The 107,891-nt window shown below is 63.2% G+C and carries 125 protein-coding genes, 2 tRNA genes and 1 pseudogene (2 of these 128 running past the window's edge); 53 read left to right on the top strand and 75 right to left on the bottom strand.

Going from position 1 to position 107,891, the window contains the following annotated elements; genetic code table 11:
* From pabB to ACMGFL_RS13685, 4 genes are all read left to right on the top strand, one after another.
* Positions 1–1,004 carry the 3' portion of an aminodeoxychorismate synthase, component I gene (gene pabB / locus ACMGFL_RS13700; protein WP_436936094.1) on the top strand. Its footprint begins 493 nt before the window's first position, so 1,004 of the gene's 1,497 nt are visible here — the last part of the coding sequence; the start codon falls outside the window, past its left edge; it ends in the stop codon at positions 1,002–1,004.
* 13 nt (positions 1,005–1,017) lie between these two features.
* Positions 1,018–1,626: an anthranilate synthase component II gene (locus ACMGFL_RS13695; protein ID WP_436936093.1), complete on the top strand. Its 609-nt coding sequence runs from the start codon at positions 1,018–1,020 to the stop codon at positions 1,624–1,626.
* Positions 1,623–2,498, top strand: coding sequence for an aminotransferase class IV (locus tag ACMGFL_RS13690; RefSeq protein ID WP_436936092.1), 876 nt, complete (start codon positions 1,623–1,625; stop codon positions 2,496–2,498). The genes ACMGFL_RS13695 and ACMGFL_RS13690 overlap by 4 nt, the downstream gene beginning before the upstream one ends.
* A gap of 79 nt (positions 2,499–2,577) precedes the next feature.
* A complete protein-coding gene (locus ACMGFL_RS13685) occupies positions 2,578–2,994 on the top strand; it encodes a Rieske (2Fe-2S) protein (RefSeq protein WP_436936091.1) in 417 nt (138 codons plus the stop codon).
* A 35-nt stretch (positions 2,995–3,029) separates the two neighbouring features.
* Here the strand turns inward: ACMGFL_RS13685 and ACMGFL_RS13680 are convergent, their stop codons facing one another.
* The 3 genes from ACMGFL_RS13680 to ACMGFL_RS13670 all read right to left on the bottom strand — a co-directional run bounded on the left by ACMGFL_RS13680 (position 3,030) and on the right by ACMGFL_RS13670 (position 3,983).
* Positions 3,030–3,320, bottom strand: a complete 291-nt coding sequence (locus tag ACMGFL_RS13680) for a transcriptional regulator (RefSeq protein WP_436936090.1) — start codon at positions 3,318–3,320, stop codon at positions 3,030–3,032.
* Positions 3,321–3,438: 118 nt separating this feature from the next.
* Positions 3,439–3,852, bottom strand: coding sequence for a DoxX family protein (locus ACMGFL_RS13675; protein ID WP_436936089.1), 414 nt, complete (start codon positions 3,850–3,852; stop codon positions 3,439–3,441).
* Positions 3,852–3,983 (bottom strand): hypothetical protein, encoded by a 132-nt coding sequence (locus ACMGFL_RS13670; protein WP_436936088.1) that lies wholly within the window; start codon positions 3,981–3,983, stop codon positions 3,852–3,854. The genes ACMGFL_RS13675 and ACMGFL_RS13670 overlap by 1 nt, the downstream gene beginning before the upstream one ends.
* A gap of 250 nt (positions 3,984–4,233) precedes the next feature.
* Between ACMGFL_RS13670 and ACMGFL_RS13665 the strand changes: the two genes are divergently transcribed.
* Entirely contained in the window at positions 4,234–5,193 is a 960-nt protein-coding gene (locus ACMGFL_RS13665; protein ID WP_436936087.1) for a nucleotidyltransferase family protein, read from the top strand.
* Positions 5,194–5,213: 20 nt separating this feature from the next.
* On the opposite strand, the gene gnd is transcribed toward ACMGFL_RS13665, so the two are convergent.
* Together gnd and ACMGFL_RS13655 are read right to left on the bottom strand one after the other, a co-directional pair.
* Positions 5,214–6,104 carry a phosphogluconate dehydrogenase (NAD(+)-dependent, decarboxylating) gene (gnd, locus tag ACMGFL_RS13660; protein ID WP_436936086.1) on the bottom strand — a complete coding sequence of 297 codons (891 nt, stop codon included), beginning with the start codon at positions 6,102–6,104 and terminating at the stop codon, positions 5,214–5,216.
* Positions 6,105–6,248: 144 nt separating this feature from the next.
* Positions 6,249–7,499 (bottom strand): MFS transporter, encoded by a 1,251-nt coding sequence (locus ACMGFL_RS13655; protein WP_436936458.1) that lies wholly within the window; start codon positions 7,497–7,499, stop codon positions 6,249–6,251.
* 312 nt (positions 7,500–7,811) lie between these two features.
* On the opposite strand from ACMGFL_RS13655, the gene psmA reads away from it, so the two are divergent.
* The 3 genes from psmA (at position 7,812) to ACMGFL_RS13640 (ending at position 12,104) form a co-directional block, all read left to right on the top strand.
* The gene (gene psmA / locus ACMGFL_RS13650; RefSeq protein WP_436936085.1) at positions 7,812–8,549 is read left to right on the top strand and encodes an archaeal proteasome endopeptidase complex subunit alpha; all 738 of its coding nucleotides are present in this window, start codon (positions 7,812–7,814) and stop codon (positions 8,547–8,549) included.
* On the top strand, positions 8,542–9,258 hold the full coding sequence (gene psmB, locus ACMGFL_RS13645; protein WP_436936084.1) for an archaeal proteasome endopeptidase complex subunit beta: 717 nt from the start codon (positions 8,542–8,544) through the stop codon (positions 9,256–9,258). The genes psmA and psmB overlap by 8 nt, the downstream gene beginning before the upstream one ends.
* A 209-nt stretch (positions 9,259–9,467) precedes the next feature.
* Positions 9,468–12,104, top strand: coding sequence for a valine--tRNA ligase (locus ACMGFL_RS13640; RefSeq protein ID WP_436936083.1), 2,637 nt, complete (start codon positions 9,468–9,470; stop codon positions 12,102–12,104).
* 135 nt (positions 12,105–12,239) lie between these two features.
* On the opposite strand, the gene ACMGFL_RS13635 is transcribed toward ACMGFL_RS13640, so the two are convergent.
* On the bottom strand, positions 12,240–12,770 hold the full coding sequence (locus ACMGFL_RS13635; protein ID WP_436936082.1) for a 2'-5' RNA ligase family protein: 531 nt from the start codon (positions 12,768–12,770) through the stop codon (positions 12,240–12,242).
* A 299-nt stretch (positions 12,771–13,069) separates the two neighbouring features.
* Here ACMGFL_RS13635 and rimI point away from each other — a divergent pair, with 299 nt between their 5' ends.
* The 3 genes from rimI to ACMGFL_RS13620 all read left to right on the top strand — a co-directional run bounded on the left by rimI (position 13,070) and on the right by ACMGFL_RS13620 (position 16,016).
* The gene (gene rimI, locus ACMGFL_RS13630) at positions 13,070–13,534 is read left to right on the top strand and encodes a ribosomal protein S18-alanine N-acetyltransferase (protein ID WP_436936081.1); all 465 of its coding nucleotides are present in this window, start codon (positions 13,070–13,072) and stop codon (positions 13,532–13,534) included.
* A gap of 43 nt (positions 13,535–13,577) precedes the next feature.
* On the top strand, positions 13,578–14,810 hold the full coding sequence (locus tag ACMGFL_RS13625) for an MFS transporter (protein ID WP_436936080.1): 1,233 nt from the start codon (positions 13,578–13,580) through the stop codon (positions 14,808–14,810).
* 102 nt (positions 14,811–14,912) lie between these two features.
* Positions 14,913–16,016 carry a pyridoxal-phosphate-dependent aminotransferase family protein gene (locus ACMGFL_RS13620; protein WP_436936079.1) on the top strand — a complete coding sequence of 368 codons (1,104 nt, stop codon included), beginning with the start codon at positions 14,913–14,915 and terminating at the stop codon, positions 16,014–16,016.
* A gap of 50 nt (positions 16,017–16,066) precedes the next feature.
* Here ACMGFL_RS13620 and ACMGFL_RS13615 read toward each other — a convergent pair whose 3' ends face one another.
* Positions 16,067–16,798, bottom strand: coding sequence for a DUF5518 domain-containing protein (locus ACMGFL_RS13615; protein ID WP_436936078.1), 732 nt, complete (start codon positions 16,796–16,798; stop codon positions 16,067–16,069).
* 240 nt (positions 16,799–17,038) lie between these two features.
* Here ACMGFL_RS13615 and ligA point away from each other — a divergent pair, with 240 nt between their 5' ends.
* The gene (ligA, locus tag ACMGFL_RS13610; RefSeq protein WP_436936077.1) at positions 17,039–19,123 is read left to right on the top strand and encodes an NAD-dependent DNA ligase LigA; all 2,085 of its coding nucleotides are present in this window, start codon (positions 17,039–17,041) and stop codon (positions 19,121–19,123) included.
* Between the two features lie 25 nt (positions 19,124–19,148).
* Here the strand turns inward: ligA and ACMGFL_RS13605 are convergent, their stop codons facing one another.
* From ACMGFL_RS13605 to ACMGFL_RS13595, 3 genes are all read right to left on the bottom strand, one after another.
* Positions 19,149–20,000, bottom strand: a complete 852-nt coding sequence (locus ACMGFL_RS13605) for an ABC transporter permease (RefSeq protein WP_436936076.1) — start codon at positions 19,998–20,000, stop codon at positions 19,149–19,151.
* Positions 19,997–20,905, bottom strand: coding sequence for an ABC transporter ATP-binding protein (locus ACMGFL_RS13600; protein ID WP_436936075.1), 909 nt, complete (start codon positions 20,903–20,905; stop codon positions 19,997–19,999). Before ACMGFL_RS13600 ends, ACMGFL_RS13605 begins: the two co-directional genes overlap by 4 nt.
* A gap of 100 nt (positions 20,906–21,005) precedes the next feature.
* Positions 21,006–21,272 carry a DUF7967 family protein gene (locus ACMGFL_RS13595; protein WP_436936074.1) on the bottom strand — a complete coding sequence of 89 codons (267 nt, stop codon included), beginning with the start codon at positions 21,270–21,272 and terminating at the stop codon, positions 21,006–21,008.
* 167 nt (positions 21,273–21,439) lie between these two features.
* Between ACMGFL_RS13595 and ACMGFL_RS13590 the strand changes: the two genes are divergently transcribed.
* From ACMGFL_RS13590 to dpsA, 3 genes are all read left to right on the top strand, one after another.
* Complete coding sequence (locus tag ACMGFL_RS13590; protein ID WP_436936073.1) at positions 21,440–22,066, top strand: hypothetical protein; 627 nt, start codon at positions 21,440–21,442, stop codon at positions 22,064–22,066.
* 33 nt (positions 22,067–22,099) lie between these two features.
* Positions 22,100–23,836, top strand: a complete 1,737-nt coding sequence (locus ACMGFL_RS13585; RefSeq protein WP_436936072.1) for an excinuclease ABC subunit C — start codon at positions 22,100–22,102, stop codon at positions 23,834–23,836.
* A gap of 95 nt (positions 23,837–23,931) precedes the next feature.
* Entirely contained in the window at positions 23,932–24,477 is a 546-nt protein-coding gene (dpsA, locus tag ACMGFL_RS13580) for a DNA starvation/stationary phase protection protein DpsA (RefSeq protein WP_436936071.1), read from the top strand.
* Positions 24,478–24,527: 50 nt separating this feature from the next.
* Here dpsA and ACMGFL_RS13575 read toward each other — a convergent pair whose 3' ends face one another.
* The 14 genes from ACMGFL_RS13575 to ACMGFL_RS13510 all read right to left on the bottom strand — a co-directional run bounded on the left by ACMGFL_RS13575 (position 24,528) and on the right by ACMGFL_RS13510 (position 37,600).
* Positions 24,528–24,890 (bottom strand): amphi-Trp domain-containing protein, encoded by a 363-nt coding sequence (locus ACMGFL_RS13575; RefSeq protein WP_436936457.1) that lies wholly within the window; start codon positions 24,888–24,890, stop codon positions 24,528–24,530.
* Between the two features lie 37 nt (positions 24,891–24,927).
* Positions 24,928–25,095, bottom strand: a complete 168-nt coding sequence (locus ACMGFL_RS13570) for a hypothetical protein (protein WP_436936070.1) — start codon at positions 25,093–25,095, stop codon at positions 24,928–24,930.
* A gap of 53 nt (positions 25,096–25,148) precedes the next feature.
* Entirely contained in the window at positions 25,149–25,541 is a 393-nt protein-coding gene (locus tag ACMGFL_RS13565; RefSeq protein ID WP_436936069.1) for a metal-dependent transcriptional regulator, read from the bottom strand.
* Positions 25,542–25,673: 132 nt separating this feature from the next.
* Entirely contained in the window at positions 25,674–26,471 is a 798-nt protein-coding gene (locus ACMGFL_RS13560) for a DUF7260 family protein (protein ID WP_436936068.1), read from the bottom strand.
* A complete protein-coding gene (locus ACMGFL_RS13555; protein WP_436936067.1) occupies positions 26,472–27,386 on the bottom strand; it encodes a DUF7551 domain-containing protein in 915 nt (304 codons plus the stop codon).
* Positions 27,387–27,410: 24 nt separating this feature from the next.
* On the bottom strand, positions 27,411–28,634 hold the full coding sequence (locus ACMGFL_RS13550) for an ABC transporter substrate-binding protein (RefSeq protein ID WP_436936066.1): 1,224 nt from the start codon (positions 28,632–28,634) through the stop codon (positions 27,411–27,413).
* A gap of 70 nt (positions 28,635–28,704) precedes the next feature.
* Positions 28,705–29,571: an ABC transporter ATP-binding protein gene (locus ACMGFL_RS13545; RefSeq protein WP_436936456.1), complete on the bottom strand. Its 867-nt coding sequence runs from the start codon at positions 29,569–29,571 to the stop codon at positions 28,705–28,707.
* Between the two features lie 48 nt (positions 29,572–29,619).
* Complete coding sequence (locus ACMGFL_RS13540; RefSeq protein WP_436936065.1) at positions 29,620–30,981, bottom strand: FecCD family ABC transporter permease; 1,362 nt, start codon at positions 30,979–30,981, stop codon at positions 29,620–29,622.
* The gene (locus ACMGFL_RS13535; RefSeq protein WP_436936064.1) at positions 30,978–31,928 is read right to left on the bottom strand and encodes an NAD(P)/FAD-dependent oxidoreductase; all 951 of its coding nucleotides are present in this window, start codon (positions 31,926–31,928) and stop codon (positions 30,978–30,980) included. The genes ACMGFL_RS13540 and ACMGFL_RS13535 overlap by 4 nt, the downstream gene beginning before the upstream one ends.
* Positions 31,929–33,197, bottom strand: coding sequence for an ABC transporter substrate-binding protein (locus tag ACMGFL_RS13530; protein ID WP_436936063.1), 1,269 nt, complete (start codon positions 33,195–33,197; stop codon positions 31,929–31,931).
* A gap of 78 nt (positions 33,198–33,275) precedes the next feature.
* The gene (locus ACMGFL_RS13525) at positions 33,276–34,181 is read right to left on the bottom strand and encodes an ABC transporter permease (protein WP_436936062.1); all 906 of its coding nucleotides are present in this window, start codon (positions 34,179–34,181) and stop codon (positions 33,276–33,278) included.
* A complete protein-coding gene (locus ACMGFL_RS13520; protein ID WP_436936061.1) occupies positions 34,178–35,221 on the bottom strand; it encodes an ABC transporter ATP-binding protein in 1,044 nt (347 codons plus the stop codon). Before ACMGFL_RS13520 ends, ACMGFL_RS13525 begins: the two co-directional genes overlap by 4 nt.
* A gap of 102 nt (positions 35,222–35,323) precedes the next feature.
* On the bottom strand, positions 35,324–36,010 hold the full coding sequence (locus tag ACMGFL_RS13515) for a helix-turn-helix domain-containing protein (RefSeq protein WP_436936060.1): 687 nt from the start codon (positions 36,008–36,010) through the stop codon (positions 35,324–35,326).
* Positions 36,011–36,787: 777 nt separating this feature from the next.
* On the bottom strand, positions 36,788–37,600 hold the full coding sequence (locus ACMGFL_RS13510; RefSeq protein WP_436936059.1) for a carbon-nitrogen hydrolase family protein: 813 nt from the start codon (positions 37,598–37,600) through the stop codon (positions 36,788–36,790).
* 96 nt (positions 37,601–37,696) lie between these two features.
* Here ACMGFL_RS13510 and ACMGFL_RS13505 point away from each other — a divergent pair, with 96 nt between their 5' ends.
* Both ACMGFL_RS13505 and ACMGFL_RS13500 read left to right on the top strand, forming a co-directional pair.
* Complete coding sequence (locus tag ACMGFL_RS13505; protein WP_436936058.1) at positions 37,697–38,341, top strand: helix-turn-helix domain-containing protein; 645 nt, start codon at positions 37,697–37,699, stop codon at positions 38,339–38,341.
* A 183-nt stretch (positions 38,342–38,524) separates the two neighbouring features.
* Entirely contained in the window at positions 38,525–41,137 is a 2,613-nt protein-coding gene (locus ACMGFL_RS13500) for an efflux RND transporter permease subunit (RefSeq protein ID WP_436936057.1), read from the top strand.
* A 9-nt stretch (positions 41,138–41,146) separates the two neighbouring features.
* Here the strand turns inward: ACMGFL_RS13500 and uvrB are convergent, their stop codons facing one another.
* Complete coding sequence (uvrB, locus tag ACMGFL_RS13495) at positions 41,147–43,195, bottom strand: excinuclease ABC subunit UvrB (protein ID WP_436936056.1); 2,049 nt, start codon at positions 43,193–43,195, stop codon at positions 41,147–41,149.
* A 100-nt stretch (positions 43,196–43,295) separates the two neighbouring features.
* Between uvrB and ACMGFL_RS13490 the strand changes: the two genes are divergently transcribed.
* The 6 genes from ACMGFL_RS13490 (at position 43,296) to ACMGFL_RS13465 (ending at position 48,053) form a co-directional block, all read left to right on the top strand.
* Positions 43,296–43,916, top strand: a complete 621-nt coding sequence (locus tag ACMGFL_RS13490) for a hypothetical protein (protein ID WP_436936055.1) — start codon at positions 43,296–43,298, stop codon at positions 43,914–43,916.
* A gap of 56 nt (positions 43,917–43,972) precedes the next feature.
* A complete protein-coding gene (locus ACMGFL_RS13485) occupies positions 43,973–44,818 on the top strand; it encodes a lipoate--protein ligase family protein (RefSeq protein WP_436936054.1) in 846 nt (281 codons plus the stop codon).
* Positions 44,815–45,534 carry a nucleotidyltransferase family protein gene (locus ACMGFL_RS13480; RefSeq protein ID WP_436936053.1) on the top strand — a complete coding sequence of 240 codons (720 nt, stop codon included), beginning with the start codon at positions 44,815–44,817 and terminating at the stop codon, positions 45,532–45,534. Before ACMGFL_RS13485 ends, ACMGFL_RS13480 begins: the two co-directional genes overlap by 4 nt.
* Before the next feature lie 63 nt (positions 45,535–45,597).
* Entirely contained in the window at positions 45,598–46,431 is an 834-nt protein-coding gene (locus ACMGFL_RS13475; protein ID WP_436936052.1) for a deoxyribonuclease IV, read from the top strand.
* Between the two features lie 40 nt (positions 46,432–46,471).
* On the top strand, positions 46,472–47,263 hold the full coding sequence (locus tag ACMGFL_RS13470) for a class I SAM-dependent methyltransferase (RefSeq protein ID WP_436936051.1): 792 nt from the start codon (positions 46,472–46,474) through the stop codon (positions 47,261–47,263).
* A 79-nt stretch (positions 47,264–47,342) separates the two neighbouring features.
* Positions 47,343–48,053: a TIGR00266 family protein gene (locus ACMGFL_RS13465; protein WP_436936050.1), complete on the top strand. Its 711-nt coding sequence runs from the start codon at positions 47,343–47,345 to the stop codon at positions 48,051–48,053.
* A 28-nt stretch (positions 48,054–48,081) separates the two neighbouring features.
* Here the strand turns inward: ACMGFL_RS13465 and ACMGFL_RS13460 are convergent, their stop codons facing one another.
* Positions 48,082–48,726, bottom strand: a complete 645-nt coding sequence (locus tag ACMGFL_RS13460; RefSeq protein ID WP_436936049.1) for a DUF7095 family protein — start codon at positions 48,724–48,726, stop codon at positions 48,082–48,084.
* Between the two features lie 113 nt (positions 48,727–48,839).
* On the opposite strand from ACMGFL_RS13460, the gene ncsA reads away from it, so the two are divergent.
* Positions 48,840–49,817 carry a tRNA 2-thiolation protein NcsA gene (gene ncsA, locus ACMGFL_RS13455; protein ID WP_436936048.1) on the top strand — a complete coding sequence of 326 codons (978 nt, stop codon included), beginning with the start codon at positions 48,840–48,842 and terminating at the stop codon, positions 49,815–49,817.
* 75 nt (positions 49,818–49,892) lie between these two features.
* Here the strand turns inward: ncsA and ftsZ are convergent, their stop codons facing one another.
* The 3 genes from ftsZ to ACMGFL_RS13440 form a co-directional block, all read right to left on the bottom strand.
* Positions 49,893–51,068 (bottom strand): cell division protein FtsZ, encoded by a 1,176-nt coding sequence (ftsZ, locus tag ACMGFL_RS13450; RefSeq protein ID WP_436936047.1) that lies wholly within the window; start codon positions 51,066–51,068, stop codon positions 49,893–49,895.
* 3 nt (positions 51,069–51,071) lie between these two features.
* Positions 51,072–51,269, bottom strand: a complete 198-nt coding sequence (cdrS, locus tag ACMGFL_RS13445) for a transcriptional regulator CdrS (RefSeq protein WP_436936046.1) — start codon at positions 51,267–51,269, stop codon at positions 51,072–51,074.
* Positions 51,270–51,500: 231 nt separating this feature from the next.
* A complete protein-coding gene (locus tag ACMGFL_RS13440) occupies positions 51,501–52,100 on the bottom strand; it encodes a double zinc ribbon domain-containing protein (RefSeq protein ID WP_436936045.1) in 600 nt (199 codons plus the stop codon).
* Positions 52,101–52,227: 127 nt separating this feature from the next.
* Between ACMGFL_RS13440 and ACMGFL_RS13435 the strand changes: the two genes are divergently transcribed.
* Positions 52,228–52,301, top strand: a tRNA-Tyr gene (locus tag ACMGFL_RS13435).
* Positions 52,302–52,596: 295 nt separating this feature from the next.
* Positions 52,597–53,235 (top strand): DUF998 domain-containing protein, encoded by a 639-nt coding sequence (locus ACMGFL_RS13430; protein WP_436936044.1) that lies wholly within the window; start codon positions 52,597–52,599, stop codon positions 53,233–53,235.
* An 86-nt stretch (positions 53,236–53,321) separates the two neighbouring features.
* Here the strand turns inward: ACMGFL_RS13430 and ACMGFL_RS13425 are convergent, their stop codons facing one another.
* Complete coding sequence (locus tag ACMGFL_RS13425) at positions 53,322–53,831, bottom strand: hypothetical protein (RefSeq protein ID WP_436936043.1); 510 nt, start codon at positions 53,829–53,831, stop codon at positions 53,322–53,324.
* Between the two features lie 165 nt (positions 53,832–53,996).
* Here ACMGFL_RS13425 and ACMGFL_RS13420 point away from each other — a divergent pair, with 165 nt between their 5' ends.
* From ACMGFL_RS13420 to ACMGFL_RS13405, 4 genes are all read left to right on the top strand, one after another.
* Positions 53,997–55,328: a PQQ-dependent sugar dehydrogenase gene (locus ACMGFL_RS13420; protein ID WP_436936042.1), complete on the top strand. Its 1,332-nt coding sequence runs from the start codon at positions 53,997–53,999 to the stop codon at positions 55,326–55,328.
* A gap of 355 nt (positions 55,329–55,683) precedes the next feature.
* Complete coding sequence (locus tag ACMGFL_RS13415) at positions 55,684–55,851, top strand: hypothetical protein (RefSeq protein WP_436936041.1); 168 nt, start codon at positions 55,684–55,686, stop codon at positions 55,849–55,851.
* A gap of 123 nt (positions 55,852–55,974) precedes the next feature.
* A complete protein-coding gene (locus ACMGFL_RS13410; protein ID WP_436936040.1) occupies positions 55,975–56,742 on the top strand; it encodes a nucleotide-binding protein in 768 nt (255 codons plus the stop codon).
* Complete coding sequence (locus ACMGFL_RS13405; protein ID WP_436936039.1) at positions 56,739–57,281, top strand: DUF8054 family protein; 543 nt, start codon at positions 56,739–56,741, stop codon at positions 57,279–57,281. The genes ACMGFL_RS13410 and ACMGFL_RS13405 overlap by 4 nt, the downstream gene beginning before the upstream one ends.
* 57 nt (positions 57,282–57,338) lie before the next feature.
* On the opposite strand, the gene ACMGFL_RS13400 is transcribed toward ACMGFL_RS13405, so the two are convergent.
* From ACMGFL_RS13400 to ACMGFL_RS13365, 8 genes are read right to left on the bottom strand one after another with little or no spacing between them, the layout of a single operon-like run.
* Positions 57,339–57,569, bottom strand: a complete 231-nt coding sequence (locus tag ACMGFL_RS13400; protein WP_436936038.1) for an HTH domain-containing protein — start codon at positions 57,567–57,569, stop codon at positions 57,339–57,341.
* A gap of 53 nt (positions 57,570–57,622) precedes the next feature.
* Positions 57,623–58,159, bottom strand: a complete 537-nt coding sequence (locus tag ACMGFL_RS13395) for a DUF7261 family protein (protein WP_436936037.1) — start codon at positions 58,157–58,159, stop codon at positions 57,623–57,625.
* Complete coding sequence (locus tag ACMGFL_RS13390; RefSeq protein WP_436936036.1) at positions 58,156–58,566, bottom strand: DUF7262 family protein; 411 nt, start codon at positions 58,564–58,566, stop codon at positions 58,156–58,158. The genes ACMGFL_RS13395 and ACMGFL_RS13390 overlap by 4 nt, the downstream gene beginning before the upstream one ends.
* Positions 58,559–59,230, bottom strand: coding sequence for a DUF7263 family protein (locus ACMGFL_RS13385; protein ID WP_436936035.1), 672 nt, complete (start codon positions 59,228–59,230; stop codon positions 58,559–58,561). The genes ACMGFL_RS13390 and ACMGFL_RS13385 overlap by 8 nt, the downstream gene beginning before the upstream one ends.
* Complete coding sequence (locus ACMGFL_RS13380) at positions 59,227–59,721, bottom strand: DUF7266 family protein (RefSeq protein WP_436936034.1); 495 nt, start codon at positions 59,719–59,721, stop codon at positions 59,227–59,229. The genes ACMGFL_RS13385 and ACMGFL_RS13380 overlap by 4 nt, the downstream gene beginning before the upstream one ends.
* Positions 59,718–60,428, bottom strand: a complete 711-nt coding sequence (locus tag ACMGFL_RS13375) for a DUF7289 family protein (RefSeq protein ID WP_436936033.1) — start codon at positions 60,426–60,428, stop codon at positions 59,718–59,720. Before ACMGFL_RS13375 ends, ACMGFL_RS13380 begins: the two co-directional genes overlap by 4 nt.
* The gene (locus ACMGFL_RS13370) at positions 60,428–62,320 is read right to left on the bottom strand and encodes a type II secretion system F family protein (RefSeq protein ID WP_436936032.1); all 1,893 of its coding nucleotides are present in this window, start codon (positions 62,318–62,320) and stop codon (positions 60,428–60,430) included. Before ACMGFL_RS13370 ends, ACMGFL_RS13375 begins: the two co-directional genes overlap by 1 nt.
* Positions 62,301–64,559, bottom strand: coding sequence for a type II/IV secretion system ATPase subunit (locus ACMGFL_RS13365; protein WP_436936031.1), 2,259 nt, complete (start codon positions 64,557–64,559; stop codon positions 62,301–62,303). The genes ACMGFL_RS13370 and ACMGFL_RS13365 overlap by 20 nt, the downstream gene beginning before the upstream one ends.
* A 174-nt stretch (positions 64,560–64,733) precedes the next feature.
* Between ACMGFL_RS13365 and ACMGFL_RS13360 the strand changes: the two genes are divergently transcribed.
* Positions 64,734–64,868 (top strand): DUF7128 family protein, encoded by a 135-nt coding sequence (locus tag ACMGFL_RS13360; RefSeq protein ID WP_436936030.1) that lies wholly within the window; start codon positions 64,734–64,736, stop codon positions 64,866–64,868.
* Position 64,869: 1 nt separating this feature from the next.
* Here the strand turns inward: ACMGFL_RS13360 and ACMGFL_RS13355 are convergent, their stop codons facing one another.
* From ACMGFL_RS13355 to truD, 10 genes are all read right to left on the bottom strand, one after another.
* A complete protein-coding gene (locus ACMGFL_RS13355) occupies positions 64,870–65,295 on the bottom strand; it encodes a DUF5796 family protein (RefSeq protein WP_436936029.1) in 426 nt (141 codons plus the stop codon).
* A gap of 84 nt (positions 65,296–65,379) precedes the next feature.
* A complete protein-coding gene (locus tag ACMGFL_RS13350) occupies positions 65,380–66,069 on the bottom strand; it encodes an HAD family hydrolase (protein ID WP_436936028.1) in 690 nt (229 codons plus the stop codon).
* On the bottom strand, positions 66,069–66,557 hold the full coding sequence (locus tag ACMGFL_RS13345) for a bifunctional nuclease family protein (protein WP_436936027.1): 489 nt from the start codon (positions 66,555–66,557) through the stop codon (positions 66,069–66,071). The genes ACMGFL_RS13350 and ACMGFL_RS13345 overlap by 1 nt, the downstream gene beginning before the upstream one ends.
* 44 nt (positions 66,558–66,601) lie before the next feature.
* Positions 66,602–66,910, bottom strand: a complete 309-nt coding sequence (locus tag ACMGFL_RS13340; protein WP_436936026.1) for a DUF3194 domain-containing protein — start codon at positions 66,908–66,910, stop codon at positions 66,602–66,604.
* A complete protein-coding gene (locus tag ACMGFL_RS13335) occupies positions 66,907–67,296 on the bottom strand; it encodes a prefoldin subunit beta (RefSeq protein WP_436936025.1) in 390 nt (129 codons plus the stop codon). The genes ACMGFL_RS13340 and ACMGFL_RS13335 overlap by 4 nt, the downstream gene beginning before the upstream one ends.
* Positions 67,297–67,402: 106 nt before the next feature.
* Positions 67,403–67,663: a KEOPS complex subunit Pcc1 gene (locus ACMGFL_RS13330; RefSeq protein WP_436936024.1), complete on the bottom strand. Its 261-nt coding sequence runs from the start codon at positions 67,661–67,663 to the stop codon at positions 67,403–67,405.
* 9 nt (positions 67,664–67,672) lie between these two features.
* Entirely contained in the window at positions 67,673–67,807 is a 135-nt protein-coding gene (locus tag ACMGFL_RS13325) for a DNA-directed RNA polymerase subunit P (RefSeq protein ID WP_436936023.1), read from the bottom strand.
* On the bottom strand, positions 67,804–68,070 hold the full coding sequence (locus tag ACMGFL_RS13320; RefSeq protein WP_436936022.1) for a 50S ribosomal protein L37ae: 267 nt from the start codon (positions 68,068–68,070) through the stop codon (positions 67,804–67,806). The genes ACMGFL_RS13325 and ACMGFL_RS13320 overlap by 4 nt, the downstream gene beginning before the upstream one ends.
* 219 nt (positions 68,071–68,289) lie before the next feature.
* Entirely contained in the window at positions 68,290–69,021 is a 732-nt protein-coding gene (locus ACMGFL_RS13315) for a DUF2103 domain-containing protein (RefSeq protein WP_436936021.1), read from the bottom strand.
* 38 nt (positions 69,022–69,059) lie between these two features.
* Positions 69,060–70,385: a tRNA pseudouridine(13) synthase TruD gene (truD, locus tag ACMGFL_RS13310; protein WP_436936020.1), complete on the bottom strand. Its 1,326-nt coding sequence runs from the start codon at positions 70,383–70,385 to the stop codon at positions 69,060–69,062.
* A gap of 83 nt (positions 70,386–70,468) precedes the next feature.
* Between truD and ACMGFL_RS13305 the strand changes: the two genes are divergently transcribed.
* Entirely contained in the window at positions 70,469–70,819 is a 351-nt protein-coding gene (locus tag ACMGFL_RS13305; protein ID WP_436936019.1) for a helix-turn-helix transcriptional regulator, read from the top strand.
* A gap of 64 nt (positions 70,820–70,883) precedes the next feature.
* Here the strand turns inward: ACMGFL_RS13305 and ACMGFL_RS13300 are convergent, their stop codons facing one another.
* Entirely contained in the window at positions 70,884–71,294 is a 411-nt protein-coding gene (locus ACMGFL_RS13300; protein WP_436936018.1) for a hypothetical protein, read from the bottom strand.
* Positions 71,295–71,420: 126 nt separating this feature from the next.
* Between ACMGFL_RS13300 and ACMGFL_RS13295 the strand changes: the two genes are divergently transcribed.
* The 4 genes from ACMGFL_RS13295 to ACMGFL_RS13280 all read left to right on the top strand — a co-directional run bounded on the left by ACMGFL_RS13295 (position 71,421) and on the right by ACMGFL_RS13280 (position 75,210).
* The gene (locus ACMGFL_RS13295) at positions 71,421–72,158 is read left to right on the top strand and encodes a prephenate dehydrogenase (RefSeq protein WP_436936017.1); all 738 of its coding nucleotides are present in this window, start codon (positions 71,421–71,423) and stop codon (positions 72,156–72,158) included.
* Positions 72,155–73,585 carry a DUF8157 domain-containing protein gene (locus ACMGFL_RS13290; RefSeq protein ID WP_436936016.1) on the top strand — a complete coding sequence of 477 codons (1,431 nt, stop codon included), beginning with the start codon at positions 72,155–72,157 and terminating at the stop codon, positions 73,583–73,585. The genes ACMGFL_RS13295 and ACMGFL_RS13290 overlap by 4 nt, the downstream gene beginning before the upstream one ends.
* A gap of 84 nt (positions 73,586–73,669) precedes the next feature.
* Positions 73,670–74,458 (top strand): 5'/3'-nucleotidase SurE, encoded by a 789-nt coding sequence (surE, locus tag ACMGFL_RS13285; RefSeq protein ID WP_436936015.1) that lies wholly within the window; start codon positions 73,670–73,672, stop codon positions 74,456–74,458.
* 56 nt (positions 74,459–74,514) lie between these two features.
* The gene (locus tag ACMGFL_RS13280; RefSeq protein WP_436936014.1) at positions 74,515–75,210 is read left to right on the top strand and encodes a LiaF transmembrane domain-containing protein; all 696 of its coding nucleotides are present in this window, start codon (positions 74,515–74,517) and stop codon (positions 75,208–75,210) included.
* 19 nt (positions 75,211–75,229) lie between these two features.
* Here the strand turns inward: ACMGFL_RS13280 and ACMGFL_RS13275 are convergent, their stop codons facing one another.
* The 7 genes from ACMGFL_RS13275 to ACMGFL_RS13245 form a co-directional block, all read right to left on the bottom strand.
* Positions 75,230–75,421: a hypothetical protein gene (locus tag ACMGFL_RS13275; RefSeq protein ID WP_436936013.1), complete on the bottom strand. Its 192-nt coding sequence runs from the start codon at positions 75,419–75,421 to the stop codon at positions 75,230–75,232.
* Positions 75,422–75,472: 51 nt separating this feature from the next.
* On the bottom strand, positions 75,473–75,958 hold the full coding sequence (locus tag ACMGFL_RS13270; RefSeq protein WP_436936012.1) for a DUF6795 domain-containing protein: 486 nt from the start codon (positions 75,956–75,958) through the stop codon (positions 75,473–75,475).
* The gene (locus ACMGFL_RS13265) at positions 75,955–76,848 is read right to left on the bottom strand and encodes a carbohydrate ABC transporter permease (RefSeq protein ID WP_436936011.1); all 894 of its coding nucleotides are present in this window, start codon (positions 76,846–76,848) and stop codon (positions 75,955–75,957) included. Before ACMGFL_RS13265 ends, ACMGFL_RS13270 begins: the two co-directional genes overlap by 4 nt.
* A 28-nt stretch (positions 76,849–76,876) precedes the next feature.
* The gene (locus ACMGFL_RS13260; RefSeq protein ID WP_436936010.1) at positions 76,877–77,782 is read right to left on the bottom strand and encodes a carbohydrate ABC transporter permease; all 906 of its coding nucleotides are present in this window, start codon (positions 77,780–77,782) and stop codon (positions 76,877–76,879) included.
* Between the two features lie 82 nt (positions 77,783–77,864).
* On the bottom strand, positions 77,865–79,229 hold the full coding sequence (locus ACMGFL_RS13255) for an extracellular solute-binding protein (RefSeq protein WP_436936009.1): 1,365 nt from the start codon (positions 79,227–79,229) through the stop codon (positions 77,865–77,867).
* 126 nt (positions 79,230–79,355) lie between these two features.
* Positions 79,356–80,510 carry an ABC transporter ATP-binding protein gene (locus ACMGFL_RS13250; protein WP_436936008.1) on the bottom strand — a complete coding sequence of 385 codons (1,155 nt, stop codon included), beginning with the start codon at positions 80,508–80,510 and terminating at the stop codon, positions 79,356–79,358.
* 116 nt (positions 80,511–80,626) lie between these two features.
* Positions 80,627–80,818, bottom strand: coding sequence for a hypothetical protein (locus tag ACMGFL_RS13245; protein ID WP_436936007.1), 192 nt, complete (start codon positions 80,816–80,818; stop codon positions 80,627–80,629).
* A gap of 192 nt (positions 80,819–81,010) precedes the next feature.
* Between ACMGFL_RS13245 and ACMGFL_RS13240 the strand changes: the two genes are divergently transcribed.
* The 6 genes from ACMGFL_RS13240 (at position 81,011) to ACMGFL_RS13215 (ending at position 84,573) form a co-directional block, all read left to right on the top strand.
* Positions 81,011–81,289 carry a 50S ribosomal protein L44e gene (locus tag ACMGFL_RS13240; RefSeq protein ID WP_436936006.1) on the top strand — a complete coding sequence of 93 codons (279 nt, stop codon included), beginning with the start codon at positions 81,011–81,013 and terminating at the stop codon, positions 81,287–81,289.
* A gap of 2 nt (positions 81,290–81,291) precedes the next feature.
* Positions 81,292–81,465, top strand: a complete 174-nt coding sequence (locus ACMGFL_RS13235; RefSeq protein ID WP_436936005.1) for a 30S ribosomal protein S27e — start codon at positions 81,292–81,294, stop codon at positions 81,463–81,465.
* Positions 81,462–82,262, top strand: a complete 801-nt coding sequence (locus ACMGFL_RS13230; RefSeq protein WP_436936004.1) for a translation initiation factor IF-2 subunit alpha — start codon at positions 81,462–81,464, stop codon at positions 82,260–82,262. Before ACMGFL_RS13235 ends, ACMGFL_RS13230 begins: the two co-directional genes overlap by 4 nt.
* 16 nt (positions 82,263–82,278) lie before the next feature.
* Positions 82,279–82,461: an RNA-protein complex protein Nop10 gene (locus tag ACMGFL_RS13225; protein ID WP_436936003.1), complete on the top strand. Its 183-nt coding sequence runs from the start codon at positions 82,279–82,281 to the stop codon at positions 82,459–82,461.
* 5 nt (positions 82,462–82,466) lie between these two features.
* On the top strand, positions 82,467–83,219 hold the full coding sequence (locus ACMGFL_RS13220; protein ID WP_436936002.1) for a proteasome assembly chaperone family protein: 753 nt from the start codon (positions 82,467–82,469) through the stop codon (positions 83,217–83,219).
* Between the two features lie 79 nt (positions 83,220–83,298).
* Positions 83,299–84,573, top strand: a complete 1,275-nt coding sequence (locus tag ACMGFL_RS13215; RefSeq protein WP_436936001.1) for an LEA/WHy family protein — start codon at positions 83,299–83,301, stop codon at positions 84,571–84,573.
* Between the two features lie 194 nt (positions 84,574–84,767).
* On the opposite strand, the gene ACMGFL_RS13210 is transcribed toward ACMGFL_RS13215, so the two are convergent.
* Positions 84,768–85,412 carry a TMEM165/GDT1 family protein gene (locus ACMGFL_RS13210; protein WP_436936000.1) on the bottom strand — a complete coding sequence of 215 codons (645 nt, stop codon included), beginning with the start codon at positions 85,410–85,412 and terminating at the stop codon, positions 84,768–84,770.
* A 251-nt stretch (positions 85,413–85,663) separates the two neighbouring features.
* Between ACMGFL_RS13210 and ACMGFL_RS13205 the strand changes: the two genes are divergently transcribed.
* Positions 85,664–86,560: a ZIP family metal transporter gene (locus ACMGFL_RS13205; protein ID WP_436935999.1), complete on the top strand. Its 897-nt coding sequence runs from the start codon at positions 85,664–85,666 to the stop codon at positions 86,558–86,560.
* A gap of 22 nt (positions 86,561–86,582) precedes the next feature.
* Here ACMGFL_RS13205 and ACMGFL_RS13200 read toward each other — a convergent pair whose 3' ends face one another.
* Positions 86,583–87,308: a GNAT family N-acetyltransferase gene (locus ACMGFL_RS13200; RefSeq protein WP_436935998.1), complete on the bottom strand. Its 726-nt coding sequence runs from the start codon at positions 87,306–87,308 to the stop codon at positions 86,583–86,585.
* A gap of 243 nt (positions 87,309–87,551) precedes the next feature.
* Between ACMGFL_RS13200 and ACMGFL_RS13195 the strand changes: the two genes are divergently transcribed.
* A complete protein-coding gene (locus ACMGFL_RS13195; protein ID WP_436935997.1) occupies positions 87,552–88,235 on the top strand; it encodes an HD domain-containing protein in 684 nt (227 codons plus the stop codon).
* 4 nt (positions 88,236–88,239) lie between these two features.
* Here ACMGFL_RS13195 and ACMGFL_RS13190 read toward each other — a convergent pair whose 3' ends face one another.
* The 5 genes from ACMGFL_RS13190 to ACMGFL_RS13170 all read right to left on the bottom strand — a co-directional run bounded on the left by ACMGFL_RS13190 (position 88,240) and on the right by ACMGFL_RS13170 (position 90,263).
* A complete protein-coding gene (locus ACMGFL_RS13190) occupies positions 88,240–88,917 on the bottom strand; it encodes a LysE family transporter (RefSeq protein WP_436935996.1) in 678 nt (225 codons plus the stop codon).
* A gap of 91 nt (positions 88,918–89,008) precedes the next feature.
* Entirely contained in the window at positions 89,009–89,308 is a 300-nt protein-coding gene (locus ACMGFL_RS13185; protein ID WP_436935995.1) for a DUF7116 family protein, read from the bottom strand.
* A 69-nt stretch (positions 89,309–89,377) separates the two neighbouring features.
* The gene (locus ACMGFL_RS13180; RefSeq protein WP_436935994.1) at positions 89,378–89,617 is read right to left on the bottom strand and encodes a DUF5816 domain-containing protein; all 240 of its coding nucleotides are present in this window, start codon (positions 89,615–89,617) and stop codon (positions 89,378–89,380) included.
* A 40-nt stretch (positions 89,618–89,657) separates the two neighbouring features.
* A complete protein-coding gene (locus ACMGFL_RS13175; RefSeq protein WP_436935993.1) occupies positions 89,658–90,032 on the bottom strand; it encodes a PIN domain-containing protein in 375 nt (124 codons plus the stop codon).
* Complete coding sequence (locus ACMGFL_RS13170) at positions 90,033–90,263, bottom strand: AbrB/MazE/SpoVT family DNA-binding domain-containing protein (RefSeq protein WP_436935992.1); 231 nt, start codon at positions 90,261–90,263, stop codon at positions 90,033–90,035. It lies immediately after the preceding gene.
* 147 nt (positions 90,264–90,410) lie between these two features.
* Here ACMGFL_RS13170 and ACMGFL_RS13165 point away from each other — a divergent pair, with 147 nt between their 5' ends.
* Positions 90,411–90,815 carry a universal stress protein gene (locus tag ACMGFL_RS13165; RefSeq protein WP_436935991.1) on the top strand — a complete coding sequence of 135 codons (405 nt, stop codon included), beginning with the start codon at positions 90,411–90,413 and terminating at the stop codon, positions 90,813–90,815.
* Between the two features lie 22 nt (positions 90,816–90,837).
* Here ACMGFL_RS13165 and ACMGFL_RS13160 read toward each other — a convergent pair whose 3' ends face one another.
* The 5 genes from ACMGFL_RS13160 to ACMGFL_RS13140 form a co-directional block, all read right to left on the bottom strand.
* Positions 90,838–91,890 carry a mechanosensitive ion channel family protein gene (locus ACMGFL_RS13160; protein WP_436935990.1) on the bottom strand — a complete coding sequence of 351 codons (1,053 nt, stop codon included), beginning with the start codon at positions 91,888–91,890 and terminating at the stop codon, positions 90,838–90,840.
* A gap of 63 nt (positions 91,891–91,953) precedes the next feature.
* Positions 91,954–93,495 (bottom strand): methyl-accepting chemotaxis protein, encoded by a 1,542-nt coding sequence (locus ACMGFL_RS13155; protein WP_436935989.1) that lies wholly within the window; start codon positions 93,493–93,495, stop codon positions 91,954–91,956.
* Positions 93,496–93,561: 66 nt separating this feature from the next.
* Positions 93,562–94,116 carry an NfeD family protein gene (locus tag ACMGFL_RS13150; protein ID WP_436935988.1) on the bottom strand — a complete coding sequence of 185 codons (555 nt, stop codon included), beginning with the start codon at positions 94,114–94,116 and terminating at the stop codon, positions 93,562–93,564.
* A gap of 105 nt (positions 94,117–94,221) precedes the next feature.
* Positions 94,222–94,974: a hypothetical protein gene (locus tag ACMGFL_RS13145; RefSeq protein ID WP_436935987.1), complete on the bottom strand. Its 753-nt coding sequence runs from the start codon at positions 94,972–94,974 to the stop codon at positions 94,222–94,224.
* Positions 94,971–95,624, bottom strand: a complete 654-nt coding sequence (locus ACMGFL_RS13140) for a DUF7504 family protein (protein ID WP_436935986.1) — start codon at positions 95,622–95,624, stop codon at positions 94,971–94,973. Before ACMGFL_RS13140 ends, ACMGFL_RS13145 begins: the two co-directional genes overlap by 4 nt.
* A gap of 148 nt (positions 95,625–95,772) precedes the next feature.
* Here ACMGFL_RS13140 and ACMGFL_RS13135 point away from each other — a divergent pair, with 148 nt between their 5' ends.
* Positions 95,773–96,504: a hypothetical protein gene (locus tag ACMGFL_RS13135; RefSeq protein ID WP_436935985.1), complete on the top strand. Its 732-nt coding sequence runs from the start codon at positions 95,773–95,775 to the stop codon at positions 96,502–96,504.
* Between the two features lie 7 nt (positions 96,505–96,511).
* Here the strand turns inward: ACMGFL_RS13135 and ACMGFL_RS13130 are convergent, their stop codons facing one another.
* The 3 genes from ACMGFL_RS13130 to ACMGFL_RS13120 form a co-directional block, all read right to left on the bottom strand.
* Positions 96,512–96,715 (bottom strand): DUF7333 family protein, encoded by a 204-nt coding sequence (locus ACMGFL_RS13130; RefSeq protein WP_436935984.1) that lies wholly within the window; start codon positions 96,713–96,715, stop codon positions 96,512–96,514.
* A gap of 81 nt (positions 96,716–96,796) precedes the next feature.
* Positions 96,797–97,165, bottom strand: coding sequence for a 2Fe-2S iron-sulfur cluster-binding protein (locus tag ACMGFL_RS13125; protein ID WP_436935983.1), 369 nt, complete (start codon positions 97,163–97,165; stop codon positions 96,797–96,799).
* Positions 97,158–97,502, bottom strand: coding sequence for a 2Fe-2S iron-sulfur cluster-binding protein (locus ACMGFL_RS13120; protein ID WP_436935982.1), 345 nt, complete (start codon positions 97,500–97,502; stop codon positions 97,158–97,160). Before ACMGFL_RS13120 ends, ACMGFL_RS13125 begins: the two co-directional genes overlap by 8 nt.
* Positions 97,503–97,680: 178 nt before the next feature.
* On the opposite strand from ACMGFL_RS13120, the gene ACMGFL_RS13115 reads away from it, so the two are divergent.
* Both ACMGFL_RS13115 and ACMGFL_RS13110 read left to right on the top strand, forming a co-directional pair.
* Positions 97,681–98,409, top strand: coding sequence for a DICT sensory domain-containing protein (locus ACMGFL_RS13115; protein ID WP_436935981.1), 729 nt, complete (start codon positions 97,681–97,683; stop codon positions 98,407–98,409).
* A 235-nt stretch (positions 98,410–98,644) separates the two neighbouring features.
* A tRNA-Ser gene (locus ACMGFL_RS13110) sits at positions 98,645–98,728 on the top strand.
* Positions 98,729–98,970: 242 nt separating this feature from the next.
* Here the strand turns inward: ACMGFL_RS13110 and ACMGFL_RS13105 are convergent.
* On the bottom strand, positions 98,971–99,930 hold the full coding sequence (locus tag ACMGFL_RS13105) for an aldo/keto reductase (protein ID WP_436936455.1): 960 nt from the start codon (positions 99,928–99,930) through the stop codon (positions 98,971–98,973).
* A 374-nt stretch (positions 99,931–100,304) separates the two neighbouring features.
* On the opposite strand from ACMGFL_RS13105, the gene ACMGFL_RS13100 reads away from it, so the two are divergent.
* A complete protein-coding gene (locus ACMGFL_RS13100; RefSeq protein ID WP_436935980.1) occupies positions 100,305–101,045 on the top strand; it encodes a sugar phosphate isomerase/epimerase family protein in 741 nt (246 codons plus the stop codon).
* A 50-nt stretch (positions 101,046–101,095) separates the two neighbouring features.
* On the opposite strand, the gene ACMGFL_RS13095 is transcribed toward ACMGFL_RS13100, so the two are convergent.
* Entirely contained in the window at positions 101,096–102,154 is a 1,059-nt protein-coding gene (locus tag ACMGFL_RS13095) for a Gfo/Idh/MocA family protein (protein WP_436935979.1), read from the bottom strand.
* A gap of 160 nt (positions 102,155–102,314) precedes the next feature.
* Between ACMGFL_RS13095 and ACMGFL_RS13090 the strand changes: the two genes are divergently transcribed.
* The 4 genes and pseudogenes from ACMGFL_RS13090 (at position 102,315) to ACMGFL_RS13075 (ending at position 106,636) form a co-directional block, all read left to right on the top strand.
* Complete coding sequence (locus ACMGFL_RS13090; protein ID WP_436935978.1) at positions 102,315–103,124, top strand: alpha/beta fold hydrolase; 810 nt, start codon at positions 102,315–102,317, stop codon at positions 103,122–103,124.
* Positions 103,125–103,249: 125 nt separating this feature from the next.
* Positions 103,250–104,050 carry a creatininase family protein gene (locus ACMGFL_RS13085; RefSeq protein ID WP_436935977.1) on the top strand — a complete coding sequence of 267 codons (801 nt, stop codon included), beginning with the start codon at positions 103,250–103,252 and terminating at the stop codon, positions 104,048–104,050.
* Between the two features lie 92 nt (positions 104,051–104,142).
* A complete protein-coding gene (locus tag ACMGFL_RS13080; RefSeq protein ID WP_436935976.1) occupies positions 104,143–105,312 on the top strand; it encodes a mandelate racemase/muconate lactonizing enzyme family protein in 1,170 nt (389 codons plus the stop codon).
* Positions 105,313–105,503: 191 nt separating this feature from the next.
* Positions 105,504–106,636, top strand: a pseudogene (locus ACMGFL_RS13075) (TIGR04053 family radical SAM/SPASM domain-containing protein).
* Between the two features lie 30 nt (positions 106,637–106,666).
* On the opposite strand, the gene ACMGFL_RS13070 reads toward ACMGFL_RS13075, so the two are convergent.
* Together ACMGFL_RS13070 and ACMGFL_RS13065 are read right to left on the bottom strand one after the other, a co-directional pair.
* Positions 106,667–107,047 carry a DUF5684 domain-containing protein gene (locus ACMGFL_RS13070; RefSeq protein WP_436935975.1) on the bottom strand — a complete coding sequence of 127 codons (381 nt, stop codon included), beginning with the start codon at positions 107,045–107,047 and terminating at the stop codon, positions 106,667–106,669.
* 70 nt (positions 107,048–107,117) lie between these two features.
* Positions 107,118–107,891 carry the 3' portion of a hypothetical protein gene (locus ACMGFL_RS13065; RefSeq protein WP_436935974.1) on the bottom strand. The gene runs 414 nt beyond the window's last position, so the window shows 774 of its 1,188 coding nt (coding positions 415–1,188); its start codon lies off the right edge, out of view; it ends in the stop codon at positions 107,118–107,120.

Below are 107,891 nucleotides of genomic sequence, written 5' to 3'. Positions count from 1 at the left end.
CCGCCTGTCCGGTCGTCGCTGACCCCGACGACGAGTCGGCCGTTCGGGCGGCCTACGACCGCGGCAGAGAGCGGGCACTGGACCTCGCAAACCGAGCACTGTCCGGCGACCCGGAAACGACGGATCCGCCCGTCAGGACCGACACCGCCAACTTCGAGAGCGACTGCGGACGGGCGGCGTTTACCGACCGTGTCCGGACGATCAAGGCCGCGATCAGGGAGGGGGATACCTTTCAGGCGAACATCTCACACCGACTCCGCGCGCCCGCCGCGGTCCATCCCGTCGAGGCCTTTGGCGCGCTCCGGACGGTCAATCCCGCGCCGTACTCGGCGCTGCTCGAATTTCCAGGCGTGGATCTCGTCAGCGCGAGTCCGGAACTGCTGCTCGAACGCGACGGCGACCGTCTGGTCACCGAACCCATCGCCGGGACGCGCCCGCGCGGGGCCACGGACGCTGACGACGCCGACCTCGAAGCGGACCTGCGAACCGACGAGAAAGAGCGGGCCGAACACGCGATGCTCGTCGACCTGGAGCGCAACGACCTGGGGAAAGTCTCCCGGTTCGGGACTGTCGACGTCACCGAGTACCGCCGGGTCGACCGCTACGCGGAGGTGATGCATCTCGTTTCGGAAGTCGAAGGCCGACTCCGCGAGGGTGCGAATCTCGCTGACGCCATCGCCGCCGTCTTCCCCGGCGGGACGATAACCGGCGCGCCAAAGCCCAAGACGATGGAACTCATCGACGAAGCCGAGGCCACGCGGCGCGGTCCCTACACCGGCTCTGTCGGTCTCTTCGGCTTCGACGAGCGCGCGACGCTGTCGATCATCATCCGGACGCTCGTTCGCTACGACGACGAGTACCACCTGCGCGTCGGTGCTGGCATCGTTCACGACTCCGACCCGGACCGAGAGTACGCCGAAACGCTCGACAAGGCGCGAGCGCTGATTACTGCCGTCGACGAGGCGCTCGGCAATCGTGCTGACCTACAGGTGCAAGAGCCATGACCGGGGACGAATCATGAGAGTGCTCGTCGTCGACAACTACGACTCCTTTGCGTACAATCTCGTCCAGTACGTGGGCGAACTCGTCACTACAGACGAGTGGATTGTGGGAGATGGCGAGGTGATCGTCAGGCGCAACGACGCAATCTCCCTCGACGGCGTCGACGAACTCGACCCCGACGCAATCGTGGTCTCGCCGGGGCCGGGAACGCCCGCCGGGGCTGGCATCTCTCAGCCACTCTTCGCCGAGCGCACCTATCCGACCCTCGGGGTCTGTCTCGGCCATCAGGCGCTGTGTGCCGCCCACGGCGCTCGGGTCGGCCACGCCGATGCAGTCGTTCACGGCAAAGCCTCGCCGGTTACCCACGACGGGCGTGGCGTGTTCGTTGGCCTTCCCGACCAGTTCGCCGTCGGTCGCTATCACTCGCTGGCCGTTCGACACGAGGACGTTCCCGACGCTCTCGAAACGACTGCGAGAACCGACGACGAGCGCTCGGTCGTGATGGGTGTTCGGCACCGACAGCGACCCCACGTCGGCGTCCAGTTTCACCCCGAGAGCATCCTCACCGACCGGGGCAAGCAACTCGTGGCGAACTTTCTCGAACTCGCCCGGGGGGACCGATGACGAAGTACTTCGTCGACGGCGAGATACTCCCCGCCGACGAGGCGACCGTTGACGTTCGTGACCGCGGATTCCGCTACGGCGACGCGGCCTTCGAGACGCTCCGGGTCTACGGCGGCCACCCCTTCGAGTGGACGGCACACGCTGACCGACTCTGCCGGACCTGCGAGACGCTCGGCTTTGCGGACGCACTGCCCGCTCTGGAGACGCTCCGGAGCAATCTCGACCGAACGCTCGCCGCGAACGATGTCTCGGATGCGTACGCCCGTCTCTCAGTCACACGGGGGGTTCAGTCCGGCAAACTCACACCCGATGAATCGGTCGATCCGACAGTTGTCATCATCGTCAAACCCCTGTCTAGGGGTGGTATCGACGGCGAGCGCGTCTGGGACCGCCCCGCTCGCCTCATGACTGTCGAGACCCGGCGGATCCCCGACAGCGCGGTTCCGGCGGAAGCGAAGACCCACAACTACCTCAACGGGATCCTCGCGCGCCTCGAACTCCGGGAGTCTGCCGAGGCGTACGACGAAGCGATCCTCCCCTCGACCGGGGGATATCTCACCGAGGGCGCGACGAGCAACCTGTTTTTCGTGGCCGACGACCGTCTGCAGACGCCGACGACGGACCTGCCGCTGCTGCCCGGCGTGACCCGCTCGGTCGTGCTCGATATCGCCGACGAACTCGGCGTTTCGGTCGAGACGGGCCGATACGAGCCAGATGCCCTGCGGGACGCAGACGAGGTGTTCTGCACCAACTCGACGTGGGAGGTCAGACCGGTCTCGCGGGTGGACGGGGTGGACTATTCGACGGGGCCGGTGACCGCTCGCCTGCAGGAGCGATTCGACGAACGCGTCGAACGGCTGTACACTGACTAGCGCGTCGAACGGCTGTACTCCCGATAAACCCGATTCCGAGTCGGTGCCGTTAGGTAGCTGGCTCGCAGATCCGCAGATGATGGACGAGTCGGAACGCATCGCCGCGCTCGACGAGATTCCCGAGGACAGCTCCTTGCTCATCACCGTCAGAGACGGCTTCGACCGCGAGGAGGCGATTCTCGTCCGGCACGACGAGGGGGTGCTCGCGGTCAAGAACTCCTGTCCGCACTGGACTGACGTGCGACTCGACTCCGGGAGTGGAGCGACCGTCCGCGATGACGAACTCGTCTGTGCAAAACACGGCGCGACCTTCGAAGTCGACTCGGGCGTCTGTACCTACGGCCCCTGTGAGGGCGCACAGATCGAACCGCTCTCGGTCACCGTCAGCGACGACGACGTGTATCTCACCGACGACACCTACACCTTCGAGGAGCGTGGCCCGTCGGGCGAACACGACCTGTCCTCGCGCGGTCGGATCGGCTTTTCGGGGAACTAGTTGTATCCGGGCAACTCGTCGCGTCTCACGACTGTTCAGTCGATCCGGAACGCCGGTTCTTCGACGCTTTCGCTTTTGCACTCCGGACAGCGACTGGGTCGGTTCGCCACGTCGTCGAACTCGTCGAAGCCACACTCCCGACACTCCGGCGGCACCGCGAGCAGTTGCTCTCCTGTGCCATCCAGCGAACGAGCGATGTGCTCGACGTGGTCGAGTGCAATTCCCGTTTTCACCTCGAACTCGCTTGCCAGCGCGCTCGCAGCGAGTGTTTCCTCCCGAAGTCGGTCGGCCATTCGTTCCCGCGTCGTCCGACTCGCTTCGCGCATACTGGATCTTGGGGTGGATCACACATAGCTTTTTGCGGGCGTCGCACCGTCTCTCTCTGTCGGTGATTCAACTGATCTGAGACACGCGTGCCGTCGACTGCTGTCTGTTTGCGTCTCGCTAGAGGCCGATGCCGAAACCCAGCGTCCAACTCTGCGTCGCGAGCGCTGCGACAGCGAGCGTGCCGCCAGCCATGACGACGTTCTTCAGGAAGTGGGTGAGTTCGTCCTGCTGTTGTTCCTCGTCGACGGCCCAGAAGTCGTGCATCGCCAGTCCGGAGACGACGAGGAACCCGGCGATTGCGACGGCACTCACCAGCGGGAACACGTCCACGACGATTCCGACCCCGCCCAGAACGAGCATCGCCCCCGACGCCAGCACCGACAGCCTCGGTGCCGGGATGCCCTTGTGCTGTGCGTAGCCCGTCATCTCCTCGGTCTGAAGGAAGTGATTCAGTCCCATGAAGGCGATCACCGCACCGACGAGCACTCGCGCGGTCAGCAGGAGTGCACTCTCGACTCCGCTTCCGACCATTATGCGCTCACCTCCGAAGCGTTCGTGAATGCGTCCACAGCGTTCGGGACTGCACTCACCTCCGAAGCGTTCGTGCATCGTTCGCTGCCTGCGACGGTTCTACCTGCGTTCGATCGGATCTGCACTTTCATTACGTTACTTACTTCGAACTCGAACCTATATGTATGATTTGTAACACAATAGATAGTAGATAACACCGATGTCACTGCTGTCACAGACTGGGGAACCGCACTACTGGACCGACGGGTGCGTGTTCGTTCATGACGTGCAGAGATCACTCGTCGTTTTACCGTCTCGAGACGGTCCCGTCGCTTCTCGCTGTGAGGGTGCCCGCTGTTTCGTTTCCAAAGGAATATAGTACGGCGCAGGCAGAGGGCACATATGAAGGCAGTCGTCCTGGCTGGCGGCTACGCGACACGGCTCTGGCCGGTGACCCGTAACCGTCCGAAGATGCTGCTTCCGGTCGACGGACAGCCTGTCATCGACCGTATCCTCGCGGAACTCGAAGCAGACGACCGCGTGAGTGAGGTCTTTCTCAGCACGAACGAGCGATTCGCCGACGACTTCGAGGCACACCTCGGCGACTCGTCGTTCGAGAAGCCGACGCTGAGCATCGAGGAGACTATCGAGGAAGACGAGAAGTTCGGCGTCATCGGCGCGCTCGCACAACTCGTCGAGCGTGAAGGGATCGCCGACGAGGACCTGCTCGTCATCGCCGGAGACAACGTCATCAGTTTCGACATCGCCTCGTTTCTCGACTTCTTCGAGTCACAGGAAACCGCAACACTCGCGGCCTACGACGTCGGCTCACGGGAACTTGCTAAATCCTACGGCCTCGTCGAACTCGACGGCGACCGCGTCGTCGACTTCGAGGAGAAACCCGACGACCCGTCGAGTACGCTCGTCTCCATCGCCTGCTACGCTTTCCCCGCCGAGGACGTCCGCTTCGAGGAGTATCTCGCGGGCGACAACAACCCCGACGAACCCGGCTGGTTCATCCAGTGGCTCCAGGAGCGCTGTCCCGTCTCCGCCTTTACCTTCGAGGAGGCGTGGTTCGACATCGGGACCCCCGAGAGCTATCTCGACGCCGTCGAGTGGGCGCTCGACGGCGAGTCGGTCGTCGCTGACAGCGCCACCATCGAGAACGCTACGATCGGTGACAACGTCTACGTGATGGGCGACGCGACCATCCGGAACACGATCCTCGACCGCGCTGTGGTCTTTCCCGGCGCGACTATCGAGGACTGCGAACTGCACGACTCCATCGTCGACTGCGAGGCACACCTCCGCGATCTAGAGCACACCGGTGCGCTTGTCGGTGCACACAGCCGTCTTCCCTGATTTCTCAAAACCGTTTGATGCTACTCCCGTTTCACGTCGTGTCGCCCGAAGCCGTAGCGCAGTCGATTCGCGAGTCGGCGCGAGAACCGGTCTGACCGACTGCCAAAGCGCTCTGCGAGCGCGCCGTAGATGAGCGGCAGCGGCACCTCCTGTTCCAGTGCCTCCTGTACCGTCCACGTCCCGGTCGACCCGCCAGCGACGTGGTCGGCCACGTCTCCCAGATCACCGCCCTCCTCGCTGAACGCCTCCTCGCAGAGTTCGAGCAGCCACGAGCGGATGACCGCGCCGTTGTTCCACGTGCGCGCGACCGCCTCCAGGTCCAGATCGTACCGCCCCTCGTGGAGCAACTCGAAGCCCTCGCCGTAGGCCTGCATCAGCGCGTACTCGACGCCGTTATGTACCATCTTCACGTAGTGACCCGACCCGCTCTCTCCCATCCGGTCGTGGCCCGCAGGCCCCGTCGCGACGGCGTCGAAGACCGGCACCATCCGCTCGTAGGCCCACTCGGGGCCGCCGATCATCAGCGAGAAGCCGAGTTCTGCGCCCGCCGGGCCGCCGCTCGTTCCGCAGTCGAGATACGCGGCCGCCGTCCGCTCTGCGCGGCGCACGGACTCCTCGAAGTGTGAGTTCCCGCCGTCGACGACGATGTCGTCGCCGTCGACGTGGCCGTCGAGTTCGTCGAGCGCGGCGTCGACGGCCTCGCCTGCGGGCACCATCAGCCAGATCTGCTGTTTTTCGCCAAGCTGGTCACAGACCGCCTCGATGGAGTCTGCCGGTCGCGCCCCGTCAGCTGCCGCCTGCTCGACCGCCTCGTCGTCGATGTCGAAGGCCACCACGTCGTGGCCCGCATCCAGACACCGGTCGACGACGATCTGTCCCATCCTGCCGAGACCGATAACGCCGAGTTCCATATCCGTCACTCTCGTGGCTCGCACCTATCGGTTGTGGTTCGGACTGTCTCATCGACCCGCTGGGTCTCTCTGATCGCTCGGCCCGGTTGCCGAAGTCCGCTCGAGGTGGGACAGCCAGAATACGGTGAAACGACCGGCGCAGTATCACCACGCCCGCAGCGCGCCCCGGCCGTGTGCAGAGCCGAGGATGACGAGAAAGGAGAGCACGCCGGTCAACGCGAAGGCACCGCCGACCAGAAACACAGCGGCCATGCTGACTTCGACCATGAGCCAGCCACCGACGAGCGGGCCGACCACCGACCCGGGCCGCCAGACGAGTTCGCGGATGCCGAAGCTGGAGGCGACGCCGCCCTCGTCCGTCCCCTCGTCGGCAAACAGCGCCATGCTCGCCGGTTCGCGAAACGAGTCCGCGACGCCGAGCAGTCCGGAGAAGACCACGAGCGGGAGATACGCGGGCGGGATATCGCCCAGGAGAGGAAGCGACATCTCCGTTCCGAGCGCGGTCCCGAGCGCCGGAGATAGCGGGATGGCGATGGCGACAACTCCGTAGGCGGCCCCGCCCGCACAGACGAACATCGCCCGCCCGTGAACGTCCGAGAGCCGTCCGGTGAACATCTGTCCCACCATATTCGTCGCCTTCTCCGCGCTGACGGTCACTGCGACGGCAGTCGCGGCGACGCCGAGGCCGCCCGCCGCCATCTCCGTCCCCGCGTAGATGGGCACCCACGTCCGAACCATCGTCACCGCGAGCGCGTACTGCGCCCGAAAGCTCGTCATCGTGAGAATGCGGCGATTGACGGCCAGATCCGTGAACGGAAAGCCGCGGATGCGCGTCTCGTCGGGGTCGAGCAGGGCGAACAGGCCGACCCACGTGACGACCATCAGCGCGACGATGATCGTGAAAATTACGCCGAAGCCGAGTACGTCGTAGAGCCAGCCAGCGGACAGCGACCCGAGAATCGACGCCGCGAACGCGGCGGCGTTTGCCTTGCCGATGCGGTCGGCACGGGTCCCCGCCGTCGCGAGCTCGCCCACCAGCGAGAGCGTCATCAGCCCCGACCCGGTGACTGCGACGCCCTGTAGCGCTCGAACGAGGATGAACGATGCCGACGAATCCACCAGCGGGAACAGGGCGTACACGCCCGCTCCGAGTCCAATAGCCACCAACAGCACCGTCCGCTTGTCGAACCGGTCGCCCGCCCACGCCAGCGGCACGACTGCGAGCGTCTGTGCGAGCGTGAACCCGGTCGTGTACATCCCGATGATGAACCCGGCGCTGATGGTGATCCCCAGTATCGTCGTCGACTGGGGATCGAGCGTGTTGATGTACGTCGGCAAAAGGGTAACCAGTGTGATAAAACCGAAGCCCTGCGCAAAGCGTGTCAGATACAGCACCCAGAACTGGAGATCATTTGCCTCCTCGTCAGGCCCGCGCCCGTTTGTGGCTCCAGACCTGTCGCTGTCTCTCGAATTGCATCCATCCTTCTCGTCGTCAGCAACGTCCACACTGATGCTACCCGAAGATTCTCAAAAGAATTTCGATGCCTGCTAAACTATCGATAACTGATCTATAGTTTAACAAATACTCGCACTGCTCGTCCGTCTCGTGACTCGAATCGTTCGCTCTCGTCCGACTACTGTGTGTTACTGCTATAGAATGGTTTATATATGAGAAGCACTTACGTGATGTAAATAGAGACGACACTAATGCAGCAAAATCAACAGCAAGCGTACGACAGGGGTATCACGATCTTCTCGCCGGACGGACGGCTCTACCAGGTGGAGTACGCCCGCGAGGCGGTCAAGCGCGGAAGCGCGAGCGTCGGCGTGCGAACGGCAGACGGCGTCGTGCTGGCCGCGGACCGACAGGTCCGCTCGCCGCTCATCGAGACCGAAAGTATCGAGAAGATCCACGCGGTCGACGACCACGTCGGCATCGCGAGCGCCGGTCACGTCGCCGATGCCAGACAACTGATCGACTTCGCGCGCCAGCGGGCGCAGATCGACCAACTCCGCTACGACGAACCGGTCGGAACCGAGACACTCTCCAAGGAGGTGACTGACCACATTCAGCAGTACACTCAGACTGGTGGCGCGCGACCGTTCGGTGTCGCGCTCCTGATCGGGGGTATTGAGGACGGGCAGCCACGTCTGTTCGAGACGGATCCATCGGGAACGCCCTACGAGTGGCAGGCCGCCGCAATCGGCGGGAGCCGAGACGAGATTCAGGCCTATCTCGAAGACGAGTACACGGCCGAGATGGATCTCGCCGGTGGCGTCACGCTCGCGCTCGAAGCGCTGGCCGTCCAGAACGACGAACTCGAAGCGGAAAGCGTCGACATCGCGACCATCGACACCGAAGACGAACGGTTCCGTTCGCTGTCGACCGACGAAACCGAACAGTATCTCGCCGAGGCTGACATCGGTGAGGAATACGATGACTGACGATATTGAGATGACTGACACACACCACACACACACCGGCACGCAGAGTCCGTACGAACCCGAACTGGCCTCGTTCGAGTACGAACGGGGCGCAGAGGACAGCGCGGTCGCAAAGACCGGAACGACGACGGTCGGGATCAGCACCGACGACGGCGTCGTCATCGGGACCGACCGGCGGGCCAGCCTCGGCGGCCGCTTCGTCTCGAACAAGAACGTCGTCAAGGTCGAACAGGTGCACCCGACGGCGGCACTGACGCTCGTCGGATCCGTCGGCGGCGCACAGTCCTTTATTCGGACGCTCCGCTCGGAGGCGAGCCTCTACGAGACGCGCCGCGACCAGCCGATGTCGATCCACGCGCTGGCGACGCTCGCAGGAAACTTCGCCCGCGGTGGCCCCTTCATCGCCATCAACCCAATCCTCGGCGGTGTCGACGAGGAGGGCAGTCACGTCTACAGTATCGACCCCGCTGGCGGCGTGATGGAGGACGACTACACCGTCACGGGAAGTGGGATGCAACTCGCACACGGTGCGCTCGAAGGCGAGTACGACCCCACGCTCTCACTGGAGGCTGCCGCCTCGCTCGCCGCACGCGCCGTGCAGGCGGCCAGCGAACGCGACACCGGGTCGGGCAACGGGCTGGTCGTCGCCACCGTCACCGAGGATGGCGTCGACGTCGACGAGTACGACGACGCGGCCGAGTTGCTGTAGGACTCTGCGAACCGCACATTCCTCTGGCGTTGCTGACCCGCGAAAACGAAAATTTATACGAGCAAGACTCAATTCCCCGTGTATGGACGTGCGTTCGTCGGTAGTACGATAGCCGGGCTGTCGCCACGAGGCGGACAGCCCCGCGTCTTTTCGAAGCGTTATTCGACCAGCCGACGCGCACGGAATCCGCGACTGCAGGACCCATACGCATGACTGAGATACCAGACACCTACGACCCCGACAGCGTCGAGCCGAAGTGGCGCGACCAGTGGGCCGACACCGACCTGTACAGCTACGACGGCGACACCGATGGTGCGACCGACTACGTCATCGACACGCCGCCGCCGTACCCGACCGGCAACCTCCACATCGGGAACGCGCTCGGCTGGTGTTACATGGATTACGCCGCCCGCTTTCATCGGCTACTCGGTGAGAACGTCCTCTTCCCACAGGGGTGGGACTGTCACGGTCTCCCGACGGAGGTGAAAGTCGAGGAAAACGAGGGCATCCACCGGACCGACGTCCCCCGCGGGGAGTTCCGCGAGATGTGCATCGAGCACACCGAATCGCAGATCGACGCCATGCGCGAGACGATGGGAACGCTCGGCTTCTCGCAGGACTGGGACCACGAGTACCGCACCATGGACGACGAGTACTGGGGCCAGACTCAGCGTTCGTTCGTCCGCATGGCCGACGACGAGTACGTCTACCGTGACGAACACCCCGTCAACTGGTGTCCGCGCTGTGAGACGGCTATTGCTGACGCCGAAGTCGAGACCGAGGAGGGCGTCGAGGGGACGCTCTACTACATCACGTTCCCCGGCGTGGGAAACGACGACATCGAAATCGCGACCACGCGCCCGGAACTGCTCGCCGCGTGTGTCTCGATGGCGGTCGACCCCGAGGACGAGCGCTACGCCGACCGGGTCGGAGACTCCTTCGAGGTGCCACTCTTCGGTCAGGAGGTCGAACTCATCGCAGACGACGACGTCGACGGCGACTTCGGGACCGGTGCGGTGATGATCTGTACGTTCGGGGACAAACAGGACGTCGACTGGTGGGCCGAGTACGACCTCGACCTGCGGATGGTCTTTTCGGGTGACGGTAAACTCACCGGCCCGGTCGGCGAGTACGAGGGGCTGGAAATCGACGAGGCGAAGGAGACAATCGTCGAGGACTTGCACCGTGAAGGCTACTTGAACAGCTCCGAACCCACCGAGCAGAACGTCGGGCAGTGCTGGCGGTGTGACACGCCCATCGAGATTCTCTCGAAAGAGCAGTGGTTCATCGAGGTGCGACAGCAGGAAATCCTCGACGCCGCTGAAGACGTCGAGTGGATCCCCGACCACATGCACGAGCGACTCATCGAGTGGACGGAGGGGATGGACTGGGACTGGGTCATCTCCCGCCAGCGCGTGTTCGCCACCCCCATTCCGGCGTGGTTCTGTGCGAACGAGGACTGCGACCACATCCACATCGCAGATGAATCTGAACTGCCCGTCCATCCGACTGAGGACGACCCCGCACTCGACGCCTGCCCCGAGTGTGGACACGCTGCCTGGGAGGGCGAGACGGACGTGATGGACACGTGGATGGACTCGTCTATCACGCCGCTGTTCGTCCAGGGCTGGCCCGACGCGGAGTTCGAGCCGACCACGCTTCGCCCGCAAGGCCACGACATCATCCGGACGTGGGCGTTCTACACGATTCTCCGGACGGTCGGCCTCGAAGACGAACTCCCGTGGGAGGAGATTCTCATCAACGGGATGGTCTTCGGCGACGACGGCAACAAGATGTCCAAATCCCGCGGGAACTTCGTCCAGCCAGAGGAGGTCGTCGAGGAGTACTCCGCCGACGCCTTCCGGCAGGCGATGGCACTCGGCGGCCAACCCGGCAGCGACATCCAGTTCCAGTGGAAGGAGGTCACCTCGGCGTCGCGGTTCCAGACGAAGGTGTGGAACATCACCCGATTCGCGGCCCAGCACCTCGACGACGACCGGGAACCGCTCGACGACCCGGCCTATCGGGACGTGGACCGCTGGATTCTCTCGCGGTGCTCCCGGGTCGCCGACGAGGTGCGCGAAGACATGGAGGCCTATCGGTTCGATTCCGCCCTGCAGACGCTGCGGGAGTTCGTCTGGCACGACCTGGCTGACGACTATCTCGAACTCATCAAGGGTCGCCTCTACGAGGGTCGCCCCGGCGAGCGCGACGCGGCCCGGCAGGCTCTGTTCAAGACCCTCTCGGCCTCCATCCGGATGCTCTCGCCCTTTGCGCCGTTCCTGACTGCCGAGGCGTGGGACGTGCTCCCGGGCACGGAGGGCAGCGTCCACGAGAGTACCTGGCCCGAGATGGCGATGGTCGACGAGGAAAGCGAGGCCGCCGGAAATCTTATCACCGACGCTGCGTCGACGGTTCGCGGCTTCAAGTCCGACGCCGGGATGGCGCTGAACGCCGATCTGGACAAGGTCGAAGTCTATCCCAACGAGACGCCGGAGCGCGCGCTCGACACCTACGACCTGAGCGAGGCCGTCAACGCGCCCGTCCACGTCCGCGAGGGCGAACCGAACGTCGAACTCGTCCCCGTCGAGGTCGACCCCGACCACTCGGTTATCGGGCCGGAGTTCCGCGACCAGGCGGGCGAGGTCGTCGCCGCACTCGAATCGATGGATCCGAGCGAAGTGAAAGCGCAGCAAGCGACCGATGCGATCGAGATCGACCTCGGCAGCGAGGTGGTCGTACTCGACGGTGACGCCGTCGACATCGTCGAGGAACACCGCGCCGAATCCGGCGCAGAGGTGGCCGTCCTCGACGGCGAGCTGTCGACTGTGCTCGTCTATCTCTAGACCGATGTGAGTTGGCCGGATTCTACGAATCGGATTGGAAATCGGTCTGTATCCGCGAACGAACCGGATTTTACGAACGGACTGAAATCTCCTCGGATCCGACTTTGCCGCTCTGTCTGCTACTGGCTTTGACTGTCAAAGATCGACGGTTGCGACGATTTCGTGTTCTGCACCCGCAGTCGGCGGTCGAGTGATCGCGATAGTGTCGACGGTAACGTCCCATTCGAGGTCGCACTCAAGCAGGAACGAGACAATTTCTCCGGCTAACTTGTCGTCGACGTTGAGGGCGAGCCCGACGTGTGGAAACCAGCGACTGGGTTCGTAGAACGGCACTGGCGCCGATCCCAGATCCGCCACCGCTTGGACGACATCCTCGTGGAGCGCCGTGAGTTGCGGAGACTTCGCGACCGGAAGCCAGACGTGGTTTCCGGGGAAGATTCCGAGTCCATCCGTGTGTACAGTGCAGGGCGCGTGATCTCTCACACCCTCCTCGACGGCGGCTTTGACCGCTGGGATATCGACAGCATCGTCCAGCGCGTACAGCGTGAAGTGTGGGAACGGGTTGACGTAGCGTTCGATGCCGAACTCGGCGACTAACTCGTCCCAGATCGATTCAACTCTGCCGAAATACGGCTCAGGGAGTGTCGGTCCGATGATCGTTGTCACACCGCTATCCCCGCAGGCGCTCACAAAAACAGTTTCTGTGTCGTCTTGGCACCGCTCGACAGCCTCGTTGATCTAGCGGCGACTACGGACGACTATTGTCATTTTGTACTGCAAAAAGTGTGTTTCGCACGTGCGAAACACGGACGGTGGGGGTGGGGGGGGGGGGGGTGGCACCCAAAATGGGTGCATCACCAAGTATGACCGGGGGCATTAAAACCCTTCTGCTACAGGGGTACTCGAATGCGAGTTTCCATCTGGTCCTGACACCATTTTTGTGCTCCCGGACCGTACGTTCGAGCGTGACGACGGCCTCGCAGTCGCATCGGTCGCGGCGCATCCGACAGGCAGAGCGGGCGGACCTGCTCGCGGTGCATCGCATCGAGCGTGCGGTGTTCCCACAGCCGTGGCCATTCGGCGCATTCGAGCGCTATCTCGGTGAACCGGGATTTCTCGTCGCAGAGGGGTCCTCGCTGCTTGGCTACGTGGTCGCGGATACGGTGACCGCACACGGCCGCGCGCTCGGCCACGTCAAGGATCTGGCCGTCCATCCCGACTGCCGCCGCGAGGGGATCGCTTCACACCTGCTCACGCGGGCGTTCTCCGTCCTCGACGGGCAGGGCGCTCGCTCGGTGAAACTCGAAGTCAGGGAGACCAACGACCAGGCACAGCACCTGTATCGTGAGCACGGCTTCTCCTATCGCCGGACAGTCCCCGAGTACTACGACGACGACGAGGACGCGCTGATTTTCGTCCGCTCGCTTTGACGAACCGACACGCGCTTTTGGATTCGGGCCGAACACCCCGACAGTGAACGCGACCGACCGCGACAGGCTCGTGCTCGCGAGTGTGGTCTTTGCCGTCCTGTTCGGACAGGTGCTTCTCTATCCGGGGATCCCGGCGCTCGTCGATGCGCTCGGCGCGACGCCTGCGGGCTGGGGCGGCGATGTCGATACGATCCTCTCTGCGGGCAAGTGGTTTCTGACCGCCGAGTTCCTCGGCTTCGTCCTCTTTGCGGGACTGTGGGGCGCACTCAGCGACGCCGTCGGTCGGCGGGTCCCGCTCATCGTCGCCGGGGCTGCCGTCGGCGGGGCTGGCTATCTCGTGCTTGCACTCCTCCCCGCGCTCGAAGCGTACCCCTACGAGGTCGTCCTCATCGTTCGCTTTCTGCAGGGCGCGGCCACGATCGGTGCGTTCTCGCTCGCGATCACGACCCTGATGGATCTGAGTGGTGGACACGGCCGCAACATGGGCGCGGCTGGACTCGCGATCGGTTTCGGCACAGCGCTCGGTGCACCAATCGGTGGTCAGCTGTACGGACTCGGCGCGCTCGCCCCGCTGTACGGTGCGAGTATCGTCCTGTTCGCCGCGGGGGTGCTCGCGGCTCTCGCGACCGACCGAACCCCCGACCACGGCCGGAGCCTCCGGGCCGCGCTGTCCGGACTCTCCGCTCGCCCCTCGCTCGCGGTCCCCTTTGCCTTCGGCTTCGTCGACCGCCTCACCGCTGGCTTTTTTGCCCTCGTGGGTACCGTCTACTTCCAGACGGCGTTCGGCCTCGGTGAGGCTCAGACGGGGCTGTTGCTCGGGGCATTTTTCGTCCCCTTCGCGCTGCTACAGTACCCGCTGGGTCGGCTCTCGGACCGCATCGGGCGCGTGCTGCCCGTCGCCGCTGGCTCTGCCGCCTACGGCGTCGTCATCGTCGCAGTCGTGTATGCACCCACCGTTTCGACCGTCGCAGCGACGATGGCCCTCGTCGGCGTGACCGGTGCCCTGGTCGCACCCGCGACGATGGCGCTGGTGACCGATCTGGCCGAGGAGAGCGAGCGCGGCGCGGCCATGGGCGGGTTCAACGTCGCCGGAAGCCTCGGCTTTCTCTCGGGCATCGTCGGCGGTGCGACGCTCGCGGCGACCGCCGGATTCGAGACGGCCTTTCTCGCCGTCGGCCTCGCCGAGGTGTTGATCGCCATCGTCGCCGTCCCCGTGCTCTTTCGACTCGACGTACCCGTCACGCCGTGGCGCGACGGGTCGGACTCCGCTCGTTGAACCGCCTTCGTCGTTCGGCCGACCGTCCACGCGGCCGGAAGACGTGTATCAAAACTCCCATACTCCCTCCCGTCTCAGTACGGCGTACGAAGGTGACCCCGTGTGACCAAAAAACAGGAGTACACCGACGACTACCCCGACAAGACGCTGTATCTGCCCGGCCCGACCGAGGTTCGTGAGGACGTCATCGACGCGATGGCCCAACCGATGTTCGGCCACCGCATGGACCGGATGACCGACCTCTATACGACCATCGTCGAGGACACCAAGGAGTTTCTCGACACCGAGCAGGACGTGATCGTTCTGACGGCCTCCGGCACCGAGTTCTGGGAAGCGACGACGCTCAACCTCGTCGACGAGAAGATGCTCGTGCCCACCTCGGGCGCGTTCAGCGAACGCCAGGCCAACGTCGCTGACCGACTCGGTAAAACGGTCGACCGGATCGAGTACGACTGGGGCGAGGCCGTCAAGCCCGACGACATCCGCGATGCGCTCGAAGCCGACGACTACGACGCGGTCGGCGTCGTGATGAACGAAACCTCGACCGGCGTCCGCAACCCGGTCGAGGAGATCGGCGACCTGCTCGGCGAGTACCCGGACACCTACTTCGTCGTCGACGCTATCTCCTGTCTGGGTGGCGACTACATCGACATCGAGGCGCACAACATCGACGCCATCTTCACCTCCACCCAGAAGGCCTTCGCGATGCCGCCCGGACTCGCCGTCTGTACGGTCAGCGAGGCGGCCTACGAGCGCGAACTCGCCTCCGAGTCGTCGTCGTGGTACGGCGGCTTCCAGCGCTGTCTCGATTACTACGACCGCAAGGGGCAGACCCACTCAACGCCAGCCATCCCAGTGATGCTCGCCTACCGCACGCAGATGAAACACATGCTCGACGAAGGCCACCACGAGCGCGACCAGCGCCACCAGGAGATGGCCGAGTACACCCGTGACTGGGCGCGCGAGCACTTCGGTCTCTTCCCCGAGGAAGGCTACGAGTCCCAGACGGTCACCTGCGTCGAGAACACCCGCGGTATCGACGTTGCCGACACCGTCGAACAGGTCAACGAACAGTACGACATGGTCTTTTCCAGCGGCTACGGTGACCTCTCCGAGGAGTCGTTCCGCATCGGTCACATGGGCGAACACGACGTCGAGAGCATCGAGGCGCTCACCGACGCCATCGAGGACGTCGCCGGGTTGTAACTCGGACACGCCCAGTTCACCGCGCCGCTACTGATTCACACGAGCTTGAGTCACAGCCCATCTCGGAGGATCCGCGTCCCGATGAATCCGCCGAGTGCGCTGACACCGGCACCGTAGGCAGCGACGAACAACGTCACGAACAGCATGACTGCGGCGGTCAACAGCCCGTATCCCGCGTCTCCGACGCCAGCCAGTCCCGTGTAGAGACCGATGCCGAGACAGACGAGCAGAATCAGGACGGGGGCCATCGCTAGCACTCCGGCGAGTCCGGCGGCGCTTATCGCCCGGTTCGACCGCTGGCCTTCGAGATAGCCGGTCACGCCGCCGCCGATGATCGGCGAGAACGGGACGAAAAACAGCACCGTCGTCGTGACGGCTCCGAGGACCGCGTTCGAAAGGAACGTCCCGGCCGATTCCCCTTCTGGGGCCTGACTGTGTGCGCGACGGCGGGCGATCACGTACCAGACCGCGAACGCGACGAGTCCGACGCCGCTTATCAGCAGGCCGATCCCGGTCCAGTTGACGACATCCAGCGTGAACGAGAGCATCTCCGGTTCGGACAGTTCCCGCTCGAAGACGACCACCGTGATCCGCCCGGCTTCGATCTCCTCCTCGATCAGGTCCCGATCCACGACGAAGGTCAGCACACTCCCGCCGACGAGCAGTGCCAGTCCGCCAAGCGCGATGACGGCCGCGGCGAGCCAGTCGACGAACTCGGGGAGCGGACGGCCGAACTCGCGTGTCGATTCGCTCTCGTTTTCGACGTCGTCTGACGTGGACATGTTCTCGATTGTTCATCTCTCGGGGCGACCTTAATGGTACGTCCGTAGCGACCGATACTTGCGCTGAACGGCTCTCACACGCCATCATTTTGTATCTCTCTGCTAGTTTTGATAGTTTGGATATCTTGCGCCGTCCCCCGTGTATCGCGCTCCGCCACGCTCCCGGCACCGCCGAGCGCACCCGCCACAGTCCCGGCCACTCCGCCGGGATTTTTATCCGCGGGCGCAAACTCTCCGCCGATGGACTCCTCCGAGCAGGTCTCTGCGGACAACCCCTACGTCTGGAATCCGGACACGGACTTCGAGTCGGTCGACGGTCTCGACGAGTCTGTGGCCCGCGAGCAGGCCGAGCGACTGCGCGAGGCGATCCGATATCACGACCACCGCTACTACGTGAAAGCCGACCCCGTGATCGACGACCGCACCTACGACGCACTCTTTACGCGACTCGAACGGCTTGAGGAGACGTTCGACCTCGATCGAACCGATAGCCCAACCCAGCGCGTCGGCGGCGAACCGGTCGACGAACTCGAAACGGTCGAGCACGTCGCGCCGATGCGCTCGCTCGACCAGAGCGGTGAGGCTGGCGAGGTGCGGGCCTTCGACGAGCGCGTCCGGCGTAACCTTGCCGATGCGGGCTACGACGGCCCTGTCGAGTACCTCTGTGAGCCGAAATTCGACGGGCTCTCCGTCGAAGTGGTCTACGAGGACGGCGTCTACGAGCGGGCGGCCACCCGCGGCGACGGCGAGCAGGGTGACGACGTGACCGAGCAGGTGCGGACGATTCCGAGCGTCCCACAGCGCCTTCGTGGCGACCATCCCGACTTTCTCGCTGTCCGGGGCGAGGTGTACATGCCCCGCGAGGCGTTTCAGGCGTACAACCGCGAGCGCGTCGAGCGGGACGAGGAACCGTTTGCGAACCCGCGAAACGCCGCCGCAGGGACGCTCCGTCAACTCGACCCCTCTGTTGTCGCCGAGCGCCCGCTCGATATCTTCTTTTTCTCACTGCTCGACGGCGGCGACCGCTTTCTCGACGCCAACTCGGACATCTACGACCTGTTTCCCGACTGGGGACTTCGCGTCACCGACCGGGTCGAACGCGTCACGGACATCGAGGAGGCCATCGCGTACCGCGACCGACTGCTCGACGGGCGCGAGGCGTTCGACTACGAAATCGACGGTGCTGTCATCACGCTCGACGACCGCGAGGCCTGTGACCTGCTCGGACACACCGCACGCGCCCCGCGGTGGGCCTTCGCCTACAAGTTCCCCGCGCGCAGCGGCGAGACGACAGTACGGGATATCGTCGTGCAGGTCGGCCGGACTGGACGGCTCACGCCGGTTGCCCTGCTCGACCCAGTCGAAGTCGGCGGTGTCACCGTCTCGCGGGCGAGCCTGCACAACCCCGAGGAGATAGCGCGGCTATCGGTCGGTGTCGGCGACACGGTTCGCGTCAAACGTGCTGGCGATGTCATCCCCGACGTCGCTGAAGTCGTCGACGCGAACGCCGAAACGCCGTATTCGTTCCCCGAGACCTGTCCGGTCTGTGGGACGCCCATCGAACGGGACGGCCCGCTCGCGTTCTGTCCGGCCGGTCTCTCCTGTCCGGCACAGCTTGCAGAGACCATCCAGCACTACGCCAGCCGTGAGGCACTCGACATCGAGGGGCTTGGTGAACAGCGCGTCCAGCAACTGCTCGATGCGGGACTGGTCACGGAACTCGCAGACCTGTACGAGTTGACCGTCGACGACCTGGCCGAACTGGAGGGGTGGGGCGAACGGAGCGCCCGAAAGCTCGTCGACGAACTCGACGCGACGCGCGACCCGCCGCTGGCTGACTTCCTGACCGCGCTCGGCATCCCGGACGTGGGTGCGACGACGGCGCGACAACTCTCCGAACATTTCGGCACCTTCGAGGCGGTGCGGTCGGCGAGCGAGACGGAACTGCAGTCGGTCCCCGACGTCGGGCCGACGGTCGCCGCCTCCATCCGCGGCTTTTTCGATGCCGACGACCTCGTCCGGGCGCTCGACCGACTGCTCGACCACGTCGACCCACAGGCCGCCGAGGCGACCGGCGGCGACGAACTCGACGGCGAGACGTTCGTGTTCACCGGGTCACTGGACTCGTTCACCCGAACCGAGGCACAGGAATTGGTCGAACGACACGGCGGCAGCGCCACGTCGAGCGTCTCCGGCAACACTGACTATCTCGTCGTCGGTGAGAACCCCGGTCAGCGAAAGCGATCGGATGCGGACGAACACGGCGTCACGACACTCGACGAGACGGACTTTCTCGCCCTGCTCGACGAGCGTGGACTCCGGTAGCCGCGCGTTGCTGTGGCCGACCGCGCTAGAGGTCGGCCCGCTGGAAGCGCCGGTAGCCGAGGGCGACCGAGATGAGGATCCAGAACGCCAGCGCGACGAAGGCGAGCCACGGCGTCGCGAAGAACGCGTCGAACTCCTCCGCGCCGGGGCCGGTGCCGCCGTTGATGTCTGGCGGATCCGGCATCACGGCGACCAGCGCGTTCACGAACGCCGTACTCGGCTGGAGCTGACTGACCGGAAAGATCCACGCGGGGAAGTCGGCTGTCGTCTGCGGGAACGAGAAGTCGTTTGCCACGTACGCGAGTCCGAGCACGACGACGTCCCAGAGAAACTCGACGACGATGAAAAAGCCAATCGAGAGCGCGGCGGCGCGCGTCGTCGACTCGCTGACCGCCGAGAACCCGACCATGATGCTCACGTACGTCAGCGCAAACAGCAACGCGACGAGACAGAACAGTATCGTCGCGACCGGCGCGATGTCGCCGAGCATGAGACCGCCAGCGACGAGACCGATGACGAGCGACACGACGACCGGGACGGCGATCACGGCGGTTCGACCCACGAGTTTCCCGAGCACGACGTCACGCCGGGTGTGTGGGAGCGCGAGCAACAGCTTGATGCTCCCCGACTCGCGCTCGCCCGCTATCGCCCGATAACAGACGACGATTGCCACGATAGAGACGAAGAGACCGAGCGAACTCGCGATGAAAAAGACCAGATCGAGTGCGGTCGGGTCCTCGCCGCTGATCTCCTCGACTACGCCAAACAGCGCCGTCATCCCGACGATCAACAGCAGGAAGAGCCCGGAGATGGCGAGAAACGCCCGCGAGCGGACCGCGTCCTGAAAGTCCTTCTTTGCGATGACGCGCCAGCTCATCGGTCACCCTCCGTGTAGCTGATGAAGATGTCTTCGAGCGAGGACTCCTCGGTGCTGAAGTCCGTGACCGTCACGCCCGCCGATTCGAGCGCATCGAGCACGCGCGTTTTCGACCCGTCACCGACGCTGACGACGAGTTCGGTCCCCTCGACTGTTGCCGAGGTCACGTCATCGAGCGCTCGTACCGCATCGACGGCGGACTCGGGCAGTTCCGCGGCGGTCACTCGCAGTTGCGTCTTCGTCCCAGCGGCTTCGCGCAGCCCCGAGACGGTGTCGACGGCGATGAGTTTCCCCGCCCGGAGAATCCCGACACGGTCACAGACTGCTTCGACCTGACTCAGCACGTGCGAGGAGAAAAACACCGTCGTCCCTCGATCGCTCTCCTCGCGGATGATCTCTCTGATCTCGCGGGCCCCCGATGGGTCGAGGCCCGTCGATGGCTCGTCGAGAATGAGCAGGTCGGGGTCACCGACAAGTGCCATCGCGAGCGTGAGTCGCTGTTTCATCCCCTTCGAGTAGCCCCCTGCCTTGCGGTCTATCGCGTCCTCGATTCCGACCCGCGCGGCGAGTTGGCCCGGGTCCTCGTTGACGCCTTTCGAGTCGACGACGAATTCGAGGTGCTGTCGACCCGTCAACCGGTCGTAGACGTGATACCCCTCCGGGAGGACGCCGGTTCGCTTTCGCACTGCGAGTGAGTCCCCCTGTGCGTCTAGCCCGAACACCCGTGCGCTTCCGTCAGTCGGCCGGGAGAAATCGAGCAGGATGTCGATCGTCGTCGACTTGCCCGCCCCGTTCGGCCCGAGAAAGCCGAATATCTCGCCTTCCTCGACTTCGAGGTCGACCCCGTCGAGTGCGGTGACGGGGCCGTACTCCTTCGTCAGCCCATCGAGTTCGATCGCAGTCATGTCAGCTATGACATATGGGCGGGTGTTAAAAAATCCGATCTGGCTGTCTCTGTGCGTGAAACGATGGACTTGATCTCGAATGGTGGACGCCGTGTCGTGGCTACACTGCCTCGTCTGGGTCGTGACGTTCGGCCATCCGACTGGCTTCGTCTGCGAACTCGTCTTGCTCGTCGTCGGGGACCGATTCGAGTCTGTCTACGGGTACGTCGCGTGCGGCCGTTATCTCCGTCCCGTAGAGCATGTTGTGTGAAAGCTGTTTTTTCAGCTGTCTCCGTCCGTCGGGCGTGGCGTAGACGAGCGTGACCAGGTCCTCGTCTGCGCCGTAACTCCGCCTGACCAGCCAGACCCGCTCGGTGTCCGCAGTCATACCCTTCGTTGTAGAGCGCTCCTCATGTATCCTCCGGGACGGATCCCGTCGCACGTCTGTGTGTTCGTCACTCGACCCTGTTTGTCTTCCCCGAAGGAGTCACCGTGGACCGCGACGGGACCGAGTTGGCCGGAGCACTCTTTGTCTCCCCCCATCTACCCCCGTGTATGTCGGGGTGGCAAGCGCGTGTCGACGAGTTGCTGTACGACGGCGAGTCCGTCCGCGACAGTCTGGAACTCGACAGCGCACAAGTCGTCGTCACGAGCCATCGCGTGATCGCCTTCACGCCAGACCTGGACGGCGAGAACTTCCAGCAGGTCGACCGGCCGAACGTCACCGGCGTTGAGGCGAGCGCGAGCGCGAACGATTCGCTGCTCTCGCGGGTGATCAGCACCGGTGCCATCGGACTCCTGCTCGTCGCCGTCGGCTACGCCGTCGACTTCGAGTCGATTCTGGGTGACGCCGCAATCGATGGGCAGACGAGCACCGGGACGGGGCTGGGCAGCGTCATCCAGACCACCCGCAGTATGCTCGATATCGTCGCGCAACTCGACGAGATGATGCGCCTGCTCGGCGCGCTCGCGCTGCTTTTCGCTGTCGCGCTGTTTGGCGTCTACTGGCTGGGCCGTGACCCGACGCTGCTCATCACTACCGCCGGTGACACCGACGACATCCGCCTTCCCCGCCCCGAGAACGTCGCGGCCGCCCGCAGTCGCCTCGAAGCCGCCATCTTCCCGGACGACGTGGATCGTTCGGCGGGGTCTGAGGGTCTGCTCGGCGACCATCTCCCGTGAGACTCAAACGCGTCGACGACCAACTGTCGTCCGATGGACGACGATGCGGTCAGGGAACGTGCAGGCGACCTGCCCCGGGACCCGGGCGTCTACCAGTTTCTCGACGGGGACGCCGTTCTCTACGTCGGCAAGGCGGTTGACCTGCGCGACCGCGTTCGCTCCTACGCCGACCCGCGAAGCGAGCGCATCCGGCGGATGGTCGCTCGCGCCGAGGACATCGAAACCGCCGTCACCGACACCGAATCGCAGGCGCTGTTGCTCGAAGCCAACCTCATCAAGCGCCACCAACCGAGGTACAACGTTCGACTGAAAGACGACAAGTCCTACCCGCTCGTCGCGCTCTCGGCCCATCCCGTCCCACGCATCCAGATCACTCGCTCGCCCGAGGACGGCGCGACGGCCTTCGGCCCGTTCACCGACAAGGGGCTGCTCGAAACGGTCGTGAAGGCCGTTCGGTCGGTGTACGGGCTGCGAGGCTGTTCCGACCACAAGTACGCAAACCGTGACAGGCCGTGTCTGGACTACGACATCGGCATCTGCTCGGCCCCCTGCACAGAAGAGATCGACCGCGAGTCCTATCTCGGCGACGTGGAGGCTGTCGAGCGATTCTTCCGCGGAGAGACGGGCATTCTCGCCGACCCGCTTCGGCGCGAGATGGAGGCGGCCGCCCAGTCCCAGGAGTACGAGCGCGCAGCGAACTGCCGGGACATGCTCGACGCCGTCGAGCGCCTCCACGAGAGCGGCGACGCCGCGGTTCACGACGCCGAGGGTGAGCGCCGCCGAACGGACGTGCTTGGCGTCTCGCTGGCCGAGACGCCGACCGTCGCCGTGTTGCACGCGGAGGGCGGACAGCTGCTCGACCGGGAGCGCCACACGCTCGACGCGCCCGACAACACCGACGACCCCGAACAGGTGCTCGGGGCCTTTATTCCACAATACTACGCCGACCGGGAGCGCCCGGACGTGCTCCTCTGCTCGGACCGGCCCGCAGGCGAGACGCTCGAGACGTGGCTCGAGACCGTCGGGGTGGACCTGCGCGTGCCCGGCACCGGCAGGGAGGCGACGCTGGTCGACCTCGCACTGAAAAACGCGAGTCGAGCGACCCCCGCGGACGACCCGATGGGCGCGCTCGCGGCGGAACTCGGTCTGGAGTCCGCCGACCGCATCGAGGGCTTCGACGTGAGTCACGCACAGGGGCGGGCGACGGTCGGAAGCAACGTCTGCTTCGTCGACGGCGACCCCGAGAAGTCCGGCTACCGGCGCAAGCGCCTCTCCGACCGCAACGACGACTACGAGAGCATGCGCGAACTGGTTCGCTGGCGCGCCGAGCGCGCAGTCGCAGGCCGTGACGACCGTCCCGCGCCCGACCTGCTACTCATCGACGGCGGCGAGGGCCAGCGAGAGGCGGCCACCGACGCGCTCTCGGCGGTCGGGTGGGAGGTACCCGTGGTGGCGCTCGCGAAAGCCGAGGAGCGTGTCATCGCCGCGGATGGCATCCACGACTGGCCGTCCGACGCCACTCACCTCCACCTGCTCCAGCGAGTGCGTGACGAGGCCCACCGCTTCGCTCGGACCTATCACGAGACGGTTCGCGACGAGGTGTCGACGCCCCTGGATTCGATCCCCGGTGTCGGCCCGGAGACACGAAAGCACCTGCTCGGGCGCTTTGGCAGCGTCTCTGGCGTGCGAAACGCCTCGCGCGAGGAACTCCGCGCCGTCCCTGGCGTTGGCGAACAGACCGCCGAGCGCATCGACACCAATCTCTCGTGACTACCTCGCTGACCCCGACCGGATTTTTAGGTGACGCGAAAAATATTTTCATATTGATAAATTATAAGTGGTCAGCGGTACTACGTTGAACTGTAATGAGCACCCAGAAGGAAACCCGTCAGCAAGCGGGCACAGTCGAGGAGAACGCGCTCAGGCTCGACACCGAGAAGGCCGAACAGATCGTCGACGCGCTGAACGCCGACCTCGCGAACGCGTACGCACTCTACCATCAGCTTCACAAGCACCACTGGAACGTCGAGGGCGCAGAATTCCTCGACATCCACGTGTTCCTGCAGGAGGTCTACGAGGACGTTGAGGCCGCCGCCGACGAACTCGCAGAGCGACTGCAGGCGCTCGGTGGCGTCCCCCACGCGAGCATGACGACGCTCGCGGAGAACGCAACGGTCGAACCGGAAGACGAGGACGTCTACGACGTTCGGACGTCACTCGCGAACGACCTGGACATGATGGGCGATATCATCGAGAGTTACCGCGAGCACATCGAACTCGCCGAGGGGCTCGGCGACCACGCGACGGCCCAGATGCTCCGTGAACAGCTCGAAACGCTCGAAGAACACACCCACCACGTCGAGCACTACCTCGAAGACGACACGCTCGTTCTCGACTCCGCGACTCACTGATCGGCGTCTGAATGGGCAGCGCTGGCGTCGCGTTCTCTGTTACTACCGACTCATTCGACGTCGGGGGCCGTCTCGTCCGTTCGTCCCGGAATCTGGAGTTCGATTTCGAGTTCCGGTTCGTCGACCCCTTCGTACTCGATTTCGAGTTCGACCGGTTCACCGAAGGCAAAGGGTAGTTCCCACTCGTCGGTGACGAGCCGCAGGTCGTCGCTGTCCTGTAGCTGTTCGCCCAGGTCGACGAGAAACGCTCCCACCACATCTGCGCTGAGACGATACTCCTCCTCGAAGTTCCGTCCAGTCCGGATCGTGGTTCGGTCGGGTTCGGACGACGATTCAGTGTCAGGAGTGTCTTCGTCGTCAGCGTCGTTCGTGTCTGCCAGTTCGGTCTCAGGCGTGTCGTCCGTGTCTGCCAGTTCGGCGTCAGGAGCGTCGTTCGTGTCTGTCATGGGATTATTGTCTGATATCGACGGTGTGGTCACTCGCTATCCATCCGTCCGTATTTTCAGCCTCGATGAAGACGAACCTGTCGGGACAGCTTTCGCAGATGGTTATTTGCGGGCGCTCCCCCGACTCGAAGCCAGCGTGGCTGTCAGTGCGTGACTGCGCGTCGGCGATCATCACGGCTCTTTAGGCATGCCTAAAAGAAAAATGATGCGGTTGCGGCTCGGGTGTCACTGGAGCGTGACGGCAGGCTGTCCGTTCGCCTCGCCGTCCTCGACGAGCAGGTTCACGAGCCGGTCGGCGACCGAGGGACTCACGAGGTCGGCCATCTCCATCGCCTCTCGTTCGTACGTCTCCAAGTCGAGCACCTCCCGGAAAAACCACGAGAGCGCGACGTAAGTCTCGTGTAGCTCCGCCGCCCGTCGTCGCCCCGAGTCGGTCAGCGTCGCCCCCTTGTAGGGTTCATACGCCACAAGGCCTTCGTCGTCGAGACGCTGGATGGTCTCCGTCACTGTCGACGCAGACCGGCCCAGCATCTCTGCGATCTGACCGGTCGGAATCGGCGGTGACAACTGATGCTCCGCGATGTACAGCGTGAGCAGGTACTGTGCAGTCTGTGTCATCGCTTCCCTTCTTGTGTGTGCTCCCCACCGTCGGCGCGCGGGCTGTCGGTCGTATCCCCGAACAGCGTCAGATACACTCGCATCCAGGAGTGAGCGCGCCTCCGCCGAGGGGTGTCAGTTCGGTCCTGCACGTTAGACCCTCCGAACCAGATGGTTGCGGACGATTCGCTGGCACTCCGCCAGGACGTTATCGAGTCGCGTCACGGTCACCAGCACCGGGTACGATGCGGACTGATTCCGATACAGGTACTCCACCAGCGAGCGCTGCGTCAGCCCGACCTGTCCGCCCTGACTGGTCGTACTGTCGAGCAGGTCCTGGCGGTCCACCACCAGCGTCTCGCAGGTTTCTCGGTGTGTAGCAAGCGTCTCGTGGCGCTCGGCGAGTGCGGAGAACCCACACTCCGACAGCGGCTGCTCGTTCGCCGCGACGAGCCAGTCGGTGACCGACTCCACGTCCGCGCGCGTCGACCCCAGTGAACTGGCCTCCCGACCGAGCGCTCCCTTCATCGCGTCGAGTTCGTGCAGGCGATCGGTCGTTGTCGAACAGATCGCTCTCTGCACCTGCGGCGTGAGTCGGTGGTCCGTCTCGGGAGAGAGGACGAGTGCGACGGAGTCGCCGAGCGTCTCCCGGATCGTTTCGAGTGGCGTCTCTTCGTCGCCCACGTCCGCGACGCTGTGGGGGTACACCGTCTCGACGAACGCGTCCCGAACGGACTGGCAGTGGTCTACGGTGTGGCGCTGCGGTGGGGTTGCAGTCGAGACGACGCCAGCGGTCGTCGCGGTTCCCGCGGCCGGTGGGTCGTTGGCAGTGACCGAGAGTGACTCCACCTCGGAGCAAAACTGCTCGTAGGCCCGTTTCTCCTGTGTGAGGTGCTCTCGCTCGGCGTCGACTCGTTCGCTGGCGCGGTCGATCGGTGTTTCGAGAGCCACTTAGACCACCTCGGGCGCGACGGGAGACGCCGACGCGCGAGTCGGGACCGTCTCGTCGACTGCCACGAATTCGACGTGCCAGTCGTCGTCCCCGTTCGATTGGCTGGCCGAGACGGGCGTCCACTGCTGTCCACACCGGTACAGTTCGGTCAGGACCGGGAGCAGCGGCAGTCGCTCGTCGGACGGCGACAGCGCGTAGTCGCTCATCTCGATACTGGTCGTGTTCCGGTCGCCGTCCGTCTGTTCGTAGCTCCCGACGAGTCCGAGGTCACCCAGCCGTGAGAGCGCAGCGTCGACGGAACCGCTCTCGACGGGCTTCCCGCTGTGTAGCCGGTCTGCGTTCACGCGGGCCGTCGCGTCCGCGATGATCTTCACCTGTTCGGACGCCGAGAGCCGCGTCGCAATCTCCGTTGCCATCCCCTCTAGCAGACAGAGACAGAGCCCGTCCGGGTCCGAGAGCTGTTCTGCGAACTCGAAGTAGGCGTCCATCACTGCGGATTCGACCGCATCGCGCTCGTATGCCGAGAGCGTCTCGAAGACGGCCGCTGCGACGCGGTGACAGAACTCGACGAGGTCGTGGTCCGTCCGCACTTGTCCCACGAGCACGGGGTCGGAAAGCGTCCACGACGTGTCGGTACACCGGTGTCGTTCCTGCTGTGTGACCGCTTCGGGGTGGTCATCCTGACAGACAATCACGTCGTAGTGGGGCAGTTGCGGGTCGTACCGACGGAGCGCAGCGCGGTACTGCTCGGTCGCTCGGGCGGCAGCGCGGGCGACCGACCGGCTCTCGAATCGCAGCCCCGACGCCGGAACGGGCCGGTCGCCGTAGCGCGCACAGACGAGGTAGTACGCCCCGGCCTCGCTCGCGAGCGTGGTGATGTGCGCCCGAATGTCCTGCAGTGTGGTGCCGATCATCTCTGATTCTCCAATTGGTGCAGGTCAGCTAGTCCCCGTGATGATCGCAGAGAGGTGCTGGCGGTCGAATAGCTGCTCTTCGGTGAACTCCTCGGGGAAGTACCCCTTCGCGTACCGCTCGATCATAAAGAGGTTGTGCAGCGGCCCGGTGTAGATCGGACCGCCACGGAACACCCGGTCGTTTTGCACCGCCGTCAGCTGACTCCCTATCTCGTCGTCTTTCAGGTACGAGACAACGGAGTTCTCGAACTCCTCGCGAGTCTTGCCCTGCCGGTGATACCGGAGTAACAGCGAATCAGGATCGATTTCGAGCAGCGCCTCGTAATCGAGGGACTGGCTGCCGGAGTACCCCTCAATCCCCGTTCCCGCGAAGGCATCGGAGATACCGAGCGTCTGGAAGTGTTCCTTGTTTGCGCCGTTCCCGTCGATACGATACGGGGTGAACTCCTCGGGTTCCTCACCGGCGAACAGCAGGGCGGCGTTCGGTCGTTCCGCTTCCGGCGGCAGCCGCGATTGGACCTCCGTGACCAGGTCGTCGTGTACCGACTTGATCGCCTCGAACCGCTCTTCCTCCTGGACGGTCTGAGCGACTTTCTCGAAAGCCTCGTACAGCGAGTAGTACCGGTAGTCGTGCCAGTCGTCGGTTCGCCGGAAGATGAGGTTCCCGAGAAACGGCGCGACGTTCGTTCGGATCTCGTCGACGTCGCTCTCTTTCCAGTTGTCGAGCCAGTCTGTCACCGCGTTCGGGTCCAGCAGGTGGAGGTCGGCGTCCATCTCGTAGAACTGCTCCTTGGGGATGCCGTCGTTCCAGAGCTGAGTGAGTTCGTCCAGATCGATCGAGACGCCGTCGAGTTCCTCGTAGTGGATCGTCTTGTACCGCCCCCGGTACCAGATGGACTCGACGGCATCTGCGTGGCCGAGTGCGACCAACATGTCGATGTAGTCGGCGGTGAACGGAGCGATCGACTCGGGAACCGAGTCGAACTCGACTGTGCCGACCGGCTCCATCGTCACCGAGTAGCTGGTGTCCTCGGGCGTGTCCGTCCCCGTGTCCTCCGGGGTGTCAGTCGGCGTGGCGGTCGGCTCCGCGTCCGTCGGCGTCTGGTCGTCGCTCGTCTCGGTCGGCGTTTCCTCCGAGTCGCTGCTTCCGGCGCAGCCTGCCAGTATCCCGCTGACAGCGACCGTCGTGCCGTACTTGATCATCGCTCGTCGCGTCGTTTCCGTCTGCTCTCCAGCATCGTCTGCCATGTTATTTAGGCCAGCCTAAAACAACATAACCGTTTCGATTTTTAGGCTGGCCAAAAATAGGTGCGAGCGCTCAGTGTTTCGCCGCCAGATTGTCTCGTTGCTCCGGTGCGTCGTCGGGGTCAGCGTCGCCGTCGCCCGGTTCGTCGTCGTGACGGGGACGAAGCGGCTCGACGCGGGGTCCGCGGTCCGTCTGGTTCACCTCGGCGTCTATCTCGAACACCTCGGCGAGCAGGTCCTCGGTGACGACCTCCTCGGGGGTCCCCTTCGCCTGGACTGTGCCGTCTTTGAGCGCGACCATGCGGTCTGCGATCCGGGCCGCCTGCTCGATGTCGTGCAGCACGACGACGATCGTGACCTCGCTGTCTGTCCGCATTCGCTCGATGATCTCCATCACTTCGAGTTGGTGGTGCAGGTCGAGAAACGTCGTCGGCTCGTCGAGCAACAGCACCTCCGTCTCCTGGGCGAGTACCATCGCGATCCACGCGAGCTGTCGCTGGCCACCGCTGAGGCTGCCGACTTGCCGGTCGCGGAGGTGCTCACAGCCCGCCAGTTCGATCGCGCGCTCGACCGCCTCCCGGTCCGCGTCGGTGACTGGCTCGAAGAAGCCACGGTGGGGGTATCGTCCGTGGAAGACGAGTTCCTCGACGGTGATGCTGTCCGGCGACGTGCTCTCCTGTGAGAGCAGTCCCAGATTCCGGGCGAGTTCCTTCCCGTCCATCTGGTAGATGTCACGGCCGTCGAGCAACACCGAGCCGTCGTCGGGTGCGAGCTGATTGCCGATCCCCTTCAGCATCGTGCTCTTTCCGGAGCCGTTCGGCCCGATCAGTGCCGTCACCGCGCCGGGTTCGGCGACGAGCGACTCCCCGTCGATCACGGGCTGTTCGGAACTGGCGTACTGGATGACGAGTTCCTCGCCCGCGAGTTCGCTCGCGCCCATCGACTCTTCTTCGATTCCGCGTGTTCCGTCTCCGTTTGTTATTGTCATCTATATCTCACCGATGTTCTCCTGTTTGCGCATCAGGTACAGGAAATACGGCCCGCCGATGAGGCCGGTCACGATACCGACCGGGATCTGTACGTCCGTGCCGGTGATCACGCTCATCCCCAGCCGTGCGCCCACGTCGGCACTGACCATCAGTGCTGGCCCGACGAACAGACAGCCGACGATCAGCTTCTTGTAGTCGCTGCCGACGACGTTTCGCACGACGTGGGGCACGATCAACCCGACGAAGCCGACGATGCCCGCGACTGCGATACTCGCCGCCGCAGCGAGCACCGCGACCCCCGAGAGCGCGAACCGCACCTTCTCGATCGACATCCCCAGCGACCGCGCCGTCTGCTCGCCGAGCAACAGGACGTTCAACTGTCGCGCACCCGCAATCGCGAGTCCAACCGCGATAACCGTCCACGGGAGCACGATGCGCACCTGCTCCCAGTCAGCGCCGGTGAGCGACCCGGTCGTCCACGCGATGGCCGACTGGACGACGCCGATGTCGTCCGCGAAGAAAAACAGCGCCGTCTGCAGGCTCTCGAACACCGTTCCAACGATGACCCCCGCCAGCACGAGTCTGACCGGTGACGTCCCGTTCTTCCAGGCGATCATGTAGACGATCAGGAACGCGACGATCCCACCGAGTGCCGCCAGCAGCGGCAGCAACGACGTGATCCCGAAGGATCCTTCGATCAGGTTGAGCGGCGCGCCCACGCTGGGCACCACGAAGACTATCGCCCCGACGAGCAGCGCGAGAGTGACGGCGGCGCTGACCACCCATCTTGTCGAGACGCCGCGTTTCCACGCGACTGCGAGGGACCCAGCGGCCCCGAGCAGCAGGGCCATCTCGGCGATGCCGACCGATGGAACCAGCAGCGGCAGCGCGAGCGTCACGCCCGGGAACGCGATAAGGACGAGCAGGATTGCCAGCCCTGCACCCGAGGACACGCCGAGGATGAACGGGCTCGCAAGCTCGTTGCGGGTCACCGCCTGAAAGATCGCTCCCGACACCGCGAGGTTCATGCCGACGAAGGTGGCGACGAGCACCCGCGGCAGCCGGATGTTCCAGACGACCAGCTGTTCGCGGCTCATCTCGGGCATCTCGCCGCCGAGCAGGAACGCGTTCCACGTCTGGAGGTCGAACAGTAAGGCGGGGTCGAACACGGACCCCCAGGCCTGCTGATACGTCATGGAAAACGCGCCGTGGCTCACCTGTATCAACCCGGAGACGAACACCACCAGCAGACTGCCGAGGACGACGTTTCTGAGGTTCGGGTCGAACAGCCACGCGATCCGGCTTCGGTCCGCCTGCGCGGCCGACGCCATCGTGTCCCGAGTCGCTGAATCTCCACTCATGATGGCTTTGCTGTCTCCGAGTCGAGGTACTCGCGTATCTGTTCGTCCTCAAGGGCGTCGAGGAGCGTCTCGGCGTCGAACTGGGCTGTCACGGCCGCCGGGTCGAGGTGGTCCGCAACCGCTCGATGGGCGCGCTCGGCCCGCGACTGACGCTCCGCTGGCTCGATGTACGTCGAGCGCGACTCGTCGATAGCTGCCTTGCGTACGCGCTCGTAGCGCCCCGAGTCAGGATCGACCGGCGCGTCCGCGCCGTAGTGGTCGTCGAACCACTCGACCCACTGCTCTCGGTCGTGCCACTCCTCGTCGAGTTGTGCCTCGCGGCGCACCCAGTCGACGCCGTCTGCGACCGCTTCCCACCAGCCCGAATCGACGCGAGCGTCCGTGATGACCTGCCAGGCGACGCGCGCGCCGCGCCCAGCGGCCATGACCGCCTGCGTGTCGGCAGCCGTCGACGGAGAGGCGACGTACAGGCCGTCGACCGGCGTCGTCCCGTCGTCGTCGGCGTACTCGCGGTCGAACCGTTCGTGGGTCTCCGAGCCGTGCTCGTGGGTCTCGAACATCGCTTCTGTGTCGTCCAGCCCGCGCAGGTACTCGCCGTCGTATCGCGTCGCGGCGACGACGCGTCTCGCGGTGACGCGCTCTCCCTCTTGCAACTCCAGCGCGAACCCGTCTCCGCCCTCGGTGCGCTCGACGGACTCGACGAGACCAGACACAATCTCACAGCCAGCGGCGTCGGCGTGGTCGTGTATCAGGTCGTAGAAGGTCTCGATGTCGATCCCTGCCGGGAATCCGAGGTAGTTTTCGAGATGTGCACACTGCTTCAGTGAGGAACGTCCCCGGTCGAAGATGACCGTCTCGAGCCCCTCGCGAGCGATGAACACGCCAGCCGAACACCCGGCAGGTCCGCCGCCGACGATTGCGACGTCGTGGTCGGCTCCGCGCTCCATTCAGATCTCCCCGTTGATTGCGTCTGCGACTCGCTGTCGGTCGAACAGCTGTTCGTCTTCGGGTATCTCCGGGTAGGGGCCGGACTCGTAGCTCGGCCACTCGCCGAACTGGTCGGGATAGAGCTGTTTGGCGGTCATCTCGAGCTGGAAGAGGTTGAGGATCGGCCCCTGATATCTGGCACCCTGCGGATACATCTGGTCGTTTTGGACGGCGGTGATCTTGGAGGCGACCGGGTCAGACCGGAACGCCTCGCGCCGCTTCCCCAGATCCGTCCCCGGTTCGAAGCCGCCGAGAAACAGGATCACGTCGGGGTCTGCTTCCAGCAGCGTCTCGAAGTCGACGACGGTGTTTGTCGGAACCTCCCCGTCGAAGGCATCCTTTGCGCCGAAGGGCTGCGTGTGCGAGGTGAGAAAGCCCGGATTGCTCAGGGTGTAGGCGTAGATTTCGTCGAGATCAGCCGAGGCGAGCATCACGGCCGATGGGCGCTTCGATTCGGCGGGCAGCTTCTCGTCGATGGTCGACAACAGCCCCTCGTGGACCGCTGCGAGTTCGCTGTATCGCTCCTGCTCCTGAAACGCCTCTGCGACTATCTCGAACTGCTCCCAGAGAGTGTAGTACTCGTAGTCGCCCGCGTAGGCCTCGGACGGCTCGGCGTGCCGGTCGCTGAGGGAGTTACCGAACCACGGCGAGACGTTGGTTCCGATCTCTTCGATGTCGTCTTTCCCCCACTTGTCCTGTTTCGTTATCCACGCCGGGTCTGCGAGGTGGATGTCGCTGTCGAGGCTGTACAGTTTCTCCTTGCTCGGTTGCCACGAGGAGTACAGCCCCGTCCAGTCGAGTGAGACGCCCGGCAGTCGCTCGACGAACTGGTTCCACAGCCCGTCGTAGTACTCCGGCGCGTGCATCGCAGTGATCGTGTCACCGCGGCCGAGTGCGAACGCCATGTCGGCGTGATGCGTGAGTCGCGTGAACACCGTCTCCGGCGGCGACTCGAACTCGACAGTCCCGGTCGGCGACATCGTCACCGAGTAGGTTTCCGCCGACTCTGTCGGTGTCCCCTCTGGTGTTTCGGACCCGTCTCTCGTCCCGGAGCCGTCTTCCGACTCCGCCGGGGTTTCGGTTCCGTCCGCCGATTCATCCGGTGTCGACGAGTCCGTACTGTCTCCACCACTGAGACAACCAGCCAGCAGACCACTCACCGCGGCCCCGCTGCCGTATACGATTGCTTCCCGTCGCGTTATCGCGTCCGTCTCCTCGTCGTTCGACATACGAATTAGGCTCGCCTAAACAAATAAAACCGTTTCGAACTTTTGGTCTACCTAAATCTAGTTTCGGAAACGGGTTCCTTACTGTACTTCTGCCCCGGTCGAGCGGCGCAGGAGGCGCACAGCAACGGTACCGAGGACGAGGTTGAACCCGACGAGAACGACGACTGCGGGGACGAGCGTGTTCCACACCCCGCCGAAGGCCGTCACGTCGACGACTGTCATCACGTCTTGCCCGAGCATGAGCGCACGGATTGCGTCGACGCCGTAGGTGATCGGATTGATCACGGCGACAGTCTCGATCCATCCCGGCAGTACCTCAAGCGGCAGGAACGCGCTCGAAACGAACACCAGCGGGAAGGTCAGCAGGTTCGCGAACAGGATGGTCGCCTCCTGGTCGCGCGAGACCAGCGCGACGATGTTCGAGTAGGCCATGAACACACCACCGAACAGCACCGCGATCAGCACGATACCGGCCCCGCCGAGCACGCCCGTGGTGAGGTACTGGTCGACCGACGCTCCCGTTTTGAGCGCCACCAGGAGATACCCCAGCAGGAGAATGATAACCGTCTGGACGACGATCCGCGCCACCTCGGAGAGGGCCTTGCCGAGGAACATCGCGGACCGGTTCATCGGCGAGACGAGGGTCTTCGCGAACATCCCCGATTCCATGTCGTCGACGAGTCCGATCCCGGACGTGGCGGCCGAGGAAACCGTCGACATGACGATAATCGCCGGGGCAAGATACGTGACGTAACTGATGTCCGCGGCGACGCCGTCGAGCGCGCCCCCGGCGACTGCGCCGAACACTTCGACGAACAGAATAAAGAAGATCACGGGCTGGACGAGCGACGTGAACACCACGTAGGGGTTTCGCAGGTTCTTCACGAGCCATCGCTTGAAGCTGATACCGATTTCTGTTCCGATGCTGTTTCCCGCTGTTTCCTGTGGTTCGCCCGCAACTGTGCTGTCTGCGTGGTCGCTCATTCTGCCACCTCCGGAGCGGCGACCGTCGCCTCCGTCTCTCCTGTCCCGTCCGCGTCGGCCGCGTCATCTGTCAGCGCGAGGAAGACGTCGTCGAGTGTGGGCGACCGAACGTCGAAACTCTCGACGGCGACGCCAGCCTCACCGAGCGCAGCGAAGAGTTCGCTCGTCGCCGCGCGGGCACGCTCGGCCGTGACGGTGAAGCCCTCGTCTGTCTCCTCGACTGTCCCAGCAGCGAGCGGTTCGATACGCCGAACCGCTGCCATCGCCCGCTCGATCCGTTCGGCTGTTGGGTCTTCGAGCGTGACGGTGCAGGTGTCCGCACCGACCTCTGACTTGAGCGTCTCCGGGGATCCCGTCGCGGTAATCTGGCCGCTCTGGAGCAGCGACAGCCGATCACAGAGACGGTCCGCCTCCTTCAGGTACTGGGTTGTGAGAAACACCGTCGTTCCCCGGTCGTTGATCCGCTCGAAGTATTCCCAGAGCCGGAGCCGTGCCTCCGGGTCCAGACCGGTCGTGGGTTCGTCGAGAAAGACCACCGGCGGCTGATGGACCAGCACGGTCGCGGCGTCGAGCCGTTTTTTCATCCCGCCCGAGAACTTCTCTGATCGCGTGTCTGCCACGTCCTGCAGGTCGACCAGTCCGAGCAGTTCGTCGATCCTGTCCTCCCGCTCACGCTCGGGCACGCCGTACAGCTTACACGCCAGTCGAAGGTTCTCTCGGGGGGTCAGTTCTCTGTCGATGCTCGTCTCCTGTGCCATGTAGCCGATGGATCTGCGAACCCCGTCCGGGTCCGCCGCCGTGTCGTATCCGTTGATCCGTACCGATCCCTGTGTCGGTCGTAACAGCGTTACGAGTGTCTTGATAGTGGTCGTCTTTCCGGCCCCATTCGGCCCGAGAAAGCCGAAAAACTCCCCGCGCTCGACGCTGAGCGAGACGCCCCGAACGGCCTCAGTCCCGTCCGCGTAGGTCACGTGGACGTTCTGGGCATCGATTGCTGACTCTGCTTCGGTTCGGTTGGGTCGTGACTGGTACGCTGACATCGCATCTATTCGTTTGTGACCACCTCGGGTAGCCGCTTCTCGAAGTGATACGGCCGTTTATAAGCGAGCGGGGTTGCCCGGCGAACCGGACACTGTCTCGACTCACCGCTCGCTCGTATCGATCGTGTGGGGAACGCTCGTCTTGATGAGATGCGACTGCGCGCGACGAAGTCGTTCGGAGAGTGACGACGCCGCGATGTCGAGTTCGGCGGCGACGTCGTCGAGCGACGCCCGTCGCGGGATGTCGAAGTATCCCATCTCGTGGGCGGTGAGGATGGCATCTCGCTGGCGGTCGGTGAGACCCGTGCCTGCGTCGTCGGCTTCGCCGTCCGGGACGAGTCGCCGCAGCGTGAACTCGCCGTTGCGCTGCCAGAACGACTGAAACCGTTCGAGCGTGGCTCTGCTGGCGAACCACCCGCGCTGGATCCATCCCGTCGCTGTCACGCGCATGTACGTGATTTCGGCATCGGCGGCCGCGAGGGCTTTGAGCGTCGAGACCTCGTCGACGTGCGCTCCGAGTCGCGCGTCCATCCCGACGGCTGGTTCGACTCGATACCACGGTCGTTCGTCGGATTGTTGCATCGGGATGTACTCGTCGACGAACGGACTTTCATCGAACGCCTGTTCGACCGCTTTCCGGTTCCCCTCGACCACCTGCACGATGAACGCCGTGTACCAGTCCTCACTGGGCTGAAATTCGAGTTCGAGCGTCGCGTCGGGCACGGCGGCCGCAACCTCGACGAACGGTAGGGCGTCGCAGGTAATTTCAAACTCAGCGAGGTACCCCATAGCAACTTTGTGTCGATTGCCGATACTGTGAGTTTCGATCTTCTCGAACAGCCCGCGTGAGCGGCGATTTCGAGGGATGGGTGGCGAACTGTGGCCGCTGTGTCCGGCGGTCTTCACTGAAACCCCGTCCCTCACGCGTTCGCCGCCTGTCTGCTCTCCCAGTTCGCCCGGCGCACCGATTTGATATCGCGACATATAGTTTATACCCTCTGCTCACTCGACCCGCTGCAAGGCTTGGGCTGGGGGCTAGTTCTGGCCGTGAATCACCTGCCGGTGCGCGATTTCTACTGTCGTATTCCCCAGACCACCTTCGGGATCCTGTCCTTCGCCGTCCAATCCAGCCAGACGAATGACGTGTGGAAGCTTGGTCTCAGCAGTCGCGGGACTGACCGATCGACACGACTCTCGCTGACGGCCTCACCGAAGGGAATTGGATCCAACGCTACGAGCGGGTTCGATGACCATCGACACGAGGCGCGGGGGATCCTGCCGATTCAGCGTCGATGTCCCTACTAACTTGGTTCGGTTCCCGCGCGCTTCTCTGACGGCCACCGTGTGAACCGCGCGTGTGAACACTGATCGCGTGTCGTTCGTTCCGAACCGCGTGCTCTCGAACTGGCCCCGAAGGCAGTCTCCACCCCGTGATACCCCTTAACCCTGCTGTTGCGGACTGTCCGCGTTCCTGCCGGTGGTTTTCTGTATTACGCGTTGCAGCCAATAAACTCTATACTGCTATATCAAACGATGATGTTGAAGCCAGTCGATCCGTTCGCTGTTCTACTCGTACACGTCGGGTCGAACGTGTTCGAGTGTCTGGAGGTTCGTCCGAACCTCGTCGAGATAGTCCAGATCCACCGTGGCAGTGATCATCTCCGGTCGGTCGCTGGCCTTTGCGATCACGGTACCCCACGGGTCGACGACGAGCGATTTCCCGTAGGTTTCCATCGAGTCGGGTTTGTCGCCGATCTGACCTGGAGCGACGACGTACGCCTGATTCTCGATGGCCCGCGCCCGGAGCAGTGACTCCCAGTGGTCCTTGCCGGTGTGCAGTGAAAACGCCGCCGGGACAAAGAGCACCTCCGCGCCAAGGGCCGCGAGCGCCCGATAGAGTTGCGGGAATCGCAGGTCGTAGCAGATGCTCAGCCCGACGGTTCCGAGTTCGGTGTCGACAGTCGTGACGTCCTCCCCCGGTGCCACGTTGTCCGATTCCTGATACTCCACGTCTCCGTGGATATCGAACAGGTGGATCTTCCGGTAGGTGTCGAGAAGATTTCCGTCCGGGTCGATGACCCCCGACGTGTTGTAGACACGATCCGAATCGGGAATCGACTCGAAGAAACTCCCCGTATGCACGTACAGGCCGTGTTCTCGGGCTTTTTCTGCAAGAGCGTTCGTCGTCGGGCCGGGAAACGACTCGGCAACAGCCGTGTATCGATTTGGGTCTCCCATGTATGTCGCCATCTCGGGAAACGCGACCAGGTCCGCGTCACGGTTCGCCGCCTCGTCGACGGACGAGCACATCCGCTGGACGTTCTGCGCTTTGTCGGCCCGGGAGTCGAGCTGTGCGACCGCGACCGTGAACTGCGTCATAGCGAACGTTCACGTGAGCGAACCTAAATATTGTCCACACGACACGCCGCACTCCGTGACACTTTTTGCGCCTCCGAATCGACGTGTCGACCACCGATGCGGTATCTGAGCGTCGTGCTGTATCTGGACTGGGCGTCCTTCCATCCGCTCGAACACCAGCTCGCACAGGAGTCGAACCTGCGCCGGAAGGCGCTTCACTCGCTCAAGTTGCTCGACGACGGGACCATCGCGTTGCTCGCCGAGGCGGAGGGTGACCTCGACCGCTACCGGGAGCTCATGCGCGAGTCGCCCGCAGTCAAACGGTTTACCGTCGCGGGCGACGAGTCGGGCTTCTGTTACTCACAGACCGAGGCCACTCCGGCCAGCCGTGATCTGCTCGAACGGCGTGAGACGGGCGATTTCATCATCGAGATGCCAATCGAATACACCGACGACGGCGGTTTGCACATGACGATCATCGGTGAAGAGGACACCCTGATGACCGTCTCTGATCTGTTCGACGACGTCGAGGTCGAACTCCAGTCGACCGGCCCGTACTTTCCGGAGGCCGGTGGCGTCTTCGCGGACCTGACGGAGCGACAGAGCGAGGTCCTCAAGACGGCAATCGGGATGGGCTACTACGAGAACCCACGGGAGGCGACGCTGTCGGATCTTGCCGAGACGCTCGACGTCGACCCGGCGACTGTCGGCAAGCACCTCCGGACTATTGAGTCCAAGGTGCTCAAGCAGTACATCCCCTGAACTGCTTCGGCCTGACCGCTCCATCGAGCGAGCGCATATAAACCCGGTTCAGATGTGGCACGTCAGGCCGATTGATCGGCCAGTCGTAGCTGTCACTGATGGCTACGATGATCGGTATTTGCTCTCTCGCCGGTGTCGTCACAGTTGCACAGCCAACCGCTGTCACTCACGGGGGTGAGACCGATGTCGCTGGGTGAGCGACTCGCCGGTCTCGTCACCAACCGAAGTAAAACCGTGATCGCTGTCCTCCTCGTGCTGACGCTACTCGTCGGCGCTGGGGGCGCACACGTCGAGGAGTCCCAGCAGATGGACATGTTCGACGAGGACCCACCCGAGGTGACTGCACAGCAGACCATCCAACAGCAGTTCACCGGTAGTGAGGCGAACACGACTCATCTGAACGTCGTCGTGCGCAACGAATCGGGGAACGTCCTCGACCGCGACTCGCTGCTCGCGTCGCTGCGGTATCAACAGGCCCTGCGGACGAACGCGACGGTCAATCAGACGCTGCTGCCAAACGGACTCGTGGGCATCGAGAACGTCGTCGCGACTGCCGCCATCCAGTCTGAACGCAACTCGACTGGAAACAGCTCAGCAGCGTCGCCCTTCGGTGGGGCCTTCGACCCTGCGTCGGCCCCGCCGCTCGCCGCACAGATCGACCAACTCGAATCGATGAGCGACGCACAGGTCCAGCGACTGGTCGCAGATCTGCTCGCCGAGGGGTCGTCGAACGGGCGCATCTACGACCTGCTGCCCAGCGGGTATCAGCCGGCGTCGACCGACGCCGAGAGTCGACTGCTGCTCGTTACTCAGAAAACTGACGGGCAGGTGTTGTCTCCGCCGGAACTCTCAGAGCGGGTCAGAACCGCACAGGTGACCGCGGCCGATATCGCCGAAGAGGTCGACGAGGACGAGTACCTGCTCGTCGGCGACGGCCTGATGGTCGTCGAGGAGGGCGAATCGACGAACGACAGCCTCGCGCTGGTCGGCCCCGTCGCGTTGCTGTTTGTCCTCGTCACGCTGTCGGTCGCCTACCGTGACTTGCTCGATCTGTTGCTCGGCCTCGTCGGCATCGTTCTGGTGCTCGTCTGGACGTTTGGCGCGATGGGCTGGCTCGGAATCGACTTCAACACGCTGATGATCGCGACGCCGGTGTTGCTCATCGGGCTCTCGATCGACTACTGCATCCACGTTGTCATGCGGTATCGCGAGCAACGAGCCGAGACCGACGGCGAGCAACCGTTCGCGAAGACTGCCCGCGAGGCCATGCACGAGGGACTGGCCGGACTCGGCCCCGCCCTGCTGTTGGTGACGGTGACGGCGATGATCGGCTTCCTCTCGATTCTGACCAGCGGCGTTCCGACGCTCGGTGAGTTCGGCATCGCGACCGCCGCTGGAATCGCTGCCTCGCTGGTCGTCTTCGGCGCGCTCGTCCCTGCACTGAAGGTCGAACTGGCGTCGCTGCTGGCCAGCCGCGACCGGACATCCCGCGCGTTCGGCACGACCGGCAGAGTACGGGGACTGCTCGCCGGGATTGCCCGCGTCAGCTATCGCCGTCCACGGACGATTCTGCTGGTCGCGCTGGTCGTGAGTTCGCTCGGCGTCGCCGCTGGGACGCAACTCGATTCGGACTTTGCCAGCGACGACTACATCGCCGAGGAGCCGCCGGACTGGACGCAGGACCTCCCGGAACCGTTTGCGCCCGGCGAGTACGACGTTCGCCAGTCGATCGACTACCTCTTCTCGAACTTCCAGTCGCCCGACCAGCAAGTGCACTACCTGGTCGAGAGTGACGGAATCGATCCGGCGACGCTGGAGCGTGTCGCCGCTATCGAGCGTGCGGCCGCGAATACGTCTGTCACCTTCACTCGACCAACTGGTGACTCTGCGGTGCGCGGCCCAGTCTCGCTGATGCAGCGTGTGGCCGCCACCAACGAGACGTTCGCGGCCCAGCTTGCGACTGCTGATACGACCGGCGACGGCGTTCCCGACCGCAACGTAACGGCCGTGCTCGACAGTCTCGTCGACGCCGCACCCGACCGCGCCGAACGCTTCCTCCACCGAACCGAGAGCGGTCGCTACGACTCGCTTCAGGTCGTCCTCGTCGTCGACGGAACGGCGGGGCCGACGGCGGTCGCAGACGAGGCCCGCGCCGTCGTCGACCAGACCGAGGAAGTTGGAATCGACGAGAGCGACGACGAAGCTGCCAACGCGGCGGAGATAACCGTCACCGGCGACCTGGTCGTCAACGAACTCGTCCAGCGACAGCTCTCGACGACGCTCGTCACGGGACTGGTCGCCGCGCTCGCGGCCGTGCTCGCGGTGTTGCTCGTCGCTTTCCGGTACACGAACGGAAGCGCGAGTCTCGGTGCCGTGACGCTCGCCCCGGTGTTGCTCGGGCTGAGCTGGATCCTCGGCGTGATGTACCTCCTCGACATTCCGTTCAGCTTCGCGACAGCGACGATCGGATCCATCGCAATCGGCCTCGGTGTCGACTACGCGATTCACATGAGCGAACGCTACCGATACGAACTCGACCGACTCGGGGACGTTCCGGCGGCGCTTGAAGCGAGCGTCGTCGGCACCGGCGGCGCGCTGCTCGGCAGTGCCGTCACGACCGCGGGCGGGTTCGGCGTGCTCGCGTTCTCGCTCGTGCCGGTCATGCAGCAGTTCGGCCTCGTCATCGCCGTCGCCATCTCCTTTGCGTTCCTGGCGAGCGTCCTCGTCCTGCCGAGTCTGCTGGTCGTCTGGACGCGCTCTGTCCACGACTCGGGGCGGATTGACTCGACCGAATAGACGCTCCTCTCACCACTCCGACTCGGGGGCCGGAACGCCCTCGTCGTCGTCGAGTTCGAAGTCCTCGCGGAGGTCCCGGATCCGGTCGCGGATGTCGGCCGCCAACTCGAATTCGAGGTTGTCCGCAGCCTCCTGCATGCGGTCTTCTAACTGTGCGATCGCTTCCTGGGCCTCCTGCTCGTCGCTCGCGTCCAGCCCCGAGACGCCGTCGGTGTCGGTCTTGCTCCCGGGGAGGTTCGTCTCGCCAACGGCCTTCTGGATCGTCGCCGGTTCGTGGCCGTGCGTCTCGTTGTACTCCTGCTGGATCTGGCGACGCCGCCGTGTCTCCTCGATTGCCGACTCCATCGCCCCGCTCACTTCGTCGGCGTAGAGGACGACCGTCCCGTTGACGTTTCGCGCCGCCCGCCCCATCGTCTGGATGAGCGTCGTCTCGGAGCGCAGAAAGCCCTCCTGGTCCGCGTCGAGAATCGCCACGAGCGACACCTCCGGGATGTCGAGTCCCTCCCGGAGCAGATTGATCCCGACGATCACGTCGAGTTCGCCGAGACGGAGTTGTCTGATGAGTTCGTGCCGTTCGAGCGTGTCCGTCTCGTCGTGCATGTACTCCACGTCGACTCCTGCCTCCGCGAGATACTCGGTGAGGTCCTCGGCCATCCGCTTTGTCAGCGTCGTCACCAGCGCGCGCTCCTCGTCGGGCAGGGCCTGCAACCGCTCGATCAGGTCCGCGACCTGCCCCTCCGCGTCGGCAACTTCGACCGCGGGATCGACGAGATACGTGGGTCGAACGATCTGCTCAACGACCTGCTCCGAGTGCTCGCGTTCGTAGTCGCCGGGCGTCGCCGAGACGTACAGCGTCTGATTCGTCCGTTTCTCGAACTCCTCGAAGGTGAGCGGGCGGTTGTCGAAGGCCGTCGGCAGGCGAAAGCCGTTCTCGACCAGCGACTCCTTTCGGGAGCGGTCCCCCTCGAACTGCCCCCGGATCTGCGGCAGCGTCTGGTGGGACTCGTCGACGACGGTGAGGAAGTCGTCGGGGAAGTAATCCAGCAGCGTGAAGGGCGCGTCGCCTGGGTCGCGGTCGGAGAGATGCACGGAGTAGTTCTCGATGCCCGAGCAGTAGCCTGTCTCCTTGAGCATCTCAAGGTCGAAGGTCGTCCGCTCCTCGATGCGCTGGGCCGCGACCAGGTCACCCTGTCGCTCGAAGTAGCCGACACGCTCGTCCATTAGCTCCTCGATTTCCCCGATGGCCCGTTCGAGTCGCTCGTCGGGGATCGAGTAGTGCTCTGCCGGATGCAGGAGCACCGCTGGTTCCTCGCGTTTCACCTCGCCTTCCAGCGGGTCGAGTTTCCGCAGTCGCTCGATTTCGTCGCCCCACATCTCGACTCTGACCGCGTACCGGCCGTACATCGGATAGATCTCGACGGTGTCGCCGCGCACGCGGAACGTGCCCTGCGTGAAGTCCACGTCGTTGCGCTCGTAGTTCAGGTCGACCAGCCGCGCCAGCAACTCTTCGCGGTCGATCCGCTGGCCTTGCTCCAGTCGCAGCGACATGTCGACGTAGTTCTGTGGGTCGCCCAACCCGTAGATGGCAGAGACTGACGCGACCACGATCACGTCGTCTCTGGTCAGCAACGAGCGCGTCGCGGAGTGGCGCAGTCGGTCGATCTCGTCGTTGATCGAGGCGTCCTTGTCGATGAAGGTGTCGGTCTGTTCGACGTAGGCCTCGGGCTGGTAGTAGTCATAGTAGGAGACAAAATACTCGACGGCGTTGTCCGGAAACAGCTCTCGGAACTCCTCGTACAGTTGCGCTGCGAGTGTCTTGTTGTGCGCGATGACGAGCGTCGGTCTCTGAATCTCCTCGATCACCCACGAGACGGTGTTGGTCTTGCCCGACCCGGTCACGCCGAGCAGGGTCTGTCTGTCCATCCCCTGCCTGAATCCCGATGCGAGCTTCTCGATTGCCTCGGGCTGGTCGCCCGCCGGGTCGAAGGGTGCGTCGACGCGGAAGTCACTCTCCGCATCTGGACGGTCGGGGGCGAGTGGACCGGAAGCGTCACTCATCGTCTATCACTACGCCTCCATGGACTTGACCGATGCGGTTGCCCGTCGATGCTGACTGCTGTCCGTACCTTTATATACGAACGGGCGGCCAGCCCGTCCCATGAGTTTCAGCGAACTGCCACGTGGCGCGAAGATTACGCTGGGGGGTGCGCTCGCTCTGATTGTGGGGGCGTTCCTGCCGTGGGCGAGTATCGACTCTCGATTACGGAGCGCGACAGTCTCAGGAGTCGACGGCGACGGCGTGTTGACCCTGCTTGCTGGAGTCGCAGTCGTCGCTATCGTCGTTCTCGGGGCGTGGCGCAAACGCGAGATTCTCGCGAGTGCAGTTGCGGGTGGGCTCTCCGTTCTCGTCGCATTCAACATCTATACCAACATCTCTTCGTATGGCGGACTCAGTGGGAGTGTCTCGGTCGAGATGGGGCTGTATCTGACCATCCTCGGGGCCGCGTTGCTCGTCGCTGGCTCCGTCGACACGTATCGATCACGCGATGGCTTCGCACCGACACCTGCCACTCGGAGGCGAATGAATGTACCGCACAGCGACCCGACTGACAGTAGGGGAGCCAGTGCTCCCCAAGCACAATCGGCGGGACACGCCCAGCACACGCACCAGGGACAGCGAGAACATGCTGGGGTATCCCAGCGCGGACACACCGGACAGCCCAACCACGATGGTGGACAGCCCCGACAGCAAGCGGGCAAGACTGGTCGCAGGACGTGATCGAGGGTGAACTCTCGGGACGCAACCGACTTTGTGCTCCCCCTCGAACGTACTCCATGACCGACCTGCACGATGGGGAGTGGCGATTCATCCCCGAACAGGCCCGCTCCGGTCCGATGCAGATGGCGCTGGAAGAGGCCGCCGCCGAGACCGCGGCCGCGGGCGGCCCCCGAACCGTTCGGGTCTTCCAGTGGGAGCCGTCGACGCTCTCGCTGGGCTACCGACAGGCCGCCGAGACCGTCGACTGGGAGTATTGCAGACAGGAGGGGATCGACGTCACCCGCCGACAGACCGGCGGCGGCGGCATCTACCACGACCACGACGGCGACATCTCCTACAGCATCGTCGCCCCGGAGTCGGCGGTTCCCGGCGACCTGCTGGAGAGTTACGAACTGCTCTGTGGACCCCTGTTCGACGCGCTCGACCGGATGGGGATCGACGCCTCCTTTGCTGGTGAATCGCAACGGGGACTGTACGAGCCTGCTTGCTTTCTGCGGGAGATCAACCCCGCCCACGACGTGGTCGTCGACGGCGCGAAAATAAGTGGCAACGCCCAGTATCGCCAGCGCGACGCGGTCATCCAGCACGGCTCCTTGCTGTACGCTCACGCCGCGGATCGGCATCTCGGCGTCTTCGCCGACCCCGAAACCGCGCCCGATCGCTTTCGCGATTGCGTCACGACCGTCCGGGAGCAAGCGAATATCGACCGCGAGGAGGCAGTCGAGGCACTCGAAACCACTCTCGGGGAATGGGCGGACGCGACCGTCGGCGAGTGGACAGCGGCCGAACTGGATCGCGCCCGTGAGATTGCCGAGGAGAAATACGAAAGCGACGCGTGGACGCGCGAACGGACCGATCCGCTCGATGGATCGGACGACGCGCTCGAGCCAGCAGACCGATGAAAGCCATCATTCTCGCCGCTGGCGAGGGCACGCGTCTCCGCCCACGAACTGAGACCAAGCCGAAGCCCATGGTCGAGGTGGCCGGGAAACCCATCCTCGAACACTGCTTCGAGACCGTCCTCGATTGCGGAATCACCGAGGCGGTCGTCGTCGTCGGTTACGAGAAGGGGCAGATCATCGATCGATACGGCGATTCTCACCGTTCGCTGGCGCTCACCTACGCGGAACAACCCGAACGGAAGGGACTGGCACACGCAGTGTCCATGGCCGAACCGTACGTCGACGCTGACTGTCTCATCCTCAACGGCGACAACATCTATCGGGGGAACCTCTCGGAAGTACTCTCTCGGCACCGGGAGACAGATGCGGACATCACGTTTCCGGTCGAGGAGGTCTCTCCCGAGCGCGCAAAACAGGGTGCCGTGTGTGAACTCGACGCCCACGGAAACGTGGTCGGCCTGGTCGAAAAGCCCGAGACGCCGCCCTCGACGCTCGTCCCCGCTGCTGCCTACGTGGTGCCACCAGAAATATTTCCTTCGTGTGAAATCGTTCGCCCCTCCGAGCGCGGCGAGTACGAACTGCCCGACGCCATCGACACGCTCATCAACAGCGGCTACACGGTCGAGACGGTTCCGTTCCGCGGCTGGAAGGCGAACATCAACACGGAGACGGATCTCGAACGCGTCCACGAGCGACTGAGCGAACGCGATCGTTGATCTGTGCCGCAGACCACGTGGGGACAACGAAGTGCCTAAGCACGCCCGCGCAAACACACGCTCATGACACTTCGAGTCGGTGCGCACGCGTCGATTGCGGGCGGCGTGGACAACGCCGTCGAGAACCAGCGCGAGTACAGCGGCAACTGCGGGCAGATATTCTCACACTCCCCGCAGGTCTGGCAGGACCCCAATATCGGCGACGAGGAGGCACAGGCCTTCCGCGAGGAAACGGAGACACACGGCATCGGCCCGTGGGTGATCCACACCTCGTATCTGGTCAACCTCTGTACGCCCAAGGATGACCTCCGCGAGAAGTCACTCGACTCGATGCAACAGGAGGTCGACGCCGCCGACACACTCGGCATCGAGTACGTCAACGTTCATCTCGGCGCTCACACCGGTGCAGGCGTCGAGGGCGGACTCGACAACGCTGCGAGCGTCCTGGACGAACTCGACGTGCCCGAGGGCGTGACGGTACTCGTCGAATCCGACGCTGGCAGCGGGACGAAACTCGGCGGCGAGTTCGAGCACCTCGCGGAGGTACTCGCTCGCTCGAAACAGGACCTCGACATCTGTCTCGACACCGCACACATGTTCGCGGCCGGGTACGACCTTTCGACGCCCGACGCCGTCGAGGAAACCCTCGCCGAGTTCGACGACGTCGTCGGGTTCGAGAACCTCGCCTGCGTCCACCTCAACGACTCGAAACACGCCTGCGGAACCAACAAGGACGAACACGCCCACATCGGCGAGGGTGAAATCGGCGAGGACGGCATGCGCGCGTTCGTCAACCACGACGCAATCCGGGCGGTACCGATCGTTCTGGAGACGCCAACCGAAGACGGCCGCGGCTTCGCGTGGAACATCGACCGCGTTCGGGAACTGCGGCGGTGAAAGGCGGGTCGCTTTTGTACGGCTAGACGCTGGTTCCGACGTGCGCGAGTTCACGGCCGAGTATCTGGAGACGACCCGCACGGGGATGTGGGCGGATTCGCGAGCGGCGCTGTCGATACTGGACCTCGACGAGCGCGAGCGAGTGCTCGACGCTGGCGCTGGCACCGGCGAACTCACCCGCGTGCTCCGCGAGGAGTCGCCCGGAACTGTCGTCGCGCTCGACGCGGATAGATCCCTTTTGGAACACGTCGACCCGCCGACCGTCGCGGGGGATACGCTCGCGCTCCCCTTTGCCGACGACAGTTTCGACCTGGTGGTCTGTCAGGCCCTGCTGGTCAATCTCGTCGAACCCGACCAAGCACTCGCGGAGTTCGCTCGCGTCTCGGCTGACGCCGTCGCCGTCATCGAACCCGACAACAGTGCGGTCACCGTCGAGTCGACTGTCGACGCCGAACCGACGCTGGCGCGGCGGGCGCGACGACTGTATCTGGAGGGCGCTGACACCGACCCGGCGCTCGGGGCGGTTCGGGACCTGTTCGAGGGGGCTGGCCTGTCCGACATCCGCGTTCGTCGCTACGACCACGAGCGAACCGTCGAACCGCCCTACACCGAGGACGCACTCGAAAGCGCTCGACGCAAGGCGACCGGCGCGGGGCTCGCGACCGACCGCGCGACGATTCTCGCTGGCGAGACGACCAGCGAGGAGTTCGACAGCCTTCGAGCGGAGTGGCGAGCGATGGGTCGCTCTGCCATCGAACAGATCCAGAACAACCAGTATCGTCGCCGCGAAGTCGTTCCCTTCTTCGTCACCGTCGGCACCGTCCCGCCGTGACGGGACCGACACGTCTGCCCTGCTGTCACGCAGTCATCGAATACAAAAAGAATAATATACTGATACAAGAACACTGGCGATGCAGTACACGATCAACGAGGGGCCAAGTTATGCCATGGTGGACGTGGAACTGGACGAGGGGGAGATGATTCAGACGAAACCGGGAGCGATGATGACCCGCGACGGGAGCGTCTCGGTACAGTCAGATGTCGGCGGCGACGGAGGGATCGGAGATTCGGTCAAGCGGGCGATCAGCGACGAACGAACGCTGGTCGACAACACCTACACCGCAACCAACGGCGTCGGGAGCGTCACGCTCGTCCCAGAGCATCCAGGCGATGTGATTGCTGTGAACATGAGTGACCGACGCTCGCTTCGGGTCCAATCGGGCTCACTGCTCGGCTGGGAACCGCTCGTCGAGCGCTCGACGGAGCTAAACAACCTCTCGAATATGTTCAACTCCGGTGAACTCACCGTTCTGGGACTCTCCGGTCAGGGAACAGCCTTTCTCTCGGCGTTCGGGTCGATGGTCGAACGGGAGGTCACCCCACAGGAGTCGCTGATCGTCGACGAGGACCATCTCGTCGCCTGGACGCCGGAACTCTCGCTCAACCGGCAGAAAGACGGGGGACTCAAATCGACCGTCCTCGGCGGTGAAGGGCTGGTGACGGAGTTCACGGGACAGGGACATGTCTGGCTTCAGACTCGGGACCCGATGCTGTTCAGCACCGGCACCGAACATCAGGACGACGAGACGAGCGGCGGCATCGGCGTCGACGACTTCATCTAACCGTTCAGTCACACCGCTTGCAACGTTCTCAGACTACGTCGCCCCGAACCGAGACGCCCTCCTGTCGGTCCCGAAACGTCCGGAGGTCGTCCGCGGCGCGGTCGGCGGTCTCTCCCTCCAGACCGAGCATCTCCAGTGCCTCTGATAGCGGCGGGAAGGCAAACTCCCCGGCGCGGAGTTTCTTGAATGCCGTCTCGGAGCGCTGGCCGTCGATCCACAGACAGACGCCGCGCGGATCGAGCAGTTGCTCGTAGTTGTCACGGGCGCGAGCGCCTGCCAGTCGCTGGGTGACGTTGTCCTCGAAGCCGGTGTTGCAGACTTCGAGGTGGATCGGTTCGTCCTCCTCGAGTAGATGGGCGGCAAGACACCGTTCGGGGGCGGCGTATCCGCCAGCGTTCGTCCGGAGATACTCCGGATACTGCTGTGCCCACTCGGCACGGATGGTCTGTCCGACACCGTCGACGGGCGAATCGACCTCTGCCGTGTCTGTATCGTCCGAGAGCAGTAGATCCTTCGTGAGATATACGTCGATGCGCTCGACTGGGTCGAGTCCGAGCGCGATGTCCCCGAAGACCCACACCTCCCGCACAGGCACCGGAAGCAGATCAGTTTCGACAGTCTCCACCAGTGCTTCGACTCGCTCGACCGCCCGGGATCGGTCCCACTCGGTCATCGACTTCACTACTGGCCACGCCCTGAAAACGATATCGCAGTCGACAGTACACTCGAAGCGTGTTTCGGCCGCAGTCGAAAGCGTCATTCGCCCCGGTCGGATAGCTGTACGTAATGGAGTGTGACAAGTGCGGCGACGAGGCTGTGATGCACGCCGCCTACTCGGGGCTTCATCTCTGTGACGACCACTTCTGTGCCACCGTCGAGAAGCGCGCCCGACGGCGCGTCCGCGAGGACAATCTCCTCCCCGACGACGCCACTCCCGAGAACCCCGAGACGTGGGTCATCGGTCTCTCTGGCGGGAAAGACAGCGTCGCGCTGACGTACATTCTGCACGAGACGTTCGCGAAGGACCCGCGGGTCGAACTCGTCGCCCTCTCGATTCACGAGGGCATCGACGGCTACCGGGACAAGAGCCTCGACGCCTGCGAGCAACTCACCGCTGATCTGGACATCCGCCACGAAGTCGTCAGCTACGAGGAAGAGTTCGGTGTCCAGATGGACGACGTTGTCGAGGACGACCCCGAGAACATGTCAGCGTGCGCATACTGTGGAGTGTTCCGCCGGGACGTACTCTCCCGGTACGCAGAACAGCTCGACGCTGACAAGTTACTGACTGGTCATAATCTCGATGATGAAGCCGAAACGGCGTTGATGAATTTCCTCGAGGGTGATATCACGAAGATGTCACGACAGTTCGACGCCAGCCTCGGCCCGTTCGATGGGAGCGACAGCACACAGACTCGGACCGAACCCGAGGCGTTCATCCCACGCGCGAAGCCACTTCGGGACGTACCAGAGAAGGAGGTTGCGCTGTACGTGCACTTGCGTGACCTGCCCTCGCACATGCGCGAGTGCCCCCACTCCGATGAATCGTTCCGGGGGGAGATTCAGGAACTGCTGTACGAACTCGAGGACCGCCACCCCGGGACGCGCCACTCGATCATGGCCGGGTACGAGCGACTTGCGGCGCTTGCTGCCAGCGCAACTGACGATTCGGATGGGATGGTCGAGTGTCAGGAGTGTGGGCAGCCAACGACCGGCGACCGCTGTCGCGCGTGCAGTCTGCTCGACGCACTCGAAGCGGTCTGACTGATTGGTCTCTTCGTTGCTGACTGCGCTCCAAAAGTAGTGTGTGTCGCGCTGAACCCCGGTGATTCAGTCGAACTAGTCCGTCCGGATGACGTCCAGTCCGTTCTGCGTATCGACTTCGCTGCGGCCGCCGTCGGTTTCGCCGAACTCCTGATTCTGGAAGTTGCTCGCGGCGTCGAAGCTCTCGTCGTCGACGTCCTTGATGGCCTGTCGGGACTTGTCGGCCTGCTTCTGGGTGGTCGGTCCGAGCACCTGCGCGCTCTGGACGCCGGTCATGATCGCCATGACTCGCACCTTGCCCTTGTACTCCTCCTGGATCCGTGCGCCCCAGATGACGTTGGCGCTCGCTTCCAGACGGTCGGTGATGTTCTGAGCGATCCCTTCCGCTTCGGAGAGGGTCAGGTCTGGGCCGCCCGTGATGTGGACAAGTCCGCCGGACGCGCCGCGGTAGTCGACGTCCAACAGTGGATGGTTCATCGCGTCCTTGACGACCTCCTCGGTCTTGTTTTTGTCCTGGGTCTCACCGACGAGCATCACCGCGACGCCGCCCTGATTCATGATCGAGGTCATGTCGGCGTAGTCGAGGTTGATCAGCGAGGGCTGGGTGATCGTCTCGGAGATACCCTTGACCGTCTCGGCGATGATCTGGTCCATCACGGAGAAGGCCTTGCCGATGGGCAGGTTCGGGACGTAATCCAGCAGCCGGTTGTTGTCGAGCACGATGATGGAGTCCGCTTCGTCGCGAAGCTCTTCGAGCCCTTCCTCGGCCTTGAGCGTCCGGGCGCGCTCGACGTTGAACGGGGTCGAAACCATCCCGACGACGATGGCTCCCTGTTCCTTGGCGATCTTCGAGACGACCGGCGCTGCGCCGGTGCCGGTGCCGCCGCCCATGCCCGCGGTCACGAAGACCAGGTCGGCGTCGCCGAGCACCTCTTTGATCGTTCCCTGTGCCATCTCGGTTGCGCGCTCGCCCATCGAGGGGTCGCCGCCCGCGCCGAGGCCGTTGGTCAGGGACTTGCCGACGAGAATCTTCGTGTCGGCTTCGATCATCTTCAGGTGCTGTTTGTCCGTGTTGATGGCGATAGTTTCCGCGCCGTCGACGCCGATGTTGTACAGCCGGTTGACCGTGTTGTTCCCGGCACCGCCAGCGCCGACGATGACGATGCGGGGGTCACCGAACCCTTCGACATCGTCCATCTGCTTCTGTTCCTGTTCGTCGCGTTCGAGGGCCTCGTTGACAATATCCTGCATCGTTTACACCTTGGCCCACGAGCGGTCTTTGCGCCGCTGGCGTTTCTCTGACGGGCGCTCCTGCCCGGTGTCCTGTTCGGCGAGCATCTCCCGCACCGCCGACCGGATCGCCTCGCTCCGGTTCGGGTACTCACCGGTGTCGACCATCTGTTCAACCTCTTCGATCTGCTCTTTCGGAATCCGTAGTGTCACACGCTCCATGTTTGTATTCCCCTTTGTGGGTAAGACGGGGGCAGGTTTACACCCGGCCCGATCGTCTTACACCGGTGAACCGCATCATTGCGGCGTGGTGCGCACCGCGCGCCACCCTGTGTAAGACGACCGTCTTACGCATACAGTACCACAGACTAAGGGATAATAAAAGTACCGGCCGCCGTAAGACACGAGTGCGTTTACCGGTGTAAACTCTCTGTACTTGTTGTTTTCGGCGTTTTACGGTTGGTCGAGAACGTCCGCTGCGGGGGTGCGACGGCCACAGCCGGGGCAGAATGCCCAGTCCGAGCGGAGTTCGTCGCCGCATTCGCAGAACACTCTGTGTGACGCTTTCTCGCCGCAGTTCGGACAGTAAACGTGGGACGGCGACACGGTTTCGCCACACTGTGTACACGTCTTACGCTCGTGTGTGTCCCCAGATTCGTCGTCCTCCGCCTCTGTCTTACGCGCCTGCGGTGCGTGTGACGATTCGTTTGACGCAGTGTGTGACGCGTCCGACTCTTCGGCACTCTGTTCACGCTGTACCGACGCTGAACGGGATTGATCGCCATCAAGCGAGATGTTTACGTTCACGTCCTGCGGCCGTCGTGGTGTAAACGCGTCGTCTAACCGGTCGGCGATGATCGAATCGACACGCTCCGTGATCAGGCTGTCGAGGGTTTCCTCCTCGTCAGGCGACGGTGACGGTTCCGATGGCCGCGCTGGCGGCTCCCCGAGATACTCTCGGAGCGCGTCCCGCATCACCTCGCTTTTCGAGGCGTCGAACTCCTCGAGTCGGTCGATGAGTTCGTCGTCCGCACGGAACGTTATCTTGCTCATTCAGTCGTCATACACGTTGTCTCCCATCCTATTTGAATCTTCCTTGCTGTCTGACGACCGTCAGTCACGTGACCGACAGCGCGAATGCATAATGGTTAAGTCCGACACCAGCCCTACTCCGAGATGCCCGCCCTTAGCTCAGACTGGTAGAGCAGTCGACTGTAGATCGACTTGCCCCCCGTTCAAATCGGGGAGGGCGGACTGCTTTTCCGCGAACCGATCGGTGAGCGGAAAGCACGTCCAACCGACACTATTTGAACACGCCAGTCGCAACCAGGGTGCGCAGTGAAGCGAGCACCCCGAAACGTCTCTCATCTGTTCACATTGTCCTGCCTCGCCGATGGCACGGTACGACCTCCCGAACGTCTCCTTCTTGCGCGTCTCGACATGCTACTGGCTGGGTTCTCGACGCCTTCGCTGTCACCACGGATTCTCACCGCCCGCTACTACCGAACTGTACACCGATCTTTATCAGTCTGTGTCCTGATAATTCACCATGGCCGTAAATTCGGATTCGTTCGTTGACAGTGTCTCCGACACAGTAATCGCCGGTATCGCGCTGTTGCTCACGGGCGGGATCTCGCTTCTCGGGATCATCACCGCTGAGGCGTACCACCCCGACTACGCCACGACCCAGGAGATCAGCGACCTGGGCTCGACAGCGCCGCCAGACCCGGTGAGCTACGAGCCAACCGCGACGATCTTCAACAGCACTATGCTGATCAGCGGCGCGCTGGTTCTCGTTGCGGCGTACTTCCTCTATCGTGCTGGACGGCCGCGCGTACTCTGGCTCCCGCTCGGCATCTTTGGGTTCGGCGTCTTCGGCGTCGGCGTGTTTCCCGGAAACGTGACGCCCTGGCACGGCCTCTTTGCACTCCTGACATTCACGAGTGGCGGTCTCGCGGCGGTGCTGGCCGCACGAGCGACGTCGAAGCCGTTCTCCTACCTCTGTGTCCTCTTTGGTGGGTTCTCGCTGGCGTCGCTGGTGTACGCACTGGTGTTCGGGGACTCCGGGCCGCTCGGCGGGCTAGAGTTCGGCGGCATCGAACGCTGGGTGGTGTACCCGCTGCTGGTGTGGGTGACAGGGCTGGGTGGGTTTCTTCTAGGGGAAGACGACGTGACCGAGGCGAACTAGCCGCTGGCCCGGAGTCCGTGACCATCGGCGTATCGGTTCGCGAACCCACGACGCCCGTCGGAACTGTGCTTGCGCCGCTCTGCCGTTCAGACTGCGAATCCGACGACTGTGAGGCCGAGCGCGGCGACGACAACGACTTCCCGCCACGGAACGGACCCGCGCTCGCGTACAATCACGAGTCCGACCAGAAACCCACCTGCCGGTTGCAGTAGATGGATCGTCAGCGTGTGCGGAAGGCCGAGACGGACGTAGAGTGACGCGCCGGTCGCAAACAGCACCAGATTGCTCAGCCCGCTCAGTCCCATCGAGGTGATGATGGTGCTGCCGACGGCAGTCGAGAGCCACCCCAACGAGAGCCAGGCGACAACGAGCAGGCCGAGCGCGTATCCGGTAAACACCGCGAGCGCGAGCGCGGAGTCGATGTCGGCCAGACGAGCGAGCAGAAGGTTCCCCTCCCAGTAGTTCGGCGAGTAGAGGATGTGGGTGGTCGTTACCACGTCGACGAGTACTGAGAGAGTCGCAAGTATCACGACGGCGTCGACTGACCGCTCGCGCCACGCCCCGCTTCGGAGCGCCATGCTGGCGCTTTGTTTCATACGCCGTCTCGGGGCCGCGGCAGTTGTATCTGTATCGGAACAGCCTGCGCGTTTTCATGGTCTCGCTCCGGGCGTAGGTGCCCCCACGCGTACGCGATGAGGAAAAAGCGCGGGTTCCCACGCACTACCGACATCTTTTACTCGGAACTGTTCTGTGGGTGAAATATGGAGTCTGACGAGAGTTCGCTGTCGAGACGCCAATTGCTCGGAGCGGCCGGAACCGTGTTCATCGCTGGCTGTCTCAACGATGGGAGCGGCGTCACGAACGAGGACCGGGTGGAGGACAGCTACGACCATCCACGCCCCGGCGTAGAGCCCTCCTTGGAGCCACCAACGGACTCACCGCTCACGGCGGATCTGCGGGTCGAGACGCTCGTCGAGAATTTGGAGATTCCCTGGGATATTACGTTCACTGACGAGGAGGAACTGTTTCTCACGGAGCGAACTGGGACGGTGCTTCGCTTCGACTCCGGGTCGGTCTCGGAGGTGGCCCGCCCACAGGATGCCATCGATGCAGGGGCTCTCGAACCCGGTTCCGACGAGCGGCCGTGGTGGGTCGAGGGCGGCGAAGGGGGGACGCTCGGTATCGCCGCGCATCCAACAGAGCAGTACGTCTACGTCTACTACACGGCCGCGAACGGAGACCAGCGCAACCGCGTCGTGCGGTACGATATCGACGCATCGAATCCAGCTGAAACAGAGGAGATCATCGTCGACGACATCCCTGCGAACAACAGACACAACGGGGGCCGGATCGCATTCGGGCCGGACGACAACCTCTGGATCTGCACTGGCGATGCTGGCAAACCCGACGCGGCACAGGACACCGACTCGCTGGCGGGCAAAATTCTCCGCGTGTCGCCGGACGGCGACCCGCTGACGACCAATCCCGACCTTGGCGGCGACCCTCGCGTGTTCACCTACGGGCACCGAAATTCACAGGGAATCGACTGGTTGCCCAACGGCGTGCCGGTTGTGACCGAACACGGCCCCTCGAACCGCGACGAGATACAGGTGCTCCGCCCGGGTGACAACTACGGCTGGCCCGACGTTCGCAGTCCGCCGGGTGACGACGAATATGGCTCCTACCCGAACCACGACGACGTTCGCCCACCCGTCGTCAACACCGGACCATCGAGCGGGTGGGCACCGACGGGTGTGACCTTCTATACTGGCGACAGCGTCCCGGCGTTCCAGAACCGATACATCGTCGGCGGCCTCATCAGTCAATCAGTGTACGTCGTCACGCTGACGCCGCCGGACGTCGAACTCCCGTCTCTCGATGGAGAGTCTCGACGTTTCGATGGCGACTGGACCGACGACGCCTACACCGCTACTGCCCATCGTATTCTCGAAGACGAACTCGGCCGCGTCCGTCACGTCACCCAGAGTCCGAGCGGGGACCTGTACGCGATCACCTCGAACCGCGACGGTCGCGCCGAAGCCCCGTTCCCCCGCGAACGCGACGACGTTCTCGTCCGACTAACTGCTGAGTGACTGCGAATGTATATAATATATGATACCTGTCTCGCTCGATATTCTGTTCCTCGCTCGGCTCTACATCTTTCTTTCCTGATTGGTCGTGTTTTCGTTCTCACTTCCGAACAGACGCGGCCGACAGAGTCCTCTATCTGAATATCACCATCCATACATTTATTTTCCAACGGGGCCGTCCACGGCTCTCACCACTGATGGACTCCACTCCACAACTGGACCGGACTGTGTTCGGTCACTGCGTCGTTCCGACTCTGGGACACGATCCCCAAAACCGCACGACGGAAGGCGGAAAAAATGACGTAAACGATCGGCCCCCTTTTTGGGGATCTGTTGCCTTCGTTCATCTGTGGTTGCGATGGGTGTCATAGACAGGGCCAAAGCGGTATCCGGCTTCTCGGAGACGCAGGAGGAGACACGTCCGTACGTCTGTCTCGCCTGTGAGACGACCTTCGAGATACAGCATCACCGCTGTCCTGTCTGTGGGAGTTTCGACGTCCGCTGCGCGAAGTGGGTTCAGGACTGAGACACCCGACTGCACCACCGTACTCGCACGGGTCGGCTACGGTCGCGGGTGCGTCTCACCGGTGATCTTTTCGGTGCTGTCGATCAACGAGGCTTTTTAACCGATCGGGCGAGACGACAGGATATGGTCGAGGTGTTTGCCGTCGCCAGCGGCAAGGGGGGGACGGGAAAGACGACGAGCACGCTGGCGCTGGGGATGGGGCTGTCCGAACAGTACGATGTCACCATCGTCGATGCGGACATGGGGATGGCGAATCTGCTCTTTCACGCTGGATTGGGAACCGTCGAAACGACGCTGCACGACGTGCTGGCAGGCAACGCAGCAGTCGAGCACGCAGTCTACGACCGGTTCGGGATGGACGTCGTCCCCTGTGGGACGTCGCTCGGGGGATTTCGGGAGGCGGATCCGCAGCAACTCCGCGATGTCGTGGCGACGCTTGCGGAGGAAACTGACGTCCTCCTGCTCGACTCTCCGGCGGCCCTCGATAGCCGAAGTGCCGTGCTTCCAATCGTCCTCGCAGACCGCATTGTGGTGGTTCTGCAACCGACCGTTCCGTCGCTGTCGGACGGGCTGAAGGTACAGGAGTACGCGACCACCTACGGAACTGGCGTGGCGGGTATCCTGTTCAATCGCGTCGCAGAGGACACAGCAATCGAGACGATTGCGCCGAAAGCCGAGCGATACTTCGAGGGGGAGACACTCGCCACGGTTCCGGAATGCGACCGCGTTCGGGCGAGTCGCCGGGCGAGCGAGCCACTGCTTGCACACGCGCCCGAGTGTGCTGCTGCCGATGCCTACCGCGAGGCCGCGTCGGCGCTCACCGTGCAGTCGAATCCGCTGGACGCAGTCGCTGACCGGTTCAGCAGCACCGTCGTTCCAGACCAGTCATGAAACTTCCGCACGGCCGTCTGCTCCGCAGTCGCGTCGTCAGCGATCCCGGCACCGTACTGTCGAGCGCGCTCGACGCTGAGCTGACCGGATACGCGCGGCTACAGCCACAGGACGCGCTGCTCCTCGACGCTGATGGTGTCGGGGTGCTCACGTTCGAGGAGGGGGTTCCGGTCGCAGCGTATCACACTGCCTCCGACAGCAGCGGTTCTGATGCCGTCTCTGCCATCGCCGTCTCCGGTCCGTTTCGGGTCGAACTGTACGAACTCGACGGTGACGTCCTCACAGAGCTACACGACACGGAGTCGTTCACCGTACCGCCCGGACTGCCAGCCGAGCAACTCGCCGGTGATCCGTCCCTCGTCGAACGGACCCGCGAGGCTGCGCCTGACAGCCGTGTCGACGCATCTTCAGATTCGTCGCAATCCGAAGTTGTCGAGTCATTTCTCGACGACCAAACAGCGGTCGAGGCCGTTCAGGACCGCGCTCGCACGGAGGCGCTCGAACGGGCAGATTCCTGGGGGTTCGACGTGTCCCGTTGACCAGACCGCCATCTGACTCCTGATACGCTCCAGCCCGTATCGCACTAGCACGCAGAATCAGACATGGACCGGAATCCACCAGACGCGACTTCGCCCGCCGACTTTCTTGCTCGTGAGGTCTGTCTGTGATTCGAGTTCGTGGAGCTTGTTCAGCGCCGTTCGCCGCGAACAGTCCAGTTCCGCGGCAATCTCTGTTGCGGTGAGTGGCTCTGCGTAATCCTCCCGGGACTCGAACACCGCGGTGACCCGTTCGAGGTCGAACTCCGTCTCGCGTCCCCGTTCTCCCATGCTTTCGCAAACAGTAGCGCGATACTTAACCGTTCCTCCGAAGCGAGGTTAATTCACGCTGTTTCGACCCGAATAACCGTTGCAGTCAGTTCCTCGCGCGTTGGCGTGGTCGTCTCGATATCGAGGGCGACAGCGAGTACGTAGGTCCGCCCCTGTCGTTCCTGTACGACGACGCCCTTCGTGGTCTGACAGGGGCCAAACTCCCGACTCGGTCCGTGCGGACAGTTGTCGCTGGCCCAGTGCTGCCCGCGGGTCTGATTGTACGTAATCTCGTATGTGATTCCGCTCTCGAGCCGTGCAGTCGTGACTGTGGTGATCACTGGCCGCAGTTCGTCTCGAACCGCATCTACCGCCTGCTCGCGCTCGGTCCAGCGAAACTTGCCGTCGACGGTTGCGACGGCGTCGTGGACGCCACGTTCGAGTGTTCGCTCTCCGTTCGCGGTGGGCTGTGTATCCCCCGAGACGATGTCGTCGTGATAGCCAAGTTGCAGGTAGGCAAACACCAGCGGCACCAGCGCCATCGCGAGCAGTGCGGCTGCGAGCAACACCACCTGCGCTCGCTCGCCCGCTCGTGAGCGATCCCCAGTCACGCGTACCACACTCGCAACGTGAGTGCGCCGTTTGCAGTCAACACTGTTGCCTCGCCAGTCGGAACTCCTCCCGGAAGTGGCTGTCCGACGGTTCCGTGTGGCGTCTCGACGCGAAACAGCACGTTCTCCGGTAGTATCCTGTCGACACGCCGTTCGAGTTCCCCGCGCTGTCGCTTGAAAGACTCGGCAGAACTGGTCACTTCCGTGAGCCGCGTCTGGTCGCCGTGTCTCGGCGACTCCTCTGACAGCAGCGTCGCCGCATCCGACGCGTAGGTGTCGAGTTGGGCCTGTGCGCGCCGGTCGTCGGAACTCGGGACACCGAGCCCAAATGCAAGTGTCACACTCGTCACGAGCAACACACCAAGTGCTGCCTCGACCGCCGTTATCGACGCCTGTCCTCTACTCATCGACTGTCACCGAAAGCGTTGCCTTCTGGGTTTCTCGTGGGTAGTACTCGATGGTGGTGCTTCCCGCTGGCGATGCATCGATCGACTCGAACGCGAACGTCGCAGTCTGATACGGAGAGACTGTCAGCTGATACGCTCCGTCGAGTCCGCTACGTTTGGCGAGAACGACTCGCTCGTTGACTGTGACCGTGCGGATAGTCGTCCCGTTTTTCGGCGCTATCGAAACTGTCGCGTTCGCCGTCCGCCGCGGGAGCGTTATCCGCGTGTTCGCAGTCAACGGTGCATCGATCGTGCGGGTCTGTCCCCGCTCGACGAGCACGATTCGCTCTATCGTTGTGCCTCTCTCTGGATCGCCAGCGACTGCGACTGGCTCACCGCCGAGCTGTATCTCCGCGTCTGCCCCGTCCGGAACTCCGTACCGGTTTCGGAGCGTCTCTCCGTCGAGATCCGACAGTTCAGTGGCGTTGATGACGTTTTGCCGATTGGTCAGCGGCGACTGCTCACCGACCAACTGGTCGGACAACCCCATAGCGGTCTGGCGCTCGACAGCCGACCGTTCGGCCGAGGTGAAGGCGTTGTCTGCGATGGCCACACCCAGCACGACCGTCACCGTCAGCAGGAGTAGTGCGATGCCGACAGCCGGGAGTTCGACTTGCCCTCTCATCTGTTCTCACGCACCGTGAGCCGTCGGTCGCCGCTCGATCCGCGTATCTCGACGACGAGGTCGCCACCGCTCTCCCATCGACTCTCCTGTACCGTGATGTCGGACGGAACAGCGAGTCGCGTCTCGACACCGATCCCCCGGTCTGGATGGACGAGTTCGATAGACTGTCCCGAGACGAGAATGGTGTAGCTGCTGTCCCCGATGGTTGCCGGAAGGTCGACGGTCGTTTGGCTCTCGACGTAGCCATCTGTCGCTGGCACAGCGTCTTCTATCCCTGCCGTGGCCGTGGCCAGCACTCGCTCGCTCATCTCCGCACTCGTCTCCGCCTCGTAACTGGGGAGGACGCCACCGAACAGGAGCGTTCCCATCCCGCCGACGTACAGCACCACAATTCCAGCCACGAGCAACTTCTCGACGACCGGGCTGACGGCGCGGTCGTCCTCTCGCAGTGGTGCTCTCGACCGGTCGTTCACGGCTCGGCTTCCGGTCATGATCCGACCTCCAGCCCGAGATTGTGCCGAACCAGATACCCGTCCCGCGTGCCAGGATACGTCGCAACGACGCTCTCGAACTCATCTCCGGCAAATGTTCGCCGCGTGGTCGTCGCACCCTGGTCCTCGAAGTACCGCTCGAACGGTTCCGGGGTTTTCGTCTCGATAGCGACAGCGAACTCGCCTCTTCCGAGTTCCCGTTCGGTGTGGGTCACGTTCGTCCGGAGTGTCGTGCTGACACCGCTCTCGCCGGAGACGCTCACGTCTTCTGCATCGAGAATCGGCGCGCCGATGACGAGTACCTCGGTTCGCTCTGAACTCGTGATCGGCGGTTCTGCGACTGTCCAGGCCTGTGCGTCCTGTCCGCGGATGACCGCACCTGCGAGTGCTGCGACGCGCCGGTCGCCCGTCTCGTAGATGAGCGCATCCACCTGTATCTTCTCGATGACTGTTCCGTCCTGAATCACGCGGAGGGTCCGCTCTGTCGTCCCGAGATGCCCTTCAGAAAACGTGATCTGTTGACTGTGAACGCCCGTCTGCTCGACGCCCTGCAGTGTCTCGGTCATTCCGTCCGCGACTCGATTCGCGTCTGCGTGCGACGCCTGTGAGTCGACGACGGTGCCGACGCCGACCGTCAACGTGCCGAGCGCGATGACAGCGAGTCCGGCCATGAGCGCGACGCCGACCACGTGTGACTGCGCGCGCATCATGCCACCCCCAACCCGGTGAACACGACGTAGGTCACGACGACGAGCAGACCGGAGTGCAACAGCGCCTCGTATCTACCGCGACTGGCCATGCCAGCGAACCAGCCACAGGCGATCACGGTCGCCTGTGTCACCAGATAGAACCGCTCGCGGTCGCGCGCCGGGTCGACTGCACCTGGGTCCAGCGCGATGCCAGTCGAGGCATCAGACACGGTCGAGAGTTGTGCGAAACCATCCAGGACGGTCGCGTTCACCGCGACGACGATGCCGACGACGAGCAACCCGGTCGTCCACCCGACCGCGACGTAGACGAGCAGCCGCGAGCGAAGTGCCTTGCGCTCGTGATAGAGCCGTCCGATCTCTGTTTCGAGTGTCTCGAATACGTGTTCGGTGTCGCTTCCTGCCTCGATTGCACCGACGACTAGCCCGACGGTCTGGGAGGCAAGCGGCGTTCCGACCCGGTCGACGAATCTGTCCAGTGCTGCGGCCTGAACGTCCTCGTCTGGTTCTGCGCTTCCCGTCAGCGTGAGATTGAAGGCGAGCGCGTCGACGTCTGACTGGAGCGGTCCCAGATCAACGTCGTCTGCGACCCGGGACACGGCCTCGGGAAACGGCCGCCCCAGACTCACGTGCCCGGAAACTGCGTGCACGAAGTCCCTGATCTCGCGGTCTTTCGCGTCGTCGCGTCGCTTTCGTCGGACTGCAACGAGGCCGACTGGGATCCCATACACTGCGTAGGTCAACAGGACGACGTTCACTGGCCCGTAGCCGAGCAGCCACAGTCCCACGCCCGTAGCGACTGTCGTCGGGGCAAACGCGACAGCAGCGCTTGCCGGGTTCGTTCGTGCGGTTGCAAGGACTGATTGAACTCCCGCTGGACGCCGATAGCTTGGTGTCGCGTGGTCAGTCGGACGGATCGCGGCGACTGCCCACGCTGCGCCCGCCCCGACGAACAGGACGAAGGCCACGCTCGCGTATACGAGCAGTTCCCTGTGCGTGACCGCTCCCAGCGGCGTCGCTATCTCTTCGGAGAGGGCTGGTGAGAGCACGCTCGCGACGGTCAGAATGAGAACGCCGAGCGCCGGAAAGACGAGTAACACGACGAACAACTCCGCGACGAGTTCGAGATAGCCGCCTGCTCGCTGGTGGACTCGCTTCTGTCTGTGCGAGAGCAGTCGTCCCTCCATCCGGAGATAGCTTTCGAGTGAATCGCGCCCCTGTGCTGCGTGCTCGCGGAACTTGAGCAGAAACGGTGAGAGCAGATCACGCGATGGTGTTTCGCGTGCGACCATCTCCAGCCCCTCGTCGAGACTGCCGGTCAGCGATGCCTTGTTCAGTGCCGCTCGGAACGATTCGGCGGTCGCACCGTATGCGTCCTGTCGGGCCACCCGTTCGAGCATCTCGCGCTGGTCGTTGCTCCCCGATGCAAGCACCCGCAGGTATCGGACTGCGCCGGGGAGGGTCCGCTCGATGTTCTCCCGTCGCGCCGACGCCACTTGTCCCAGATACACCCGACTTCCACGGAGCAGCGTCCACCGCACGGCCACGCCTGTCATCGTTGCGAGACCAACCGCTACGTACAGTCGCGGAATCGCTGGCAGCGTGACCTGGTTGAGAACGGGAAGTCCATTCTTGAGTACATCGCCAAGCAGTCTTGCGGCTGTCGTCGAGAACACGACGACGCTCACGAAGGTGAGCAGTCCCGCGCCGACTGCACACAGCCACGCAATCCCGTACACGCGGGCGATGAACACGTCGAAGTTCGTCTCAAGGCTCGCCTCGCGATACAGCCGTCGCTCTCTGTCGTGGTCCGTACTGTCTGCGTTCCTGGCAAACAGCGCGTACAGCCCCTTATCGACCGGACCGAGTTCGTCACCCGTCGCTGTACTCATCTCTCTCCCCCATCTCGACTCGCTCTGCCGACGGTGGTTCCCCCGTCTGTCGGCTGAGTCGCTCGACTGTCGCCGCCTCGTTGGTCTGTAAATCTGCAAGCAGATCGAACAGCCGGTCGAAGTCGTCGATTCCCTCCTTGACCATGTGTTTTACGTACCGATGCTTGCGATGGAACTCGTCCGCGACCGCCGATGTCCGCCTGTCGGTCATCGTCGCGATACCGTCGAACGTCTGGACGTGGTCTGCACTCTCGTCGTCTGTCAGCGGACTCTCGGCGAACTCGAACTCCCCCTCTGGTGTTCGCCACGCAACTGTATTCCAGTAGACCGGCGTTCCTTGTTTCTGGATGACACCACAGCGCTTCTCCCGGTCGAGCGCTCTGAACGACTGTTCGTCGAGCAGTTCGACCACCTCGCCAACGTAGCGCTCGCCGTCGACTCGTCGGGGAAAGACCACGATGTCGAGTTCGCGCAGCAGATACGGCGGCAACCCCTGCTCCACGACGCGGTTGACCAGCGTCTCGATGTCCGACGCGTGGGTCGTCCCGATGAGGCCGTGGCCCGTATTCAGGCTCTCGGCGAAGGTCTCGAAACTTGCGGTCGTGTTCACCTCTGCGATCACCTCCACGTCGGGATTGAGGTAGTTGCACTCGGTCATGAGGTCGGCCATCGTCACGCGCTTGTACTCGCTCTCGTGGTCTCGCGTGGTCAGCGAGACGCCCGTCTCGTGAGGGAGACGCACCTCTCGTGACCCCTCGTCGATGCTGATCGGGCGATCCTCGAAGGGGATGAAGGGCATGTGGGCGTTCATCAGCGTCGTCTTCCCTACCCCTGTCGGCCCCGAGAAGAGGACGACACCGTGATGTTCGTAACAGAGCCACAGCAACGCGACCAGTTCCGTCGGGAGGCTTCCTGTCTCGACCAGGTCGACTGGCGTCATGACGTCTTCTGACTGCTTGCGGATCGAGACGTGGGGACCGTCTTCGCTGATCGTCGGGAGCGCGACCGCACACCGAATCGTCTCCTCGACGCCGGGTGGGCTGAGATTTACCTTCGCGCTCGGCGTGCTCGCGTTCAACTCGGTTCCGTCCGCGGCAGCGATCTGTGTGACGACGTTGACGAAGGCCTGCTCGTCCTCGAAGGCCAGATTCGTCGGGATGCGTTCCGATCCTGTCATGTCTCTCGGAATGACCTTGATCCGCTCACCGACGCGGTTTACCTCGATATCTTCGAGGCGCGGATCCCGTATCGGGATGGTCAGTTTTCCGTGGCCGACGTAGTCCCGGAGAACGTAGTAGACGAGATCCGAGAGCCGGTCGCCGTCGTAGCGTCTGTCGACCGGCGGCACGGTCAGTCCGTACTCGCCGAGCGCCGACCGGATCCGGTACTGCGTGGCTTCCAACCACGCACGCGTGTTCTGGATATGTAATCGACGGGAGAGCAGTGTTTCCGCGCGCTCGCGAACGAACGCCACCTCGTCTTCGATCGCTCCGTCGACTGCAGTCTCCCAGATCCGCTCTTTGCACTCCTCGATGAGTTGTTCGTCGCCCGGAAGCAGGTCGGGTTCGCGAACCGCGTACTTCGTCGTGAACGGGTCCGTCCCCAGCAGGTTTTCCCGATATCGAACGACTGGGATCTCGAAGTCGTGAAAGGAGACGGTGTAACTCGCGAGTCGCTCGCTGGCGAATCGCTCGATGTACGCCGGGTCGTCTGGAAGCCCTGTCACCGCTGGCGCGTAATCGCTCGTGTGAACGACGATTCCGGCGTCGTCGGTGTCGGCCACTTCGATCGTCTCGTCGAGTGCGTACGGCGTCAGATCCCCCAGACACGCGACCGACGCGAGCGCGTGATACCGGATCCGCCGCGTCGCTGGGGGTGTCGCATCGATCAGTCGGTCCAGTGCTCGCTCGTATTTCGGGTCGAGTCCCTCTTCCATCACCTCGACCGCGCTCTCTCTCGTCTTCGGGCGCTTCAGGTGTGCCTCTGCAAAGTGTGACTGGACCGTCTCGACGGCCTCCTCGTCGGCCGCTGTCAGTGCTGGCTCCCGAACGTCGTATCGAAACTGCTCCCCGTCCCGTGAGATCGTCACCACCACGTTCGGGTACACCTCGTACTGGCTCTGTATGTCTGGTGCATACCATGCCTCCGGATCGTCCGGCGGCAACGGCGGCGGCACTGTTCCTTTGTCCCCGGTTTCCTCCATCGGTGTGTCCACGAGTTCGAGCCGTGTCTCCCCCATAGACACACGTTGGCTACCCCATCTCTCTTAAACTCTTGTAAATAGGATAGAGTATTCAGGGGGGACTAATGTCGATCTCAGAGAAAAATTCCCCTTGCAAGACGAAGTCGATCAGATACATGTGGTGAGTGTCCCGGAGAAACGCATATGACAGATGCCGTCATAACTTTCAGTATGGTGTCAACGACCACGCGTGACGATATGACGTGGTACGAGTGTGATAGCTGTGGGTTGCTGTTCGACAACAAGGACGACGCCAAACAGCACGAACAGAACTGCGACGCGGAGGACCCGTCCTACATTCAGTGAGCTACTCGTCGACGATTTCGAAGGAGCGCTCCTCGAACTGGTCTTCCTCGAAGACGAACACGCGCCCGTCGACGGCCGCGTGGTCGACTTGCACTGTGACCCGGTACTGTCCCCCGTCGACCGTGACGCCGGGAAACACCATCGCCTCCTCCTCGCGCCCGACGAGGACGCGACCGACGCCCGATTCGTCGAGGATGTCGTCGCCGGTCTTGCGCTCGTTGACATACACCAGTACACCACGTGTCCCCTCCTCGTCGACGACGAGGACGTGAACGTCCTTGCCGGGTGCGGTGGTGTGTGGCGTCTCGACTGCCGTCGGGACGCCGTGATAGAACACCTCGCGCCCATCAGTGTACTCGACTGCGATCCCCCGGTCGGTCAGCGCGACGGTGAGCGTATCCGGGGAGACCTCCGAATGGTCGGCCATACCGTCGTCTCCGCCTCAGTGCGTATAACCCATTCTTTCTGGACCGGAGACAACTCTCCTCCCGTCTGAGCCCCGGGTCAGCGTTCACTGCACAGCGGCCGACTCCGACAGCAACGCGGCAACTTCGTCGAGTCCGCTCACCTCGTGAGTCGGCTGGGTGGACAGAGTGGCGTCGCGGTTGTGGTCGCGCCGGAGGAAGGCGGTGTCCATCCCAGCGCGTTGTCCGGCGATGATGTCTGTCTCCTTGTCCCCGACATACAGTGGGTTATCGACGCCGAGGTCAGCTTTCGCCGCTTCGAGAAAGACTGGCTCCGGTTTCTTCCGTTCGAGACTCGACAGATGTGGCTCCCGTGCGTGAACCGTCTCGACATAGTCTGTCATCTCGTAGTGGTCCAGCACAAACTCGACGAACCGGGTCTGGTTGTTGCTCGCGACCCCGACAGGATGATCGAGATTTGCGATCGCCGTCGTGTCGTCGAAGGCGATTTTCTCCCCGGCGTGAACCGCTTCGGTCAGCACGTCGGCCATACAGTCGTCGCGATACTGCCAGAGCTGTTCGGGATCGATTCCGAGCTGGTCTCCGAGCGAATGCACTTCGTCGTGGGTGATGCTGTTTGCGAGCGGCGTTATCTGTTCGCGTGTGGGCTGATCGAAGCCATCAGGTTCGACCGTCGCTTCGAACTTTTGCTGGAAGGCTGGCACCCGGATGTCGCTCCCGAGAACATTCACGAGAACGCCGTCGTGGTCGAGGAGGAGACTGTCGTAGCCGGTCATCAGAGTGATTCGCCGCCGATATCGGGGTCGTCTCCGAAGTCCGGTTCGTCGTCACCTTCGGTCTCGAACGCTTCCGGTGGCCGCCCGGCCTCGTCGATCACTTCGTCACTGACGATCAGCGGGCAGTCCACACGCAGCGACAGCGCGATGCCGTCGGAGGGGCGCGCGTCGAACACCGCCTGCTTGCGCTCGCCGCCGTGATACTGTTCGGTGTCGATTTTCGCGTAGAAGGTTCCGTCGGCCAGGTCGTCGATCCGAACGCGGTCGATCGCTGCGCCGAACTCGGCGACCATCTCCACGAACAGGTCGTGGGTCAGCGGTCGCTCGAACGGCTCCCCCTCGATCGCGAGTTGCATCGACTGCGCCTGATCAGAGCTAACGAAAATCGGGATCAGTTGCTCGCGAGCCCGCAGAATGACGACCGGCGCACCTGGTCCCTCCTCGCTCATCCCGACACCGACACCCTCGACCGTGGCCTCGTGTTCCATATGCTCCGGTACGTGTGCTGGCGTGAAAAGGCTGTTCCGCCCGATCACGCAAAGAGGTCGTCGACGGCCCCACGGGCCGCGAGTGCGGCGTCGTCTGCGACCTGCGCCGCGTCGCCGGGTGCGTCGAGGTAGATGTCGACCTCGAGCTGTCCGTCCTCGAACGTGACCGTCACGTCCAGATCCTGGACTTCAGACCGCGAGTAGCGGGAAAACACGACTGATTCTGCCGCGTTGGCTGCTGTCTCGACGACGGTCGTTTCGTCTGGTTGGTCGACACTCTCGTCCGACCTGTTAGACCCCTGATCCCCGCCCTCAGACGAGTCCTCTCCGCCGTTTCCTTCGGGTGGCCTCATGCGCCGCCGGGACCGCCCATGCCGCCGGGACCGCCGCCAGGTCCGCCGCCGAGCATCTGCTGGAGTTCCTCCTGCAGTTCCTCGAACTGCTCCTGGACGCGCTCTTCCTGTTTTTCGAGGGTCTCGACGCGAACTTCGAGGCTGTTGACCTTCTCGTCCAGATCTTCCTGTGCCTCGTCGTACTCTGTCTTGACGAGCAACTCGCCGAGCTGTCGGTACATCGTGGTGTCCGCACCGACGTCTTCGAGTTGCTCAAGCGCGTTCTGGGACTCGGTGAGTTCCGTTTCGGCCTGCTGTTTCTGTGCGGCGACCTGTTGTGCGGTCTCCTGCAGATCCTGTAGCTCCTCGAGCTTCTCCTGTGCTTCCGGTGGAAGATTGCCCTGCATACCAATCACCTCGGGGCCCGACGTGTTAAACCCACGCTTATCGAACGACACCCCCATCTGGACGAATTTCCGCCGCTTACCGACTCACGCCGCGCTCGATCCGGTCTCATCTCATTTGACTGCTCGCCGACGCCGCCCCGATTCGCTCTGCGACGCCGACAAGCGAGAGCCAGGTGTTCAGCCCGGCCCGTAGTGCCACAATATCGCGTGCTTCGATCCGCACGTCGAGACTGTTGCCATCCCGCGCGAGTTGTGTGTGGCTCCGCTCGTCGGCGATGTCTGCGACTTCCGGCGCAAGCGCACGCTCGATTCGCCGCGCGGCTTCGGGAGAGTCGTACTCGAAGGAGAGAACTGTTTCGTGGCGCACGCGCGTCGACTACTCGACGTTGATCTCTTTGATGTCGCGGCTGCGCTCCTTGAGGAGCACGCGGTGCCCGCAGTACGGACAGCGCACGCCGCCGTACTCGTCGAGCGTCACGTCACGTTTGCAGCGCGAACACTTGTAGCTCATTCGTCGTCCTCGGAGAGCGCAGCGCGGATAGAGCGCGTGACCGTCTTTCCGGCCGGCGTTTCCGGTCTGTATGCGCCACCGGTGAACTTCTCGCCAGTCTCTTCGTTGACCCAGATGCCGGTCCCGACCCGTTTGACGTCGTCGCCGTCGACTGTCGCCGACCGCATCTCCTCTTCGATCTCGGCGACCCGTCGGCGGGAGACCCGGCCGTAGCGGGCACCGAACCGACCGGCACTCCCGGTTCTGTTCTCGTTGTCGCTCATAGTACACCATCTTCAGCCGAGCGGCCAAATAAACCCTGCGAGTTTCACACGACCGAATTGGACGAACCGCCCCCGAGCTTGAAATACGATCCCGAGACGATCCGCGGCCATGCTCTGATCCCGCACTCCGACGGGGTCGCGATTGCGTGACACGACTCGTCGGTTGCCCGATGGCTGTTGCCGCCGTAGTGTCATCTGCTGGCTGTTGCCATCATAGTGTCACCTGTTCGCCTCCTTCAACTCGGCGTCGACCAGCGCGTCGTTGATGTCGGCCCGGACGTGTTCCCCGAGTTCCCGGTCACTCGCTGTCGTCACGACCCGGTTTTCCTGAACGCTCGACCCGTCTCTGACGAGCAGACGGACGTTCCCGTTCTCGTCGGCCCGCGTCGCCTTCGCGTGCAGACCGGATTGGGATCCGGACCCGCCTGCATCGATGGGGCCGGGAATAATCTTCTTGACGTGTGGGTGATCCGCCACGACTTCGAGCGCCTGTCTGCCGGTTCGGCCGCCGATGAGCGTCGAGTGAGTGCCACCGAGTTTCTCCGCGACCGACGCCTCAACGACTTCAAGTGCCGGTTCTCCGCGGCGCTCGATCACCGTCTCTACGGGGTCGTCACCTTCGATGCGGTAGAACTCGTACCGGAGCTGTGCCCGAACCGCGCGAAGCACCTCCCGATTCCCGGTCGCGTACACCGACTCCGGCCGCTTTCGGCGCACGTCGTCTGCGATCTGTCCGGCGAAAAACCGGACCTCGGACCGAACCCGCTCGCCGTCGGTCTCCGGCGTCGTCGTGACCGTCCGGCGACCGAGCACGCGCTCGCCCGACAGCGTGTGGACGGTTGCCCGCTCGCGCCCGAGTTCGAGCACGACCGTGTCGGCGTTTGCGCTCCGACAGACCAGACAGTAGTCGCCCGGTCTGTCGAGTTCCGACCCGCAGTGCCGACAGTGCACGTGTTAGATTTCGCGTCAGCGTCGATAAGTTCGGCGTTCTACAGATCCGCCGGATCAGCCTTCAGAAACTCCCGCAGGACGACCGTGGCGTAGGACCCGCGGGGTAGACTGAACGAGAGCGTCAGCGGATCCGTCTCCAGTCCGAGATCGGTCCTGATAGCGACCGCCCGACGGGTGCCACTGGAGTCGAATTCACCAGGAAGCGAGAAATCGTCCGGTTCGACACCTACTGCGTCCAGCACCTCGCGTTCGATTTCGCCAGGCTTCCCGTCGGCCAGTTCAGTCTCCGTTCCGACCAGCGGCGCGGTCACAAACGCGCGCCCGCGCTCGCAGTGGCGCGTGACCGACGCGATTCGATCCTTGTCGACGCGCTGCGTTCGTGACTGGTCAGGCACGACCAGATCGGCAGGTGCGTCGCTGTCGGCAAAGCAGACCACGTCCCCGGCAACCGGTCGGTCGAAGGGCAGTCCCCGCTCTAACCGCGCCGAGACGATTCGGTTGAACAGATAGGACTGCGCGGCGTTGACAAACAGTTGCTGGAGATTCGTCGGAACCGTCTCCAGCGCCGCCTGGAAATCGGCTTCCGTCTCGTCGCCTTCGACGAGACGATGTAGCATCGCCCGCTCGTAGCCGAGATGCCGCGGAAACCGTTCGAGTGCTTCCGCCCAATCGTGGGTTCGGTCGACGAATGCGCGTTCCTGACGGGTTCGCTCTGGTTCGCGTTCAGATGGATTTCCTACGTAGGTGAGAACTGCCTGCTCCCAGTCGCCACGGACGATCGCCAGTCCGACTTCGTGTGTCACCGGGCGATGGCTCCCGAACCGCTGCTGTCCAAAGTAGTTCGGAACCGCAATCGCGTCGTCGTTCCCTCCGGCGAAGTCACGGAGTTGTTCGGCTATCGGCGCTGCCTGCTCTGGCCGGTCGGCGTCACGAATGACGATCTCGAAGGCGTTCCCGGCAAGATCACCGAACAGGATCGGCCGCCCTGCTCGCCCGACGACTTCGATAGTTGCGTCTGAGATGTCAGGCACTTCCTCGGGATTGATTCCGTCGAAGGTAAACAATTGCGTGGTCACCGCGTGCTTGTCCTTCGTCCCGGCCCAGGAGACGCGCTCGCGGGAGATGCCGAGTCGATCGGAGACCGATCCGGCGAAGTCGTTCGTGTCCCAACTCCGGAGCGTGACTCGGACGACAAGATGCGGGTAGGCGTCCGAGTTGGCGTCGACGGGAGCAGTCTCGAATTGTTCGAGTTCCCGGACCCGGAAATCTTCGGGCGTCGCTCTGAGTCGGCCGCTGGTGCCGTCGGCGTCGCTCACGTACTGTCGGATGCCGACCGATCGTTCGACTGGATGGGCGTCTCGCATCGCAACTATCCCGTGGTCTGACCCGCCGACATAAATCGGCACCGACCGCCATTCTTAAACGCGTGATCGCCGTATGGATCGATATGAGTACAACGCCGTCCGAGGAGGACCTCTCGGAGGACGAACGCCGCGGACTCGAACTCGTCCGGGAGTCCGGTGGGATCCATCAGAGCGATTTCTGGAAGGAACTCGACGTGTCGTCGAGAAAGGGGAGCCGAATCGTCGATTCCCTCTCCGAGAAGGGGCTCATCGACCGAGACGAGACGGTCTACAACGGACACAACACGTACTATCTGTCGCCAACGGCAGCGGATCTCGACTTCTCCTTGCTCATGGCTGGTGATATGCTCTCGCCCTTTGTCGGTGACGAGGAAATCGACCCCCAGAGCGACGCCTTCTCGCAGTTCGTGATGAATCTGGCCTACGAGGAGTAATCGAGCCGCCAATTTTCGCGTCCGTCGGTCGCGCAATACAGCTCCGTTCGCGCCGCCAATCGTTTCAGTCTTCCAGTGCCTCGGCGATTCGGTCGAGCGATCGCCGCACGTCGTGGACTTCGTCACGGAGTTTCTGGATCTCACGGACGAGTTCCTCGCTGTCGCCTTCCGATCCGCCGGGGCCGCCTCTGCCACCGGGACCGCCGCCCATGCCGCCGGGGCCGCCACCGCCGCCCATCATGCCGCCCATCATCTGTGCGAAGGGGTTGCCGCCGCCCATGCCGCCGGGGCCGCCGCCACCCATCATCTCTTCGGGTGGTTCGCGGCCACCTTCTTCGTCGCCTTCCTCTGCGCGCTTCTGTCGAATCTCCTCGACGCGCTCTCGGAAGGATTTTTCCTCGCTGTCTCCTTCGGACTCTGTCGGTTCACTTTCTGGGTCTGCCGAATCGTCGTTTTCCTCAGGTTCGTCTGCCATATGTTCGCTTTTTGTGCTTGCCGGAAAAGCGTTCCGTCCCGACAAAACCACAGCAGCGTCCACGAACCGTCAGCGGACGGCGCGGCGACCGAACCCCTTTAGTTTCGCCCCGAGAATTCCCGAGTGATGAACGCGCTCGTGGTCGGTTCCGGGGCGATGGGCCGCTGGTTCGGTGAGGTACTCGTGGACCTCGACAGTTCGATCTCCTTTCTCGATGCCGACACAGTCGTCGCACGCGAGGCCGCCGATGCCGTCGGCGGGAACGCCGTCGAAACCTCCGTCGACGAAACGTTCGATCTCGTCGTCATCGCCGTTCCGATCCCGACGGCACCGACGGCAATCGAGACGTACGCCGACAGCGCACGACAGGCCATCGTCGACCTGACCGGGACGATGACCGACCCCGTCGAGGCGATGCGAGCACACGCCGCTGACCTCGAACGCGCCAGCCTGCATCCGCTCTTTGCACCCGAAAACGAACCGGGCAACATCCCGGTGGTCGTCGACAGCGCAGGCCCACTCACCGACCGCGTCTGTGACCAGTTGGTCGCCCGCGATAACACCGTCTTCGAGACGGACGCCGCGACACACGACGAGGCGATGGAGACCGTACAGGCCCGAACCCACGCGGCCGTCCTCGCGTTCGCACTCGCCGCCGAGAACGTTCCCGACCGATATCACACCCCCATCTCGGCCGAACTGACAGCACTCGCTGACCAGGTGACTGATGGGGACGCCAGGGTGTACGCTGACATTCAGGCCGCCTTCGACGGTGCCGAGTCGGTCGCCGATGCGGCCAGACAGATCGCCGAGACGGACGAGGAGGGCTTCAAACGACTCTACGAGCGCGCCGGTGACAGATGAACGCAGACCAGCGCACCCGGATACGTGATACCGCCAAGTATCTCCGCGAGGTCCGCCCGGTAGACCCCGAGGAGGTCTACGAGTACGTCGAGGGACAGCCACACCCGGCAGCGGTCAGGCAGGTGCTCAGAGAGAGTGCGACCGACCTCGGACTGGTCGAGCGCCCCGACGGGGCCTTCGAACCGGTCTCCGAGTCGCCACTCACGCCCGACTTCCACGGTGTCGAGCGGGTGCCCGAGATAGTGACGTCGGTTCTCGACGACAGACTCGTCGAGACGTTCGGCCCGGAGTGGCCCCACGATACTTCGGGGGACCGACTCCGGTCGCTCGTTCGCGATTTCAAGCACCGGTATCTCCGCGGTGAGACGGTCACCTACGACGTGGAGACGGCGCTTGGATACGCTATCTATCATCTGCCGTCGTACTTCGCGGCCACGCAGTACGTGCTGGCGGAACTTGCCGACGCGGCGTTGCTCCCCTCGGACCTCCGAGTGCTTGATGTCGGCGCTGGCGTCGGCGGGCCAGCGCTCGGACTCGACGCCTTCGTCCCTGACGACGCGCTCGTCGAGTATCACGCCGTCGAGCCAAGCGACGCTGTCTCCGTCCTGAACCCCCTGCTCGAAACCACCGGCCGGAACGTCCACACACACGTTCACGAGACGACCATCGAGACCTTCGAACCGGAGGGGAGCTACGACCTGATCCTCTGTGCGAACGTCCTCTCGGAACTCGACGAGCCATCCGCCGTACTCGCTGACCTGTTCGAGTCGCTCGACCCAGCAGGCACAGTCCTCGCACTCGCGCCAGCGGATCGACAGACTGCGACCCATCTGCGGACGGTCGAACGGCGCGTGGAGCACGACGCTGGCGCGACGGTGTACGCGCCGACGGTTCGACTGTGGCCGAACCATCGCCCCGAAAGCGAGTGCTGGTCGTTCGACCGCAAGCCCGACCTCGTGGTACCTGACTTCCAGCGCCGACTCGACGAGGGCAGACGCGACGACGACGCGCAGGCCGACCGAGAACCCGGCGACGGCGAGTTCGTCAACGTCGACGTGCAGTACGCCTACTCACTGCTCCGGGCGGACGACCGCGTGGCAATCGACTTCACGCCCACGCGCGATCGATATGCGATGTTTGCGAGTTCCGACGAGCGGGTCACCGAGCGAATCGACTGTGTCGCAGTCAAACTGAGTCACGACCTCTCCGACGGCGGCAACCCCCTGTTTCTGGTCGGCGACGGGAGCGAACGCCGGGACCACTTCGCCGTTTGCACGAAGGAATCGGCGCTCAATCGCGACCTGCGCGAGGCCGGATACGGTGACCTGCTCGCCTTCGAGAACGTCCTGCTTCTGTACAACGACGACGAGGCGGCGTACAATCTGGTCGTCGACGGCGAGACTGTCGTCGACCGAATTCCGGTGTGAAACCGGTGGGGTGAGATCGATGCGCTGGTGCACGACTGTGTCTGAGAGCGCCAGCTTGAAGCGTCGACTCCACTCACAGTGTCTATGGACGAGCCTTCGATCCTTCTGACCAACGACGACGGCATCGACGCCGCTGGGTTGCACGCCGTCTACGACGCGCTGTCGACGGTCGGAACGGTCACGGTCGTCGCGCCCGCCGAGGACCAGAGCGCCGTCGGGCGGACCGTCTCGAACACTGTCTCTGTTCGCGACCACGAACTCGGCTACGTCATCGAGGGCACGCCAGCCGACAGCGTGATCGCTGGCGTCTCATCGCTGTGTCCCGACATCGACCTGGTCGTCGCTGGCTGCAACCGCGGCGCGAATCTCGGTGCGGCGACGCTCGGGCGCTCCGGTACGGTCAGCGCCGCCGTCGAGGCCGCGTTGCTCGACGTTCCGGCCATCGCCGTCTCGATGTACATCCCCGTCGACGAGTACGCGACCGGCGATGCCCTGTCCGTTCCGGACGACCAGTACGCCGAGGCGGTCCGGGCGACGAAATATCTCGTCGAGCACACCCTCGACGTTGGCGTATTCGAGGTAGCCGATTACCTGAATCTCAACGCCCCGGTTGCGGACCGAGCGACGGGGAAACTCACAGTCACGCGCCCCTCCGAGGTCTACCGGATGGACGCCAGTCGGTCTGGTACCACGGTCGAACTCAACGACGCCATCTGGGAACTGATGGCAAACGGCGACATCCCGGACGCGGAGGGGACCGACCGTCGTGCCATCCTTGACGGACACGTGAGCGTCTCGCCGCTCACCGCTCCTCACACCACCGAACACCACCGTGCGCTCGACGCGCTCGCGGACACGTATCCCGACGAGTGATACTGTCGGCTTCGTAGCTGGCATATCTTTAATTGCTTCTTCCTCGAAGTGATCGTATGGCCACACAGTCCCCTCGACGCGTTCTCACGAGCCAACTGCTGTTTGGCGTTCTGATCATCGCTATCGGCGTACTGCTGTTGCTCGATACGACCGGAATGCTCCCGACCGAGGACCTGCTCGTGTATGCGCCGTCGCTGTTCGTCGTCGTCGGTCTCTGGGCGCTGATACAGAGCCGGTTCCGGAATCTCGTCGGGCCGGTCCTGTTGATCGGTGTCGCGGGCGCGTGGCAACTCGTCGCGCTCGATTACGCGACCGCCGATGAGGTCGCACAGCTCTGGCCGCTACTTCTGGTCGCCTTCGGTCTCTCCGTCGTCCTCGGGCAGATGCGTTCTCGGTCACGCGTCCGCGATACCGAGCAGACGTTCACGTCCGCGTTTGCCGCCTTCGGCGGGGTCGAGAAGCAAAACCGCTCGAAACAGTTCACGGGTGCCGACCTGACCGCGATATTCGGCGGGACGGAACTCGACCTCCGGGACGCTGACGTGACAGACCCGCCCGCAGAGATCAACGCCGTCGCGATGTTCGGCGGGGTCGAGATCATCGTCCCACGCGAGTGGAACGTTCAGATGGACGTGCTGCCGATACTGGGCGGGGCTTCGGATGACCGACCCCGTCGTGAGGAACAGCACGACGACATCGATCTGGTCGTCACCGGATTCGCCGCCTTTGGCGGCGTCGCCGTCACCGACTGACGCTGTCGTCCGGTAGCGGCTACAGTTCCACGTCGAACACCCACTTCCAGATGAAAAACCCCATCCAGCCGACGTAGATAGTGGCCACAGTGAGCCAGCCAGCGACCCGCACGATGTGCGACGTTATCGGCGGCGCGTACACCACCGCGAGAATGAGAATCGAGACCGTCAGTACAGCCAGGTCGTAGCGGTCTACCGGTGGACGTGCCATTTCCTGGGGGTAGACAATACGGGAATAAATGCGTGCTGACACGGAACGCCCCTACTCTCCGCTCGAAACGACGATTTCGACGTTGCGGTGCTGTCCCTGGAAGAGTTGATGCATGTGCTTTCGTGCGATCTCTTCGCCGTCTTGTTCGACGATGAGACGGAACTCCATCACCGAGTCTAGATCGACGTTACTGTTGGCGTTGGTTACCACTTCCTCGTCGAAGCGGAATCGCCCCTCACTGTCGGTCGTGGTCGAGATGGTCTGGCTGACTGCGCCAAAGGAGAGCGTTCGGAGCGTGATATCGGCGTTTGCGACCGGCTGTCCGTCCTCGGTCACCACCTCCCCTTCGACGACGCCGGTCGAGTTCGCAGAGACGTACCAGACGCCACCCGAGAGGACGACCAGGATGACGACAAACACGACCGTGATCCGGTTGAACAGGAGCTTTCGCCAGGTGACGACCTCGAAGAGCAGCTTCACCAGGTCGGGCACCCCGATTTTCGATCTGAGCCAGTTGATGAGTCTGTTGTCGCTCATGATTTGAGTGAACTCCGTGCGACGCTTCTGATGAAGTACTTCTGGAGCAGGAGGAAGACGATGAGCAAGGGGAGCAACGCGAGGAACGTGAACGCGTACTGCATCGCTGGCGTGCTCGCGAAGCCACCGCTGAGTTCGACGAGCGCGAGCGGAAGCGTCCGAAGCCCGTCGCTTTGCACTACCAGTAGCGGCCAGAGGTACATGTTCCACGAGAACACACCAGTCAGAATCGTCACGGTCGCAAGTGCTGGCTTCGAGATTGGCCAGTAGATCCCAAAGAGGATGTACAGCTCCGAGGCTCCGTCCATCCGGGCCGCGTCAGCCAGCGCTGTCGGCACCTGCGAGAACGCGTCGTGCAGGATGAGGATGTTGACGATGCTGACTGCGACCACGATCACCAGTCCGGTGTAGGTGTCGATCAGGCCGAGTTCCCACGTGATCAGGAAGTCGGTCAGGAAGATGGTCTCGAACGGGATCACCATCGCCGTTACGATGAACGCCATCACGTACTTCTTCCCGATGAAGGCCTTCGTCAGCGCGTATGCGGCCAGCGAACAGACGAGTAACTGTGTGACGATCGCCATCGCTGAGACGATCACGCTGTTCATCGTGTACTGCGCCAGGTCGACCTCGGCTATCACCCGGGCGAAGTTGTACGGGCTCAGGTCGTCGATGATGAGACTCGGCGCTTCACCGAGTACGGCGCCGGTCGGCCAGACGCCCGCGATACGGATCAGCCAGTAAAACGGGAAGATGAAGATGAACGCGAGTATCGTCGTGAACACGAACAGACCGCCCTTGTACAGCAGTTCGCTCGTCCGCTTTTTCTGGAGCGAGCGTTTCAGCCGCCGCGGGTCTCCCTTCTGAACGTACTCGTTGATGCCCGTCATCGCTGCCCTCCTGTCGCGTTTCTATCAGTCATGAGTAGTTCTCCTGCTGGAGTTTGATTCCGATCCCGGCGACGATCAGCGTCAGCGCGACCATCACGACACTCATCGCAGCGCCGTATCCGAAGTTACTGCGGTTGAACGACTGTTTGTAGATCCACGTGAGGAGGATCTCAGTGGACTGTGCGGGGCCGCCGCCGGTCATCACGAACACGAGATCGAACAGGCGGAAAGAGACGACCAGCCCCACGAGCGCACAGACCCCGATGGTCGGGCGCAACAGCGGGAGCGTGATGTGACGGAATCGCTGCCACCGGCTGGCTCCGTCGATCCGCGCGACCTCGTAGACTTGCTCCGGGATCGTCTGGAGCCCAGCAAGCAGGATGATCAGGAAAAAGCCGGTCGTCTTCCAGACCTGCACGGTAAACAGCGACACCATCGCCCACGTTCCGTCTCCGAGCCAGCTAATCCCCTCGTTGATGATCCCAATCGAGAGCAGGAACTCGTTTATTACCCCTGCCTCGGTATTGAACATGTACTCCCAGATGACTGCGACCGCGACGGTCATCGTGATGTACGGGAGGAAAAACACCGCCCGGTAGAGGTTCCGTCCCGGGAACTTCTGGTTGAGAAGCACCGCCAGTCCTAACGCGACGGCGATCCCGGCTGGGATCGTCAAAAAGAGGATGATGGTGTTCCAGAACACTTCCCAGAAGATCCCCTGGTTGAGAAACTCCCGGTAGATCTGTTCCCAGTGGTCGAGTCCGACGATGGTGATCTCGCCCGTGAAACTCCGGTCCCCGAACGAGAGGAAGATGTTGTACAGCAACGCGATGTACTTGTACGCGACCAGCCAGAGCAACACTGGCGAGAGCATGACCCACGCGACAAGCGTGTTGCGTTGTTTCTTCGTCAGATAGTACTCTCTACGATACACAGCCAGCCACGTCGACGGGTATCGAAGCTTCCTTGTAGCAGACATTCTGGCACTGTAAGTCGCCCACTACGGGCGAGACCGTTTATGAACTCAGTTCGCTGTTGACCTGACTCTCTGCGTCGTCGACGGCCTGTTGTGCGCTTTTCTCACCGAGCGCCGCCGCAGAGAATTCGGTGTCGAGGATCGATGCAATTGTCGGGCTTGCGGGAATCGTCGGCGGCCGGGCGAAGTCCTCTTCGAGCGCCGTGAACTGGTCGTACAACTGCATCAACAGCGGGTTGTTGTTCGCGAACTCCTCGTCGTTTCGCACCGCTTCGACTGCGTCCTGATTCGGAACGAGCACCGTCGTCGAGCGGAGGAAGTTCTCCTGCCACTCCTGGTTGGTTGCAACGCTCGTGAAGTCGAAGGACGCGTCGAGCGTCGTGTCGGAGATGCCGTCCGTCTCGACGATACCGAACCCGTGATAGGACATGTACATCTCGCCGCCTTCTGGCGGTGGGCCGATGTAGACGGTGTCCTCGTTGACCCAGTCGTCACCGAAGACGCTGCGGACGAGTCGAAGCGCGGATCCGGACCCGAAGTACATCCCGGTGTTCTGGGTACCGAACTGTTCCGCGGGTGGTTGCCATTCGCCAGTCCAGGCGACTTCCGGCATGTAGCCGTTCTGGGTGAGTTCCCGGAACCGTTCGAGGATTTCGACGGTCGTGTCTGTGTTGAACGCGGCTTCCGTGCCGTCCTCGTTGACGACGTTGACGCCCTCGGCCTGCCAGTACGGCCAGAAGTTGTAGTCGAACCGGATGTGGGTGAGGCCGAACTCGGCCTCGGAGTTGTCGACGACCTCTTCGGCGGCGTCGAGGTAGTCGAACGTTCCCCACGGGTTGTCGAGTGTCGGCGGTTCGATCCCTGCCTCGTCGAAGTGTTCCGCGTTACAGCAGGTGAAACTCGTGTCCAGATAGAACGGCACCTGCACGAGCGTGTCGTCGTATCGGAGCAGATCCAGCGACGGGTCGCTGAACCGGTCGAGCACTCCGTCGTCGTCGAGTTCCTCGATATCTGCGAACAGGCCTTCCTCCGCATACCGGGCGAAGGCCGTCGTCTGCGTGTCGAAGACGTTCGGCGGGTCACCGGCCTGCAACCGTCCCTCGAAGAATGCGAGGATGTCTGCAGTCGATGGTCCGCGGTCCACCCACGACGTACTCAGGTCGGTGTACTCGTCACCGAACTCTGACTCGAAGTCGTCCTGCCAGCCAGTGATGCTGTCTTCGAGCCAGCCGAGATTCCACGTGTAGAGTTCGACGTTCACGCTCTCGCCGTCGTCTCCATCGCCGCTGCCATCCCCATCATCGTCACCGCCGCCGAGACAGCCCGCAAGTCCAGCAAGCATTGCGGCGCCGGACGCGCCGAGATACTGTCTTCGAGTCGGTCTGGATATGTCACTCCGTTCCATACCACCTACCACCGCACCCGAGAGATATATATATTATCATTTCTCGGAAATCAATCATTATTATTGTCTCTCTAGACATGCGACTTACCAGTCTTTGCCTTCACCGACGTACTCGAAACGCGCCCCTCAGTCCTCGACGACCACAGCCTCCGCGGCAGCCTCGTCCTCTTCGATCGCCTCCCGGTTTTTGATCGCCTGTTCCGTCTCCGCATCGAACAGGTGCATCCGGTGTTCCGGGAACCGAAGCAGGATGCGATTGCCCTCTGCGATCTGGTGATAGCCCTCGACTTCGGCGGTGAACGTCTTGCCGCCAAGCTCGAAGTACAACATCTGGTTGCTCCCGAGTGGTTCGACGACGTCGACCGTCACCTCGATCGACTCTCGAGTGCGCTCATCTTGCAGTTCGATGTCCTCGGGCCGGATCCCCATGATGACGCGCTCGGGAAGGTCACCGAGCGCTGCGACGGACTCTCTGGCCTGATACTCGAAGTCGCCCGTACTGAATGTGATCTCGTCCCCGTCCGCTTCGACGTCGACAGTGAGGAAGTTCATCGACGGGCTTCCGATGAACCCCGCGACGAAGACGTTTGTCGGCTCGTAGTAGGTTTCGAGCGGCGTCCCCATCTGCTGCAGTTCCCCGTCGTGGAGGATAGCGATCCGGTCGCCCATCGTCATCGCCTCGGTCTGGTCGTGGGTGACGTACAGCGTCGTCACGTCGAGCCGTGACTGTAACTGCTGGAGTTCCGTCCGCATCGTCGTTCTGAGCTTCGCGTCCAGATTCGAGAGCGGTTCGTCCATCAGGAACACCTCCGGATCCCGAACGATCGCCCGTCCCAGCGCGACGCGCTGTTGCTGACCGCCCGAGAGTTCGTTCGGCATCTTCTCGAGGAGGTCCTCGATCTCCATAATGTTTGCCGCCTCCTCGACCCGACTGTCGATCTCCTCTTTGCTGTACTCTCCGGCCATCTTCAGGCCGAAGGACATGTTTCCGCGCGCAGTCAGGTGCGGATACAGCGCGTAGTTCTGAAAGACCATCGCGAGGTCTCTGTCCTTCGGCTTCTCGCGGCCGATCTCCTCGTCGTTGAGGTATAACTCCCCGTCCGTGATCGTTTCGAGCCCTGCAATCAGGCGCAGCAGCGTCGATTTGCCACTCCCTGACGGCCCGACGAAGACGACGAACTCGCCGTCTTCGATTTCCATCGAAACGTCCTTTACGGCCTCTATCTCTCCTTCCGGCCCGTCGAAGACCTTCGTCACGTCCGAAAGCCGTAGCGATCCCATAGATCCAGTAGAAATTCACCTCATATAAAATTCCGGTTGATCATTATGATCCTGCGTCTTCACTTTTCGCCCTGTATGTTGCCCACTCTCGGAAGGAATCACTCCGTACAGCGTGCTCATGCCTCGATATCGTACATCCACTTCGTGCCGAAGTAAATGAACCATGCCATCCAGATAGTGAATACGAGCAGCCACGCGGTGTAGCGGACGATGGCATCCGAGACCAGCCCGTACGCGAACACGAGCGCCGAGACTGCGGCGAGCACCGCGACTAGGTCCAGCCGATCCACCGTTGGCCGTTCGACCATTACCCGTCGATACGCAGTCTGTCTCAAAAAAGTATCCGACTGCCGGATCCGGGCCGTCCGGTGCATCACGCCGTGGGCCAATTCGTTCGACGGTTCCACCGCCCAGACTTGGTGTCTAAACTCCATCTGTGAAAGCCGAGACCGAACGCGTTTTAAACGACGCTGTCCAATCTGGCCGCAAGGTCGATATCTATGGAGATGCCACGACGCATGAACACGTACTGTCCGCACTGCAACGAGCACTTCGAGCACGAAGTCGAGAAAGTTCGACGCGGCCGCGAGACCGGAATGAAGTGGATCGATCGACAGCGAAAGCGCAACTCGGGCATCGGGAACGACGGCAAGTTCTCGAAGGTACCCGGTGGCGACAAGCCGACCAAGAAGACCCAGCTCACCTACCGCTGCAGCGAGTGTGGCAAAGCACACCAGCGCGAGGGCTGGCGCGCGGGCAAACTGGAGTTCCAGGAGTAAGCATGGCGGGAAGCTTCTACCGCGTCAGCTGTCCGGACTGTGAGAACGAACAGGTCGTCTTCGGCAAGGCCGCCACAGAGGTGTCCTGTATCGTCTGTGGGCACACGCTCGTCCGGCCGACGGGCGGCGAGGCGGCCATCGAGGGCGACGTCACCGAAACTGTGGAAGCGCGATGAAATACAGCGGCTGGCCCGAAGCAAACGAACTCGTCGTCGGTCGCATCGACGAGATAGAGGACTTCGGCGTGTTCGTCGACCTGCTCGAATACGAGGACAAGCGCGGCCTCTGTCACATCAGCGAGGTCGCATCGGGCTGGATCAAGAACGTCCGCGACCACGTCAACGTCGACCAGCGGGTCGTCGCGAAGGTGCTCGACGTCGACGAGGAGAGCCAGCAGATCGACCTGTCGCTCAAGGACGTCAACGACCACCAGCGCACCGAGAAGATCCAGGAGTGGAAAAACGAGCAGAAGGCCGACAACTGGATGGAACTGGCCTTCGGCGAGGACATCGACGACGAAACCTACACGGTGGTCGCAAACGCCCTGCTCGCAGAGTTCCCGACGCTCTACGACGCCTTCGAGGACGCGGCTATCCACGGGGAGGAGGCGATCGCGGACGTCGACCTCGACGAGTCGGATATCACCGCCATCGTCGAGACGGCCCGCGAGAACGTCTCGGTCCCATACGTCGAGGTCACCGGCTACGTCGACCTCGAATGCCCGTCGAGTGCGGGCGTCGACGTCATCAAGGAGGCGCTGCAGGCCGCGGAAGGAAACGGCGAAGTCCCAGAGGAGGTCGATCTGGAAGTCACCTACGTCGGCGCGCCGGAGTACCGAATCGAGGTGCAGGCGCCGGACTACAAGACCGCCGAATCGCAACTCGAAGCGAGCGCGGACCGGGCGATTGCGGTCGTGCGCGACCACGACGGCGTCGCCGAGTTCCACCGCGAACGGCGCGAAGACGACGAGTAACTTCTTTTGAGACCCGATGAAATCAGCCATTCACGTCTGCGCAGGGTGGGAGGGCGCCCACGACCGGCCGGTGTACACGCTCGGGGAAACCTGTCCGAAATGCGGCGGCCCGGCGGTCAACAGCGCACCGGCCCCGTTCTCGCCGACCGACCGCTACGGCGAGTATCGACGCGCACTTAAGCGCCGCAACCGGCAATAGGCCGTATGGACGATTTCGAAATCGAAGAAACCGCGACAGTCGACCTCGAGTCGCCGGTACTCGTCGAGGGGTTGCCGGGCGTCGGGCACGTCGGCAAACTCGCCGCAGAGCACCTGCTCGAAGAACTCGACGGCGAACTCATCAGGCGGGTGTACTCGACGCATCTCCCCCCGCAGGTCAGCGTCGACGAGGGACGGACCCAGTTGGCCTGCGTCGAGATACACGCACTCGACGCGGACGGCACCGACCTGCTCGTGTTGACGGGCGACCATCAGGCACAGGACACCGCGGGTCACTACGGACTCACGGACACGGTCCTCGACATCGCCGAGGCGTTCGACACCGAACAACTGTACGCGCTCGGTGGCGTCCCGACCGGGGAACTCATCGAGGAGTACGACGTGGTCGGCGCGGTCAACACCGACACACAGCGGGAGGAACTCGAAGACGCAGGCGTCGAGTTCCGCGGCGACGAACCGGCGGGGGGCATCGTCGGCGTCAGCGGTCTCCTGCTCGGACTGGGCGAGCGCCGCGACCTGCCCGGGGCCTGTCTGATGGGCGAGACGAGCGGCTATCTCGTCGACCCGAAAAGCGCGCAGGCGACGCTCGAAGTCCTGCAGGAACTGCTCGGCTTCGAGGTGGATTTCAGCTCGCTCGAAGACCGCGCTGACGAGATGGAAGACGTCGTCCGGAAGATTCAGGAGATGGAACAGGGCCAGCCCGCTCCCTCCGAGGAAGACCTTCGATACATCGGCTAGAGACCGCTTGAATGCAGGCCAAACGGTCGCTTGCGTGCAGGCCAGATCCTTTAATGGGCGCGAGAATCGTCACTACGTAATGGTCTCGAAGCGAGTCAAGTACGCCGGAGTCGCGATTGGCGCTCTGGTCGGACTCATCATTCTCGGATTCGTGCTTGGATTTCTCGGCACGCCCTCCGTCGATGGTGTCGAAAACCGGTTCGCCGGTGTCAACGACACGACGACAACAGTCGAGACGAACGTCACCGTCAAAAACCCCAACCCGATCGACATCACGTTCGGCGGTGTCGACCTCGACTACGATATTGCGATGAACGACGTTCACATGGCCGACGGACAGCGGGACGCCGTCTCTGCCGGGCCGGGGACCTCGACAGTCCAACTCCAGACCTTGCTGCAGAACGAACAGATTCCCGAGTGGTGGTACACCCACGTCGACCGTGGCGAGCGGACGAACGTCACGATCGACGTGGACCTCTCACACGGGTTGCTGGGTGGCAACGCCATCTCGATCGAACAGGACAAACAGATCCAGACGGACATCCTCAGCGCGTTCAACAGCACGGAACCGCGCCCGATCAACGTCAACCAACCGCTCGTCGAGGACCCCGTGCTCTATCTCAACGAGACGACGGGCACCTACGGATCGAACCTGACCCGCGAGCGGACGCCGCTCGATATGGCATTTGACTTCTACAACCCGAAGCCGTGGCCGTACACGATCACCGAAGTCGGCTACGAAATCGACATGAACGACATCCAGGTCGGTGAGGGGGCGACCGAGCGATCGGCGACCATCCCCGGCGGGGCGTCCGAACGGATCAACGCGTCGACCGTCATCGCGAACCAACACCTCGACGAGTGGTGGGTGTCTCACCTCGAACGGAACGAGGTCACCGACCTGCGCGTCGACTTTTACATCCTCGTCGACCCGGATCCGACCGGGATCACCGACGCGGAGCCGTTCCGCATCGACGCGCCCGAACTCGACTACGAGACCACTATCGAGACGGATATCTTCGGGACGAAATCAGCCACTGACAACGGAACTGACGATGGGACTGACGACGGTACAGGATCAGACGGTGAGACCACGCCCGATGACAGCGACGGGACGACTGACGACGGCACCGACGGTGATGCGACACCGACACCCGACGGCAGCGACGGAACGACTGACGACAGCACCGACGATGGTGATGCGACTCCGACGCCTGATGACAGTGACACAACGCCGACGCCAACACCCGATGGAGACGAAACACCGACACCCGACGACGGGATCATCGACGGCGGATCAGACGACGAGGACGACGGACTGCTGTCGATCGGCCGCCTCCCCGTTCCGTTCTGACGCTGTTTTCCTTCCAAATTGTAACTCGACAGGTCACTCTCCGACGTCGATCCAGAGGTTCAGTGTCCGATAGGCGTTCTCCGCTGTCGGGTTCGCGGGCGCGTACTGGACCGAAAGCGTCGTCGTGTTCAGCGTCTGTTTGACTGGGTCGGATCCACAGAGTGTAGTCTACCGGCTGCTCGACACAGCCCCGATCAGGGGAGCAGGGAGACGCCGATCACGTATTTCGCGCCGATATCGAGCGTAAACAGGAAAAACAGCGCCGCCGCGAGGCGGTGAAACCACGCCTGATTGAGGCGATGTGCAGTCCTGTGAAAGAACAGCGCAGTGACCAGACTGACCGGGACGATAGCGAGTATTTCACCGACCCAGATCGCCGCAGTTGCTCCGTACTGGGCCGCCAGCCCGATCGTGATTATCTGCGTCTTGTCGCCGAACTCGCCGAAGACCATCAGCGAGAACGCCGCCAGAAATCCGTGTAGCCGTTCCGGGACCGACCCGTGAAATCGGCGAACTATCTGACTGCCGCCGTCGGCCGGTGGAGTCTCCGGCGGGGTGTGGTCGTTCGGGGTCGTATACAGGATCCAGACGCCGAAGGTGAGAAACAGTCCGGCAGTGATGGCGTCGAGATACACCTCCGGGAGCGCGCCCTTGAGCGCGTTGCCCAACAGGATTTCGAGCACCGTCCACCCCCCGAACGCCGTCGACGCGCCCGCAACGACCATGTAGGGGTTGTACTTCGTCGCGAGCCCCGCGATGATCAGTTGTCCCTTCTCGCCCGGGAGTGCAAGCAACTGGAGCACGAAGGCGGTGATCGCCACATCGATAAAGCCACTCATCGTGTGGGATCAATTACGGCGACGCTTCGCTGCGGGTCGGTTCTCGCCAGCGACAGACGCGTGCGCCCACACTCGTCTGAGGCAATCCATTCTGATACCCGTATTTCGCAGGACTCACACGTAGACTCTTCGCATCGACTATCGATAGACGGTCTGTCACGACCGGCCCTGTCGCCGTCAGCGTTTACAGGCGTGGTTACCGTTGATCTCCGTTTGAATATCTTCTTTGCTCAGCAGTGAAAACCGCAGATATGGACGCTGTCGGGAATCTCGTCTTCGTCTTTCTCGCCGGGCTTGTCACCGCGCTGGCGACCGGTCTCGGTGCGCTCCCGTTCTTTTTCGTCGACGACTTCAGCGACCGCTGGAACGTGGCGCTCTGGGGAATCGCGTCGGGGATCATGGTCTCGGCGTCGCTGTTTGGACTGGTCAACGAGGGGCTAGCGTACTCCGATGATGGGGTTCCCGTCCTGCTCGTCGGTGGCCTGCTCGCAGGGGTTGTGCTGGTCGAGGCGTCCGACAGAGTGCTCAGCGCCGTCGATGTTGGAACGGGACACACCCACGGTGACGGAACGGACGTCGGTGCGGACGACGAACCCAGCGCCGGGGATTCTGACCACGACCACGAACCGATCGAGGCGCAGGTGTTCGCGGACGGGGACGTGAAGACGTTCGTACTCATTCTCGGCATTCTGACCGTTCACAGCTTCCCCGAGGGAGTCGCAGTCGGCGTCTCGTTTGCCGAACTCGGGCTGGAGAATGGACTCTCGTTGCTCGGCTTTTCGGTGCCCCTGCTCGCGGTGTTTATGACAATCGCTATCTCCATTCACAACGTCCCCGAGGGGACTGCCATCGCCATCCCGATGCGGTCGATGGGGCTGTCGAACCGGCAGATGGTCGGCGCGGCGGTGTTCTCCAGTCTCCCCCAGCCAATCGGTGCCGTACTCGCCTTCGTCTTCGTCAGATGGGCAGAGACGTTTCTCCCCTTTGGCTTCGGCTTTGCGGGCGGGGCGATGGTGTATCTCGTCCTCACGGAGTTCATTCCAGAGGCACTGTCGACCGGCGCTGACCTCCCCAACCGCGGCCGCCAGGAACTCGTGCTCGGACTCACGGCTGGCGTCGTCTTCATGATCCCCCTGCTGTACGTGTGATCTGCATTTCCGCCCTGTGACACTAGAGATACGCGGCGTCCCACCGGGTCGGACTCCGCTGGTTGCCACACTCGTCACACTGGATGCGGCCCATCGCGTCCATCGCGTTGGCGAACACGTCACACCGTGAACACCAGTAGCCGTATATCTCTCCACCGCCGTCCTCCGTGTAGACGACGTGGAAGGGGGCGATCGACCCCGTCTCCGCGCTCTGGTGGTCCACGTAAACCGTCCCCTCGTCAGTTTCGACCGCCTCGATCCCTTCCCCGCCGGTGTCGGCGTAGACGTTCTCGACGTAGGTCGTCCCGTCGATAGTCACGGACTCCTCACCGATTTTCGTCAGCCCCTGCCCCCTGTAGAAGTCGTTCCCGTCCGGATTCTCAGCGAGGACGCGCCCCTGCAGATTCGTCGCGCCGCGGTCTGCGAGTTCCTCGCGGGTCGCCTCGAAGAGTTGCTCACCGATGTCTGCGCCCCGGTAATCCGGGTCGACGTGCAACCAGAGAACCTCTCCCGTCTGTTCACCCGAGAGAATGCTATCCGAGAAGGCGACCATCTGTCCGTCCTTCTCGACGACCAGCAGCAGTTTCTCGTCGTCGTCGATCAACTCCCGGAGGCGCGTCTCGTCGTACCACTCCTCGATGGCCCCGATGATCGCTTTCGGTTCGAGCGGGTACGACGTCTGGAGCGACCGCCGTGCGACGTCTCTGATCGCGGGCCGGTCCCGGAGGGTCGGTTCTCGAATCTCCATACTGCTAGTATGCACGTTGCACTGTGATAAGTCTACAGCCTGTCACGTGTTTTTGGACATTCACGCAGGAATGCCGTCGAACAGACACAGATTGTGGGCGATTCACCGCCGTGCGGCAGGAACACTCTTAGACTGGGTGTGGCCCGTCGTTACCTGTTCGTACAGTTGTCGTAACGCTAAAGAGTCGAACTGCTCTAGATAGCGGCAAGATGATCAACGTACGTCGCATTCGGAGGTGGTGGTGTGGGTGTTGAGATACGCGAGTCGCCAGTCTCGGACGAGGAATTTGCGGAGATGGAAGCGTTCGTCCACGACTATCTGACCGCGAGCGTCGAAACCGAAGACGAGGGCGGGCGCATGCGGTGGTACCCCTGGCACTCCGCCGAGTACCGCTTCAATCACATCCGCAACGTCGTCGACCTCGCAGTCGAGATCGCTCGCAAGGAGGGCGCGAACGTCGACGTCACGCGCGTCGCGGCGCTGTTTCACGACATCGCCAAACTCGAGGTCGAACAGGACGTTCACGCCGAGGCGGGCGCTCGCATCGCGCGGGAGTATCTGACGACCCACTGTGACTACCCGCAGTCCTTCGTCGACTCCGTGTGTGATGCGATCCGCGACCACTCGTATCAGGGTGACCTCGGTGATCTGACGCGGGAAACGCGTTCGCTCATCGAAGCCGACATCCTCGACAAAGTCGGCGCACACGGCGCGGCACTCATGGTCTTGCGGATGGGATACGAGTCGCGAACGCACACCGACACCGCCGAGATGGTCGAGCGTGTGATCGAACGCGGTCAGGACGCACGCGAACGGGTCCACAGCCAGACCGCTCAGGACATCGCCCACCGGCGACTGACACGCGTCCGGTGGTTCCGCGAGTGGCTCACCGCCGAGATGGCGGCGGTCGACGAACGGCCCAAGTAGTCCGTCAGCCGAGCGTCGAGAGCCCGTCGACCAGAAACCAGACACCGAACCCGGCGAGGACGACTGCGCTGAGTGCCGCGACGGCCGGTGCGAAGGCGTCGGTGCGACGACGGCCAGCGACCAGCAGCGCGGGAAACGCGACGATCCAGCAGGCGATACCGCCGAACAGCCCGACCACTAACGCGGCGCTTCCAGTCTGGACGACCACGATGTCGGCGAGTCGGTCCCCGAGGACCGGAACCACGGCGAACACGTCGAGTTCGCCCGGCGTGAGTAACCCAGCGCCGACCGTTATCCAGAAGAGAATCTGATACGGGTTCGACAGTCCGAGCACGAGCGCCTTGCGAAATCCCCGTCCCGTTTCGGTCGGATCGGGCGTTTGCACCGCCTGCACGTTCCGGACTGTCTCGCGGGCGAAATACAGCATCAGGACGCCCCCGACGGTGACCATCCCGGCCCGCACTCCGGGGTACTGTTCGACGACAGTGACGGCACCGCCCAGCGCGAGCACGAAAAAGAGCAGGTCGGCGGTCATCGCGCCGAGACCGGCACTGAACCCGGCGCGCCAGCCCCGGACGACGCTCTCCTCGGCGATGATGGCGTTCATCGGGCCGGGCGGTGCCGCAAGCGCAAGCCCGAAGGCTGCGCCCGCGAGCATCGTCGTCACTGTCTGGACGACCATATCCACCCTTGACCACCCCGGCCCGATAAACTGTCCGGACGAACCCACGACACGCTCGAATCGACCGAACCCGACGCAGCCGATAGCCCGGTCAGGTCGGACGTCGGCTCACGACGTACTCCTCGTCGTCGATGCCGATGATCGCCCAGTCGTAGCCGGGATTCGCCCGTCGGATCTCCCGTTCGAGCGTGCCGACCTGTTCGGCCCACGTGACAAAACAGCGCATCCCACCGGAGGCGGGCACCTCCCCGGGTTCGGGCATGGCCGTAACCTCCACGACGCGCCACTTTCGCTCGGCTCGAAAGCCCTGTTCGTCTGTCGTCACCGCGTATCCCAACTCGTCGAATATCGACTCGGCCTCGCGTTCGAGTTGTGTGCTAACGCTTCCCATCCAGTCCCCTCTATTCCGCCATCGGTAATAAGCGTACTCACGTGTAATATGAGGGATACTAGCGTGCGCTCACTCGTGGGCCGCGTCCCACTCCTCGGCTTTCGTCCGGTTGCTACACTGGTTGCACTGGATGCGACCCATCGCGTCGACGGCGTTGTCAACGGTTTCGCAGTTCGTGCAGAAAAACCCCCAGCGCTCGCTCGCCTGTTCGTCCGTGTAGACGACATAGAAGGGGCCTTTCTGCCCGCGCGTGCCCTCCTGACGGTCGATGTACAGCGTGGCGCCATCAGGCCCAGTGATCTGTCTCATAGATTCACTTGGGCGGGCCCGCCTGTAAGTGTCCCCCTCTTCATTCTTCGGATACGGACGTCAGATCGAGACGCGGCGCGATGTCGTCGTAGGAATCGTCACTGGAGACGATGGTATCGCCGTCAGATTCGACGAGATGGAGTGCATCGAAGGGCGTAAATCCGTGGTCTTTGACATAGGTCGCGGCGGAGACGACCGTCTCCACGTCGCCGCGAACGTCGACGAGGGCGGCGGCGTTCGTGACGACGCGTTCGACATCGCGATTCTCGCGGTAGGCGACCAACAGAAGTTCGATGAGCGTAAACTGTGACGTCCACAGCGCGTCCTGGTGTGTCCGATAGACGGTTTCGGAAGCCTCTCCGAGCCAGTCTTCGTCCTTGATCAGGGCGAGCAGAAAGTCCGTTTCCGCGTACATTTATTCTCCAGCCTCTTCCAGAGCCGCCTTGCGTGCGCGTTCGCGAAGCTCATCGGCCGACTCGTCGACATTCTCGAACTCGTCTCTGAGCGCAGCGAGCGGGTCCTCGGCAACTGGAACGAGCTTGATGCCATCGTCAAGCTGAACGAGATGATACCGGTCACCGTATCGTTCTCGCACTTCCTTCGGAAGCGTGAGACGACCGCGGTCGTCTAACGACGTATCAGCCATACCACAGTGTAGAATGGGCAAAAATAAAAATATTCCCCGAATATGCTATACTCCCATCAAAGAAAATGAGCTTGTGGCAGCGCAGAGCGGGCCGCGGCCGCTCGCTTCATTCGGAAGGGTCAGGTTACTCCCCATCCAAACGTCAGTATGACGCAGGTTGTGGTACCGGTCCGGTACCCGCTGACCGACCACTCGCGAGCGACGCTGGCCGAGGCGATTTCGATCGCCGACGAGCACGACGCGTCGCTGACGATCCTTCACGTGAATCTGTACCAGTCCGGCAAACGCGTGACGCGAAGCCAACTCAAAGCGGCAGTCGAGCGCGAGTTCGACGAACTCGACTCGGTCCGGTACGCCGTTCGGAGCGGACTGCTCGTCGAGGAGTCGATCCTCGAGGAAGTACTCGCAGAGGACGCAGACATCGTCGTCATCGGGACGAAGCAGGTCGGCCGGTGGCGGCAGATGATGCGCCGACTCGTCGACGGTCCCGACATCGAGCGGTTTCTCCAGGACGAACTGGACTGTGAACTCGTCACCGTCTCTGCTGTGTGACTCGCTGGCGTGACTGTCTCTGCTACTTGTCTCCCGAGTTCGGTCGGGTGTCGTCGCTGTTATCGCCCTCCTGCGTGTGCTGGTTCCCGTCGACAGCCTCGGGACCGTTTGAAGATGTTCGATGGTCGCCGTCGGCCGACACTTCGAGTTGTCCGCTCGTCTCGTCGAAGACGAGATGCGAGTGCGGGTAGGCGATTTCGACGTCCGCGTCCTCGAAGGCGTCCCAGATTGCAGTCTGAATCTGTGACTGAACGGTCGGGAGGCGGTACGGTTCCTGCACCCAGTAGCGCAGACGGAGGAGGATACCGCTGTCTGCGAACGAACCGATCAGACACTGCGGCGCTGCCGGATACCGCGCACCGCCGACGCGGATGTTCGGGCCACCAGAGATGACGCCCTCGACGCCTCTCGCGCTCGACTCCATCAGGTCTCTGGCCGCTTCGAGGTCGCTTTCGTAGGTGATGAGCACGTTGAGTGACTCCCGGAGGCGGGTATCCTCTGCGGAGTAGTTGACCACGTCGCGGTCCCGGATGTTCCCGTTGGGGATCACCAGAAACGAATTGTCGAGCGTGAATATCTTCGTGTAGCGGAGCGTGATGTCGTCGACGAAGCCACGCTGTCCCCGTTCGGTGAGTTCGATCATGTCACCGATCTCGTAGGGCTGGTCGGCAAGCAGGAAGACGCCGCTGATGATGCTCCCGACGATGGGTGCGAGAATGACACCGATCACGGCCGAAAACACCGTCACAGAGAGGGCGATGTTGCCCAGATCGAGTCCGTTGATCCGCAACAGCACGAGCAGTGCGAAGATGTAGACGCCGACCTTGATCCCGCCGAGCGCGACGCCGGTCAGACTCGGCCGCTCGATGTGGCGGGCGATCCGTCGGCCGAACAGCCGAACGAGCAGTCGAGCGACCAGCCACGCCAGACCGATGACGACGAGCGATGCGACAAGTTCGAGGCTCCACCCCGGAACCCACTCCGGCAGCCACTCGGCGCGCGGAATTGGGGATTCCCCGGTCACGTTTTCTGCGGTTTCCGTACTCGCCACCAGTACGGCTGTGAGGGGATCCATGGGGAGAGGAGTTGCGGCCGGAAAAAAAGCGTTGTGTCCTTGGCCGGTTGTGCTGGATTCGGTCTATGCGCTCGTCTCGTACTCGTCGAACAGCGTCGAGAGCTGTGTCGCTCGCGTCGAGAGCATCTTCGCCTCGACGTACATCTCCCCGAGTGCGAGGCTCTGTTCTTCTGCGATCGAGGCGATGTGCTGGGCCTCGTCGACGCTTTCTGCGCTCGTCTCTGCAGTTCCTTCTGCGATCGATGCCACCTGCTCGATACTGGACGCCTGTGCGTCCGCGGCGTCGCTTATCTCTGCGACGCCCTGTGCCGTCTCCTGTGCGAGTTCGTTGATCGCTTCGAGTGCGTCGACGCTCTCCTCGACGGTTCCGATCCCCTGGTCCGTGGCTGATTTCATCTGCTCGACTTCTGTGACCGTCGTTTCGGTCTGTTCTCGCGCCCGCTCGACGACCTGTTCGATCTCGTCGGTCGCGTCCTGTGTCTCCTCGGCGAGCTGTTTGACCTCGTCCGCGACGACTGCGAATCCCGCGCCGCTCTCCCCGGCGTTTGCCGCCTCGATCGACGCGTTCAGCGCGAGAATGTTCGTCTGGTCTGCGATGTCGTCGATCAGGTCGACGATGCGACCGATCTCGTCCATCTGTTCGCTGAGCGCGTCGATGGCCTCGACGACCTCGTCGATCTGACTCTCGATCTCTCGCATCGCGACCTGTGCGTCCGTCCCGGCCTCGATCCCCTCCTGCGTTCGCTCTTCGGTTCGCTGTGCGGTTTCGGACACCTGATCCGTCGAGGCTGCGACTTCCTCGATCGCACCGGAGATCTCGCTTGCCTCGGCCGTGATCGTCTCCACCTGCTCGTGCTGTTTGTGGAAGACCTCGACGATCCCCTGAACGGTCTCGGCGACACTCTCGCTCGCGTCCTTGACTGTCTCGATAGCGGTCGTGACCTGCTCTGCTGATCCCTCGACGCCGTCGCTGAAATCCGTCGCAGTCGTGATCGTTCGCTCGAACTCCGCGACTGTCTCGTTGTACGACTCGGCGAGTGCTCCGCCCGAGTCAGTCGGTGAGTCGATGTCGAGTCGGTAGGTCAGGTCACCGCTTCCGGTCGCGCTGACTGCGGTCTGGAACTCGCCCATGAACTGTTCGTACTCCTCGGGTGTCGCTGCCCCGACCGCCTCTGTCTCCGTGCTCTCGACTCCCCCGTCCGGAACGGTAACTGTCCCGTCGGGCGTGTCCGCTCCGGATTCGCTCGCTCGCCGTGTGTCTGCCCCCTGATTTCGGCTGGCACGCAGCGTCTGCGTGGCCGCCCAGAGCCGCTCGCGGTCGTGTTCGAGCTGGTCGACGACCGCTGCACTGGTCGATTCGCCCTCGGTCGGTGCCACCTGCGTGTTCGCTTCCTGGATCGTGGTTGCGAGCGTCTCGTAGCTGTAGGCGAGTGCACCGAGCGCAACAGCGAAGCCGACTGGGCTTGCAACTGACCAGACTGCAAACGGCGCAAGAGCGAACAGCAACGCCTGATACATCGCGTGCGCGAACTGTACTCCGAGTGCAACAGCGACACCGCTCGTTGGTGATATGGTATCTGTCAGACCCCCGCGAGACCGGAACATACTCGACACGATGCAGTATGCCTAAAAAACGTTTGCGGGGGATTATCAGATTACAGAATGGCCGCGCTACGAACTCGCCTCACTCTCTGATTCGCGCTCGCTCGCCCGTCGGTCGCGTTCGAGTTCGCGGTCGATTTCGTCGCTGAGGCTCTCGTAGGATTCGACCGTCAGCACGTTGCCGCCGCCGGGATCTATCACGATCACTTCCGTCCCTTCGGCTATCTCGCCGTCGACGCTTCGGGCCTGGTAGTATGGGTTGAATCCCCCCTCGTCAATCTTGACCTGCCCCTCTGTCGGCGTGACTCGTTCGGTGACGCGGCCGGATTTCCCGCGGAGTGAACTCGAATCGCTGGTCTTGCCCTCGCCTTCGCCCCCGTAGAGATCAGCCTTCCGATAGCCATACAGCGTCCCGACGGCCGTCACGAGGACGACGGCGGTCATGATGATGAGGCTGAGCGTCCCGCCGACGGGCAGAAAAAACCCGACAAGTCCGGCGGCAAAGAGCGCGACGCCGACGACGAAAAAGTGCGCCCCCGGTGCGAACGCCTCGGCGATAATGAGGCCTGCACCGGCCAGCAGCAACACCAGCGGTAGCTCCGACAGCAGCGCCTCGAGTACCATACCTGTCCTTACGTTGCCATCCAGATAACAGTTCTGTCTCCCGTGATCTGCCGTGTGTATATCGCTTTTGCACTCACGTGTGACGCCCGAGCGGGTCGACCGGACTCATGCCCGAAACGGCGCGACTGACTCTCGCTCTGCCAGCCGGATCAGTTCGTCAGTGACAGCGGGGTCGACCGACCAGTATCCCTCGTAGGACCCGTCGTCTCGATCGCGGGCAACGAGTACCGCTTTTCGGTCTGGCTCACCGTCGCCGTCGTACAGCATGAACCAGTACTGTCCGTACTGTTCTGCCCCGTCGTGGCTCGTCTCGACTGGGAGGGAATCGACTGACGCGTCGGGGACGCCATGTACTGTCACGTCGACTCCTGCGGCGGCGAGGCGCTCGTACACCGCCCGTGTGCGCTCGGAGTTGGCGAGCGTCGAGAGGTACTGGAACCCGACGGCGAGACGGCCGCCACCACACCGCATCGCGCGCTGTTCGAACTCCCGGGACACCGCGATGAGACGTAATTTCGAGGCTTCCGGCAACACGGTGACCGCCGCCGCAACTGCGTCCGGAATTTCGGGCGGGTTCACGGCCCGACCGTCGAGCACCCCCTCGATGGACAGCGATTCGGGCCACCACTCGTCGATTGCGATCACGTCTATCACGCGCTCGCCCGAGACGAACACGGCGACGTTCGTCGGACTCGATTCTGACTCTCTGGTCTCGACGCCGATACCAGACCCCGCGAGACGGCTTCGGATCGCATCGAGACGTTCGGCGGTTCCCTCGTAGTTGAAGACGAGACACCGACAGGTGTGTGCAGCAAGCGCGTCGAAGAGTATCTCGATCTCGAATTCGCTCGAACTCATTGTTCCTCCCGTGGCGGCTCGAACTGGTGCCACGTCTGGGCGTCGTCCACTGAATACTCGTGACCGTGACGCTCGGTCGTTCGCACCGCGATATGCTGGTCGAACAGTCCGAGGATCGTCTGCCGCTCGGCGGCCGATACCCCGTCGGTGTCGAGTGTCGCGATGACGATGCCGCCGTGTTCCTCGACGTGTCTGATGACGGGATGCAGAAACCGGGTCACTCGCTCGATGTTCGTATGGAGTAACATCGTCGCGAGGTTGTCGAGCAGGACGCGAGACCCGACCTGCTCGCTCCGCTCGAGGTCGCTGTACAGGGTTGCGAGTGCGTCTGCAATCTCGAAGAGGTTCGCTGGCGACCCGACCGGGATCGTCCGGTCGTTCTCTGTCTCCGTCGTCAGGCAGTCGACGATGACTGCCCCGTCGCTGTTTGCCGTCACCGACCCGAGTACGTTCCGCGCGCGCCAGGCCCGCTCGGTCGTCGTCACGTAGATCTGCTGTCCGGTCTCGTCACCGCGTGCGAGCAACTCGACGCCGAGGCGTCGCTGTCCGCTCATCGCTGGGCCGTATATCAGCACGCTGTCGGTGATCTCCTCGTGCGGGAACCGCTCGACCACCGGCGGGCTGTCTGTCTCCCGTGCGGATTCGGACACGTCCTCGACACTAACTTGCTGACGGACACTAAACGGTCGTGTTCCGGCAAACCGGACCGACGATTCGTGGCGCGCGGTACCTCTGTCACACAGCCTCGCTCCTGTCGCCTCTCGCTGGACTCATAACGCGTGGGTCACTACAGGCGATATGACCACGGTCGCAGTGCTCGCTGACCCGCCCGTTCCAGAGGTTGTGCTTCCGGAACTGGCTGACCGACTCCCGCCGGAATCGCGCGTTCGGCTGTATCGGGCGATGCTGACGGACGTCTGCACGGCCATCCAGCGCGGCGGCGGCGACCTGCTCGTCAACTATCGCCCCACGGACCAGCTATCGGTCGATGTCGACTCCGAAGAACTGCTTCGAGACCACCTCGCTGATGCTCTCCCCGAGCCAGCCCGATACGAGGTGCAGGTCGGTGAGACCTACGCCGGACGCGTCGGGAACACGCTCACACACCTGCTCGACGCCGAGGACGAACTGACAGTTGCAGTGGCCGAACCGACGGCACCGCTTCTCGCCCGCGAGCATATCGGACGCGTCGCGATGAAACTCCGGTCGAGCGCCGTCGTTCTCGCCCCCTCGCCGGGCGGCGGCGTCTCCGTCGCTGGCTTTTCCGAACCGATCAACTTCACCGACGCGTACGCGACGCCCGCCATCGAGACGCTGACCGCACGAGCACGCGACGCGGGGCTTGCGGTCGACTTCCTGCCGCTGATCCCGACTGTCGAGACGCCCGCCGATCTGGCGACGCTCGTCTCAACCGTTCGTGCACGAGCGCGCGCCGACAGAAACCGACCCGACCGAACCGCGGCGCTGATCGAGGAGTTCGGACTCGCTGTCGACGAGCAGGGCCAGCTTTCGACAAACTTCGATAGCTAGCGGTCGATCACGCGTTCGCCGCGCGATGCTGGCCGTGCATCACTCCGATGACGAAGACGATCGCCGCGAACACAGCCATCGACGGCAGTACCATCATCAAGATTGTCTCAGTCGTCATCCCGATCGGTGCGGTGATCAGGCCGACCGTTCCCGCAGCGATGATCGCAACCACGATACCGACTGCCACCGGCAGAGAGAACTGTGTCTCCATAGACCACACTCGGGCTGACGAGCCAAAAAAGTTCAAACTCTATCGACGGATGTCCCAGTCGAGCTAACTCCGAACGCCCTGCTAGTCTGATTGCGTCTCCCGAGACCCCCAGATGCGTTTGTCCTCGACCAGCCGAACGGTCATGTCGCGGTCGACTGTCACCTGACACGACAGGCGCGGATAGCCGAAGCGGTCGGCCAGCCGGTCGTGCCAGTGGTCCGGCGCGGGGCCGTCAGAGAGCCTGACGCCACACGTCGCACAGATGCCCCGACCGCCGCAGTTCAGCGACCCAGTCAGACGCGTGTAGGGTGACAGCCCCCGTTCCAGCAGGACGTCCCTGAGTGTCCGACCGCGCCGAACTGACAGGTCGAACCGGTCGTCCCTGTCGTAGACAGTTACTGTCACCGTTTCCCCGGTGACGGGTCCCTGGTCGGCTGGGTCGTCACTCATCTGGACTGTCGATTGGCTGGCTATCGGTGTGCTGGCCCCAGAAGCCGGGATATTTCTGGACGACGAGGTCGCCGCGCACCTGTACCTGACAGGCGAGTCGAAGCCCGTCAGTTCTGGCGTGCGGTGGGACTGTGAGCCGCGCCTTCTCTCTCGCAGTCGGTTCGGTGACGCGCCCCTCGATTTCCACAGCACAGGTGCCACAGGAACCGTGGCCGCGACAGTTGATCGTCGTTGCGCGTCCGTTGTGTGGGGACTGACCCGCTTCGTTCAGCACGTCACGCAGGGTTGCCCCGTCCGGACACTCGATTGTCTGGCCCCGAAACTCGACGGTTGGCATACCACCAGTACAGAACTGGATCCACAAACGCGTTTGGCTGGAGACGGAGCCATCGAACGGAATGGCAGATCCCTCCTGTTCGAACACCGTCGTTACGCATCTCTCTCGTGAGAACTGGGAGAATCCAAAGAACTTTGTCCGTCAGAGACCTGTTTTCAGTACCATTTGGGATGACCGAATGACACTACTGGATTTCATCGAAGAGACGGAAACACGGGACCGATCGATGGTCGTATTCAAACCGAACGACGAGGTCGGAACTGAGATCCTCGACCGGATCGATCGGTTTTTCGACGACGCTGTTCTGTCTCAGGAATCGGAACCGAGGTTACTGACACAGTTCGCTTCGTTTCTGCCTGCGGAGAATCTGGTCGCTGTCTCGACGCTCGAGGAGTTTGCCGGTGACTTTCTGCTGATAGACAGCAGCTTCGAGGTTGTCGGCACTCGCTCCCGCGACCGTATCGATACCCCGGAGCTGTTGGTTCAGTTCGAGGAGGCGACGTTCCTGGTCGCTGCCGGGAACACGCCACTTCTGACAGAGATCTCACACCACATCGAGGAGCTTGCCCTCCACTGCAACGAGGGGGTTGTCACAACCGGGATGCAGGAACTGTCTCGACTGGCCGAGCCTCGCACGCGTTCGATCTACGAGCGACTGGCCGATAGCGACGTCGAGACTCACGTATTCGGCCGCGACACCGGTTCGAGTCCCGAGTTGGGAATCGAAACCCACGCGCTGGACGACAGCGAAATCGCCGACTCTTGGTTCGTCGTGTACCAGTCCGAGTCTGCAAGTGCCGCTCTGGTCGCAACCGAGGTTGAACCGGAGACGTACCGCGGCTTCTGGACGTTCGAATCGGAGTTGACCGACCGTATCGACGACTACATTCGACACACCTACCTGTAGCCCGCTTTGCCGTCCCCGATATCACCGCTGTGGTCGCTCTTTTCGGCTGACTCGTAGGTCAGAACGACACCTTCAACTTTTTCCCGCTCAGATATCGGTACACGCCCTGTGAACTGCGATTTCGAGGGTTGCATCCCGGTTCAACGGAGCCGGAATGGAGCGAGGCACTCGCGTGGCCTTGCTCCGGAATGCCCAACTAATCGCCAGAGGGCAACAAACACCTCAGATTTCTGATGGTGGGGTGGCAGAGCGGCCCAACGCGCCTGCCTTGAGAGCAGGTGTCCGCAAGGACTCATGGGTTCAAATCCCATCCCCACCGCATTTTGCCGCGAACAATCCGTGAGCGGCAAATGCGACATGTTGGGATTTGAGGTAGACCAGACGCGCGCAGCGAAGCGAGCACGTCTGGGCGTGGTTCAAATCCCATCCCCACCGCTTGTGAGCGAACGAACGTGAGTGAACAGCGGTGAAACTGGGATTTGAACTACGCGAGACGAACGAAGTGAGTCTCGCCATCGAGTTCAAATCCCATCCCCACCGCTTCACCTGCCCCAGCTGAATCTATTCCCGGTAGGCGTCGGTGATGCGTTCGGTCTGAGCATCCGAAAGCGACAGGTCGGCCGCGCCGAGGTTCTCCTCCAGTTGGTCGACGGTTCGTGCGCCGATGATGGGCACACAGGTGAATCGGTCGCGCTCGATCAGCCAGCGGATCGCCACCTGTGCTGGCGTCGCATCGGCCTCGGCTGCAACCGCCTGCACAGCCTCCAGCGTTGCCCACTGTCTGTCGGTGTAGCTCTCGGGGTCGAACCACGTCCCGATGTCGCCGCGCGAACCCTCGGGGATATCGCCGTCGCGCTCGTACTTGCCGGTGAGAAAGCCCGCCTCCAGCGGCGAGTACGGACAGACAGCGAGGTCCTGGTCAGCACACACGTCGAGATAGTCCGCAACTTCGTCCCGATAGACTGCGTTGTGCTGAGGCTGTGTCACGGTGAACGATTCGAGCCCTTCGGCGTCAGCCGTCCAGAGGGCCTTCGTCAGCTTCCAGGCCGCCATCGTCGACGCGCCGAGGTAGTGGACTTTCCCTTCCTTGACGAGGCGGGTGAGCGTCCGAAGCGTCTCTTCGATTGGGGTGTCGTCGTCCCAGCGGTGGATGTAGTAGAGATCGAGATAGTCGGTGTTCAGCCGGTCGAGCGTCCCCTCGATTTCGGCGCGGATGTTCTTTCGAGAGAGGTTCTGGTCGAAGCGACTCTCTTCGGCCCAGTACACCTTGCTCGCGATGACGTAGTCCTCGCGGTCGCGCTCTGTGAGCCACTCGCCGATCCAGCGCTCGCTGTCGCCGTCGCCGTAGGCGTTTGCCGTGTCGATGAAGTTGCCGCCAGCCTCTGCAAAGCGGTCGAGCAACGCGTGGGCCGTCTCCCGGTCAGTTTCGAGGACACCCTCCGATTCCATCCCGAACCGCCACGTGCCGAGACAGATCTCCGAGACGTCGACCCCAGTCGAACCGAGTTTCGTGTACTCCATGCCCGAGTATTTCCGCCGACGGTCAAAGACTGTGTTCATCTGTCCGTCTTCGAAGTCATTCATCGACGTCACTCGCTGGCGTTTCTGGACAGTTCGCCAGCACGACAGCGTTATGCTGTTGAGCGATCTCCTATTATGTGATTTAGATAACATGACTCGGGTTCCGGTCTGCAAGCGGTGTAATCGTTCGGTCAGTGTCGAGGAGGTGGTCGTTCGACACTCCCAGTCGGACCCGTTACAGGTCTCTGAATGTCCACAATGCGGAGCGGTCGTCACGATTGGTGGTCACAGGTGGTAGTCGAGACTGCCGTCTCACGGCGACGTGACCGGCCGTCTTGACAACGCTCAAGAGGGCGCCGACGCTACCGGAGGACATGCAGAACGGAATCCAACTGTACACGCTCCGTGAACTCGACGTACCCATGCCGGACCTGCTCGAACGCGTCGCAGACGCTGGCTTCGAGGGTGTCGAGTTCGCCTATCGTGTGCTTGAGGAGGACCCGGAGACGGTCGCAACTGCACTTGATGCCAACGACCTCTCCGTTCCGGGTGCACACGTCCGGATGGAGGACCTCGAAGACGATCTCGAGGGAACCGTACAGCTGTACCGCGATCTGGGGTGTGAACGACTCATCGTCCCCTATCTCGACAGCGACAACTTCCAGTCCGCCGAGCGCATCGAAGGGGTCGCGCGCAAGCTCGACGCGCTCGCCGAGGAACTGGCGAAATACGACTATCCGCTCCTGTATCACAATCACGACGCCGAGTTCACCCAACTCGGCGACCAGACTGCCTTCGACCTGCTCGTCGAGCAGACCGATGTCGTCGGTTTCGAACTCGACGTGGGGCTTGCGACCTATGCGGGGGCCGACGCCGCCTCGGTCATCGAGACGCACGGCGACCGGATCGACCTGCTTCACTGTACTGACGCTCACCTCGACGCCGACGGGCCGGTCCACGCCTCATTCGGCATCGGTGACGTCGACTACGAGGCGGTGTTCGAGGCTGCCGACGCTGCTGACATCGACTGGTACCTCTACGAGAACGGCTCGCATGACGACCCCGAGGGCGAACTCGCCCACGCGAAGGCCTCTTTTATCGGACGGGACTTCTAGGTCTCCGCTATCGGACCTGACTTCTGAAATCCCGTTGTCGAGCGCGACTTCTAGAAGCTGACTTCCTGTCCCTGCTCGCTTGACCGATACGTGCCGTCGATGATCCGCTGGACCGTAAGCCCGTCTTCGGCGGTGTTTTTTGCGTGCTCGCACTCGCCGCGCACCACGCCGAGGAAGTACGACCACTCCTTCTGGATCGGATCGTCGTCCTGGACCTGCAGTTCGGTGTCGGTCAGTTCGTCGCGCTCGGTGCTGTAGATGGTCGGGTTGCCGCCGTGGACCGGAATCGTCGCGCCCGCCTCGTCACCGAGGACGTGGACGCGGCGCTCGGGTTCGCGGTTGCTCGCCCACGTCACGTCGAGCGCGAGCGTCGTGCCGTCAGCGAAGCGAACTAGCCCGCGGACGCTGTCGTCCACGTCGAAGGTCGGGTCCTCGACCGGGTCGCCAGCCCACATATCGAGATAGGTGTACTCCTCGGGGTCGCTCCCGAAGTGTGCGCCAGTCCGGGCGCTGACCGATTCTACATCCGGCGAATCGAGCATGTCGACTGTCACGCCGAGCAAGTGAACGCCCGCGTCGATCAGTGCGCCGCCGCCGGAGAGGTCCTTCTGTGTGAACCACGAGCCGAGTTGTGGGATCCCCCGGCGGCGGACCAGTCGGCAGTCCACCTCGAAGACATCACCGAGTTCGCCGTCGTGGACGCGCTCGGTCACTGCTTCGACGGCCGGTGAGAACGTCATCGTGAAGCCGACCATGACCGTCCCCTCGCTCTCCCGCTCGGCGTCGGCGATGGATTCGGCTTCGTCGAGCGTTCGCGCCATCGGCTTCTCGACCAGAACGTTACAGTCGCGTTCGAGCGCCGCAATCGTACACTCGGCGTGGAGGGCGTTCGGCACTGCAACGAGGACGATATCTAGATCAGCGTCGGCCAGCATCGCCTCGTACCCCTCGTAGGTCGCTGGAACGTCGTAAGTCGCGGCGAACGATTCCCGTGCCTCGCCGTCGATGTCTGCGACGGCGTCGACCGTCTCACCGAGTTCCGCCAACTGTGTCGCGTGTTGCTGTGAGATTGCCCCTGCGCCGATGATACCGATCGTTGGGTCTGTCATAGTTTCTGTTGTGTTGTCCCCGCCCGAACCGGAAACAGCTACCCCGACCGCGAGCGTCGACACTCCCGAGCGAACGGAGACGCCACTCGCTGTTCCGCGTGGTCCCTGAACTATCTTTGGACGGAGGCAACGTTTTGTCCCTCGCTGCGGAGATTCGACTATGGACGACTGGTCCCGTGGCGTCTGTTCCGTCGACGGCGTCGAGCTGCACTATCTGCGAACCGGCGGCGACGGGCCGCCGCTCGTCGTCGCCCACGGACTGTACGACGACAGCGCCTGTCGGTCGCCCCTGATCCGGGAACTCGACGGCCGCTACGACGTCGTCGCCTACGATGCTCGCGGTCACGGTCGCTCCGATGCGCCGGAGACGGGCTACGAGGTTGCTGACCGCGTGGCTGACCTCGTCGGCCTTCTCGACGCGCTTGATATCGAGGCTCCGATCGTCTGGGGGCACTCGATGGGCGCACATACGGCCGTAGTGACGGCCGCGACCCACCCTGAACGCGTTCGCGCCCTCGTTCTCGTCGATCCTGCCGGGATGCTCGATTTCGCGCGGACGCCCGCGGAACGCGCCGAAGACACTCGCGAGCAGATTCGCTTCTGGCACGGTCACGACGCCGACGAATTGCCCGACGTCGACGACGGCATCCGACAGTACGCGGAGGCTGGCGAGACCGAACTGGCGACCCTGCTCGCCGAGGCCCGACTGCGCGTGAGTCCGACCGCCGCCGAAATCCAGCGAGCGGGCTACCGGGACCCCCGCACGTTCTACTCGGAAATTGACGCGCCGACGCTGATACTCCGGGCGGATGTCGACGCCGCGACGCGGGCCCGCGACCACGAATTTGCAGACCACCTTCAAAACGGGCGTCTCGTTCACGTCGAGGGCACTGGACACACAGTTTTGCGTGACGCACGAGCGGAGGCGACCCGACACATGTGGGACTTTCTGGACTCCGTCGACGCGTAGGCCGTCTGGATCGACCCCGCTGTGACTCGTGTGACGGGTAGGGTTTTGTATCGGCCCTGCAAATCAGCTGATGGGTATGATTGGAACTTCCCCCATCCCGAGTGAGCGCCAGGAGGTATCGGACGATGCTGTATGAATCCATCGGCGAGAAACCCCACGAGTGGGCGGGCAAGACCGCTGGCGAGGTTCAGTCTATCGGCCAGCAGGATGGGTCGGTGCTCGTCGTCCCCGTCGGGAGCATCGAGCAACACGGGAACCATCTTCCCGTCGCGACGGACACGATTCTCGTCGAGGCCATCATCGACGCCGCGCTCGGCCGACTCGACGACGAACCCGTGCTGGTCACGCCGACGGTCTGGAGCGGCTTCTCGCCCCATCATCTCGGCTTCGGCGGGACGCTCACGCTGGAGTTCGACCACATGCGGTCCGCCCTCGAAGACATCGCACACACCGGCCTCCAGAACGGCTTCGACGCCATCATCTTCGTGAACGGACACGGCGGCAACATCGCGATGATCAGCACGGTCACGAGCACCGTCGGCGTCGACGCCGACGCGGAGGTGCTCGGATTGACGTACTTCCAGCTTGCAACCGAGGAAATCCAGAACCTGCGCGACAGCGACACCGGCGGGATGGCCCACGGCGGCGAGTTCGAAACTTCGCTGATGCTCGCCGTCCGGCCGGATCTGGTCGCAGAGGACGGCTGGGACGCGACCATGTGGGACGAACACTACGAATGGGGCGGCAGCGACCTGATCGAGGGCGGCCCGCTGTCGGTGTATCGCCCCTTCGAGGCGTACTCGGAGTCCGGAGCGATCGGAGCCCCGGCCGAGGCAAGCGCCGAGAAGGGCGATCGCATCCGCGATATCATCGGTACGGAACTCGCCGCTATCTTCGTCGCTATTCACGAAGCGAATCGGAACTGACACGCAGAGCGCAATCGCGGCGCTGCGACGAACGGTTCAGTGAGAGCGCGAGCAACACCAGATTCTTTGCCTCGCTCTACGCACCGCAGTACATGGAGATCGAATCAATCACCGCGAGGACGGTCGATATGCCAGTCATCGGGCTGGACGAGCATCTGGGGATCAGCCCCTACGTCACGAACCACGGGCAAGTCGAGAGCATGAAGCGTGTGATCGTCCGGGTCGACACCGACGCAGGGGTCTCGGGCTACGGCGAGATGCGAACCTTCCTCTCTCCGACTGCGACCGAGTCGATCATCGAGGACGGCATCGCTCCGCTCGTCGAGGGCCAGTCGCCGTACGAGGTCGAACGCCTCCGCCGACAGGTCTTCATCGAGTACACCAACGTCGAACTCTTCTTCGCCGCCGTCGAGACTGCCTGCTGGGACATCGTCGGCAAGGATCTGGGCAAGCCAATCTACGAACTGCTCGGTGGCTGGACGGCTCCCTCGCAGGGCAATCGCAGCCACCACATGGAGAGCGACGGCATCGACGCCTCCGAGGCGGGCGACGTGGAGGTGGCGTTCTGTCTCGGCATCCTCCCGCCCGAGGAATCCCGCGTGAAAGCCCGCGAGGCAGTCGAGGAGGGCTTCTCGGTGCTCAAGACCAAGGCGGGCAGAGACTGGAAGCAGGACGCCGACCGTATCATCGCCATGCACGACGAGGTCGACGGCCAACTCGAGTTCAGACTCGACCCCAATCAGGGCTGGACGCTCGACGAGGCGGTCCGCGTCGGCGCTCGCATCGAGGACGAGAACATCCGCCTCCAGTACATGGAACAGCCGATTCGCGTCGACGCCCACCGCTCGCTCGCCCGCCTCCGCCAGCGCCTGCGTCATCCGATCGCACCGAACGAGGACACCTACATCCCGCACAACCTCCAGTCGCTGATCGAGGCCGGTGCGATGGACGTCGCTGTCGTCGACCTGACGCCCGCAGGTGGCATCGCCGGACTCCGCCAGCAGACGTCCATCCTCGAAGACGCTGGCATCCCGTTCACCCACCACTGTGCGTTCGATCTCGGCATCCGTACGGCTGCGATTCTCCACGCAGTCTCCGGAATCCCCGGCTTCTCCTTGCCGCCGGACTCGACGTACTACGCGTGGGAGGACGACGTCATCGCAGACCCCTTCGAGGTCGAAGACGGGAAACTCTCGGTGCCAGAAAAGCCGGGTCTCGGTATCGAAGTCGACGAGGACAAGATCGAGGAGTACCGGGTCTGATCGGAGCGGTCTCGGTCGGTTCCTTTCTGTTCTATCGCTGCTCGATCCCCGAACATATTCGACACACGACTTTCACAGTCTGCGCTCGGACTCTCTCGTATGAGCACGATAGTTCGGGTCGACAGAAGTCGTTCGGGGACAGCGACTCGGTCGTACCGTGTCGGCAACCGTCCCTCGCACTCACTCGACGAATGAACACCGACATCGACACCGACCGGCGGCCCTTCGTCCTGATCTGGGAACTGACGCAGGCGTGTGAACTGGCCTGCGAACACTGCCGTGCGGACGCTCAACCGAACCGCCACCCCGACGAGTTGACCACGAGCGAGGGCAAGGAACTGCTCCGGGCGGCCCGCGAGTTCGGAGAAGGACAACTCGTCGTGCTATCTGGCGGCGACCCGCTCGTCCGGCCGGACGTGACGGAACTGGTCGCCTTCGGGGCAGAGCAGGGACTGCAGATGACGATGACGCCGAGCGGAACGGCCTCGCTCACGGCCGACCGGGTTGACGAACTCGCTTCCGCGGGATTGCGCCGGATGGCGCTGAGTCTCGACGGTGCCTCGCCGCAGACCCACGACCGATTTCGTGGCGAACAGGGGAGTTTCGCGGCGACGATGGAGGCGGCAGCGGACGCCCGGAACGCAGGGCTTCCGCTCCAGATCAACACCACCGTCTGTGCGTCGACTGTCGACGAACTCCCCGACATCGCAGACCTGGTCGCCGACCTCGGTGCGGTGCTGTGGTCGGTGTTCTTTCTCGTCCCCGTCGGCCGCGGGCGAGTACTCGATCCGGTTTCGCCAGAGCGCGCCGAGCGAGTCATGGAATGGCTCACACAGAAACAGACTGAGGCCCCCTTCGGGATCAAGACGACCGAGGCACCCCACTACCGGCGCGTGCTACTTGACCAGAAACGAAGCGACGGGGAATCGCGTGCAACGGACGGGAGCGGGTCTGACGGCGCGGCAGGGAACGCGCCGACGGATTCGCCGGACGACGCGGCGGGATCACCGCTGGCGACGGGTTCGCGTTCGTAAGTCACACAGGCGAACTGTACCCATCGGGCTTTCTGCCCGAGAGTGCAGGCAACGTCACTGACGACCATCTGGTTGACCTGTACCGGAACACGGATCTCTTCGAGTCACTCCGTGACAAGAATGCGCTCCGCGGGAAGTGTGGGGCCTGCGAGTACCGACACGTCTGCGGGGGGAGCAGGTCACGGGCCTACGCCTACACAGGCGACCCGCTGGCGAGCGACCCGCTCTGTGCGTACATTCCCGAGGGGTACGACGGCGAACCACCGACTCAACAACTCACAGGCGACTGACCGCAGACCTGTCCCGCCTGCGGGACTGACTCAGGACGGCTGGCCCTGGTAGGTGTAGTTCCCGAATCCGAAGAGCGGCCAGAAGATGAATCCCAGGAACCACAGTCCGAGCGCGTGTCCGATCCCCTTGCCGAACGCCTTCGAGACGCCAGCGAATATCTTGTACATCGCGTAGAGGTTCACGAGTGGGACAAACAGCACTAGCAGCCACCACCACTCGTTGTTACCGATCTTGAGCATGATATAGAAGTTGTAAAATGGTATCAGCGCCGCCCATCCCGGCTGATTTGCCTTGGTGAACGTTTTCCAGACGCCTGCGATGATGATGACGACAGCCGCCAACCAGACGAGAAAGAAGGCGATCACTGTGGTCTGTTGCAGTACGATACTTGAGGATACTGAAAGTACCATGATAGCGATCAACAAACACATATCATATAAATGTGGTGCTGATCTGAGGTGTCTCTGTGGCTCGTGACCCTTACCGAGACGCCAGCACGCCGTAGAGCACCGCCGCGTACAGCACAATCCCGAGCAGCGTCACGAGTTCCCCGACCAGAAGTATCGGTTCGTGGCCGACGATGCGTGCGACTGTCTCGATGGACAGCCCTGTGGCCATTCCAGCGATCGATGCCGCGGCAGTCCTGTCCGTTCCGCCGGGGTACTGACTGACCGCTGGCGGATAGAACTGATAGGTCGCGCCGACGATCGTCAGTCCGAGAAAGCCGAGCAGGTTCACGCGCAGATGGGCGGCCACGTGCGTGGAATCGATACCGGAGACGGCGAACCACACCCCCAGCCCGACGCCGACGACGCCAGCGAACGCGCCGCACAGCACCCCGTAGGCCCCGATGCGTGGGCTGTCAGCACGATAGAATAGTATCGCGATAGCGACGGCGTAGCCGACGACCGCACCCGCCTGCGCGAGCGCGAAGACGACGAACCACTCGCCCGATGGAAGCGTCGCCGCGAGTCCGGCCGGTGCGACTGCGCCCAGCGGCAAGACCACGGCGACGAGCGCTTTTGGTGGCGTGGCTCGAAGCAGTCGCGGAAAGAGGCGAACGCCGATGGCGAAGACGAACAGCGTCGCCGTCCCGACGGCGAGCAGATGGGTCGACCGCGGTCGGTAGCCGTCGAGAAGGAGGGGAAGGCCGGTCGCGGCCGCGAGTACCTCGTAGCTCCCGGCGACCAGATACGCGAGCGCGATGGGCATGAACAGGTTCGCGAGTCTGTCGACCCCGCGTCTGTGGCTGTT

The organism is Halovenus marina, assembly GCF_051414115.1.
In the GTDB taxonomy this organism is placed as follows: domain Archaea; phylum Halobacteriota; class Halobacteria; order Halobacteriales; family Haloarculaceae; genus Halovenus; species Halovenus marina.
This window is presented reverse-complemented; position numbering and strand designations above follow the sequence as displayed.

Excerpts from the sequence above, each read along its gene's own strand:
- ACMGFL_RS13695 (WP_436936093.1), top strand. The coding sequence starts at position 1,018 with ATGAGAGTGCTCGTCGTCGACAACTACGACTCCTTTGCGTACAATCTC.
- ACMGFL_RS13690 (WP_436936092.1), top strand. The coding sequence starts at position 1,623 with ATGACGAAGTACTTCGTCGACGGCGAGATACTCCCCGCCGACGAGGCG.
- ACMGFL_RS13685 (WP_436936091.1), top strand. The coding sequence starts at position 2,578 with ATGGACGAGTCGGAACGCATCGCCGCGCTCGACGAGATTCCCGAGGAC.
- ACMGFL_RS13680 (WP_436936090.1), bottom strand. The coding sequence starts at position 3,320 with ATGCGCGAAGCGAGTCGGACGACGCGGGAACGAATGGCCGACCGACTT.
- ACMGFL_RS13675 (WP_436936089.1), bottom strand. The coding sequence starts at position 3,852 with ATGGTCGGAAGCGGAGTCGAGAGTGCACTCCTGCTGACCGCGCGAGTG.
- ACMGFL_RS13670 (WP_436936088.1), bottom strand. The coding sequence starts at position 3,983 with ATGAAAGTGCAGATCCGATCGAACGCAGGTAGAACCGTCGCAGGCAGC.
- ACMGFL_RS13665 (WP_436936087.1), top strand. The coding sequence starts at position 4,234 with ATGAAGGCAGTCGTCCTGGCTGGCGGCTACGCGACACGGCTCTGGCCG.
- gnd (WP_436936086.1), bottom strand. The coding sequence starts at position 6,104 with ATGGAACTCGGCGTTATCGGTCTCGGCAGGATGGGACAGATCGTCGTC.
- psmA (WP_436936085.1), top strand. The coding sequence starts at position 7,812 with ATGCAGCAAAATCAACAGCAAGCGTACGACAGGGGTATCACGATCTTC.
- psmB (WP_436936084.1), top strand. The coding sequence starts at position 8,542 with ATGACTGACGATATTGAGATGACTGACACACACCACACACACACCGGC.
- ACMGFL_RS13640 (WP_436936083.1), top strand. The coding sequence starts at position 9,468 with ATGACTGAGATACCAGACACCTACGACCCCGACAGCGTCGAGCCGAAG.
- ACMGFL_RS13615 (WP_436936078.1), bottom strand. The coding sequence starts at position 16,798 with ATGTCCACGTCAGACGACGTCGAAAACGAGAGCGAATCGACACGCGAG.
- ligA (WP_436936077.1), top strand. The coding sequence starts at position 17,039 with ATGGACTCCTCCGAGCAGGTCTCTGCGGACAACCCCTACGTCTGGAAT.
- ACMGFL_RS13605 (WP_436936076.1), bottom strand. The coding sequence starts at position 20,000 with ATGAGCTGGCGCGTCATCGCAAAGAAGGACTTTCAGGACGCGGTCCGC.
- ACMGFL_RS13600 (WP_436936075.1), bottom strand. The coding sequence starts at position 20,905 with ATGACTGCGATCGAACTCGATGGGCTGACGAAGGAGTACGGCCCCGTC.
- ACMGFL_RS13595 (WP_436936074.1), bottom strand. The coding sequence starts at position 21,272 with ATGACTGCGGACACCGAGCGGGTCTGGCTGGTCAGGCGGAGTTACGGC.
- ACMGFL_RS13590 (WP_436936073.1), top strand. The coding sequence starts at position 21,440 with ATGTCGGGGTGGCAAGCGCGTGTCGACGAGTTGCTGTACGACGGCGAG.
- ACMGFL_RS13585 (WP_436936072.1), top strand. The coding sequence starts at position 22,100 with ATGGACGACGATGCGGTCAGGGAACGTGCAGGCGACCTGCCCCGGGAC.
- dpsA (WP_436936071.1), top strand. The coding sequence starts at position 23,932 with ATGAGCACCCAGAAGGAAACCCGTCAGCAAGCGGGCACAGTCGAGGAG.
- ACMGFL_RS13570 (WP_436936070.1), bottom strand. The coding sequence starts at position 25,095 with ATGATCGCCGACGCGCAGTCACGCACTGACAGCCACGCTGGCTTCGAG.
- ACMGFL_RS13565 (WP_436936069.1), bottom strand. The coding sequence starts at position 25,541 with ATGACACAGACTGCACAGTACCTGCTCACGCTGTACATCGCGGAGCAT.
- ACMGFL_RS13555 (WP_436936067.1), bottom strand. The coding sequence starts at position 27,386 with ATGATCGGCACCACACTGCAGGACATTCGGGCGCACATCACCACGCTC.
- ACMGFL_RS13550 (WP_436936066.1), bottom strand. The coding sequence starts at position 28,634 with ATGGCAGACGATGCTGGAGAGCAGACGGAAACGACGCGACGAGCGATG.
- ACMGFL_RS13545 (WP_436936456.1), bottom strand. The coding sequence starts at position 29,571 with ATGGGCGCGAGCGAACTCGCGGGCGAGGAACTCGTCATCCAGTACGCC.
- ACMGFL_RS13540 (WP_436936065.1), bottom strand. The coding sequence starts at position 30,981 with ATGAGTGGAGATTCAGCGACTCGGGACACGATGGCGTCGGCCGCGCAG.
- ACMGFL_RS13535 (WP_436936064.1), bottom strand. The coding sequence starts at position 31,928 with ATGGAGCGCGGAGCCGACCACGACGTCGCAATCGTCGGCGGCGGACCT.
- ACMGFL_RS13530 (WP_436936063.1), bottom strand. The coding sequence starts at position 33,197 with ATGTCGAACGACGAGGAGACGGACGCGATAACGCGACGGGAAGCAATC.
- ACMGFL_RS13525 (WP_436936062.1), bottom strand. The coding sequence starts at position 34,181 with ATGAGCGACCACGCAGACAGCACAGTTGCGGGCGAACCACAGGAAACA.
- ACMGFL_RS13520 (WP_436936061.1), bottom strand. The coding sequence starts at position 35,221 with ATGTCAGCGTACCAGTCACGACCCAACCGAACCGAAGCAGAGTCAGCA.
- ACMGFL_RS13515 (WP_436936060.1), bottom strand. The coding sequence starts at position 36,010 with ATGGGGTACCTCGCTGAGTTTGAAATTACCTGCGACGCCCTACCGTTC.
- ACMGFL_RS13510 (WP_436936059.1), bottom strand. The coding sequence starts at position 37,600 with ATGACGCAGTTCACGGTCGCGGTCGCACAGCTCGACTCCCGGGCCGAC.
- ACMGFL_RS13505 (WP_436936058.1), top strand. The coding sequence starts at position 37,697 with ATGCGGTATCTGAGCGTCGTGCTGTATCTGGACTGGGCGTCCTTCCAT.
- ACMGFL_RS13500 (WP_436936057.1), top strand. The coding sequence starts at position 38,525 with ATGTCGCTGGGTGAGCGACTCGCCGGTCTCGTCACCAACCGAAGTAAA.
- uvrB (WP_436936056.1), bottom strand. The coding sequence starts at position 43,195 with ATGAGTGACGCTTCCGGTCCACTCGCCCCCGACCGTCCAGATGCGGAG.
- ACMGFL_RS13490 (WP_436936055.1), top strand. The coding sequence starts at position 43,296 with ATGAGTTTCAGCGAACTGCCACGTGGCGCGAAGATTACGCTGGGGGGT.
- ACMGFL_RS13485 (WP_436936054.1), top strand. The coding sequence starts at position 43,973 with ATGACCGACCTGCACGATGGGGAGTGGCGATTCATCCCCGAACAGGCC.
- ACMGFL_RS13480 (WP_436936053.1), top strand. The coding sequence starts at position 44,815 with ATGAAAGCCATCATTCTCGCCGCTGGCGAGGGCACGCGTCTCCGCCCA.
- ACMGFL_RS13475 (WP_436936052.1), top strand. The coding sequence starts at position 45,598 with ATGACACTTCGAGTCGGTGCGCACGCGTCGATTGCGGGCGGCGTGGAC.
- ACMGFL_RS13465 (WP_436936050.1), top strand. The coding sequence starts at position 47,343 with ATGCAGTACACGATCAACGAGGGGCCAAGTTATGCCATGGTGGACGTG.
- ACMGFL_RS13460 (WP_436936049.1), bottom strand. The coding sequence starts at position 48,726 with ATGACCGAGTGGGACCGATCCCGGGCGGTCGAGCGAGTCGAAGCACTG.
- ncsA (WP_436936048.1), top strand. The coding sequence starts at position 48,840 with ATGGAGTGTGACAAGTGCGGCGACGAGGCTGTGATGCACGCCGCCTAC.
- ftsZ (WP_436936047.1), bottom strand. The coding sequence starts at position 51,068 with ATGCAGGATATTGTCAACGAGGCCCTCGAACGCGACGAACAGGAACAG.
- cdrS (WP_436936046.1), bottom strand. The coding sequence starts at position 51,269 with ATGGAGCGTGTGACACTACGGATTCCGAAAGAGCAGATCGAAGAGGTT.
- ACMGFL_RS13440 (WP_436936045.1), bottom strand. The coding sequence starts at position 52,100 with ATGAGCAAGATAACGTTCCGTGCGGACGACGAACTCATCGACCGACTC.
- ACMGFL_RS13430 (WP_436936044.1), top strand. The coding sequence starts at position 52,597 with ATGGCCGTAAATTCGGATTCGTTCGTTGACAGTGTCTCCGACACAGTA.
- ACMGFL_RS13425 (WP_436936043.1), bottom strand. The coding sequence starts at position 53,831 with ATGAAACAAAGCGCCAGCATGGCGCTCCGAAGCGGGGCGTGGCGCGAG.
- ACMGFL_RS13420 (WP_436936042.1), top strand. The coding sequence starts at position 53,997 with ATGGAGTCTGACGAGAGTTCGCTGTCGAGACGCCAATTGCTCGGAGCG.
- ACMGFL_RS13415 (WP_436936041.1), top strand. The coding sequence starts at position 55,684 with ATGGGTGTCATAGACAGGGCCAAAGCGGTATCCGGCTTCTCGGAGACG.
- ACMGFL_RS13410 (WP_436936040.1), top strand. The coding sequence starts at position 55,975 with ATGGTCGAGGTGTTTGCCGTCGCCAGCGGCAAGGGGGGGACGGGAAAG.
- ACMGFL_RS13405 (WP_436936039.1), top strand. The coding sequence starts at position 56,739 with ATGAAACTTCCGCACGGCCGTCTGCTCCGCAGTCGCGTCGTCAGCGAT.
- ACMGFL_RS13400 (WP_436936038.1), bottom strand. The coding sequence starts at position 57,569 with ATGGGAGAACGGGGACGCGAGACGGAGTTCGACCTCGAACGGGTCACC.
- ACMGFL_RS13390 (WP_436936036.1), bottom strand. The coding sequence starts at position 58,566 with ATGAGTAGAGGACAGGCGTCGATAACGGCGGTCGAGGCAGCACTTGGT.
- ACMGFL_RS13385 (WP_436936035.1), bottom strand. The coding sequence starts at position 59,230 with ATGAGAGGGCAAGTCGAACTCCCGGCTGTCGGCATCGCACTACTCCTG.
- ACMGFL_RS13380 (WP_436936034.1), bottom strand. The coding sequence starts at position 59,721 with ATGACCGGAAGCCGAGCCGTGAACGACCGGTCGAGAGCACCACTGCGA.
- ACMGFL_RS13375 (WP_436936033.1), bottom strand. The coding sequence starts at position 60,428 with ATGCGCGCGCAGTCACACGTGGTCGGCGTCGCGCTCATGGCCGGACTC.
- ACMGFL_RS13370 (WP_436936032.1), bottom strand. The coding sequence starts at position 62,320 with ATGAGTACAGCGACGGGTGACGAACTCGGTCCGGTCGATAAGGGGCTG.
- ACMGFL_RS13365 (WP_436936031.1), bottom strand. The coding sequence starts at position 64,559 with ATGGGGGAGACACGGCTCGAACTCGTGGACACACCGATGGAGGAAACC.
- ACMGFL_RS13360 (WP_436936030.1), top strand. The coding sequence starts at position 64,734 with ATGGTGTCAACGACCACGCGTGACGATATGACGTGGTACGAGTGTGAT.
- ACMGFL_RS13355 (WP_436936029.1), bottom strand. The coding sequence starts at position 65,295 with ATGGCCGACCATTCGGAGGTCTCCCCGGATACGCTCACCGTCGCGCTG.
- ACMGFL_RS13350 (WP_436936028.1), bottom strand. The coding sequence starts at position 66,069 with ATGACCGGCTACGACAGTCTCCTCCTCGACCACGACGGCGTTCTCGTG.
- ACMGFL_RS13345 (WP_436936027.1), bottom strand. The coding sequence starts at position 66,557 with ATGGAACACGAGGCCACGGTCGAGGGTGTCGGTGTCGGGATGAGCGAG.
- ACMGFL_RS13340 (WP_436936026.1), bottom strand. The coding sequence starts at position 66,910 with ATGAGGCCACCCGAAGGAAACGGCGGAGAGGACTCGTCTGAGGGCGGG.
- ACMGFL_RS13335 (WP_436936025.1), bottom strand. The coding sequence starts at position 67,296 with ATGCAGGGCAATCTTCCACCGGAAGCACAGGAGAAGCTCGAGGAGCTA.
- ACMGFL_RS13325 (WP_436936023.1), bottom strand. The coding sequence starts at position 67,807 with ATGAGCTACAAGTGTTCGCGCTGCAAACGTGACGTGACGCTCGACGAG.
- ACMGFL_RS13320 (WP_436936022.1), bottom strand. The coding sequence starts at position 68,070 with ATGAGCGACAACGAGAACAGAACCGGGAGTGCCGGTCGGTTCGGTGCC.
- truD (WP_436936020.1), bottom strand. The coding sequence starts at position 70,385 with ATGCGAGACGCCCATCCAGTCGAACGATCGGTCGGCATCCGACAGTAC.
- ACMGFL_RS13305 (WP_436936019.1), top strand. The coding sequence starts at position 70,469 with ATGAGTACAACGCCGTCCGAGGAGGACCTCTCGGAGGACGAACGCCGC.
- ACMGFL_RS13300 (WP_436936018.1), bottom strand. The coding sequence starts at position 71,294 with ATGGCAGACGAACCTGAGGAAAACGACGATTCGGCAGACCCAGAAAGT.
- ACMGFL_RS13295 (WP_436936017.1), top strand. The coding sequence starts at position 71,421 with ATGAACGCGCTCGTGGTCGGTTCCGGGGCGATGGGCCGCTGGTTCGGT.
- ACMGFL_RS13290 (WP_436936016.1), top strand. The coding sequence starts at position 72,155 with ATGAACGCAGACCAGCGCACCCGGATACGTGATACCGCCAAGTATCTC.
- surE (WP_436936015.1), top strand. The coding sequence starts at position 73,670 with ATGGACGAGCCTTCGATCCTTCTGACCAACGACGACGGCATCGACGCC.
- ACMGFL_RS13280 (WP_436936014.1), top strand. The coding sequence starts at position 74,515 with ATGGCCACACAGTCCCCTCGACGCGTTCTCACGAGCCAACTGCTGTTT.
- ACMGFL_RS13275 (WP_436936013.1), bottom strand. The coding sequence starts at position 75,421 with ATGGCACGTCCACCGGTAGACCGCTACGACCTGGCTGTACTGACGGTC.
- ACMGFL_RS13270 (WP_436936012.1), bottom strand. The coding sequence starts at position 75,958 with ATGAGCGACAACAGACTCATCAACTGGCTCAGATCGAAAATCGGGGTG.
- ACMGFL_RS13265 (WP_436936011.1), bottom strand. The coding sequence starts at position 76,848 with ATGACGGGCATCAACGAGTACGTTCAGAAGGGAGACCCGCGGCGGCTG.
- ACMGFL_RS13255 (WP_436936009.1), bottom strand. The coding sequence starts at position 79,229 with ATGGAACGGAGTGACATATCCAGACCGACTCGAAGACAGTATCTCGGC.
- ACMGFL_RS13250 (WP_436936008.1), bottom strand. The coding sequence starts at position 80,510 with ATGGGATCGCTACGGCTTTCGGACGTGACGAAGGTCTTCGACGGGCCG.
- ACMGFL_RS13245 (WP_436936007.1), bottom strand. The coding sequence starts at position 80,818 with ATGGTCGAACGGCCAACGGTGGATCGGCTGGACCTAGTCGCGGTGCTC.
- ACMGFL_RS13240 (WP_436936006.1), top strand. The coding sequence starts at position 81,011 with ATGGAGATGCCACGACGCATGAACACGTACTGTCCGCACTGCAACGAG.
- ACMGFL_RS13235 (WP_436936005.1), top strand. The coding sequence starts at position 81,292 with ATGGCGGGAAGCTTCTACCGCGTCAGCTGTCCGGACTGTGAGAACGAA.
- ACMGFL_RS13230 (WP_436936004.1), top strand. The coding sequence starts at position 81,462 with ATGAAATACAGCGGCTGGCCCGAAGCAAACGAACTCGTCGTCGGTCGC.
- ACMGFL_RS13225 (WP_436936003.1), top strand. The coding sequence starts at position 82,279 with ATGAAATCAGCCATTCACGTCTGCGCAGGGTGGGAGGGCGCCCACGAC.
- ACMGFL_RS13220 (WP_436936002.1), top strand. The coding sequence starts at position 82,467 with ATGGACGATTTCGAAATCGAAGAAACCGCGACAGTCGACCTCGAGTCG.
- ACMGFL_RS13215 (WP_436936001.1), top strand. The coding sequence starts at position 83,299 with ATGGTCTCGAAGCGAGTCAAGTACGCCGGAGTCGCGATTGGCGCTCTG.
- ACMGFL_RS13210 (WP_436936000.1), bottom strand. The coding sequence starts at position 85,412 with ATGAGTGGCTTTATCGATGTGGCGATCACCGCCTTCGTGCTCCAGTTG.
- ACMGFL_RS13205 (WP_436935999.1), top strand. The coding sequence starts at position 85,664 with ATGGACGCTGTCGGGAATCTCGTCTTCGTCTTTCTCGCCGGGCTTGTC.
- ACMGFL_RS13200 (WP_436935998.1), bottom strand. The coding sequence starts at position 87,308 with ATGGAGATTCGAGAACCGACCCTCCGGGACCGGCCCGCGATCAGAGAC.
- ACMGFL_RS13190 (WP_436935996.1), bottom strand. The coding sequence starts at position 88,917 with ATGGTCGTCCAGACAGTGACGACGATGCTCGCGGGCGCAGCCTTCGGG.
- ACMGFL_RS13185 (WP_436935995.1), bottom strand. The coding sequence starts at position 89,308 with ATGGGAAGCGTTAGCACACAACTCGAACGCGAGGCCGAGTCGATATTC.
- ACMGFL_RS13180 (WP_436935994.1), bottom strand. The coding sequence starts at position 89,617 with ATGAGACAGATCACTGGGCCTGATGGCGCCACGCTGTACATCGACCGT.
- ACMGFL_RS13175 (WP_436935993.1), bottom strand. The coding sequence starts at position 90,032 with ATGTACGCGGAAACGGACTTTCTGCTCGCCCTGATCAAGGACGAAGAC.
- ACMGFL_RS13170 (WP_436935992.1), bottom strand. The coding sequence starts at position 90,263 with ATGGCTGATACGTCGTTAGACGACCGCGGTCGTCTCACGCTTCCGAAG.
- ACMGFL_RS13165 (WP_436935991.1), top strand. The coding sequence starts at position 90,411 with ATGACGCAGGTTGTGGTACCGGTCCGGTACCCGCTGACCGACCACTCG.
- ACMGFL_RS13160 (WP_436935990.1), bottom strand. The coding sequence starts at position 91,890 with ATGGATCCCCTCACAGCCGTACTGGTGGCGAGTACGGAAACCGCAGAA.
- ACMGFL_RS13155 (WP_436935989.1), bottom strand. The coding sequence starts at position 93,495 with ATGTTCCGGTCTCGCGGGGGTCTGACAGATACCATATCACCAACGAGC.
- ACMGFL_RS13150 (WP_436935988.1), bottom strand. The coding sequence starts at position 94,116 with ATGGTACTCGAGGCGCTGCTGTCGGAGCTACCGCTGGTGTTGCTGCTG.
- ACMGFL_RS13145 (WP_436935987.1), bottom strand. The coding sequence starts at position 94,974 with ATGAGTTCGAGCGAATTCGAGATCGAGATACTCTTCGACGCGCTTGCT.
- ACMGFL_RS13135 (WP_436935985.1), top strand. The coding sequence starts at position 95,773 with ATGACCACGGTCGCAGTGCTCGCTGACCCGCCCGTTCCAGAGGTTGTG.
- ACMGFL_RS13130 (WP_436935984.1), bottom strand. The coding sequence starts at position 96,715 with ATGGAGACACAGTTCTCTCTGCCGGTGGCAGTCGGTATCGTGGTTGCG.
- ACMGFL_RS13125 (WP_436935983.1), bottom strand. The coding sequence starts at position 97,165 with ATGAGTGACGACCCAGCCGACCAGGGACCCGTCACCGGGGAAACGGTG.
- ACMGFL_RS13120 (WP_436935982.1), bottom strand. The coding sequence starts at position 97,502 with ATGCCAACCGTCGAGTTTCGGGGCCAGACAATCGAGTGTCCGGACGGG.
- ACMGFL_RS13115 (WP_436935981.1), top strand. The coding sequence starts at position 97,681 with ATGACACTACTGGATTTCATCGAAGAGACGGAAACACGGGACCGATCG.
- ACMGFL_RS13105 (WP_436936455.1), bottom strand. The coding sequence starts at position 99,930 with ATGGAGTACACGAAACTCGGTTCGACTGGGGTCGACGTCTCGGAGATC.
- ACMGFL_RS13100 (WP_436935980.1), top strand. The coding sequence starts at position 100,305 with ATGCAGAACGGAATCCAACTGTACACGCTCCGTGAACTCGACGTACCC.
- ACMGFL_RS13095 (WP_436935979.1), bottom strand. The coding sequence starts at position 102,154 with ATGACAGACCCAACGATCGGTATCATCGGCGCAGGGGCAATCTCACAG.
- ACMGFL_RS13090 (WP_436935978.1), top strand. The coding sequence starts at position 102,315 with ATGGACGACTGGTCCCGTGGCGTCTGTTCCGTCGACGGCGTCGAGCTG.
- ACMGFL_RS13085 (WP_436935977.1), top strand. The coding sequence starts at position 103,250 with ATGCTGTATGAATCCATCGGCGAGAAACCCCACGAGTGGGCGGGCAAG.
- ACMGFL_RS13080 (WP_436935976.1), top strand. The coding sequence starts at position 104,143 with ATGGAGATCGAATCAATCACCGCGAGGACGGTCGATATGCCAGTCATC.
- ACMGFL_RS13070 (WP_436935975.1), bottom strand. The coding sequence starts at position 107,047 with ATGGTACTTTCAGTATCCTCAAGTATCGTACTGCAACAGACCACAGTG.